Raw genomic sequence first — 87,060 nt, 5'->3', positions numbered from 1 at the left:
AACTGGGCGACAGTTCGCCCGGCGGCATGGCGGCGCTTGCAGGCCTTGCCCCCTTCAATGCCGATAGCGGCATTCACCGCGGCCAGCGCCATATCCGCGGCGGACGAAAGCGCGTTCGCGATGCCCTCTACATGGCGGCGCTGGTGGCCTACCGGTTAAAGTCGCCATTCGCCCGCATGGTTCAGGCCATGCAGGCCAAAGGCAAACCGTTCAAGGTCATGATCATTGCCATCGCCCGCAAACTGCTCGTCATCGCAAACGCCATGCTCAGGGATAAAACCACATTCCAAGCAGCTTGAAACAACATGCATCAATACAGTTGCCAGCCGACGCGCGTCTGCGCGGCGGGAGGAGTCTTTTCAGCCCAAGGACTTGGGCTGACTGGATTCCTGTGACAAGCACAGGAATGAGGGATTCTGGAACGCCATTACATTGAGCGTTTGAGGCGCTGTTTTTCCGAACCCGCGCCTTAGAGCCTGTAAAGCGGCTCGAACCGACCCTTCACCTCAACCCCCAGCTCGAACGTCAACCCATGCTGCGGATTTTCGGCAAGGGCGTCATCATCGAGATTTTCGCGCGCCGAGGTGACGAGAAGGCGCGATGCGTCGGGGGCGATGAAGGCCGGGCAGGTCGTCTGTCCGCCGGGCACCTCATATCGGGCAATGTGATTGCCGTCCGCATCGTAACGATCCACAGCGCCCACGCCCCAGCGGGCGTTCCAGATATGCCCTTCGGCATCGCAGACCGACCCGTCGATGCCGCCTTTGATACCGGTGGAATCGATGAAGACTTCAGCCTCGCCTGCGGGAAGGCCGGTCCCGGCATGGAGCGGCACCCGCATCAGCTTGTTCACCTTGGTATCGACGTAATATCCCGTCGCGCCATCGGGCGAGAAGCAGATCGAATTCGGAATGCTGATCTCGGCAAACAGCTTCGTCACGGTGCCCTTCGCGACATGATAGATGCTACCCGCGCCGGTCTCCGCCTTGCGGCCCATGGTGCCGATCCACAGCGCGCCGGAGGGGTGCATGCGCCCGTCATTGGAGCGGTTGCCAGGCAAATCCTTTTCCAGCTCGGCATGCAGCGTCAGCACGCCGGTTGCCGTGTCGCGCAGGAAAAGCCCGTCATCGGAGGCGATCAGCTGCTTGCTGTCGCTGACCTTGGCGAGCGCACTGCCCATGAAGGGCAAAGCGTGCACGGTCTTGCGGCCGGAGGCGAGATGCAGCTCATGCAGTTCCCGCTCGAGAATATTGAACCACCAGGCGGTGCCGGTCGCAGGGTCGAAGGTCGGGCCTTCGCCGAGCAGCATCGGCGTCTCGTCCAGAACACGTCCGGCAAAGGGAAAAACAGTCGCCAAGCTCTTATCCTCCGATGGCTGCATCATAGGCTGAAAGTGTGACAGTGGCGCGTTCGCGCACCTCCGCCGCCGTCATGCCCGGCTTGTAAAGGCTGGTGCCAAGCCCGAAAGCCACGATACCGGCCGAGGTATATTCAGCGAAATTCTTGTCCGAGACGCCGCCGACGGCGGCGATGACCAGATCCTTCGGCAGGATCGTCCGGATCGCATTGATGCCGGTGGGGCCGATGATGCTGGCGGGAAAGAACTTCAGCCCGGTCGCGCCAGCCTTTGCGGCCACAAGCGCCTCGGTGGGGGTTAGAACACCCGGCATCGTCACCATGCCCTTGACGCGTGCGGCAACGATCACATCGGCGTCGGCATTGGGGCTCACCATCAGCTTGCCGCCCGCCGCATCCAGCGAGGCCACGTCTTCCACGCTGAGCACGGTGCCAGCGCCGATCAGGCAATCGGCGGGCGCCATCTTCGCGGCGATCTCGATGGAGCGGAACGGATCGGGCGAATTGAGCGGAATTTCAATGGCGCGGAAGCCGGTTTCGATCAGCGCGCCGACGACGCCTTCGGTTTCCTCGGGTTTCAGACCGCGCAGGATGGCGATCAGCGGATATTTGATGGAAGGGAAGGGAATACGCATGGTCGATCTTTCTTCTCATGGCCAGATGGCGTTTGCAGCGGCCAGCAATCCGCGCCGCACGGCCTCGTCTGCATCGATGACCGTATAGTGGATATCAAGGGCGGTGAAGGCGCCTTCGTAAAGGGCGCCGAGCGTACCGGAACCGATCAGCACCACCGGCGTCTCGCGCCGCGCGGTGGAATGCGCGCCGGCGATTTCCAGCCCGATCATGATGCCGGAGAGCTTGGCCTTGGCGTCGGTGGCGGCGAGGCCATGCAGCAACTGGCCGGATCGAAGGGTGAAAAAGCGATTGGTCGCAAGCTGCGGATTGGCATAGATGTCGCGCACCGCCGCCGTGAAAGCCTCATGCTTGCCGGTAAAGGCTTCGGCCTCGGCCACCGCATGGGAAAGGATGGTCTGTTTCGAGACGACTTCGAAGAGTTCGCCGGTCATGAACGTGGCGAACCCCGTCACGCCGCCATTCTTCACGGTCACCCATTTGGAATGGGTGCCGGGCATGCAGACAAGTTTCTCACCGGCGTCCGAGGAAGCGAGAGCCCCAAGCAATTGCGTTTCCTCGCCGCGCATGACGTCGGGCGCGTTTTTATCCCGCTGCGCCAGCCCCGGCAGAATGCGCACGTCCCGCGCCTGGCCCGGCACGCGAACCGCGCCGTCGAGAACCGCCGAAAGCGATGTCGGCACATCGATATAACCCGCCTCGACCCAGCCCTGCCGCGCGCCTGCCATGCCGCAGACGAGAACCGGCAAACCTTCCGGCGCGCCGATGGCGTCGAGGTGCGATTGCAGCACATCGGCAAAACCGGTCCGCATGGCGGTGGTCATGCCTTCCGTGCTTCTGCGCTCCGCCAGCACCGCGCCCGATCGGCTCATGAGCCAGAGCCGGAAACTGGTCGTGCCCCAGTCGACGGCGATGAAAGCGGCTTCAGACATTATAGGAGGCCTCCGTCTACGATTATTGATTGCGCCGTGATGGCGCTCGATGCTGATGATGCGAGAAACAGGCAAGGGCCCGCCAGATCGGCGGCGACGAGCGTGCGCTTCAGACATTGCCGCGCGGTGGTGGCGGCAATGCCCTCATCCGTCAGCCAAAGTTCCTTCTGTCGCTCCGTCACGATCATGCCGGGCAGCAGCGTGTTGACGCGGATGTTTTCCGGGCCCAGCCGGCCGGCGAGGCTTTTCGTCAGCCCGATAATGCCGGCCTTGGCCGCCGCATAGGAGGGCAACTCGCCCATGTTGAGCAGAAACGAGATGGACGAGAAATTGACGATGGAGGCGTCCTTCGCCTGCCGCAGATAGGGCAGGGCTGCCTGAACCGTGAAGAACATCTGCTTGAGATTGACCGCCTGATTGGCGTCCCAATAGGCTTCCGTCACCGTGTCTATGTCGTGGCGGTCGTCCCAGGCGGCGTTGTTGACCAGCACCTTGATGCCGCCGGTGGCGGAAGCCGCGGCCTCCACCGTCTGTCCGATTGCCGCAATATCGCGAAGGTCGGTCTTGAAGAAGTGGACTGGATGCGGCGTCGTTGTCGCAAGCCGTTTGACGAGCGCTAGGCTCGGCTCTTCGGCGATATCGATGAACGAAACCTTTGCGCCCTGCATCGCAAAGGCTTCCACCAGCGATGCCCCGATGCCGGAACCGCCGCCGGTGACGAGCACGCCCGCATCCTTGAGGTCCGGAAATTGGGCTTGCGTCATCGGCGTCATCTCGTCCATGAAAGGCTTGATTGTTCCATTATTTGGAACTAGATTTTACTAAATGGAATTATTCTCTTGGCGTCACGCTTATGTCAAGGCAGATGATGGTGGATGTTGCCATGCCCGATAATAAAAAGCCCAATAGGCAAAAGCCTGATGCGGTTCCGGTGATGCAACGGAAAACCGGAGTTGAGACGGGCACGCTCGGCAAGGCCGTCTCGCTGCTGGAGCTGATCGCCTTTGCTGAAAAACCGATGCGCTTTACCGATGTGGTCGAAGCCTGCGGCCAGCCGCGCGGCACGGTTCATCGCCAGCTCGCCCATCTTGTCGCCGAAGGCCTTGTCGATCACGCTGCCGATCAGACCTATGCCGTGGGGCTGAGGTTGCTGCAACTGGCCGCGAAAGCCTGGAGCGGCAACGACCTGCGCAGCGTCGCGGCTCCCCATCTGGCGGCGTTGCAGGAGGTGACCCAGGAGTCGGTGCATCTCGCCGTGCTGAACGGCAGACAGGTCACCTATCTCGACAAGATGGAGGGGCAGCATACATTGCGCATGCATTCGCAGGTCGGCAAAACCTCGCCAGCCTATTGCACCGGAGTGGGCAAGGCGGCGCTGTCGCTGCTCTCCGCCGACGATCTGGCGCAGCTGGCTGCGGAACTGGATTTTCATCGCTTCACGGAAAGCACGGTCACGACGCCGGAAGCGCTGATGGCGGAGGTGGCGACCATTCGCGACAACGGCTACGGGTTCGACCTTCAGGAGCACGAGATCGGAATTCACTGCGTCGCAGCACCCGTCCGGGCGCCCGGCCGCAATTTTCGCGCGGCGATTTCCGTCACCGGCCCGGCCTATCGCGTGGATGTGGAACAGCTTCGCAAATGGGCCCCTCTGGTGCGCGAGACAGCCGACAGGATTTCCGACGATCTAGCCTGCAGATTGTCCCCGGTTGCGGATGGTTGAAGAAAACAGGGCGCGCAGCCTTTGGATTTTCCTGTGCGGAACCGCCGGCCATGGACCCATTCAGATGCGTTCGACATTATTTTCGACTATTCTGAATTAAGTTTTCAACTTTTGTTTGCATGAATCGTTTTGCTGAGTAACATCCGCAACAATTTCCGGGCAAGGGCGGGCCTTTGCGGCGGCATTTTCTCATTCTCGAAGAACAGCTTTGATGCAGAAAACAGAGACGGCCGCCGTTCAGACGATTGGTGTTGATTGCGTTCGCGAGATCGCCGATCTCAACACGCAATTCGATATATTCCGGTTTCTGAAACGGCTGACGGAGGCCTGGGAATTCAGGGCTTTCATGGTGCTCGACCTGTCTTCGGAAGTAGCGAGCGAACTGTCGCAATATACGATCATCACCAGCTGGCCGGCCGAGCTTCTGCAGCGTTACGATGAAGAGGGCATGCTCCAGACCAGCCGGGTGATGGCGCAGTTGAAAAAATCGACCGTCCCCTTTTCCGTCTCCATGGATTTTCTGGTCAGAGGCGACGGAGAAATCGCCAGGAAAACCGTAATCAACCTTTTCGAACGGTTCGAGATGATCAATTCGGTCTGGTTCCCCGTCCACGACATCACCATGCGACGGGGCGCGGTATCCTTTTCCGGCAACAAGACGGCTGTGCCCGCCAGCCGGCTTGCGGAGCTTTTTTACATTTCCAGCCATGTCTTTGCCCGGCTGTCTGAAATCCGCCGCCTCGATCTCAGGGTCCCCGAAACCTTGAGCGAGCGGGAGATCGACTGCCTGAACTGGACCGCCGCCGGCAAGACCAGCGCCGAAATCGCTGAAATCATGATGCTGTCGGAACATACCATCAATCATTACCTGAACCGTGCGACGAAAAAACTCGACACGGTCAACCGCACCCAGGCCGTCGCAAAAGCGCTGCGGGTCGGCCTGATAAAATAGCGAAATCTTAATTTTATCATTGTGATAAACCGCTTCCTGGGCGATCCTCTTTTCGAATCACCGGAAAGGAGAAATCGTTTGCCGGAACGGCATAAGGTAAAAGCAGGATTTTCTCCGACTATCGATTGCGCCGTGCTGATAGCCGCTGCCGAAAAAGGCTTTGCTGCCGATGAAGGCATAGAACTCGAACTTTTCCGAAAACAGTCCGCCCGCGCCGTGCTTGCGGCGCTTGGCGAGGATGGCGTTCACGTCGCGCATCTGCCCGCTCCGGTTCCCGTCGGCTCCGCTGTCGGCCTCGACGATCTGCCGGCCGATATTGTCGGCGTTTTCACGCTTTCGCTCGGTGGATCCGCAACGACCGTTTCCCACGGATTTTATGACGAGCTCTACCGCGAAGGGCTGAAGCTGCCGGACCCGGCGGCTTTTGGACGCGCCATGGCCCGTGTCTGCGCCGCGCGCCGGGCGGCGGGTGGAAATCCGCCGGTCTTTGCGGTCGAGGATATCGTCTCCACGCCGTTTTATGCGCTGCGTTACCTGCTCGGAAGCTGCGGCGTGCTACTCGGCCGGGATATGGAAATCGTCGAGGCCCTGCCGAAGGCGATGCCGGGGCTCCTGGAAAGCGGCAAGGTCGATGCGCTCTGTACCGCCGAACCGGCGGGCAGCGCCGTGGTGCTCGGCGGCGCCGGCCGGATCGTCACCACCGGGGCGTTGATCTGGCACAATGCGCCGGAAAAGATACTGTCCGCGAAGAAGCGGTGGACGGAGGACAACCCAGCCCTTCTCGAAGGGCTGCTGCGCGCCCTTTACCGCGCTGGCGAATGGTGCGCCAATGCCGCCAATATCGAGGAACTGGCCGGCATCCTCGCCGCCCCTCAATATATGGATGAGAACGGCGATTTCCTGCTGCCGGCGCTGACGGGCTATATTTCCACCTCGCAGCGGGACATGCAGCGCTTTCAGGAGTTTTTCGTGACGAGCGCCAAGGCCGCCAATTTTCCATGGCAGAGCCAGGCCCTGTGGTTCTTCAGCCAGATGTTGCGCTGGGGCGAGGTTTCCGCCGATTACCGGTTCGATCCCGCCATGGTGGAGGCGGCCCGCAACGCCTACCGGCCGGATATTTTCCGCAAGGCGATGAAGCCGCTTTTCGTGCCGGTGCCGGGTGCTAATCTGAAGCTCGAGGGCACGCTGCGCGAGCCTGTTCATGTCGGCGCATCCCGCACGGGTCTGGTGCTCGGCCCCGACTGTTTTTTCGACGGCCATATTTTCGATCCGGAAACGCTGGCGATGGACGACGAAATCTGAAACCGCAGCGTTAAATCGTCGCGAATGCCGGACTGTCGCGCTTTGGCATTGGCGAAGCGCTCCGGCTTGTCTATGGATGGCACGCAATACCGGTCGGATGATGAAGCGGAGCAGGAATATGGCAGAGGTCAGCAAGAGCCAGGTGGAAAAGGCGCTGGAAGCGGTAATTTATCCCGTCAGCGGCAAGAGCATCGTCGCACTCGGCATGGTCTCGGAAATCTTCATCGCCGATGCGAAGGCCTATTTCTCGATCACTGTCCCGGCCGACAAGGCTGCGGAGATGGAGCCGTTGCGGCTTGCCGCCGAACAGGCGGCCAAAAGCGTGGAAGGTATCGTCGGCGCGGTCGTGGCGCTGACGGCCGACCGCAAGCCCGGCCAGCAGCAACCGGCACCCGCGCGCCCCGCCGCCGCAACCGGCCGACCGGCCCAACAGCCCGGCTCCTCGAAGGTCGGCGTACCGGGTGTGCGGGCCATCATCGCCGTGGCGTCAGGCAAGGGCGGTGTGGGCAAATCGACGACCGCGGTCAATCTGGCGCTCGGTCTTCAGTCGCTCGGCCTCAAGGTCGGCATGCTGGATGCCGATATTTACGGCCCTTCGCTGCCGCGACTCTTAAAAATTTCCGGCCGCCCCAGGCAGCAGGAAGATCGCATCATCCTTCCCATGGAAAATTATGGGCTGAAGGTCATGTCCATGGGCTTTCTGGTGGATGAGGAAGCCGCGATGATCTGGCGCGGGCCGATGGTGCAGTCAGCCCTGATGCAGATGCTGCGCGAAGTGGCCTGGGGCGAACTGGATGTGCTGGTGCTGGACATGCCGCCCGGCACTGGCGATGCGCAGCTGACCATCGCGCAGCAGGTGCCGCTCGCCGGCGCCGTCATCGTTTCCACGCCGCAGGATCTGGCGCTGATCGACGCACGCAAGGGCATCACCATGTTCCGCAAGGTGGAGGTTCCGCTCCTCGGCGTCATCGAGAATATGAGCTATTTCATCGCGCCCGATACCGGCGCGCGCTACGATATTTTCGGCCATGGTGGCGCGAAGGCGGAGGCTGAAAGGATCGGCGTGCCCTTCCTCGGCGAAGTTCCGCTCACCATCTCCATCCGCGAAATGTCGGACGCCGGAACGCCGGTCGTCGCCGCCGAGCCCAATGGCCCGCAGGCCGCGATCTATCGCGATATTGCCGAAAAAGTCTGGGCGCGCATCGGTGCGGGCGAGAGAAAAGCGGCGCCGAAGATCGTTTTCGAATAGCGCGGCAGTCATGGGCGCAAAATCGGGCAGGTGTCTGCCCGCTTTGAATAATCCTTTGAAAACAGAAGATTAAACGCCAGTATCGGGCAGGCTTTCCGGTTTTGAACTGCAGAAATGCTTCGCCTGCAATGCTGTCGAGAAAAAATATTGCTTGATTGCATCTCGCTTTGGGCGCATACGCCTGCGCCGTTTGGCTCTTGGTCCATCGGGCTGGCGAGATTGTGAAAATCCCGCTCGTCCGGCGTTCCCTGAAGTGTCGTCCAAGGGTTTGCCGAGCGCAAACAGGATATGTTAAGCAGCATTGCGGCTGAAGCCTGCAATGTGGAGCGGAGAAACGGATTGATAAAAGCCTATCGCGCCAATTGCGAGGCGATCAGCCTGTCGTCAGACGACGGCTCCGGACAGATTCCCGACGACATCGTCTGGATCGATCTCGTCAATCCGGACAGGGCGGAAGAGCAGCACGTGGAAAAGCTGCTGGGTGTGGAACTGCCGACGCGCGAAGACCTGAAGGATATCGAGCCTTCCAGTCGTCTCTATATGGAAGACGCCAATGTCTTCATGACCGCGTCTCTGGTGTGGAAGGCGGATTCGGATGATCCTCGCCTCACCGACGTCGCCTTCGTTCTGGTTGGCAAGCGTCTGGTGACAATCCGTTATGCCGAGCCGAAATCGTTCCACCTTTTCATTGCCGCCATTACCCGCGCGCCGCACGAAATGCGCAGCGGCACGGCGCTGCTTTTGAAGCTGCTCGAAACCATCGTCGACCGCACGGCGGAAATTCTCGAAAACTCGGTCGCCGGCATCGACAATCTCGCCGCCGACATTCTCGGCAGCCAGGCTCGTTCCAAACGCAAGGCGCCGCGCTATCTCGAAGACCGCCTCGGCAACATCGCCGCCTATCACCGGCTGATATCGAAGGTCCGCGTGAGCCTTGCATCTCTGGCGCGCCTGCAGACCTTTCTGTCCACCAGCGATCAGGTGCGCGAAGACAAGGGCGCGCGGGAGCAGGGCAAGTCGATCGGCCGCGATATTCAATCGCTGAACGAACATGCCTCCTTCGTTTCCGGCAATCTGACCTTCCTGCTGGATGCCTCGCTTGGTATCATCAACATCGAGCAGAACAGCATCATCAAGATTTTCTCCATCGCTTCGGTGGTATTCCTGCCGCCGACGCTGGTGGCCTCTGTTTATGGAATGAACTTTCAGCTCATGCCGGAGTTGAACTGGACATTCGGTTACCCACTCGCGCTCATCGTCATGCTGATGTCCGCCATCATCCCGTTTCTCTTTTTTCGTTGGAAGGGCTGGCTCTGAGGAGTCAGGATCATCATGTCCCAGATCGCTGACAAGGATGTTGCCGAGAAACCGGATGCGGATGACGAGCACAAGAACAAGGGGCTTTATGCCGCGATCCTTGGTTCCATCGGCGTCGTCTATGGCGATATCGGCACCAGCCCGCTCTACGCCTTCCGCGAGGCGCTGCGGCCCATCGCCTATGACGGCGTGACGCAGGAAGAAGTCATCGGCCTCACATCGCTGATGATCTGGTCTTTGACCATCATCGTCACCTTCAAATACATTACCCTGCTGCTGCGCGCCGACAATGACGGCGAGGGCGGCACGCTGTCGCTGCTGGCGCTGCTGATGAAAACGGCGGGCACCCATCGCGGCGTTCTCATCGTGCTCGGCCTCATCGGCGCGGCGCTGTTTCTGGGCGATGCCATGATCACCCCGGCGCTATCGGTGCTTTCGGCGGTGGAGGGCCTGAAGCTCGTCACGCCGGAAATGGACGCCTTCATCATCCCTATCTCCGTCGGCATTCTCATCGGCCTTTTTGCCATCCAGTCCCACGGCACGGGCACGGTGGCGAAATTCTTCGGACCGATCACTGCCGTCTGGTTCATCGTCATGGGTCTGGCCGGTCTCCTTCATATCGCCGATGATTTCAGCATCCTCTTCGCTTTCAACCCGTGGCATGCGGTGGAGTTTCTGGCCAGTGAAGGCTTCTACGGCATCGTTGTGCTTGGCGCGGTTTTCCTGACGATCACCGGGGCGGAAGCGCTTTACGCCGATCTCGGCCATTTCGGCCGCCGTCCCATCCAGTGGGCGTGGTTCTGTCTGGTTTTCCCGGCATTGACGCTGAATTATCTCGGGCAGGGCGCGCTGGTGCTGAAAGACCCGGCGGCGATGTCCAATCCCTTCTACCTGATGTTCCCGCAATGGGCGATCCTGCCGGCCGTCATTCTGGCGACCGCCGCCACCATCATCGCCAGCCAGGCGGTCATAACAGGTGCGTTTTCGCTCGTGCGTCAGGCGATCCATCTCGGCTACCTGCCGCGCATGGAAATCCTCTTCACCTCAGAAACCAATACCGGGCAGATTTACCTGCCGGCCGTCAACACCATCCTGCTGTTCGGCGTCGTGGCGCTGGTGCTCACCTTCAAGAGTTCGGATGCGCTGGCCACCGCCTACGGTATTTCCGTCACCGGCGCGATGGTCGTCACCAGCCTGATGTTCTTCGAATTCGTGCGCAAGCGCTGGCAATGGTCGGTCTGGCTCGCAATTGCCGTGCTGGCCCCGCTTCTGGCGCTGGAGCTGATCTTCCTTGGCGCGAACCTCCTGAAGATTCACGACGGCGGTTATGTGCCGGTGCTGCTGGCAATCGCCTTCACCGTCATCATGACCACCTGGCAGCGCGGTTCGAGAATCCTCTTCGCCAAGACCCGCCGCACCGATGTGCCGCTGAAGGCCTTCGTCGCCTCTGTGGAAAAGGAAAGCCCGCATGCGCCGGTGCGCGTGCCAGGCACCGCCATCTTCCTTACCGGTGATCCCGAGACGGCGCCGGCCGCACTGTTGCACAATCTCAAGCATAACCACGTGCTGCACGACAAGAACGTCATCCTGACGATCCGCACCGAAGACCAGCCCCGCGTCCATCCTGCCGAACGATATACGCTGACGAAACTGAGCGACCGTTTCGCCGTGGTCGAACTGCATTTCGGCTTCATGGAAACCCAGAACGTCACCCAGGCGCTGGGCTATCTTCGGCGCACCGGCTACAAGTTCGACATCATGTCGACCTCGTTTTATCTCGGCCGCCGCAAGCTGGTGCCGGACCCGAAATCGGGCATGCCGGGCTGGCAGAACCGCCTGTTCATTGCGCTGGCCGAAACCGCCGCCGATCCGTCCGATTATTTCCGTCTGCCGGCCAACCGCGTGGTGGAACTGGGTTCGCACGTCGTCGTCTGATGAAGTGCGCATGCCCTCAATGTAGCTGGGCGGTCTCCTTCTTTCCGTCATACCGGCCTTGAGCCGGTATCCAGCCAGCCCAAGTCCTTGGGCTGAAAGGAGTCTTTACGCCGCGCAGACGCGCGTCGGCTGGATTTCGGCTCGAGGCCGGAATGACGGATGTGGAGATGCCCTGCGGGACAGTTATGATCGGCACAAGCGAACTCGATGCCACGCCACGCGCATTAGAAGATGGTTACACATTAACGTGAATCCGCGTCAGCGCGCGGCGTTAACCAAGCATCAAGGTTAATAAGAGATTCTCGAACACCTGTAGCAAATATGGTTGTCGGTGTTCGGAGTGCTGGTTTTGCGTTCGAAAAGAGTAATGCGTCGTCGGTCCCCCGTGTCCCTTCAGGGGTGGGCGTCAAAATGGACCTCGCCCGTCGTCTTCGGCCTTGCCGCCTGGCTCGTTTTTCCCTCCCTCGCTGCGCGCGCGGATCTGGCCTCGCTTCTGGCTGGTCTGGACAAGGGCGGCGAGCAATGGCGCATGGTGCTGACGGCCTCTCCGGCGGGCTCGGTGCACAATGCATCCCTTACCTTCAACGATGCGGCGGGCGAGGCGGCGCTGCACGGCGGCGGCATGACCCTGCCCAATGGCAGCAAGGTTGCCTTCGTCACCAACAAGAAGGGCGAGGCAACGACGCCCGACAGCGAGCGCGTCAACCGCGCCGCCAAGAAGAGCCGCATCGTCGCCACCGAAATCATGCAGCCGCCCAAGGCCTTCACCGCCGGTTCCGTCCTGCAGCGCACCAGCATGCTGGATATCGAGCCGCTGAAGCGCAAGGACCGCACCGCTTTCGTCAAGCCGAAGCGCGGCAAGGACGTGGAACTCGCCTCCTTCTATTTCCGCCGTGAGGAAAAGAAGGCGGACAGAAGCGTCTCGCCTATGGTGGCGGAGCTCATCACCAATCGCACGCCGGATATTCTCGCCACGGCCTATGCGCCGGCCGAACCGGATTTCGCCCGCGAGTCGCCCTTCGACGCCATTCTCAAAAAGCCCGAGGCCGGCCGCTTCGTGCCGCAGATCGCCGAGGACGACCACGCCTGGGCAGCCACCCCGCTGCCCGCCACCGTGTTTTCCGCAGCCGAACAGCAATGCCTTGCCTCCGGCATCTATTTCGAGGCGCGCGGAGAATCGGTGAAGGGACAGGCGGCGGTGGCGCAGGTCATTCTTAACCGCGTGCGCAATCCCGCCTATCCGAAAACCATCTGCGGCGTCGTCTATCAGAATAAGGACTGGCGTAACCGCTGCCAATTTTCCTTCGCCTGCGACAATATCAAGGACCGCGTGAATTCCGAACGCCACTGGAAAATGGCGCGCGAAGTGGCCATGGCCACTACCGCCGGCAAAATCTGGATGAAGGAAGTGGGTTCGGCAACCCATTATCACGCCGTCTATGTGCGTCCCGCCTGGGGCCGCACGATGAAGAAGGTCGGCAGAATCGGATTGCATGTCTTTTACCGTACCTATGGTGGCGGCTGGAGCTGATACCACCGCCGATTTGTCGCATTTTGCGTGTCAAAAATGCCGATTCCTTTGCGAAACATCGCGGTCAAACGGCGATTTGAGGTCAAGCTGTTGTTTTTTCATGATTAATTTGTGCTGCAACAACCGTCGCCAGTGCCTTGACTAGAGAAGCCCCTAAAACTATGTTGCGCGCGACTTCAGAGCGGGCTGGAACAGGCTTAATCCGTCACCGTTTACAACTCCAAAGGGTTCTGGCATGGCTGGAACGGAGAAAATGGGTGGGATTTTAAGATGACTGGCAACCGTGACGATAGTCTGGACGAGCGCCGCAAGCGCCTTGCTGACGAGTTGGCCAAGGTGAAGGCGGAGGATGAGGCGGAAGTGAGGGCGGAGACCAACGCTGCGGAAAGCCGGAAAGGCTTTGCGATGGCGGTTAAGCTCTCATCGGAGTTCATTTCGGCCATCGTGGTCGGCGCTATGCTGGGTTATCTTCTGGACTATTTTGCCGGCACGACGCCGTGGGGGATGATCGTTCTTCTTCTTCTCGGTTTCTGCGCAGGCGTATTGAATGTGTTGCGCTCGACCGGCGCGGTGGCCAAGCCGCCGCTGCTGGAAAAGGCGGACAGGCGAGACGAGGGTGGAAAAGGCGGCGTTTAAGCTGTTTTTTCTTGCAGTTGAGATGCCGCGACAGGCGGCGACAGGTAAAGAGGGCAGCCGGTGGCAAACGATCCGACCCATCAGTTCTTGGTGCAGCCGATCATTCCGATCGAAATTGGCGGCGTCGATTTTTCCTTCACCAATGCGTCGCTCTTCATGGTCGCGACCGTGGCTGCGGCTTCCGGTTTCCTTTATTTCGCAACGTCGAACCGCGGTCTGATCCCGACCCGCATGCAGTCCGTTGCTGAAATGTCCTATGAATTCATCGCCTCCATGCTGCGCGAAGGCGCCGGCAAGAAGGGCATGGTGTTCTTCCCCTTCGTCTTCTCGCTGTTCATGTTCGTGCTGACGGCCAACCTTCTCGGCATGTTCCCGTATTTCTTCACGGTCACCAGCCAGATCATCGTCACCTTCGCGCTCGCCTGCCTCGTCATCGGCACGGTCCTGGTTTACGGTTTCTGGAAGCATGGCCTGCATTTCTTCGGCATCTTCGCCCCCTCGGGCGTGCCCAAGGCGCTTCTGCCGCTTGTGGCGTCGATTGAAATGATCTCGTTCCTGTCGCGCCCGATCAGCCTTTCGGTTCGTCTTTTTGCGAACATGCTGGCCGGCCACATCACGCTCAAGGTTTTCGCAGGCTTCGTCGCCTCCATGAGCGCGCTCGGCGCGCTCGGTGTCGGCGGTGCTGTCCTGCCTCTCATCATGACGGTCGCCATGACCGCTCTCGAATTTCTCGTTGCCTTCCTGCAGGCTTACGTCTTCGCGGTACTGACTTGCATGTACCTGAACGACGCCGTGCATGGTGGTCACTGAGAAGTAAAGTCGCTGGCCCCGGCAACGGGCGTCAAAAACAGCCGCAACAACCAATATCTCAAGGAGTCTCACATGGAAGCGGAAGCAGCAAAGTACATCGGCGCAGGTCTCGCATGCCTCGGCATGGCTGGTACGTCCCTCGCACTCGGCCGTATCTTCGGTGATTACCTGTCCGGCGCACTGCGCAACCCCTCTGCTGCCGACAGCCAGTTCGGCCGTCTGGTATTCGGCTTCGCCGTTACGGAAGCTCTGGGCATCTTCTCGCTGCTCGTTGCTCTCCTTCTCCTGTTCGCTGTTTAATATCGGCATCAGGTCTGGATCACGGCCCGCAAATGGCGTGCCGTGATCCTTCGCATTTGCAGTACCCCTGGAGGTGAGCATGTTCGTGACCGAGGCTTATGCCCAGTCAGCACCGACCGTAGGTGAAACGCATACGGAAACTCCGGCTGTCGGCCAGCCGCAACCGGAAGCCACGCACACGGAAACCGGTGTGGCGCACGGCGCCGAACACGGCGCTTCCGGCGTATTCCCGCCGTTCGACCAGTCTACTTATGCATCGCAGGTTCTCTGGCTGGCGATCACGTTCGGCCTTTTCTACCTGCTCATGCAGAAGGTCATCGTTCCGCGCGTCGGCGGCATTCTCGAAAACCGCCATGGACGCATCGCACAGGATCTCGATGAAGCGGCACGGCTGAAAAGCGAAGCCGACGCTGCCGTCGAAACCTATGAAAAAGAACTCGCAGCAGCCCGCGCCAAGGCAGGCTCCATCGGCGCTGCGGCCCGTGACGCCGCAAAGGCGAAAGCCGATGCCGACCGCGCCGCTATCGAAGCCGGTCTTGCCGAAAAGCTCACCGCCGCCGAAAAGCGCATTGCGGGCATCAAGGAACAGGCATTCGCCGATGTCGGCGCCATTGCCGAAGAAACCGCGACCGCAATCGTCGACCAGCTGGTCGGCGCCAAGGTCAAGGACACGGACGTCAAGGCAGCGATTGCCGCCGCTTCGAACGTGAAGGGAGCCTGATATGGCATTTGATGCATCATTTTTCGCTCTCGTCGGTCTCGTCCTCTTCTTCGTTCTGGTGGCCTATCTCAAGGTTCCCGGCATGCTCGCCAAGTCTCTGGACGAGCGCGCCCAGAACATTCAGGACGAGCTGGCCGAAGCCAAGCGCCTGCGCGAAGAGGCCCAGCACCTGCTGGCCGAATATCAGCGCAAGCGTAAGGAAGCAGAAGCCGAAGCCGCAGGTATCGTTGCCGCCGCCGAGCGCGAGGCCGCAGCCCTGACGGAAGAAGCCAAGCAGAAGACGGAAGAATTCGTCGCCCGCCGCACGGCCCTTTCGGAACAGAAGATCAAGCAGGCCGAAGACGACGCCATCGGCGCCGTCCGCGCCGCCGCCGTGGATATCGCCATTGCCGCTTCCGAGAAGCTCATTGCCGAAAAGACCACCGCCGCCGCAAAGGCCAAGCTTTTCACCGCCACCATCGGCGAAGTGAAGTCGAAGCTGAACTGAGATTTATCTCGGAATGTTCAAAGCCCCTCCGGCGAAAGCCGTGAGGGGTTTTTTGTTTGAGGTGGAAAAGCTGGTTAGAAATATGATGCCGCCTGCACTATGGAAATGCGGCATGCGCTCCAGCAGGCCTCCCTCGGTGGTGGCGGTGATCGGCTTTATGGTTTGTGATGCTGAATGTCGGATTTCGCTTCCGCTTTGCGCCAGAAGCGGACGGATGAAGTGTGCGTTGCCTGATTGCCGCGGCGCCGAAAGCGGAGGCGGCCGTTCCATACCTGGCGCAGTATTTTCCGAGGGTTGACCGTCAACAGCGTGGGCGGAGCGCCGTTCGCCTAATCGTTCAGGCTCTTTAGAACTTGTTGATAGAACGCGCCTTGTGCATTCTCAGCAGTGGACCTTACGACCCATTCCCAATCCAAATTCAGTTTTCCTGCCGGGACCAGTTGCTGCGCGATTTCAGTCGGTGTGGTTTCATCGCTGGTTCCGTTCTCCCAGTCGTGAAAGGCTGATGAGTATCGAACGACCGCTCCGCTGATCGGCAAATCGAGCAACCCTCCCTCGGCAAAAAAATTCACCCCGTCGCCCATTTCTTCCCCGATGAGTTTGAGCCTACGTCCCAAACGATGTTTGAGGATGGCTACAAACACTATCGCTGCGGAAAACGTGAATTTGTCGACAAGCATTGGTTTTTTATCGATCAATGGCATCGTTTGAAGGAAGTCGCCACCGGTGTTTCCGCGAACGTCAATCAAGAGTTTTTGGTTTGAGCAGGTGCTTACATGCTCCGCTGCATCAAAGATGGCTTTCGGCAACGCAGTTTCGCCTGGATCGAAGAAACTTGGCAATGATATTGAAAGCCCAAGCCCCTGCCAGGCCTTGATCTCCACAAATCTCTCGGGCTTCCAGGCCGGATCAGCCTTGCCATGCTCGTTTCTCGGGTAGAGCATCGATGCAGGAACCGTATGCCCGTTCTCTACTTTCAAATCGGTTATCTGCCCATTCTCGTCTTTCAAGCGATATTCGGTCGTATTCTCTTTTGAAGAAAAACCGAGGTGGGCCAATGCATACGGCCATGCGAGAAGAATCGGTCCGATGACCCGTTTCCTCTGGCGCGTTCCCGCCAGAAATTTCTCTGCGGCGGCTTCAATTTGGCCCAAAGTTGCGCCGTTGACTGCTATCAGCTTTCCTCTTGGCGCAGTTGTTTCCAGTGCCGTGTCAGTTAACTGCACCGTCGTCCCGACACTCACAAACCTCAGCGGGAGCACCGCGATGGAATCGTTCGGGATCAGCCGTGTGTGTCCGTTGTCGGGAAGTGCGAGCAGGCGCATCGCGGAGAACAGAAAGGCCTCTTCGGAGCCCTCCAAAGCGTATCGTCGAGTGTCACAAATGCAGCTGTCTATCGTCGCCTGCTCGATCCGCCGAAAGCTGGGATCGGTTGGCAGGACAATTTCCAGAATTTTCTCGAGGTCTTGCGTCAGGGACATGATTTACGGTGCGCATAGTTGCTCGTTGATGTCCAGATCGGGTCGATAGCGGACATTCTGGTTGGAACTCCATTACTTGTCATCAATCCCGCTTCAGCGGCCGAAAGCTCATCCGGTGCAGCGGGCAGGGCCCGTGGCTTTCGATGGCGCGCAGGTGGGCTGGAGTGCCGTAACCAGCATGGCCTTCAAAGCCGTAGGATGTGTGCACCACACCCGCGCGTTCCATCATCCGGTCGCGGGTCACCTTGGCGATGATCGAGGCGGCGGCGATGGAGAGGGAGCGGGAATCGCCCTTGATGACGGCTTTGGCCTCGCAGGCGATGCCGGGCGGGCGGTCGCGGCCGTCGGCCAAAACGAGGGCAGGGGCGATTTCGAGACCGAGCACGGCGCGGCGCATGGCGTCGAGGCTGGCGCGCAGGATATTCATATTGTCGATCAGGCCTGGGCCGGAAGAGGCGACGGATACGATCGAGGTTTCCATGATCTGTACGAACAAGCTTTCCCGCTTCTGCTTCGTCAGCTTCTTGGAATCGTCCATCCCCTTGGGAATATTGTCCGGATCGAGAATGACGGCTGCCGCAACCACCGGTCCGGCCAGAGGTCCCCGTCCTGCCTCATCCGTGCCGGCCACGGGCCAGAGGCCCTTCTTTTTCGCTTCCAGTTCGAAGGAAAAATCCGGACCGGTATCGGCAATATCAAAAAGAGCAGGAGAATCGGGTGTGGCCGTGCGTTTCATGCGGCGAAACTGGCACACACACCCGATCTCCTGCAAGCCCCCGGAAGCGGGCGATGACAGGCACGGTGAGCCGGGGTCAAGGGGCGTGGCTCACCGTGCCCCGAAGGTCATCATGACCTTTGATCCTCCAACGGGGCGGCGGAGGAAAAACGATCGCACGCGAGGCGGCGGCTCCGGGGGCGATGTCCGGCGGGCCAGGGAAAACCCGCCGGGCATTTCGTGAGGAGCGTGGCGGTCTAAAAAAGAGGCCGCCGCTCCCTGTCATATTCTGCCTGATATCGCCGCGCGCTCTGTATGGTGCTTTGATCAGGCGGAGTTGTTTTCAGCATCGGTCTTTCAAAGCAGCGACAATTGCACGCCTGCACCGCCCGGCGGTACGAAGAGATCGTCGCGCAGGTGGATGCCACGGCGGATGAGGCCGAGCCTTTTTGTCGCCATCTCGAAACGCCTGCCGATCTGCCAGGCATAGGGGCCGGCGCCCTTCATGCGTTTTCCGAATTCCGCGTCGTAATCCTTGCCGTCGCGCATGGAGCGCACCAGCGACATGACATGACGGTAGCGGTCCGGATAGTTGCGCAGCAGCCAGTCGCGGAACAGCGGGCTCACCTCCAGCGGCAGGCGCAAAAGCACATAAGATGCTTCGGTGGCGCCGGCGGCCTTGCCGGCCTCGAGAATACGCTCGATCTCATGATCGTTGAGCGCCGGAATGACAGGCGCCATCATAACGGCTACGGGAATGCCGGCCTCGGTCAGCGCCTTGACGGCTTCCAGCCGCTTCTCCGGCGTGGCGGCGCGCGGTTCCATGTTGCGTGCGAGCTTCCGGTCCAGCGTGGTGACGGAAATACCGACCTTGGCGAGCCCCTTTTTGGCCATGGGCGCGAGAATATCGATATCCCGCTTGATCAGCGCCGATTTGGTGACGATGGCGACGGGATGATCGGCCTTGGCGAGCACTTCCAGTATCTGCCGCATGATGCGCCATTCGCGCTCGATCGGCTGATAGGGATCGGTATTGGTGCCGATGGCGATCACCCGCGGCTTGTAGCCCGGCTTTGCCAGTTCCCGTTCCAGCAGCTTTGCCGCATCCGGCTTGGCGAAGAGCTTGGCCTCGAAATCCAGCCCGGCCGAAAGCCCCATATAGCTGTGCGTAGGGCGCGCAAAGCAATAGATGCAGCCATGTTCGCAGCCGCGATAGGGATTGATGGAGCGGTCGAAGGGGATGTCGGGCGATTCATTGCGGGTGATGATGCTGCGCGGCTTTTCCACCTGCACCTCGGTGCGGAATTCCGGCATGTCCTCGAGAGTCTGCCAGCCATCGTCGAAAACCTCGTGCTGCAGGGTCTCGAAGCGTCCATCCGGGTTCAGCCCGGCGCCACGGCCGCGACGACGGTCGATCTCGATGCGCAGGCCGGATGCATCGGCCAGCGCATTGGCAATATCCGGCATATGGCTCGGCTGGAAGGCAGCCTGCCCCGAAAGCGTATGGTTTCTCATCTGGATGCTCCCAGGACGCCGCACGCCTCTCAAGGCCCGCTCAACGCCCTAAACCGTTTCCGTTCCGACAGGCTTTCAACTGCCTTCCGAATGATTAAATTCCTACATCAGGAATGAGAACAATACAAGAACAAAATTGCAAATTTGGCCGTTCTTCAGAGATGGATGAGTGACCGCGACAGGCACGGCCACGTCGGAGACCGTGCGGTCGGTCGGCATGGGAGCCGCGGATTTTTACCGCGATGAGCACAGTGGCAATTTATTGTGCGATGCGTTAGAGCTATGCAGATGTTGACAGTCATAATGGAATGCCGGGATCACGAGCCGGAACTGGCGCACACATTGTCTGCGCTTGTAACCGGGGCAGTGGAAGGGCTTGTAAGCGATGTTGTGATTCTCGATCACGGTTCGCGCGATGGATCGTCGCGTGTCGCCGATGCCGCCGGCTGCCGTTTTTATGGGCAGTGGGACATCGAAGACGTGGTGAAGTCCGCACGCGGCGGCTGGCTGCTTCTGATCGAGCCGGGCGCGCGTCCGCAGGCGGGCTGGATCGACGAGATTCTCGAATATGTGGCGATCTGCGCGCAGCCGGCGCGTTTCTCGCCCTCGCGCTATCACCGGCGCAATGTCTTCAGCCGTATGCTGCGGCGTATTCCGCCATTGGAACACGGGTATCTTCTGCCAAAGAAGCAAGCGGTGTCGATTGCGAAATCGGGCATGAGCCTGACGCAATTTGTCGGCGCGCAGAAGCCGCGCCGGCTGAATGCGGAAATGGTGCCCGCCTGGGCGCTGCGGGCCTCGGCCTAACCTCGGGGGCCGCTTTACCCGGCCAGAACCTTGCCGGGGTTCATGATGCCGGCGGGGTCGAAAGCGTGCTTGATGCGCCGCATCAGTTCCATTTCGATGCCGGGGCGGATTGCGGCCAGTTCATCGCGCTTCAATTGCCCGATGCCGTGTTCGGCCGAGATGGACCCGCCAAGCGACAGCACGATGCCATGCACGATCTCGTTCATGTCCCGCCAGCGGGCGATGAATTCGGCCTTGTCGGCACCCACCGGCTGGGAGATATTGTAGTGAATATTGCCGTCGCCCAGATGTCCGAAGGCGCAGACGCGGGCGCCGGGTATGGCGGCAAGAACCGCCTTTTCCGCCGTCGCCATGAATTCGGGTATTTTCGACACCGGAACGGAAACATCGTGCTTGATCGAGCCGCCTTCGGGTTTCTGCGCCTCCGACATGCTTTCGCGCATGTGCCAGAGCGCCTGCCGCTGCGCTTCGGACGCGGCGATCACCGCATCCTGAACCAGCCCGGCCTCAAAACCGCGCTCCAGCAGCGATTGCATCATGCTATCCGCCGTTTCGGCCGAGTCGGAGGTGGAAATATCGATGAGCGCGTACCAATCATGCGGCTGTTCCAGCGGATCGCGCACGCCGGGAATATGACGGGCGGTGAATTCGACGCCGATTCGCGGCATGAGTTCGAAACCGGTCAGCGCCGTGCCGCAGAGATTGGAGGCCATTTCGAACAGTTTCAGCGCGTCTTCGGTGGAGGTGAGCCCCGCAAAGGCCACCTGATGGCCGAGTGGCTTCGGGAAGAGCTTCAGCACCGCGCCGGTGATGATGCCAAGCGTGCCTTCGGAGCCGATGAAGAGATCGCGCAGATCGTAACCCGTATTGTCCTTTTTCAGCCGGCGCAGCCCGTTCCAGATTTCGCCGGTCGGCAGCACCACTTCCAGCCCAAGGCAAAGCTGGCGCATATTGCCATAGGCGAGCACCGCCGTGCCGCCGGCATTGGTGGCGAGATTGCCGCCGATGCGGCAGGACCCTTGAGAGCCGAGCGACAGCGGGAACATCCGCTCCACGGAATCAGCAGCCTTGTGGATGTCATCGAGAATGCAGCCGGCATCGGCGACGATGATGTTGGCTACGGGATCGATATCGCGAACGCGGTTCATGCGCTCCAGCGACAGGATGATGTCCGTTCCTTCAGCGCGCGGCGTCTGGCCGCCGACGAGGCCGGTATTGCCGGTCTGCGGCACGATGGCGGTACCGGTCTCGCTGGCGAGCTTCAGGATCGCGGCAACCTCTTCAACCGAACCGGGCTTGATGAGCAGCGGCGAGGCGCCGCGATAAAGCCCGCGATTTTCCACGAGGCGCGGCGCCATTTCCGCCGGGTCGCGGACCGCGTTCTTTTCGCTGACAATGGCGGCAAAGCGGTCGAGGATGTCGGAGGAGGGGATGGCGGTGGTCGTCATGGGCGGCGTCTCGCTGTCTTTTGAAACATGGGCGAAAGGATTGGGTGCCGTCAGCCTCGCGGCGCGGCGGCGCGGGAAAGGCGGTCGTTGATCGCCTCTCCAAGACCATGGGTGGGAATGGCGGTGATGGCGATCATGTCTGCGCCGCTTGCATCGGCGGCTTTCAGATAATCGAACAGATTGGCGGCGGCCTCGGAAAGATCGCCGGAAGGGCTGAGATCGAGCACGGTGCGCGCCGTCTCTTCGCCGGCAATGGTGATGCCGCCGAAGCGGATCAGCGCTTCGCCCGGCAGAACCGATGTGGCGTGAAGGCGCACGGCAGCACCCGGCGCGTAATGCGAGGCCAGCATTCCCGGCGCTTCAATGGCGGCGGCGGCTTTTTTCGGCCGTTCAAGCCGTTTGCCGGCAATGCGCTCTATGTCCGCGGTGACGATGCCGCCGGGACGAAGCAGCCGCACCCGGCCATCCTCTTCCACCTTGACGATGGTGGATTCGACGCCGACAGCGGCGGCCCCGCCATCGAGAATGAGATTGATCTTCTGGCCGAGATCCGCCTCCACATGGGAGGCACTTGTCGGGCTGATCTTGCCAGAACTATTGGCGCTGGGGGCGGCGAGCGGCCTGTCGAAGCGGCGGATCAGATCGCCGGCAAAACCCTGCGGCACACGAATGCCGACCGTATCGAGGCCGGCTGTCGCCAGCGAATGAATGTCGCCTGCCGGTTTCAGCGGCAGCACCAGCGTCAGCGGGCCGGGCCAGAAGGCCTCGGCGAGCTTCAGCGATATGGGGTCGAAGACGGCATAACGTTCGGCCATGGCGATATCGGCCATGTGGCAGATCAGGGGGTTGAACTGCGGCCGGCCTTTCGTCTCGTAAATGCGGGTAATCGCCGCCGGATTGGTGGCGTCGGCGGCAAGGCCGTAGACGGTTTCCGTCGGCAGGGCGATGGGCTGGCCGGCGGCAAGCTCCGCCACGGATGCCTGCAGGGCCGTTTCCCGCTCTTTCTCTATATCGATATGACGCGCCATGATGCTGCCTTTCAGGGCGGTCAATAGCGTATTTAAGAGGCCTATGGAAAGTTTTATATCGCCTTGATGATCCTGCGCATCTCCTCGGACCGCGCGCCGAGCATGAGCACGTTTTTCAGCGCCACCCGCGGATCGTGGGTCTGGAACAGCAGGCCGCCGCGATGCACGGAGGTATCGACGGCGAGTTCCTGATCGGGAAGCGCGTTGATGGCGACGGCGAAATACATCCGCGAATATCGCGCATCGATATTTTCGAAGAAGTTTTCGGCCCCGCTCAACTCGGCGAAGAAATTCGCGAAATAGAAGGACCAGAGCACATGACGCTCGGCATCGAAGCTGGTTTTCGCCGCCGTGACGTGACAATAGCCGAGATGCGGCCGGTCATTGAGCAGATGGTGAAAAACCATCTTCGGAAAACGGATGGACTGGTGAAAGCCGTTCAGACGGCTGTGGGTGGCATCGGCGGCAGCTTCCAGCTTTCGCCCGGTCAGCGCAGCCACTTCGTCATGGCTGTAATAGACGCGTTCTTTCGGCAGCCATCGCTCTTCATAACGGCTGATACGCCCTGTCCGCAGGAAATCGGAATGCGCGGTCTTCGAGCGTATCGGTGTGACCGAATGCCTGCTCGCATCGAAATAGCGTATGCGTGTCGCCTTCTCCACCGGGAACACCCTCGTTGCTGTCGATCCGGCAAGATAATTTAGGGCGCGTTAATACTCCGTTGCGCCGCATCCCCCGTTTTCTAACGGGTGGGGAGCAGGACGCGCGCCATCATGCGTCATATTGCGACGTCATTTCCGTCATTGAATAGCTGTCGGATTTCCCAGCGGAATGGGCTGAGAGGGCGAATTGAGCATGTCGCAATTTGTCGCCAATGCGGAAGGTAATGTCGCTGTTTGTGCTGCCGCAAATGAGCGCCGGTGTTTAGATGAGCACATGCTTCCGCAACCCCGCAAATGGTGTCGGGCAGGGCGGTTTGATCGAGGATTTGGCCATGGAATTGCGTGATACCGTATTGCGCCAGCTGAAAAACCGCCGCGAAGGCTTCAGCCTGGAACAGCCCTTCTACACGGACCCGGATTATTTCAAGCTGGATATGGAAACGATCTGGTATCGCGACTGGCTGTTTGTCGGCCATGATTGCGAAGTGCAGAAGTCCGGCAGCTATTTCACCGTGCAGGTCGGCGCCTATTCCGTGGTCATCGTTCGCGGCCGTGACGGGCAGATCCGCGCCTTCCACAATTCCTGCCGCCATCGCGGCTCGCGCGTCTGCACCACACAGAAGGGCCAGTCTGCCCGCCTCGTCTGTCCCTATCACCAGTGGACCTACGATCTCGACGGCAAGCTGCTGTTTGCACGTCACATGGGCGAAGAGTTCGACAAGGGCGATTTCGGCCTGAAGCCGGTCGCCTGCGAAACCGTCGCCGGTTACGTCTTCATCTGCCTTGCCGATCAGCCGGCCGATTTCGAGCCCATGCGCAAGGAAGTCGAGAGCTACATGGCGCCGCACCGCATCTGGGAGGCGAAGGTCGCGCATGAGAGCACGATCATCGAAAAGGGCAACTGGAAGCTCGTCTGGGAAAATAACCGCGAGTGCTACCATTGCGCCGCCAACCATCCGGAACTCTGCCGCACCTATCCCGAAAACCCGAGCGTGACGGGAACGGATGGCGGTGCTAGCGATCCCGAGATTGGCGGCCACTGGGCGCGCTGCGAGGCCGCCGGCCTGCCGAGCCGTTTCAAGATCGACCCCAAGGGCCAGTTCCGCGTCGCCCGCATGCCGCTGATCGGCGAGGCGGAAAGCTACACCATGTCCGGCAAGCGCGCCGTGCGCCGGCCGCTGTCTGACGATGTCAGCATCAGCCATATCGGCGCGCTGCTCCTGTTCCATTACCCGACGACCTGGAACCACTTCCTCGGCGACCACACCATTTCCTTCCGGGTGCTGCCGCTCAGCGCCACGGAAACCATGGTCACCACCAAATGGCTGGTGCACAAGGATGCCGTCGAAGGCGTGGACTACGATCTTGAGGACCTCACCCATGTCTGGAACGAGACCAACGATCAGGACCGCCGCATCGTCGAGGAAAATGCCTTCGGCATTCGTTCCCCCGCCTATGAGCCGGGCCCCTATTCCATGGAGGACGAGGGCGGCGTGATGCAGTTCGTCAACTGGTACTCCGATTTCATGGTCGACCGGCTCTCCGGCGATAAGGCCCGGCTTTCGGCTGTAGCGTGATGCGAAGATGAATATGGTTGTGACCTATAAGCATATTGACGAGATGAAGCCATGGAGCGACAAGCTCCAGCTTTTGGAGTGCATCTCGGTGACACCCGAGACGCCTGATGTGATGACGTTCCTGTTCCGCTCGGAGGATCAGAACTGGTTCCGTTATCTGCCGGGTCAGTTCGTCACGCTGGAATTGCCGGTGGGCAAGGAGCCCCTTTACCGCACCTACACATTGTCCTCCAGCCCGTCGCGACCCTATGCGCTGTCGGTGACGGTCAAGGCGCAGGCCAATAGCATCGGCACACGCTGGATGTTCGACAATCTGAAGCCCGGCATGAAAATCCGGGCGCTCGGGCCGCTCGGCGACTTTTCCTACGTCAAGCATCCCGGCGACAAATATCTGTTCATCTCGGCAGGCTCCGGCGTTACGCCGATGATGTCGATGGTGCGCGACATGAGCGACCGCGCCCCGCAGAGCGATATTGCCTTCATCAATTGTTCGCGCACACCCGGCGATATCGTCTTCCGTCACGAGCTGGAATATCTCGCCCGCTTCATGCCGAACCTGTCTCTCGGCTTCATTGTCGAGAAATGCGGCCGCACCGATCTGTGGTCCGGCCTGAAGGGCATGGTCGACAAGGCCAAGATCGCGCTGCTCGCGCATGATTTCATGGAGCGCACGGTCTTCTGCTGCGGGCCGGAGCCGTTCATGGCCGCCGTCCGCTCGATGCTCGATGCCTCCGGCTTCGACATGAGCCGCTATCATCAGGAGAGCTTCGCGCCGGCCGCGCCGGTCACCGTTGGTGAAACAGTTCTCACCGGTGCGGATGGCGAAGCGCTGTCGATGGTGGGTTTCACCCTTTCCGGCAAAGAAATGCCCTGCCAGCCCGGCCAGACGGTTCTGATGACGGCGCGCGCCGCCGGGGTCCGTATCGGGGCGGCCTGCGAATCGGGGATTTGCGGCACCTGCCGGGTGCTGAAGCTTTCCGGTGAGGTGGAGATGAACCACAATGGCGGCATTCTCGATGAGGAAATCGAGGAGGGCTATATTCTCGCCTGCTGCTCACGCCCGTTGACCGACGTAAAGGTGGAAGCCTGATACCAGCAGGCGTTTCATTTCATACGTCTTTCACCGTATGGGTGTCTTGGAACCAAATTTCTCTAAACTCGTTTGCACGTCATCGAATTCTTTTCGGGCATGAAACGGGGCTGTCCCATATCTCCGACAAGAGCGAGTGGGTAAAAAGGCGCGGTCCAACGCGCTGAAGCAAACGGAGGAAGATCATGATGAATTTCCGGACAACGAGTGTCGCCACGGCGATGATCGTGTTCCTCACCAGCTTTACGCCGTCGCAGGCGTTTCAGGTCCCTGTTCCGATGCCCAAGCCGGCGGTTTCGACCGACAATGTCGTGCCGGTGCAGTACCGTGAATGGGACCGCAGATACGACCGCAGGTACGGCGATCGTATGTATCGTCCGCGCCCGCCGCGTGACGGCTGGTATAATGGTCATCGTGGTTATCGCGATCGCCGTCCAGGTTACCGTTATCACAACGGTTACTGGTTCCCGCTCGCTGCCTTCGCGGCAGGCGCGATCATCGGCGGCGCCATGCAGCAGCCGCGCCCGGCCTATGGCGGGAGCCATGTTTCATGGTGCCAGAACCGCTGGCGGTCCTACCGCGCTTACGACAACACCTATCAGCCGAACAGCGGTCCGCGCCGCATATGCGTATCGCCTTACAGCCGCTGACAGGACTTTCGAAAGCCCGGTTTTTTATCCGGGCTTTTGTTTTGCCGCTGCAGGACCGGGTAAACGAAGCGTGATGGGATCGTTAATGCTGGGTTCAGGCGAAAACGCCTAGCCTGCAACCTGTAATGTTCCAGCCAGACCGAAAAGCTGGCCGAATGAGAAGAAAAAAGTGTTATTATTCACGGAGAACGGCCTGTTGACCGTCGTGAATGGAGGAAGTCAGATGAGAAGCTATGTGAAGAATATCCTGGCTGTCGGTCTTTCTGCGATTGTGGTTGCAGGAGCGATTGTTCCGGCGGAAGCAGCAATGCCTTTGCCGATCGCGCCGAAGAGCATTGAGACCGCGGGTAACGATGCCAGCAAGAACATCGTGAACGTGCAATATTGGCGTGATCGCGACGGCTGGGGCGATCGCCGCGGCTGGTATCGCGGCCACCGTGGTTATCGCGATTACCGTCCGGGCTATCGTCACCATGACGGTTACTGGTTCCCGCTCGCAGCCTTTGCGACGGGCGCGATCATCGGCGGCGCACTCTCGCAGCCGCGTGAAGTCTACCGCCCGGTACCGGAATATCGTCCGCGCCCGGTCTATCGCGAATATCGACCGGTCCGCCGCGGCGGGCTGAGCCAGGCGCATGTGAACTGGTGCTATGGCCGCTATCGTTCCTACGATGCCTATAGCAACACGTTCCAGCCTTACCATGGTCCGCGCCAGCCCTGCTATTCGCCTTACAGCTGATAGAATACAGGGTGAAATTGAAAGAGCCGTCCGGTCATTGCCGGGCGGCTCTTTGCGTTACAGGATTCGCGCGCGTTTCAGCACGAACCAGGCGAGAGCAACCGAGATCGCGATGAAGATGCTGGCCGACAGCGTGCCGCCCGTGCCGACGGTAAACGGCAGCTCATCCGTATTCATGCCGAAGAAACCGGTCACCAGCGAGGGCGGCAGCAGGAATGCCGTCATCAGCGACAAGATATAAAGGTGCCGGTTGGTTTCGGACGAGAGTTTGGAATCGATTTCTTCATGCAGCAGCCTTGCGCGCTCCTGCAGGGCGTAGACATCGTGGTCGACAGCCTCCAGACGGCCCATCAGGCGTGAGGCGACATCCTCGAAACCGTCAGGCATCTCGTCATCATCGGCGGCCGAGGCCCGCCGCATCAGGGTGAGCACTGTGCGCAGATGCCGGTGCAGGCGAACCACCGTGCGGCGCAGCGGGGCAAGGCGCCGCCGCTCGTCGCGGGTCTCGCTGTCATAGACCATGTCTTCGATGGCGTTCAGTTCTTCCGTTGTCTCCATCACCAGATTGATGAGCGAACGCTGGAATTCCGCCACCAGCCCCTCGAACACATGCGATGGCGTGAGGTAACGGTTGGAATTCTTGTCGACCGCCGCTTTCAGCCGGTCCACCGAATGCAGTGGCTGCAGGCGGGTCGTGATGATGAAACGGTCGCTCACCGCAAAATGCAGCCAGCCGAAATCGCGCGTTTCCTTGTCGAATTCCCGCTGGAAATCGACAAGCGTGCCGTAAAGCGATTTTTCATCGACCACGATGGACGGATGCGTCTCATGGGTCGTAAGGCTTGCCCGCGCCGCCGGATCGAGACCGTCGATGGTCTCGAGAAAACCCGCCACACGCTGATCGGCGAGGTTGAGATGCAGCCAGAAGAACCCTTCGCACTCGGCCATTTCGTGAAAGCCGGCATCGGGCGCGAGCCGCCGGCAGGGGGCTGTGCCGGGATGAAACTGATAGGCCCAGACAAGGCCGGGAATAACGGGCGTTACGAGATCCATCGTGGCAGTCCTGACCGGCTGGATGGGAGGAGGGAGGCGTCCGTCGTTCCGGGGTGGGAGCGGCGTGCGGCGAGGCGCCTTTCAGCGCATGCTGAGCAAATTCATATGACAGTTTTATAACAATCCCGCCGAAATGACGGGAATTTTCAAATTGACGTTTACGTAAAAATCATTTAGCCCGAAGGCAGTAGCAAGATGCCAGAGCTTCGGGAGGAGGCAGCATGTATAGCGCGCCGGTGGACGATATCGCCTTTACACTCAAACATGTAGCGGGTCTCGAAGACGCGCTGTCGACGGGTGCGCTGGGAGACCTTGGGGAAGATCTGGTCGATGCCATTCTGCACGAAGCCGGCCGTTTCGCCACCGCAGAGGTCGCGCCGCTCGCCGAGATCGGCGACCGCCAGGGCGCAAAGCTTGCCGACGGCAAGGTGACGACACCGGATGGCTGGGCCGATCTTTATCGCCGCTGGGCCGAAGCGGGCTGGAACAGCCTGACCGCGCCGGAAGAGTTCGGCGGCCAGAACCTGCCGCATATGCTGAATGTCGCCGCACTGGAAATGTGGAATTCCGGCTCCATGGCCTTTGCGCTGGCGCCGACGCTGACCATGGGTGCGGTGGAAGCCATCGTTGCGCACGGCAGCGATGATCTCAAGCGTACATATTTACCGAAACTCGTCTCCGGCGAATGGACCGGCACGATGAACCTGACCGAGCCGCATGCGGGTTCGGATCTCGGCGTGCTGAAGACCCGGGCGGAGCGCAATGGCGACGGCACCTATCGCATCTTCGGGCAGAAGATTTTCATCACCTGGGGCGAACACGATGCGGCGGACAATATCATCCACCTCGTTCTCGCCCGCCTGCCGGATGCGCCGGCCGGCACGCGTGGCATCTCACTGTTCCTCGTGCCGAAATTCCTGCCCGATGAAAACGGTGCGCCGGGCAGTCGCAACGATCTGTTCTGCCATTCACTCGAACACAAGCTCGGCATTCACGGCTCGCCCACCTGCACGATGATCTTCGGCGATGGCAAATTCGGTGAAGGGAAGGGCGCTCTCGGCTGGCTGGTCGGCGAGGAGAACAAGGGTCTTGCCTGCATGTTCACCATGATGAACAACGCCCGCCTTGCCGTCGGCATGCAGGGCGTGGCGATCTGCGAAGCCGCGACCCAGAAGGCCATCGAATATGCCAGGGAACGCACGCAGGGCAAAGCGCCCGGCTGGCAGGGTTCCGGCATGAGCCCGATTATCGAGCACCCGGATATCGCCAGAACGCTTCTGACGATGAAGGCGCTCACTCAAGGGTCGCGGGCGATTTCCTTCAGTTGCGCGCACGCCATCGATATGGCGCATGCGACTGAAGACGCCCGGCAGCGCGCTCACTGGCAGGAGCGCGCTGCCCTTTTGACACCCATCGCCAAATCCTTCTCCACCGATGCCGGCGTCGATGTCGCGTCCATGGGCATTCAGGTGCATGGAGGCATGGGCTTTATCGAGGAGACCGGTGCGGCACGTTACCTGCGCGATGCTCGCATCGCGCCGATCTATGAAGGCACCAATGGCATTCAGGCCATCGATCTGGTGCTGCGCAAGCTGCCGCTCTCCGAAGGCGCGCAGGTGCGCGGTTTCATCGCCGAACTGCGTGAGATCGCCGCCCGCACAGCCGCTTCGAACCGCGACGATCTCGGCGAGACCGGCCGTTATCTCGAAGCAAGCCTTGCCGATCTGGAAACGGCGACCGACTGGCTGCTGGACCGCATCAAGGCAGGCGAAACCGAAACCGCGCTCGCCGGCGCGACGCCCTATCAGCGCCTTTTCGGCTTGGCGCTCACCGGCGCCTATCTCGCCAAGGGCGCATTGGCCGCCGTCGATGATGGCAGGAGCGGGCATCGCGCCGCCCTTTGCCGTTTCGCAGCGGAAAATCTGCTGGGGGAAACGGCGGCGCTGAAGGACCGCGTTATATCAGGCGCGGCAAGCCTTGCCGCCGCCCGCACCGTATTGGCTTGAGGAGGCTCAGATGTCGGACGAACATATTCTCGTCGAGCGCGTCGGCCATGCGCCGGAAGTCTTGACCATCCGCTTCAACCGGCCGGACAAGAAAAACGCCATCACCGATGCCATGTATCTGCGCATGGCAGACGCCCTCCACGCTGCCAAGGCGGACCCGGAAATCCGCGTCGTCGCCTTTCTCGGCACGGAAGGCTGCTTCTCCGCCGGTAACGACATGGCCGATTTTCTGGCCTTCGCCATGTCGGGCGGCAAGGGCAAGCTTGCCGCGCTTGAGCTTCTGAAAGCGCTCGTCGCTTTCGACAAGCCAATGGTATCCGGCGTCGACGGGCTCGCCATCGGCATCGGCACGACGCTGAACCTGCATTGCGACCTGACGGTCGCCTCCAGCCGCAGCCTGTTCAAGACCCCATTCGTGGATCTCGCTCTGGTGCCGGAAGCGGCTTCCAGCCTGCTCGTGCCGAAACTCATGGGACACCAGCGCGCCTTTGCGCTGCTTGCCATGGGCGAAGGTTTTACTGCTGAACAGGCGTTACAGGCCGGGATGATCTGGAAAGTCGTCGCCCCCGAGCATGTGGAGAGCGAAACGCTGGCGCTTGCCACCCGGCTTGCAGCCAAACCGCAGCAGGCGCTGAAGATCGCCCGCGATCTGGTTCGCGGCAACCCGGACGATCTTCTCGCCCGCATCGAAGAGGAAGGCCGTCATTTCATCGCGCAGCTGCAAAGCGCCGAAGCGCGCGCCGCCTTCGAGGCATTCATGCGCCGCTGAGCGCCGCGGGAATCGTCATTGCCACTTATTATGGAGCGGGCGATATCCGCCTGCTTCTTCTCCCCGAGGGGGAGAAGGTCGCGGCAGCGGGATGAGGGGGTGAGGGTAGAGATGTGCGGAGAGCTTACCCCCTCATCCGACCCTTCGGGCCACCTTCTCCCCGGCGGGGAGAAGAAATAGGCGGCATCCTCTGTGTTTGAAGCCGCTGTGCTTTTGAATGCGGATTATGTATGGTCGATGGAGCCTGTCCGACAAAGATGGATCGACCAAACTCTCCGTTCGAAGGCCACCATATGCGTTACTCCGTTTTTGCCCTGACTGTCCTGCTCTCCGGTGCAACCGTCGCCGAAGCGGCAGCGGCCGCATCTTTTCTGCCCGTTGGTTCGGGCAATAACGTTATTCTGGCGCAGTCTTATGACGATGGCAGCCAGGACTATTATTCCGGCCGCAATCGCGACCGCCAGCGCCGCGCCCGTTTCGTCTGCGTCATCACCCCGCCGGAGAGCGCCAATCGCCGCCGGCCCTATGTCTGCCCCATCGAGCGGGGCCGCGTGGGCGGCGCCTGCCGCTGCTCGGGCGTGGTCGGTAACGGCACGGTCGATACGGCCTGGTGATTATTTCTCCAGCGTCGCCACCGCTTCCACATGCGGCGACCACAGGAACTGGTCGACCGGCGTGACGCGGGTGATGCGATAGCCGCCTTCCATGAGGATGGTAAGATCGCGCGCGAGCGTCAGCGGATTGCAGCTCACCGCAACGATCTTCTTCACCGTGCTGCGGGCCAGTTCCTTGCACTGGAATTCCGCGCCGGCGCGCGGCGGATCGAACACGACAGCATCGTAATTCTTCAGTTCGCTTGTCATCAGCGGCCGGCGGAAGAGATCGCGTTTCTCGACGCTCACCGGCTTCAGGCCCTGCGTGTTGCGGGCGGCGAAGTCCAGGGCCTTCAGCGGCTTGTCTTCCGCTTCCACCGCATGCACCTTGCCGATGCGTGCGAGCCTCAGCGCGAAGGTGCCGGAACCGCAGAAGAGATCGGCAATGCGCTTCGATTTGCCGATATGGGCAAGCACCAGCTCGGCCATGGCGTCTTCCGCCTGCTTCGTCGCCTGCGTGAAACTGCCGGCCGGCGGGGAAACCGCAACGCCGCCGAATTCGATGATCGGCTTTTGCGGTTCGATCAGGATTTCACCCGAGAGCGAGACACGGGCAATGCCGCGCATGGCAAGCACCGTTTCCGTGAGGGTGCGCCGCTGCTTGTCGCTGACCGACTTGATGCCCTCGACCGAAATATCTAGGCCCGAGAGCGTTTCGAGAACGGTCATGCGGAACGGTTCGGCATTCGCCACCATGGAAAGCCCGATGGCGCGGATGGCATCCAGGCGCGAGACGATGCCGGGCGAGGTGACGGGACATTCCTCGATAGCGACGATGTGATGGCTGTTCGCCTGGCTGAAACCGAGCAGCAGGCCCTTTTCCGTCTTGCGGGCGGCAAACACCGCGCGGCGGCGCTCGCCGGGGCGACAGATGACGAGATCGTCCACCGGCGGCGTCAGGCCCTTTGATCTCAGTGCCGAAACCACCAGCTCCCGCTTGTAGGCATGGTAAGGCTGGTCGGAAAGATGCTGCAGCGAACAGCCGCCGCAGGTGCCGTTTTTGCCATCGGGACCGAAGTGGCGGCAGGCCGGTTCACGGCGCTCCGCCGAGGCTTCCGTTATCGACATGACGGTGCCGTGATCTTTCACCTTCGCAATCGCGACCGTTTCCCCGGGCAGCGCGAAAGGCACATAGACCGGGCCGTCGGGACAGTGCGCGATGCCGTCGCCCTGCGCGCCGAGGCTCTTGATGGTGACGGTCTGTGTGCTCATGGCTTTTCGCCTCCGAGAAGAAATTCGATGTTGCCGTCGCCGCCGGAAATCGGCGAGGGAATGAGGCCGAGGCTTTTCCAGCCCATGTCCTCGGTCAGCCAGCGTTCCAGCTCGGCGGCCACGGCAGGCGCCGTTTCCGGTTCTTTTAACAGCCCGGCCTTGCTGATGGCGTCGCGCCCCGCCTCGAATTGCGGCTTCACCAGCAGAACCGCGAGAGCACCCGGCTCCGCAAGCTCGAGTGCCGGCGCAAGCGCGAGCTTCAGCGAAATGAAGGACACGTCGGAGACGATGAAGCCGATGGGCCGGTCATCGATATCCTCCGTCGTCAGGAAGCGCGCATTCAGCCCTTCCAGATTGGTCACCCGCGGATCGTTCTCTATCCTCGCATGCATCTGCCCGTGGCCGACATCGATGGCGGTGACGTGTTTGGCGCCACGCTCCAGCAACACCTCGGTGAAACCGCCGGTCGAAGCGCCGACATCGAGACAGTCATGGCCCGAGGGGTCGAGCCGGAAATGATCGAGCGCGGCCACGAGCTTCAGCGCTGCGCGCGAAACATAGGCCTGCGCGGGATCGCTGATGGCGATTTCGGCGTCGCCAGCGACGGTCTGGCTCGGTTTGGTGACGATTTTGCCGTTGACGCTCACGGTGCCGCGCGCAACCGCGTCGCGCGCACGCGAGCGGCTGGCAAAGTGGCCGAGCGACACGAGAAGCTGGTCAAGCCGTTCATTTTCAGATGTTTTGGACATGGTCCCGTGTCAATGACCGCCAAACCCCGCCGATGCAAGCGATTTATCGCTGAAAGGGACCGACGATGCCCGCTGTCGCCCATTGATGTTGCACCGCAAAGTCAGAATGTTCGATTAATCCAATATAAAGGCTTGTATTGCACTTTGTGCACAAGGCCCGTGCGGCCACCGGAACCTGCCATGACGGCATCTCCTCCCATCCACAAAATTGCGGCCGTTGCAGCGCAGACGCTTGCTTCGAGGCATCGGGTCGCCGAGAGAGTTTGCGATGTCGCTTAAAAACCTCCCCATCAATCTGAAGCTCATAGCCACCTTCTGTGCCTTGATGAGCGTGTGCCTGCTCGCTTCTGCGGTCGTATTCTGGCAGACGCTGGGGAGCGAGCGTGTCACCATCGAAAACAACCGCACGAAGGATATCATCCAGGCTGTGGATGGCGCAACGGCCGCCATGCTGGAGCAGGCCGTCAATCAGCGCGGCTTCCTGCTGTTTCGCAGCGACAGCACCTATAACGATGTATTCGCCCAGCGCGATCTGATGCTGAAGAAGCTGGACGAAGCCCGCGCGCTGGCTGTCGGCCGGCCGGACATCCTGACATCCATCGACGACATGCAGAAATCCGCCACCGTGTTCTTCAAGGAACTGGCGGAACCGCAGATCGCCGCACGCAAGACGACCGAAGCGCCGATTTCCGAAATCATCGAGATCGGCCGCAATCAGGCCAAGGGCCAGCTCGATGGCTTCCGCGCCTCCGCCGCCAAGATCAAGGAGCAGCTGAACGGCCTGTCCACCGCTTACGCGGCAGAACAGCAGGCAGCCGCACTGAACCTGAAATATGCGCTTCTGGGTGGCGGCGCCGTTGCCGGTCTTCTGGCCGTTGCCCTCATCTGGGCGCTGTCGCGCTCCATCGTCACGCCCATCGTTGGCATGACGGCGGCAATGAGCCGGCTTGCCGATGGCGATCTGACGACGGAAGTTCCGGCCACGGATCGTGGCGACGAAGTCGGCAAGATGGCGAAGGCCGTTCTGGTCTTCAAGGAAGCCGGGCTGGAAAAATCCCGCCTTGCCGGCGAGACCGATCGCATGCGCTCCGCGACGGAGGCTGAACGCCGCCGCAACGAGGAAGAAAAGGCCAAGGACGAAGCCGCAAGCGCTTTTGCCAGCGCCGAGCTTGGCAAGGGCCTTGCCGCTCTCGCGGATGGTGATCTTTCCTATCGCATCGAAACGCCCTTTGCGCCCGCCATCGATCCTGTTCGCGTGAATTTCAACAGCGCCGTCGAAAAACTCCAGCAAGCGCTGCGCACGGTCGGTGAGAACGCCGCCGCGATCAATGCCGGCGCTTCGGAAATGCTCTCCGCCGCCGACGACCTGTCGCGCCGCACCGAGCAGCAGGCTGCCTCAATCGAAGAAACCGCCGCAGCGCTGGAAGAAGTCACCACCACGGTGCGCGATAGCGCCCGCGGCGCGGAAGATGCCGGAAATCTGGTCCAGCGCGCTCGCGCCGGTGCGGAAAAGTCCGGCGTCGTGGTCCGCAAGGCGGTTGCCGCCATGCGTGAAATCGAGAAATCTTCCGGCGAAATCGGCAACATCATCGGTGTCATCGACGATATTGCCTTCCAGACCAACCTGCTGGCGCTGAACGCCGGCGTCGAAGCCGCACGCGCCGGTGATGCCGGCAAGGGCTTTGCGGTGGTTGCGCAGGAAGTCCGCGAACTTGCCCAGCGTTCCGCCAATGCCGCCAAGGAAATCAAGACGCTGATCGGCGCTTCCAGCCAGCAGGTGGAAAACGGCGTCAATCTGGTCGACGAGACCGGCAAGGCTCTGGAACTCATCGTTGCGGAAGTCGAAGAGATCAACGCCCATGTCAGCGCCATCGTCGTCGCTGCCCGCGAACAGGCGACCGGCCTGCAGGAAATCAACACGGCTGTGAACACGATGGATCAGGGCACGCAGCAGAACGCCGCCATGGTGGAACAGCAGACCGCCGCCAGCCATTCGCTGGCCCGCGAAGCGGAAGCGCTGAATAGTCTGCTCGGCCAGTTCAGAATGGATGGCGCACGCGCTGCCGTTGCCAGTGCCGGCGGCTATTCCGCGCCGCGCCAGTCTTCCGCCAGACCCGCCTTCCAGCCCGCGCCGGCCGCACCGGCACGCAAGGCTCCGGTCAAGCCCGTTTCCGCAGCCGCACGGCCGGTCGCTTCTCCCGCCCGCGCGCTCGGACAGAGCCTCGCCCGCGCCTTTGGCGGCGGCGCCGAAGCACCGGCCGCCAAGGATCAGGACTGGACGGAGTTCTGAGCCCGGTCTTGACCTATCAAGAGAAACAGACTGTGGGGCGCTTCTGCGCCCCATCTTATGCAAGCCCTATTTTCTCTCCACTTCAGCCCTCGCCACGCCACGATTGATATTACGGTACCATGCTACAAGTGTCGGATACGGCTTTTTCGCGCGACTCACAAAGCTCCGATAGATGCCGTACTTGAAGTAAACTGGTTGATCCCGATCTACATTCGCGCCAGTAAGATTTACCTTTTGCCGTCCATCCACCCACACTTTTATAAAGCCGTCGTTTTTCCTTGACCATTTGGCGTGAACGACGACATCCGTCCATTTGCCTTTCATGGCCGCAGCCGATTTTAACCTGATGTTCTTAGAGCCCCCGATGGGTTTCATAGGGTTGCCCTGCCTTCGGGACGGATCGCCGAGTTCAAACTCATAAGCCTGGTCGTCGAGTTGAAACAACACCGGAGGTTTGCCGTCGCCTTTCTGATGAAATTGCCCCAGCTTTGTGGTGAGCCGCCCAGTTGATGGCCAGTCCGATGGTAGGAACACTGAAAAGCTGTACCAGAACTCCGATCCAACCCTGGACGCGGGCAGTTGTTCTGATTTTTCGACACGCTCCCGGTCGGCTCGGCAATCGCCAGACGATTGTGGGCAATCGCCGGAACGCAGTTCGAAGCGTTCCGCAACCGATCCATCCGGTGCCCGCGATCGAGAATGTGCGTAAGATTTACCGGCCGTTTGAAGATCAAAACTGCTGAACCCTCCAGCACGGATGTTGTACGAGGGTAGGAGGATCGAAAAGGCCAGAAAAAAGATGAAATGTTTCATCGGCGTCTCCGTGAAGTAGGGTTTTCCAGACTGCAAGCATATCGCATGGACAGGGCTCTGTGTGCGCGTCCCAGCTGGGAGGGTGGTGACGACTGTCAGCCGAAAATCCGCAGCAGCGCTTTCAAATCCGACTGACTTCCAACGCCGGTCTTTCTGAATATGGATTTCAGTTTCTGACGACTATTCTCATAACTGATCCGATTGGCCGCCGCCGCATCGGCAAGCAGCAGCCCTGCCGCCAATGCTCTGCAGAGGCTGAGTTCCGAGCGTGTCAGACCATAGGTTTGGACAAGAATATCGCCATCCAGCGTCTCATTTTGCGATGTCAGCTTTCGCATCTGCACAAGGAACTGATCACGCCCTCTTGCCAATAGAAATCCCGAAAGCTGGGGCAACTGGTTGACGACGATCAGCCATCGGTCGTTTTCCGCTTGCATCACCAACTTGGTGGCGAAATCACGGGGTCTGTTTCTGAGGCATCTCGTGAGAGAGGCTGTCACGGACGGTGTGGCAAAGGAAATCGCGTTGTGCCGGCATCCAACAGGAAAATCGCGAACAAATGCTTCGGTCGCAGCCTGATTTGCTTCCCTCAGCTTCAACCGGTCGTCAACGACAAAAGCGACGACGTTTCCGAGACTGACAAGCGCCGATTTCGCGGCGATCCCGCTTGAGGTATCCCGGATATAGGTTGCTATTTCCAGTGCGTTTGTCAGCGAGCGGCGCGTATTTTGCATCACCGCTTCCAATTGCCAATCATAGGTTGACGACAGGCTGGTGGAGAAGTGAACCGGCAGGTAAATAACCTCGTCGTCTGCCACTTGCAGACGGAGTCCCACCGCGGCGTCAAAGTCTCCAACAGCTTTCATCCACTCATTGTAGAACCTGCTTCCATGGTACTGCCTTGCGGGATCGTCTCTTTCCGCGACAATTATGGATCCATTTCTCGCACCCTGCCAAAACGCACGCCAGGGATTGATGTTGCTATAATGGCTGAGAAAGGAATTCAGGTGGCTTTCTTCCAGTTCAGAGCAAACGGCGTGGTTTAAGTCGGGATTTCTGAAACTTTGACTTATGAGTGCTGAATAAGAACCGGGAAAAGCTTTGGTGAAATTTGTACACACATTCTTCCACGAGCTCGCTCCTACAGCCGCCGCTTGAATGGAAGAGGATATTTCATCGGAAATTTCTAATAATCTATTTGAGTTCATATCTGCGTTCCTCGAAATCGGCAGAATGACGCTATGATATAAACCTAGATATCTCAAAAAACGCTCCCGATTGGGAGTGTCTGCTTTGATTTTTTCACTGCTAGACTTCCTCATCGCAAGCTGGAGGAAGTCAAAATGATTATGCCGAGATCGATTATAATTTTTACTGCAATTGGTTGTTTCTCCGCAACGGCCTTGGCCGACCGGCTTCCGAAGGACGCGGTGAAGCTGACACAGGCGGAGGCTCAGGCTCTCTATGCCGGGAAATCCAGTGAGTGGACCCGCAGCAACGCTTACTTCTCTCCGGATGGCAGCTATTTCATCGTCGGTAAAAGCGGGAATTTTGCCGGCCAGGGAAAATGGTCGGCGCGCGACAACGAGGTATGTGCCGAATTTCAGGGAAAGAGCCTCAAGGAAGGAAAAATCCACACCGGCAAAGATTGCTGGACCTGGTACAGGCAGGGAAAAAAATACTGGGCGCTCTGGAGCGGAGAAAAGGACAAAGTCGGCGGCTATTACGACGGCGAGCTGAAAAAGTTGTCGAATGGCGACAAGGTCACCGAGCGTTACCAGGAGATCATGGCAAAATCGAATTGAAGCGCAGTCTATGCCGGCGGAACGATGCTGGAGAGCAAAAGATAAAGAGTCATCCGCAAACGGATAGCGTGCGCCAATGCGTGGGATTCCGCTTTTCAAAAAGTTATATTTAAAAATAGATAGTTAGGTGGAAAATAGAATGAAAATACATCCTTTTGTTTTTGTTATTGCGACCTTTCTCTTCGGGGCATGGCCACTGCGGACAATCTTCCTCAGCAGGCGGTCAAACTGACGTCGCAGGAGGTTGTGGCGATCTATTCTGGTAAAACGATCGAATGGCGCCGAAGTCGTGCTTTCTTCTCGCCCGATGGCACGTTCCTGCTCGTGGGGAAAAACGACGAATTCGTCGCCAGCGGAACATGGTCTGTCCGCGAAAATGAACTTTGCACAAGTTACGAGCTGATGGACCTCAAAGGCAGTTCAACCAAAAAAGGCAAGGATTGCTGGGCCTGGTACAGAGAGGGTAAAAAATACTGGACAGGCTGGAACGGCGACGAAGACAAGGGCGGCGGCTATTACGATGACGAGCTAGGAAAACTGTCGAAAGGCGATCAGGTCACGGCAATATATCAAGAGTGCTCCGAAAGCCGGTGGAAAAATTACATTTCAATAATATTTGGCAAAGCGGCAGTAACCGCAAGCGGGTTATCCTGTAGCGCATCCAGCGGAGGTTTTTGCGGGAATCCGTTGTGCCGGGCGTTCGTAAGACCATGGCTTACGATTTTCCGGTGATGGAGTATGCGGGTGACGTCAGTCACGCCGAATGCTCCGTCATTTCCTTCGACCGGGCTTAACCGGCAAACCCAACACCGGCCTGACGCTGGCCAAGCGCATTGAACACGGTGGAAACGATGCCGGCACGGTCAAGGCCGGCATTGGCATACATGGTCTCTGGCTTGGCCTGTTCCACCCACTGGTCGGGCAGGGTTAATGTGCGAACCTTCGGGCCGTGGTCGAGCAACCCGGCGCTGGCCATGAAATGCAGTACATGCGCGCCGAAACCGCCGACGGAGCCTTCCTCAATAGTCACCAGCACCTCGTGATGGCTGGCCAGCTGGCGGATGAGATCGAGATCGAGCGGCTTGGCGAAGCGCGCATCGGCAACCGTGGTCGAAAGTCCGGCAGCATCCAAGTCTTCGGCAGCCGCCAGGCATTCCGCAAGGCGTGTGCCGAAGGAGAGCAGCGCAACCTTCGTGCCTTCCTTGATGATGCGGCCCTTGCCGATCTGCAGAATCTCACCGCGCGCGGGCATCTCGACGCCCACACCTTCGCCGCGCGGATACCGGAAGGAAATCGGACCTTCATCGTAAGCTGCCGCCGTGCGGACCATATGTTTCAGCTCCGCTTCGTCCGATGCAGCCATCACCACCATGCCGGGCAGGGTGGCAAGGAACGTCGTGTCGAAGGAGCCGGCATGGGTCGGGCCGTCGGCACCGACGAAACCGGCGCGGTCGATGGGGAAACGCACGGGCAGGCTCTGGATCGCCACATCATGCACCAGCTGGTCGTAACCGCGTTGCAGGAAGGTGGAATAAAGCGCACAGAACGGCTTGTAACCATCGGCCGCAAGTCCCGCCGCGAAGGTGACGGCGTGCTGTTCGGCAATGCCGACATCGAAGGTGCGGGCTGGGAAAAGCTCGGCCATCTTGTCGAGGCCGGTGCCGTTCGGCATGGCGGCCGTCACACCGATGATCTTGTCGTCGAGGGTGGCTTCCTGAATCAGCGCTTCGGCGAAGACGCTGGTATAGCTCGGCGCATTCGGCTTGGCTTTCGCCTGCGCGCCGGTGATGACGTCGAACTTGTTGACGCCGTGATATTTGTCCGCTGCCGCTTCCGCCGGCGCGTAACCCTTGCCCTTCTGCGTCACCACATGGATGAGGACGGGACCTTTCTGGTTGTCGCGCACATTGCGCAACACCGGCAAAAGGTGATCGAAGGAGTGACCGTCGATCGGGCCGATGTGATAAAAGCCAAGCTCCTCGAACAGCGTGCCGCCGGTCACATAACCGCGCGCATGGGTTACGGCGCGGGTAATGGCGCGGTCGATGGTCTTGCCGAGATAGGCCGTCAGTTTCTTACCGAAATCGCGAAAACCCATATAGGTGCGGCCGGAGGCGAGGCGCGCCAGATAGGCGCTCATCGCGCCCGTCGGCGGCGCAATCGACATGTCGTTGTCGTTCAAGATGACGATCAGCCGCGCATCGAGCGCGCCGGCATTGTTCAGCGCTTCGAACGCCATGCCCGCCGACATCGAGCCGTCGCCGATGACGGCGATAACCTTGCGGTCGCTCTGATCCAGCCCCGCCGCCACCGCCATGCCGAGACCGGCGGAAATGGAGGTGGAGGAATGGCCGGCGCCGAAATCGTCATAGTCGCTTTCGGCCCGCCGGGTGAAGCCGGAAAGCCCGCCTTCCTGACGCAGGGTGCGAATGCGGTCGCGACGACCGGTCAGGATTTTATGCGGATAACATTGATGGCCGACATCGAAGATCAGCCGGTCTTCGGGCGTGTTGAAGACCTTGTGAATGGCAATCGTCAGTTCCACGACACCAAGGCCGGCCCCCAGATGGCCACCGGTCTTTGACACGGCGTCAATCATCTCGTCGCGCAGTTCCCGCGCCAGTTCCGGCAGGTCGCGATCGTCGATCTCCTTGAGATCGGAGGGAAAATTCACCCGGTCGAGCAATGGTGTCTGTGGCATTCCGGTCAATCGTTCGGCCTTTTCTGGTGGTCCGCAGGGTGCCCTCTGTCGCGAAAGCCGGCGGGTGAGCCCTGCATGTCGTATACTTCTATAGAATTTCAACCTTCCGGCAAAGGGACAAACTCTTCTTCGTCGCCGGGAACGATATCGAAGCGTCCGGTTCTCCACTCCTGTTTGGCCTGCTCTATGCGTTCTTTTGATGACGAAACGAAGTTCCACCAGATGTAGCGGCGCTGATTGAGCGCCGCCCCGCCGAAGATCATGATGTGACAGCCATTGCTGCCGGCCTGAAGCGTGATGTCGTCACCCGGCCTGAAGACGAGCAGCTGATCGGCGGCGAAGATATCGCCCGCCACGTCCAGCGAGCCGGACAGAATATAGATCGCCCGCTCCTCATGATCGGCGGAAAAGGGGAATTTTACCCCCGGCTCCAGCGAAAGATCGACATAAAGCGTATCGGTAAAGGCCGAAACGGGGGAGGTGAGGCCTTCGAATTCGCCGATCACCACGCGGCCGGTCGCGCCCTTGAGGTCGATCAACGGCATGTCTTCTTTCGCCGTGTGAGCAAATGCCGGGGCGATTTCTTCCATATGGTCTGGCAGGGCAAGCCATGTCTGCAGGCCGGACATGGACAGCGGATGACCGCGCAGGTTTTCCGGCGTGCGTTCCGAATGCACGATGCCGCGCCCGGCGGTCATCAGGTTGATGTCGCCGGGGCGGATGACAAGCTCGGTGCCGAGACTGTCGCGATGCTTGATTTCGCCGTCGAACAGATAGGTGACGGTGGAAAGCCCGATATGTGGATGCGGTTTGACGTCGAGCGCCTCGCCCGCTTTCAGGATCGCCGGGCCCATACGGTCGAAAAAGATGAAGGGGCCGACGAGACGCCGCTGCCGGGTCGGCAGCGCACGACGCACGGCAAAGCCGCCAATGTCGCTGGTGCGCGGAATGATCAGGTTCTCGATGGCGTCGCAGGCAAAAGCATCACCCGCGACGGGATCGTTACCGGGAAAGAAGGACATCGCAAGCTCCTCGTGTCGTCTGGCGGGAGTTTATCATAACCGAGGGGGAGGGGAGCATCGCGATATCGAACGCAGCGTCAACGATCCTTGTTAACACGACATTGTGAGAACACCTTACGGCCGGGGAAGTTTTCAAACCTCTCCTCCGTCATCCTCGGGCTTGTCCCGAGGATCTAAACACGTCAAGAAAATCAATGCATTGCAGATCTTCGGGACAAGCCCGAGGATGACGTCGAGTGTTTGAATCGGGAGGTGGCTACCTTATCTAATCACGTCCAAACGCTCCTGCTAAACGCAATCACTCCCCGTCCAGCGGCTCCACACCCTGCGGCTTGCCGGCTCGGTCGAGGCGAATCTTCTCAATTCGCTTTTCGGCAGCGTTCAGCAGCGTCTCGCAATGCTTCTTCAGGGCTTCGCCGCGCTCATAGATGGCGATGGATTCGTCCAGCGCCACGTCTCCGCGTTCCAGGCGTGCGACAATGCTTTCCAGCTCGGCGACGGCTTTTTCAAAGGAATAACCGCTGACATCGGCTGTGTTGGCATTTTCCGTCATGTTCAACCCTTCATCATTCTCAAAATATGCATGGCTGCCGATTCCGCCAGCCCTTCCAGATCATAACCGCCTTCCAGCAGGCTGACGACCCGGTTCGATGTGTATTTATCAGCCATTTCCAGAAGCCGGCCCGTTGCCCAGTCGAAATCTTCGCCCACCAGATTGATCTGCGCCAGCGGATCGCGGTGATGCGCGTCGAAACCGGCGGAGATGAGGATGAGATCGGGCGAAAAATCGGCAATCGCCGGCAATACGCGGGATTTGAAGGCCTCGCGAAAATATTCGCTGCCGGTGTTGGGTGAAAGCGGCGCGTTGACGATATTGTTCTTCACGCCGGTTTCGTTTTTGTCGCCGCTCCACGGGTAAAGCGGCATCTGGTGGGTGGAACAGAACAGCACGGAGGTGTCGTTCCAGAAGATATCCTGGGTGCCGTTGCCGTGATGCACGTCCCAGTCGATGATGGCGACGCGCTCCGCGCCGTGCGCCTTCTGCGCATGGCGGGCGGCAATCGCCACATTGTTGAAAAGACAGAAACCCATGGCCTTTGCGGTTTCCGCATGGTGGCCGGGCGGGCGGGCGGCGACGAAGACATTATCGGCAGCGCCGGTAAACACGTCATCCACGGCCGCCATGGCAGCGCCAATGCCGGTCAGCGCCGCCTGCAGGCTTTTTGGCGAGAGATAGGTGTCGGACTCGATCCGGTTGATCTCGCCATCCTCTTCGGGCACCTGCCGCATGACGGCAAGCAGATGCTCTTCCGGATGCGCCAGCAGCACCGCATCCTCATTGGCCTGCGGCGCTTCCTTCCGGTCCAGCCGCTCGAAATTCGGATGTTCAAGCGCGATGTTCAGCGACCGCAGGCGATCCGGCCGCTCGGGGTGGCCGGAAGGCGTGATATGCTCGAGGAAGATCGGATGTTCGTAGAGGCGGGTCGCCATTCTTTTCCTCCCGAAGAAAGTCCGTTCAGGCGCGCTGCGGCAGAAGCGGATAACCGGCCATCACGGCGCGGCCGGCAAGGGCTGCGAGCACCGCCTTCAGCGCATCGCCCGGAATGAAGGCGAGCGAGCCCATGAAGGCCTTTTCGAAACCGAGCCCGACGACCAGCGCCAGATAGGTGATACCGAAAGCATAAAGCACGAGCACGCCGCCGATCAGGCTGGCGAGGAAGAAACCGATGCCCTGTGTGAGAGCGGACTGGCCGCGATTGACGAGCTTTTCCGAGAGCGTGCCGGTGACGAAAACCGCCGCGATCCAGCCGATCAGGAAGCCCGTGGTCGGCGTCGTGAAGATGGAAAGGCCGCCGCGTCCGCCCGAAAGCACCGGCAGGCCGATGGCGGCAATCAGGATTGTCAGGAGAACCGCCAGCGTACCGCGTTTCGCGCCCAGCACGACACCGGCCAGCATGACGCCGAGCGACTGCGCGGTGATTGGCACGGGAATGAAACCGAGCGTGATCGGCGGCAGAAGCCCGAGTGCGATGATGATGGCGGAAAACAGCGAAATCAGCACAAGGTCGCGGGTCGTCATGGCTCGGAAACTCCGGATGGTTATCTGGCCGTCAGCTTTGACCTCTGAAACCGCGCGCGTCAATGGCGTCGGCAATGGCATCGGCATCCTTCAACGTCATAATCACCAGCGGCACGATGATGGTGGCCATCCGCACAGGCAGGCCGCGCGCCCGATGCGCATCGCGCACCGCATGGTAACGGTTGACGATTTCAGGCACGAACCGCACGACGAGCCCGACCGCAAGCCCGATATCGGCGGCCTTCACCAGCCCCAGCCTTTCCAGCGGGGCGGCGGCAAGCGCGATCTCGTCCATGAATTGCGAGATGCTGACGGTGATGGTGACGGCGGTGGCAAGCAGCGCCAGCGCCGTCAGCCGCAAAAGATTGACACTGGCATCATGGGCGGGAAGCAGGAGGTAGCTGAAGGCGGCGACGAGGAAGATGGTCAGCGTCACCGGCCGCAGCCGCAGGCCGATGTCCTTGAAGGGCAGCCGCGTGGCGCCCAGAATAAGGGCGGCCAAAACCGTCGCGCCTGCGAGAACCAGCAGATCGCCGGTGAGGAACAATGCGATGCTGAAACCCATGAGCGTCAGGAGTTTGAGGCGCGGCGAGACGCGGTAGAGCCAGCCGGTGCCTTCCACATGCAGCGATTTCATCGCGATGCCACCTCCAGATAACGCGCCACCGCTTCTTCGGGTGCGGCGTCGGCCACCAGCGCGCCTTCATGGAAAACCAGCACCCGGTCGAAGCTCGCAACCAGCGGCAAATCGTGGGTAATGACAACAAGCGCCTGCGACAGCGCCGCCATGGTCTTTTCCACGGTGGCTCGGTTTTTGAGATCGAGCTGGTTGGTCGGCTCATCGAGAATGAGGATTTGCGGTTCGGTGACCAGAAGCGCCGCCAGCGCCGCAAGCTGCAATTCGCCGCCGGAAAGCTCATGCGCGCGCCGTTCTTCGAGGTGAGGGATGCCGAGCCGGGCGAGAACGGCTTTCACCCGGGCTTGGGTTTCCACCTTGCCGAGACCGAGCCGCTTCAGCCCGAAGGCGACATCGTCGCGCACGATCGGCAGGATGATCTGGTTCTGTGGATTCTGGAAGATGAAGCCGACCGTCTGCAGCACCGCCTTGGCGTCCGTCACGGTGTCGAGGCCGTTCACCGAAACCCTGCCTTCGCTCGGTTTGTTCAGCCCGTTGATCAGCCGCGCAAAGGTGGTCTTGCCGGAACCATTGAGGCCGATCACGCCGATGCGCCGTTCCGTCAATGTCACAGACAGCGGCTGCAGGGCCTGCCGGCCCTCGAAAGCGACGCCGGCGGCGGTAAAACGGATTTCCAAGCTTACATCCTCACGCTCTTTTTCCGGTTCTATACCCCGTCATCAACAGAAGTGAAACAAGGAACAAAAAAAGAACATTGCAATCGCGAAAAAGCCGTTCTACCTTCTGCGCCATGGCGATCAAGGTTTCAAACGAAGCGGCAAGACGGATTTTTCTGGCGCGGCAGGGGCTTTCCTCTCCGCCCGGCAAGGCGCTTTCCAAGGATGGCCTGTTGCAGCTCATCACCGATATCGGTTTTGTACAGGTGGACAGCATCGGCACGGTGGAGCGCGCCCACCACCAGATTATTTTCTCCCGCAACCAGACCTACAGGCGCGGCCATCTGACCACGCTTTTGGAAAAGGACCGCGCGCTTTTCGAGCACTGGACGCATGACGCCTCCATCCTGCCGACGGAATTTTATCCCTATTGGAAACACCGTTTCCGCCGCCGCGAGCCGATCATTCAGGAGCGCTGGCGCAAATGGCACGGCGAGGGTTTCGACGCGGCTTTCGGCGAAACGCTGGAGCGCATCGCCGCCACCGGTCCTGTTCTGGCACGGGAGCTGAAGGAGGAGGGGCACCAGTCCGGCGGCTGGTGGAACTGGCATCCCTCCAAGACCGCCCTTGAATATCTCTGGCACACCGGCAAGCTCGCGATTGCCGGCCGCGTTAATTTCCAGAAGGTCTATGATCTCGCCGAACGGGTCATTCCCGGCGAGCATCACGAAACCGAGGTGGAGCACACCGAATTTGTCGACTGGGCCTGCCGTGAGGCGCTGAAGCGGCTGGGTTTCGCCACCCATGGCGAAATCGCCGCGTTTTTCGATCTCGTCACCCCGCAAGAGGCGAGGGACTGGGTCAAGAACCATCGCGATGAACTCTGCGAGGTCTCGCTTCTCTCCAGCGACGGGGACAATGCCCGCGCGTCTTTTGCCTTTGCCGATTTCACCGCTGACCTGACAGACGTGCCGGAACCTTCCGCCCGCGTCCGCGTCCTCAGCCCCTTCGACCCGTTGCTGCGCGACCGAAACCGCACGGAGCGGCTATTTGACTTCTATTACCGCATCGAGGTCTTCGTGCCCGAGCCGAAACGGCAATATGGCTATTATGTCTTCCCGCTTCTGGAGGGTGACAGGCTGATCGGCCGCATCGACATGAAGGCGGATCGCAAGCGCAGCACGCTGGATGTGCGCCGCCTGTGGCTGGAACCCGGTGTGCGTGCCTCGACGGGTAGGCTGGAGAAGCTCGACGCCGAACTGGCGCGGCTCGCAAAGTTCACGGGTGTGGAGAGCGTGAACTATCTAGAGGGCTGGCGGGAGGAAAAATGAGGTCCGTGGCTCTGGGTGTCATGAGAAAGGCGCATCCCACACCCCGTTGTTATCGCCCTTGAGGAAGCACGGCATCGCCGCTTGTTTCTTCTCTCCGCCGGGGAGAAGGTGGCCCGAAGGGTCGGATGAGGGGGCAACGGCAGAGATATGCGGAGAGCTTGCCCCCTCATCCCGCTGCCGCGGACTTCTCCCCGTCGGGGAGAAGAAACGAGCGGAACCCGCTCGCCTCACAATTGCGCGGTGAAGCTAGACAGCGCTCAAAATCACCCGATATCAGTCGCCGAAATCTTGATGCCGAACCCTTCAAGGCCGACATAATGCCGCTCGCGTGTCGTCATCAGCTTGATCGAGCTGATGCCGAGGTCTTTCAGGATTTGCGCGCCGAGGCCGATTTCCAGCCATTCGTTTTCGCGCGAACGAGCCTGCGCATGTGCCTCGTCGGGATCACGCGCCTTGCGACGTCCGGCCACCTGGCCGACGCCGACGGAGCCTTCGCGCAGATAGACGATGACGCCGCGGCCTTCTTCGGCGATCTTCTGCATATAATGCCGCACCGGCTGGCGGTCGCCGAACACATCGTCGGCGACGTTTTCGGGGTGCAGGCGCACGGGAATGTCAATGCCGTCTCGGATATCGCCGAAAATCACCGCCATATGCTGCATTGGGTCCCAGGGCAGGGAATAGGTCTGCGCCTTGGCCGGTCCGAAGGGCGTTTCGATGGTGAAGGAGGATTCCATCTCCACCAGCGTTTCCTTGCGCTGGCGATAGGCGATGAGATCGGCGACCGAAACGTGCTTCATGCCGTGTTTTTCGGCGAAATCCAGCACCTGCGGTCCGCGCATCACCGTGCCGTCGTCATTCACCAGCTCGCTGATGACGCCGATGGGCGGCAGGCCGGCGAGCCGGCAGAGATCGACCGCCGCTTCGGTATGGCCGGAGCGCATCAAGACGCCGCCCTCGCGGGAAATCAGCGGGAAGATGTGGCCCGGCCGGGTGAAATCGGAAGCGCCGACATTGGGATTGGCAAGGTTGCGCACCGTGAGCGTGCGGTCATCGGCGGAAATGCCTGTCGTGGTGCCGTGCTTGAAATCGACGCTGACGGTGAAGGCCGTGGTATGCGCGCTGTCATTTTCCGCCACCATGGCGTTGAGGTTCAGCCGCTTGGCTTCCTCGCGCGGCATGGGCGCACAGACGATACCGGAGGTGTGGCGCACGATCAGCGCCATCTTCTCCGGCGTGCAGTGAACCGCCGAAATGATCAGATCGCCTTCGTTCTCACGGTCGTCATCATCGGTCACGACAACGATTTCACCGGCTTCGAAAGCGCGGATGGCGTCCACGACGCGTTTCTGGTCATAGGCCATGGCGATATCCCCTCACTTCAAACGGCCGGTCTGGCCGCGATCCCTCAGATAATGGTCGGCAACGGTGCAGGCGATCATCGCTTCGCCGATAGGCACGGCGCGGATGCCGACGCAGGGGTCGTGGCGGCCCTTGGTGCGCACATCCACATTGTTGCCGTCGGTATCGATGGAAAGACGCTCCGTCAGAATGGAGGAGGTGGGCTTGATGGCGAAGCGGGCGATGACAGGCTCGCCGGTCGCGATGCCGCCCAGAATGCCGCCGGCGTGGTTGGACAGGAAGATCGGCTTGCCGTCATTGCCCATGCGCATCTCATCGGCATTTTCCTCGCCGGAAAGTTCGGCCGAGGCGAAACCTTCGCCGATCTCCACGCCCTTGACGGCGTTGATCGACATCAGGCTGGAGGCGATATCCTGATCGAGCTTGGCATAGATCGGCGCGCCGATGCCGGCCGGAACCCCTTCCGCCACCACTTCGACGACGGCGCCGATGGAGGAACCCGCCTTGCGGATACCGTCGAGATATTCTTCCCACACTGGCACCATGGCGGCATCCGGGCAGAAGAACGGGTTCTGGTCGATCTGATCCCAATCCCAGTTTTCGCGGTTGATTTTATGCTTGCCGATCTGCACCAGCGCGCCGCGCACATTGAGGCTCGGCACCACCTTGCGGGCAATCGCGCCCGCAGCGACACGCGCCGCTGTCTCGCGCGCGGAAGAACGTCCGCCGCCGCGATAGTCGCGAATGCCGTATTTCAGGTCATAGGTGAAATCCGCATGGCCGGGGCGGAAGCGCTTGGCGATCTCGCCGTAATCCTTGGAGCGCTGGTCGGTATTTTCGATCAGCATGGAAATCGGCGTGCCGGTGGTTATCATCGTCTCGCCATCCTCATCCAGCATCACGCCGGAGAGAACCTTGACGATGTCATCCTCGCGGCGCTGCGTCACGAAACGGCTTTGGCCCGGTTTGCGTTTGTCCATCCAGTGCTGCACCTCGGCAAGGGTGAAGCGAATGCCGGGCGGGCAGCCATCCACCACGCAGCCGAGTGCAGGCCCGTGGCTTTCTCCCCAGGTGGTAACGCGGAAAAGATGACCGAAACTGTTATGCGACATATTTTCAAAACCGGAAGACAGGGCGCCTGCGTGGAGCGCCGTTTAAAACAAGCGGATTTGTCTTAGTGTAAATCCCGACAAGGCAAAAGCCTTTCTTTCGCTGCGGCAGGATAAGTGCCGAACACGAGATCGACAGGCGTCTTCCCCCTCCCGCCGACAGGCGCCGGTTTGAGAGTGGGCGGCGATTCGTGTCGGTGAGCGCGGTTTTTCGAGATGACGGAAATGTAAATGCGCCGCCGTTTTCCACGTTTATCCGGAGTTTTCCAATATTGCCGGGAAATGCGGTGTAAAAATCACTAACGGCTTGAACACGATCCCAAATCCGTTCATCAATTGGGCCGAAAATGTCATGGTTGCGGGCAATTTCCGCCACATTCGAGAGGCAATTCTTCATGCATGTAAGGTTTTCACGCAAATCCACGAAAGCTAGATCGATGCGTATGATGATTGCCGCCCTTCTGGCCACCGCCAACCTCCTGATGCCCATCAATGGCTTCGCCCAGAGCGTCGACGTGGAAGGCACGATCAGCAAGATCGACGCGAACGGCCTGAGCATTACGCTGAGCGACGGCAAGACCTATCGCGTGCCGGAAGAGTTCAATTTCGAAGGTCTGAAAGCGGGCGTGAAGGTCGTGGTGTTCTACACGGAAGTGGATGGGAAACGCGTGGTCGACGATCTCCAGGTCGTTGAGTAAGCGGCGGCCCCTTACACCAAAACCCCCGTTGTGAAACGAGCGGATACCGCTTGTTTCTTCTCCCCGCCGGGGAGAAGTCCGCGGCAGCGGGATGAGGGGGCGAGGGTAGAGAAATACTGTGAGCTAGCCCCCTCATCCGACCCTTCGGGCCACCTTTTCCCCCTCCGGGAGAAGAAACAAGCCGCAGCGTCTCGCCACTCATAGGAAACGCCTGACAGACTATGCAGAGAATTGGCCTCTGTCAGCCTCACGAAATCCAGTCCGCACTATTCCTGTCGATCTCGACCTTCAAAATCCGGTCCTGCGGAATCTGCGTCCTTGATGCCTCGTCCTTGTCCATGCCGGAGACCAGCCGGAAGATCGAGCGGATGACGCCGCCATGGCAGACGCATATCGTCGGAACCTCGACGGAGGAAAGCCACGCGCCGATGCGCCAGGAGAGGATTTCATAGCTTTCGGCATCCTGGCCGGGGGGAATGAAATCCCATTTATTGGCCTTGCGCGCCTTCACCCGGTCCGGGAACTCTTTTTTCAGCTCCGGCAGGGTTTGCCCTTCCCAGTCGCCGAAGGAAACTTCGATCAGGCGATCGTCGGTACGATAGGCCTTGGGATCGAGGCCCATCGCGCCGCGCATCAGTTCCATGGTCTCGCGCGTGCGCCCGAGCGGGCTCGCCACATAGTCGAAATCCGTGGCCTGTTCCCCCAGCAGCTGCGCAAGCAGTTTGCCGTTACCGACCGCCTGCTGGCGGCCGAAATCGTTGAGCGGAATGTCTTTCTGGCCCTGAAGCCGGCGTATCGCATTCCAGTCCGTTTGTCCGTGCCGGATCACATAGACGAGCAAGGCGATACCCCTGTTTCAAGCATATCCGCCGGTGGTCAGTCCTTCACCACCGAAATATCGGGCGCATCCACCGCCTTCATGCCGATGGTGTGGTAACCGGAATCGACATGGTGGATTTCGCCGGTCACGCCGGTCGAAAGGTCGGACAAGAGATACAACGCCGACTTGCCGACTTCCTCGATGGAAACGGTACGCTTCAGCGGCGCATTATATTCGTTCCACTTCAGAATATAGCGGAAGTCGCCGATGCCGGAAGCGGCAAGCGTCTTGATCGGGCCGGCGGAAACGGCATTGACGCGGATGCCGCGATTGCCGAGGTCGACGGCGAGGTAACGCACGCTTGCCTCGAGTGCGGCCTTGGCCACGCCCATGACGTTGTAGTTCGGCATGACCTTCTCGGCGCCGTAATAGGTCAGCGTGATGATCGAGCCACCGTCATTCATGACCGGCTCGGCACGCTTGGCAACGGCGGCCAGCGAGAACACGGAAATATCCATGGTGCGGTTGAAATTGTCGCGGCTGGTATCGAGGTAACGCCCGGTCAGCTCGTCCTTGTCGGAAAAGGCGATGGCGTGCACGACGAAGTCGATCTTGCCCCAGTGCTTTTCCAGCCCGGCAAAAACCGCATCGATCGTCTCGAGATCGGTCACGTCACAATGACCGGCCATGAAGGCGCCCAGTTCCTGCGCGAGCGGCTCGACCCGCTTCTTCAGCGCGTCGCCCTGCCAGGTCAGCGCAACTTCCGCGCCCGCGTCGGCACAGGCCTTGGCGATGCCCCAAGCGATGGAACGATTATTGGCGACACCCATGATGAGGCCGCGTTTGCCAGCCATGAGGCCGGATGCCTGAGCCATTTTATGCTCCCTAATACTTTTGATCGGTCCTGCCTATGGCATAGGCTGCAATCCTGTTCAAGATTGCCAAAGATCATCAACTGTTAGGGAGCGTAACAAAGGGTGCGTTGTCCCGGCTATTCGCAAAACTTTCACAAATAAAGGCCTTCGCGCATGTGTCGCATCAGGTCGGTCACTTTTTCATCCGGCTTTTCGAGCAAGACGATGCGCAATTCGATGACGAGATCGCCCTTTCCGCCCTTGCCGTCGGCGAGGCCCTTGCCGGCAAGCCTCAGCACACGGTCCGAGCCGGACCAGGCCGGAATGGTGATGTTTTCTTCACCGAGCGGAGTCCTGACTTTCGTTTCACACCCCAGAACCGCATCGCTGAGCGAGATCGGCAGCGTCGTGTGAATATCGAAGCCACGAAGGGAAAACGCGTCGTCACGGGCGGTCAGCAATGTCACGGCAAGGTCGCCGCGCGCCATGTTGGGTAGCTTCAGCCCCTGTCCCTTCAGCCGGACCACGTGTCCGTCGCTCATGCCGGCTTCGAGCTGGAAACGAACCTCGCGTTCGTCGGCAAGCGACACGGTAATCCACTTGTGTTCCAGCAGATCGGCGACCGTGACGGTGGCCTCCGCAGTGATGTCCGGCGCTTTTTCGGCAGCCGGCTGCGGCGTGCGGAAACGGCGCACCAGAGCGCTGAAAAGATTGGCGGCGAGCGATGCGGGTGCTGTCCTGTCATCGGCGGCGCCGGGCTGCGCGGTCTCGCCGGCACCCGGCATATCGCTTTTTGCGGTGCCCGCGGCAGCCTTTGCCGCTTCCGCCGCCTGCTGCACCTTGGGATCGTTCTGTGCTTCCGCGCCAAAAATCCGTTCGACGATATCTTCGGCGGTTTCCGCCTTGGCGTCGGTTTTCTGGCCGGTCTGCGCCCGGTTGCGGGCGTCCGCACGGGCCAGTTCCTCCATCAGCTTTTCGGCGGCCTTGGCGCGCTCGGCGGCCTCGCGCGCGGCTTCCCGCTGCTGCATGATGGTTTCGCCGCGCTGTTTCTTTTCGGCAGCCTTGCGGGCCTGGTCGTAGAGATCGCGTTTTTTCGGGTCTTTGAGAAGATCATAGGCCTGCCCGATCTCGGCGAATCGCGCCGAGGCGTCGGGATCGTCGCGATTGGCGTCCGGATGGACGGTTTTCGCCTTCGTGCGCCAGGCGGCCTTGATTTCCTCGTGGCGGGCGTCACGTTTTACGCCGAGGATAGAATATGGATCGCGCATGCGAAACACCAGTTACGTTGGCTCAGGCGCTGCCGCCCTTCATGGCGCAATCCTGAAACTAACCCCTCCGAAAAGGGATGCCCGCGATCATTCGCCTGCACGCCCTCGGTTTAATCAACGTCGACTGTTGCAATAAGTTGCTAATCACTCCTTTACGGAGGAGCGCGCCGCACCGAGGCCGGCTTTATTCCCCATGGCAGGGTAAACAGATTATTTCTGCTCGAAGCGGGTCAGCAGCCATTCGCCGGTTTCCGACAGGCAGGCCTGTCCGGCATAGCTCGCAACGCCCTCGAAGGAGTGGCGCGTCGTCCTGAAATCGCGGCAGACGAAGCCGCTGGATTTGTCTTCGCGAATGGCGGTGACGACGCCGGCGCTGCCGGTGGCGGCATTGGCCCAGGGCAGCGGCTGGTCGGCGAGCTTGGCGAGATCGGCCGACGTCACCGCATTGCGGATCGTCGCATCGTCCGTCTGCGGCGCATTGTTCGGCTGGTTGGGAATGGAGGCCGTGGAAAGCGAGCGGTCGACCTTGTCGCCGCCGAACAGGTCTAGGCTGACGCAGCCGCTCAGCACCACAAGCATTGACACGACGGCGGAAACTTCCGCTACCGACGAAAGGAGGCTCTTTGTTCGACTGTTCGACTTTGCTATGACGGTCACCATCTTTCACCAGAGATCATCTCTGGGGTCCAAATCAGCTCGGGAGCATTTTAGTCAATATGTCGGAAACGGGGTTAACATCCAGTGACTTCACGGAAGAAAATGAACCTTTCACGCTTTTTGCCGAGTGGCTAAAGGACGCGACGGCTTCCGAAATCAACGATCCGAACGCAGTGGCACTCGCCACCGTGGACGAAAATGGCCTGCCGAACGTGCGCATGGTGCTGCTGAAAGGCGTCGATGACCGCGGCTTCGTGTTCTACACGAATTTCGAAAGCCAGAAGGGCCGGGAGATCCTCGGCCAGAAAAAAGCGGCCATGTGTTTCCACTGGAAGAGCCTGCGGCGACAGGTGCGCCTGCGGGGCGAGGTGGAGATCGTGAGCGACGCGGAGGCGGATGCCTATTATGCCTCCCGCCCGCGCGGCAGCCGCATCGGCGCCTGGGCTTCCAAGCAGTCTCGGCCGCTGGAAGGTCGTTTCGCGCTGGAAAAGGCCGTGGCGGAATATACCGCCAGATATGCCATCGGCGATATTCCGCGCCCGTCCTACTGGTCGGGTTTTCGCATCCGGCCGCTCAGCATCGAATTCTGGCACGACCGCAAATTCCGCCTGCATGACCGCATCGAATTCCGCCGCGAGACGCCTGACGGTGCATGGTCCAAGGTCCGCATGTATCCGTAAGGGCGGTCGGGCAGGCCATTTACGGCCTGCCTATTTCAGCAGCGAATCGAACAGCGGCAGGCCGATGACGGCGGATATGGCGATCAGCCCATAGCAGATGCGCCGGAACGCCGCCTCGTCGGCAAGCCCGTGCAGTCGCGCGCCGGCATAAAGCCCGGCCCCGTAAAAGGGCAGGGCCAGCAGGAAAAAGACGAAGACATCGGCGGTGAACAGGCCGCTGACGAAATAGCTGCCGGTGGAGATAACGGTCGAAATCGCGAAATATAAGATGACATTGGCGCGCACGAAAGCGCCTTTGAGGGCGCCGCCGAGCCAATAGGCGACGACCGGCGGACCGCCCAGTTGCGCAGCACCCGAAAACAGCCCGGCCAGAAACCCGGTGAAGAGGGTCAGCGGTGTCTTCGGCCGGCCGCTGTAACGCCAGCCGGAAAGCAGAAACAACAGCAGCATCACGACCACGGCGGAGATGATCCAGCGCAGCGTCAGCGGATCGCCGTTGGAAAGCAGCATGGTTCCAAGCGGCACGCCGACAAAGGCGCCGGCCGCCATGATGAAGACTTCGCGCCGGTCCGCCATGCGCCATGCGGGCGGTATCATGCCGAGCGTCAGCACGGCGTCCACCACCAGCAGCACTGCCGAGGCGATACGCGGCCCGACGATGGCGCTTGCGAGCGGGATGAAGATGAGCGCCGCACCGAAACCGGAAAAGCCGCGGGCAAGGCCGGCCAGAAAGGCGGCGCCCGCGAACATGGCGAGCAGCGTCGGACTATGCGCGGTGATGAGGGACGAGAAAAAATCGAGGTGGGACATGGGCGATGGCACGGTTGTTCGAATATCTTTTCTCTATCCCGCTTGCATATACATGTCGCGGAATTTTCAGTTCAGGGCTGCGTGACGCCCTGACGGGTCGACGCCGTCAGAGAATCATGATTAGAGTTGTAGCGCATGAACAAAGGATGAACAAATGTTTGCTGACATGATGCCTCGGTTTGAAGAGGCTTCGCAAAAATATGCCGCTGAAAACGGAATATTTCGCGACCCGGACTGGTACATGCTGAAGCTTCAGGAAGAGGTTGGCGAGGTCACACAGGCCTGGAATCGGCTGACAGGACGGGGGCGCATTAAGGGCAGGAGCAAAGAGGAGATGAAGCGGGATCTGGCCGATGAAGCCGCCGATCTGCTCGGCCATGTGCTGTTGCTGGCCCATTATAACGGTCTCGATATTGAAGGTGCGATCGAGCGTAAGTGGCGCTTTACGCCGTCACAACCCTGAAGGCTCCAGCTTTTCCAACATGGCCGCCACCGCATGCAGGTCGTTTGCAACGGCAATGCACTTCTCCCGCATTTCCTCGGTCGGCGGCGCCACATCCGGCACCATGATCGTCATCATGCCCGCCGATGTCGCCGAGCGCACGCCTGAATAGGAATCCTCCAGCGCAAGGCAGCGGCCCGGATCGCGGGAAAGTCGTCCGGCTGCGGTCAGATACGGCATGGGCGCCGGTTTCGGCTCGGTATAGTCGCCCCGCGCGACGATGGTGTCGAAACGTCCGAGAAGATCGTAAGGGCCGAGATGGCGCGTCACCGAATCGTGCCGCGACGAGGTGGCGATGGCGCGGCGGATATCGAACCGGTCGAGAAGATCGAGGATTTCGATGACGCCGGGTTTCAGCGCCACTCCCTCCGCCATCATCAGGCCGAGATGCCGGAGCCAGGCATCACGGAAGGTCGCCATCGGAAAATCGGCGCCATAATCGGCAAAGATGGTGCCGGTGATGACATCCCAGGGGCTGCCGCAGACCTTTTGATAGGTCTCGACCTTCATGCCATGGCCGCCTTCATCCGAGGCCGCCAGAAACGAATCGCGATAGAGCGCCTCGCTTTCGATCAGCAATCCGTCCATGTCGAAAACCACGGCGTGCGGCAGAAAAGGCAGCATGGTCGCTCAGCCGAACCGGAAGGGACGTTCGCCAAGGCTTTCGAACGGGCGGATCAGATAGCCATCGGGATCTGCGACAATGAATTGCCGGTTGCCCACTTCGACCGTGCCGCGCCTGTACCATTTTTCCTCCAGCGGCATGACGAGGTCAATCGAGGATCGCTCCAGCCGGGAAAGAATGGGTTGCAGGGAAGGAACGGCGAGCTGCAGGTTCATGCCGCGGCCAAACGGCGTATCGAGCGAGGCATTGCCCGCCACGAAGGTCCGTGTTGCGCCGATCTGGTCGATCATCAGTTCTGCGTCGCCTAGCGCCAGATAGGTGAAACCCTCTTCGGGGCGCTCATAGACCACATGAAAACCGATCAGGTCACAATAAAAAGCGCGGCTTTTCTGCCAGTCGCTGACGGCAAGTTCAGGAACGAGGGCATTTCGTATGATGGTCATGGTCTCCTTTGCCGCGCAGGCCCGGGATGGGAGGAGGGGCCTGCCATAAGGGGTGATCTTAACGTCTTCCCGGCCGCACGCCAGAGGAAACCTCATCATGGCAGCCATGTGCGGGGTCATGGGCTGGGATGGCGACGCTATGGGTGAGGACTGTCGCGGCAGGTTCGATGTTTCCCGCAACCGACCATGCGCCGCGGAACTAGGCCTTGGTACCGCCGACGGTGATCTGATCCATGCGCAGATGCGGCTGACCGACGCCGACAGGCACCCATTGTCCGGCCTTGCCGCAATTGCCGATGCCGGTATCGAGCTTGGAATCGTTACCGATCATCGAGACGCGCTTCATCGCATCCGGCCCGTTGCCGATCAGCATCGCGCCCTTCACCGGCGCGCCGATCCTGCCGTTTTCGATGAGGTAGGCCTCGGTGCAGCCGAACACGAATTTGCCGGAGGTGATATCCACCTGGCCGCCGCCGAAGGAGACGGCATAGATGCCCTTCTTCACGGAAGCGATGATTTCTTCCGGCGTCTTGTCGCCTGATAGCATGTAGGTATTGGTCATGCGTGGCATCGGCACATAGGCGTAGCCCTGCCGGCGGCCGTTGCCGGTGGGCTTGGCGCCCATCAGCCGGGCGTTCTGCCGGTCCTGCATGTAACCGACCAGCCTGCCGTTCTCGATCAGCACATTATAACCGGAAGGCGTACCTTCATCGTCGATCGTCAGCGAGCCGCGGCGGCTGTCGATGGTGCCGTCATCCACGACGGTCACGCCGGGGGCGGCAACCATTTCGCCCATCAGGCCGGCGAAGGCCGAGGTTTTCTTGCGGTTGAAATCGCCTTCCAGACCGTGGCCCACCGCCTCGTGCAGCATGACGCCTGGCCAGCCGGAACCGAGCACCACATCCATGGTGCCGGCCGGCGCATCGATGGCGGTGAGGTTGACGAGCGCCTGGCGCAGCGCTTCATCCGCACCGCGCTGCCAGTTTTCCGTGGTGATGAAATCGCTGAAACCGACGCGGCCGCCAATGCCGTAGGAGCCGCTTTCCTGCCGGTCGCCTTCGCCCGCCACGACGGAAACATTGATGCGGGTCATCGGCCGGATATCGCTGACGCGATGGCCGTCGGCCCGCAGGATGTCCACCACCTGCCAGCTTGCCGAAATGGTCGCCGTCACCTGCCGGACCTTGTCGTCCTTGTCGCGCAGATAGGCGTCGATATCGGTGAGGAGCTTCACCTTCTCCTCGAAGCTCGGGCTGCCGATCGGGTTCTCGTCGCCATAGAGCTTCTTGTTGGTGCGCTGCGGTGCGGCGGCATAGGAGCCGGAATAACCCTTGGTCACCGCACCCACCGCATCCGAAGCACGTTTCAGCGCGCCTTGCGACAGCTCGCCCGCATGGGCATAGCCCACCGTTTCGCCGGCGACGGCGCGCAGGCCGAAACCCTGATCGGTGTTGAAGGAGCCGCCCTTCAGCCGGCCATTATCGAAAGTCAGCGATTCGGCCTGGGCATGTTCGATGAAAAGCTCGCCATCGTCAGCGCCGGCGAGCGCCTCGCCGACCAGCTTGCGCAATTGCGTCTCGTCGCAATCGAAGAGTTTTACAAGGTCGTCGGTCATGGGAGGCTCCAAACTGAATAGTGTCCGGCAAGCATGTAGGATCGCCTGGCGCCGCTGGCAAGCCAAAGCGTACCGGGGTTTAGGTTAGCTTGAAGATAAGATGCACCACAAAGAAAGCAGCAGTGCAGATCCATACTTGATGGAGGATCATCGGGAATGCCAGCCTTGACCAATGATTGCTCAGGTCATGTGTTATGCGCTGCCAGTGAAAATAGGCAAGTTGGTTGCCGGATACAACTGACAGAGCCAACTTGAGGCTTTGCCAATCACGTGAAGATTGGAAAAATATCCCGTTCTTGCGAGCATAAACCGCTATGAATGCAATTGCGACGTAACATATGGCAACGCCGCAGATGAAGCGTAAGCTTGGCGATCTGTTGTCTCTCATGCTTTTCAGTAATAACTAAAACTATACTATCAAAGTACAGTTATGCACTGAAAAAGCAAGGTGTTTACTCAAGGAAGCGCGTCGTAGCCCTCGGCAAAGCCGGAAAGCTCGATCGGAATACCCACACGATCCTGATCCACGGCTTCGCGCAGCGCGAAAACGGCGTTCTTGCCGGCGCGCAGAACCTTCAGCAGCTCGTCGTCGATATCCACTTCCACATAGCAGCCTTCGGAGAAGCAGCGGGTGAAATAGGCGCGGCCGATATTATTATTGTCGATATAAAGCTCCATGCCATCCTTCAAAAGCACGCCAAGCGGTGCGAGGATGCGCAGGATGCGCGACTTTCGGTCGGCCGTCTTCAGCACCACCACCGAAAGCCCAACTTCCGGGCGGTCGTCGGCGATCACGTTCTGCATCAGCGCGCATTGTTCTTCGGACGCACCCGCCGGCTTGTCGCAGATGACAGACCATGCTCCATGCGTCGACTTCGGCGTGCCGGGCGGCTGCTGTTGCGCCAGCGCCGCAGCGGCGGGAGCGATGATGGCAAGACCGGCGGCGGCAAGAAAAGTGCGCGCGAGCGGGGAAAGACGCATGGATACCTCTGGGATTCGAATCAGTGCGGCTATTTTGACGCCATAATCCGGAAAAAAAAGCCTCAGGCCTTCAATTCCAGCGGAGTTGGGCGGAAATAGGACCTGTCTTCCGGTATGGGCGTGTGATTTGCCCGGCGCGGCATTCATTATCCGGCGATGAAACTGGCGGCAAAACCGGCTGTGAGAAGGGGCTTTGTCGCATTTGGGCTGTTTGAAACCGCGTTCGGCCGGTCCGGTGAGGCGTGGGGTGAGAGAAAGTCGCCGTGGATTGACCAATGGCAAAATTGGGGCGCATCCGTGTCCCGACGCATATTGCGGCAGAGGACAAACTGTGGTTTGAAGTTAGTACCATAAGCATGGATTCTGCGTCTGTGATTGATCTAGATCAGACGCGTGAGGGAGAGGGTACCGTGACGAATAGGATTTACGCAGCACTGGCGGGGATGACCTGTCTGCTCACGGCTGTCGGCGCCCACGCCGATCAGCCGGTGCATTGGCAAATGGGCATGCAGGAGGCCGCCACGCCGATCATGCACGAAATACGCTGGTTTGAACAATATACGCTCTGGTTCATTGTTCCGGTTACGCTTTTCGTTCTTGCGCTGCTCATCGTCGTCGCCCTGAAATTCCGCGCCGCGAAAAATCCGGTGGCTTCCAAGACCAGCCATAACACGGCGATCGAGGTGGTCTGGACGCTGGCGCCGGTTCTCATTCTCCTGTTCCTTGCTTTCCCGTCGTTCAATCTCTTGAACGCGCAGCTCACACAGCCGGAAAACCCCGACGTGACGCTGAAGGCGACCGCCACGCAATGGCTGTGGAGCTATGAATATACGGCCGCCGAAGGCGCCGAGCCGGTTTCCTTCGACAGCTACATGCTGAAGGACCAGGATCGCGCCGCCGCGGGCAAGGAAGACAGGGCCCGCTATCCGCGTCTTCTGGCGGTAGACAATGAAATGGTCGTTCCGGTCGGCAAGACCGTTCGCCTGCTCGTCACCGCTGCGCCGACGGATGTGATCCATTCCTTCGCCATGCCGGCTTTCGGCGTCAAGATCGACGCCGTTCCCGGCCGCCTGAACGAAACCTGGTTCAAGGCGGAAAAAGAGGGCCTTTATTACGGTCAGTGTTCCGAGCTTTGCGGCAAGGACCATGCCTTCATGCCAATCGCCATTCGGGTGGTTTCCGAACAGCAGTACAACACCTGGCTCACCGCCGCCGCTTCTGACCTGAGCGGCGCGAACCGGGCGCTGATGGCCTCTGTCGATGGCGCTCCGCGCACCGTCGACGTTGCCGCCAACGAAACCAACTGACTCTGGAGTGAGGACAATGGCTGGACCTTCCGCACACGACGATCATCACTCGCATGGTCATTCCGCACATGACGATCATTCGCATGATGCACATCATTCCCATACGCCGGGCTTCTTCGCCCGCTGGTTCCTGTCGACCAACCACAAGGATATCGGCACTCTCTATCTGATCTTCGCGATCATCGCCGGTATCGTCGGCGGCGGGCTTTCCGTCGTCATGCGCATGGAGCTGCAGGAGCCGGGCATCCAGATTTTCCACGGTCTGGCGTCCATGGTCTACGGCTTTGAGGGTGACGCCGCCATCGATGGCGGTAAGCACATGTTCAACGTGTTCACCACCGCGCACGCGCTGATCATGATCTTCTTCATGGTCATGCCGGCGCTGATCGGCGGTTTCGCCAACTGGATGATCCCGATCATGATCGGCGCTCCGGACATGGCTTTCCCGCGCCTGAACAACATTTCCTTCTGGCTGATCGTTCCGGCTTTCATCCTTCTCATTCTCTCGCTCTTCGTCGAGGGCCCTGCGGGCGCCTACGGTGTCGGTGGCGGTTGGACCATGTATCCGCCTCTATCGACCAGCGGCATGCCGGGACCGGCGGTGGATCTGGCGATCTTCGCGCTGCACGTTTCGGGCGCGTCGTCGATCCTCGGTGCGATCAACTTCATCACCACCATCCTCAACATGCGCGCCCCGGGCATGACGCTGCACAAGATGCCGCTCTTCGCCTGGTCGGTCCTCGTCACCGCGTTCCTGCTGCTGCTTTCGCTGCCGGTTCTGGCAGGCGGCATCACCATGCTTCTGACCGACCGCAACTTCGGCACGGCATTCTTCTCGCCGGAAGGAGGCGGTGACCCGATCCTTTACCAGCACCTGTTCTGGTTCTTCGGCCATCCGGAAGTCTACATCCTGATCTTGCCGGGCTTCGGCATCATCAGCCACATCGTGTCCACCTTCTCCAAGAAGCCGGTCTTCGGTTACCTCGGCATGGCCTATGCCATGGTCGCCATCGGCGCCGTCGGCTTCATCGTCTGGGCTCACCACATGTACACGGTCGGCCTGTCGCTCGAAGCGCAGCGTTACTTCGTCTTCGCCACCATGGTCATCGCGGTGCCGACGGGTATCAAGATCTTCTCGTGGATTGCGACCATGTGGGGCGGTTCGCTGACCTTCTCGACCCCGATGGTCTGGGCGATCGGCTTCATCTTCCTGTTCACGGTCGGCGGCGTCACCGGCGTCCAGCTCGCCAATGCCGGTCTCGACCGTTCGCTGCACGATACCTATTACGTGGTGGCGCACTTCCACTACGTTCTGTCGCTCGGCGCGGTCTTCGCGATCTTTGCCGGCTGGTATTACTGGTTCCCGAAGATCACCGGCTACATGTACAGCGAGTTCCTCGGCAAGCTGCATTTCTGGGTCATGTTCGTGGGCGTGAACCTCGTGTTCTTCCCGCAGCACTTCCTCGGTCTTGCCGGCATGCCGCGCCGCTACGTCGATTATCCCGATGCCTATGCCGGCTGGAACATGGTATCCTCCTACGGTTCCTACATCTCGGCCGTCGGCGTGCTGATCTTCCTCTTCTGCGTCTGGGAAGCCTTCGCAAAGAAGCGGATCGCCGGCAACAACCCGTGGGGTGAAGGTGCGACGACGCTCGAATGGCAGCTGTCTTCGCCGCCGCCCTACCACCAGTGGGAACAGCTGCCGCGCATTCGCTGATGCGCGGGCCGGAAGGCGCGGGCAGGGCCTGCGAATTCCCGGCGCTGAAAATGAGGGACGGCGCGGTTCGGTCCGTGCCGTGCCGTTTCCCGAACGGGCAGTCTCTCCTGCCGCGTGACATTTTGTCCAAGCGATGCCTGCCGTCCGACGTGATACATGCCCCGGACGTGATAAATGCCAAATCTGGCCTTTATGAAATGCAAGCGCAGACGAATGGCGGCAGGGTGCGGCGAAAAGCCGGAAAATGGCATCGGTTTTGCCCGGCGCCGCTCATGCCAGGACGTTCGGGACCCATGAATTGACGCATCGCGCATGCCGGAAATCACATTTGTTTTCGGGCCGGTGCAGGGGACGTCGCTTCACGCGGCGTTCGAAGGAAACAGGACAGGAAATGAGCATTATCGACAATCGCGACATGCTGGGCGTGAAGGGCTCCGAACTTTCGGAAGCCGGCGCGCGCGATTATTTCGAATTGCTGAAGCCGCGCGTCATGTCGCTCGTCGTCTTCACGGCCTTTGCGGGCCTCGTGCTGGCGCCGGGTGAAATCAACCCGGTGCTCGGCATCATCGCCATCCTCTGCATCGCGGTCGGCGCCGGCGCATCCGGCGCGCTCAACATGTGGTACGATGCCGATATCGACGCCGTGATGAGCCGCACCGCCCGGCGGCCGATCCCGTCCGGCCGCATCGCGCCGCGCGAGGCGCTGGCCTTCGGGCTGACGCTGTCGGCCTTTTCGGTGGTCATTCTCGGCCTTGCCGTCAACTGGTTCTCGGCCGGCCTGCTCGCCTTCACCATCTTCTTTTACGCCGTCATCTATACGATGTGGCTGAAACGCTCGACACCGCAGAACATCGTCATCGGCGGTGCGGCCGGCGCTTTCCCGCCCATGCTCGGCTGGGCCTGCGTCACCGGCGGCGTTTCGCTGGACAGCATCATCCTGTTCCTCATCATCTTCCTGTGGACACCGGCTCATTTCTGGGCGCTGGCGCTGTTCAAGATGCGCGATTACGGCGCCGTCGGCATTCCCATGATGCCGAACGTGGTCGGCGAACGCTCGACCAAGAACCAGATGATCGTTTATGCGGTGCTGACCGCGGCCGCGGCCGTCGCGCCTTATTTCACCGGCCTTGCGAGCGCCGGCTACGGCATTTTCGCCGCCGTTCTGAGCGCGATCTTCGTTTACTGTTCGCTCGATGTCCGGCGCATGCCTGAGGGCGACGAGAAGATGCTGCCGGCCAAGAAGATGTTCGCCTATTCGGTGCTTTACCTTTTTGCGATTTTCTCCGGCCTTCTGGCCGATCATTTCGCGCCGGCCCTGAAGGCCGTCATGTCGGGAGTCCTGTGATGGAAACGGTGGAACTGAGCGCGGCGCAGAAAAAATCGAGACGTGGGCGCAACATCGCGCTCGGCGTCCTGCTCGCAGGCCTGGTGGTGCTGTTCTACATCATCACCATCATCAAGATCGGCTCGCACTGACGCGCTGATTGAGGGGAGAGGAGGAGGAGATGGCGAATATGGAAGCGCAGACGGCAGGGACCGGCAGGCAGCGGGTGAGCAATCGCTCCATCCTCGTGCTTTGTCTGGTGTTTTTCTGCGCCATGATCGGCATGGCCTATGCCGCCGTACCGCTTTATACGCTGTTCTGCCGTGTCACCGGCTATAACGGCACCACCCAGCGCGTCGAGCAATATTCCGACGTCATCCTCGACAAGACCATCAACGTCACCTTCGACGCCAACACGTCGAACGGCCTCAACTGGGATTTCCAGCCGGTCGATAAAAAGGTCACGCCGAAGATCGGCGAAACGGTGCAGGTGACGTTCAAGGCGACGAACCGTTCACCCGTGGCGACCACGGGCACGGCGGTCTTCAACGTCACGCCGATGGAAGCGGGCGCCTATTTCAACAAGGTGGAGTGCTTCTGCTTCACTGAAACGACGCTGCAGCCGGGCGAAACGCTGGAGATGCCGGTGGTGTTCTTCGTCGATCCTGACATCGCCACGGCGCGCGAAACCAAGAGCATTCATACTTTAACGCTGTCCTATACGTTTTATCCGGCCAAAACCGAAAAACCGGTTGCGTCCTTGCCGGTAAAGACTTCATCTGGCGAAAGCAAATTGTGAGAGGAGATCTGGCCTTTTATCCGAGGCCGGATCAGGGAAGAGACATTCGGGGATTGTCGCAATGGCAGATACGCATCAGAAGAACCACGACTACCACATTATCGATCCAAGCCCCTGGCCGCTTCTGGCCTCGATCGGCGCCTTCATCCTGACCTTTGGTGGCGTCTGTTACATGCGTTACCTGTCGGGCGGCTCCTTCAAGCTGTTCGGCGCGGAACTGGCCAATCCCTGGCTGTTCTATATCGGCCTCGTCATCGTGCTTTACACGATGTATGCATGGTGGTCCGACACGATCAAGGAAGCCCATGAGGGCAACCACACCCGCGTCGTCTCGCTTCACCTGCGTTACGGCATGATTATGTTCATCGCCTCGGAGGTGATGTTCTTCGTGGCGTGGTTCTGGGCCTATTTCGATGCCAGCCTCTTCCCGCACGAGGCAATTCAGGCGTCGCGCCTCGAATATACCGGCGGGCAATGGCCGCCCAAGGGCATCGAGGTGATCGATCCCTGGCACCTGCCGCTCTACAACACCGTCATCCTGCTTCTGTCGGGCACCTGCGTCACCTGGGCGCACCATGCCCTGCTGCATAATGACCGCAAGGGCCTGATCACCGGTCTGTTGCTCACCGTCGCGCTTGGCGTCCTGTTCTCCACCGTGCAGGTTTACGAATACATGCACGCGCCGTTCGACTTCAAGAATTCGATCTACGGCGCGACCTTCTTCATGGCCACCGGCTTCCACGGTTTCCACGTCTTCGTCGGCACGGTCTTCCTGCTGGTCTGCCTGTTCCGCGCCATTGGCGGCGGTTTCACGCCCCAGCAGCATTTCGGTTTCGAGGCGGCTGCCTGGTACTGGCACTTCGTGGATGTCGTCTGGCTGTTCCTGTTCTTCGCCATCTATATCTGGGGTGGCTGGGGCGCGCCGCTGCACGGCTGATTGCACCGATAATGGAGGGACGGCAAGTCGCCGCCCTGATGTCCAGGGCGAGCTTCCCGCACGCCCGGCGCCATTCCCGGGCTCGACCCGGGAAACCAGATCGGTAGTGTGCAATCCTCGGGTCAAGCCCGGGGATGACGGAGGAGGGAGACTAGGCCTCCGTCGACACGTCACGGGCAGCGGTTGCTGCCCTCGTGCCTGAACCCTCTCCAACACAGCGGTTTGCAGGCGGAAGCGGGAGGTCGTCATGTCTGAACCATCAAACGGTAATTTCGCGCCGGTCGATCCCATCAAGGTGGGCTTGAAAGGCTGCTGCCCGCGTTGCGGCAACGGACGGCTGTTCGACGGCTTTCTGACCATAAAACCCGCCTGCAGCGCCTGCGGACTGGATTACGGGTTTGCCGATGCGGGCGATGGCCCGGCGGTTTTCGTCATGCTGATCGTCGGTTTTCTGGTCGTCGGGCTGGCGCTCTGGTTCGATCAGCGTTTTGCGCCGCCTGTCTGGGTGCATGTCATGCTGTGGTTGCCGTTTACGGTGATTGTCTCCCTCGTGCTGCTGCGCAAGCTGAAAGGGATCATGATTGCGCTGCAATACCGCAACAATGCAAGCGAAGGCAGGCTTGATCGTGAATGACGTTTCCCACATGAAGGCGGCGGAAAGGCGGGTCTGGTTCGCCGCGCCGCTGGTGCTGCTGGCGCTTGCCATTCTTCTCGGGCTCGGCACCTGGCAGGTGAAGCGTCTCTACTGGAAAGAAGCGCTGATTGCCGATATCGAGGAGCGGCGGAGCGCGAGCCCGGTGCCCCTCTCCGACATAGAGGCAATCGCGAAAAGCGGCGGCGATATCGAATACCGGACGGTCAGCCTTTCCGGCACCTTCGATCATGCTCGCGAGCGGCATTTCTTCGCCACCCATCAGGGGCAAACCGGCTATTACATCTATACGCCGCTGACGCTTGCCGATGGCCGCATTCTTTTCGTCAATCGCGGCTTCGTACCCTTTGAGATGAAGGACGCGGCCAAACGGCCCGATGGCCAGGTGAGCGGCGAGGTGACGATCACCGGGCTTTCGCGCGCGCCGCTGGTTGCCAAACCGTCCTCGCTGCTGCCCGATAACGATATCGCCAAGAACATCTTCTACTGGAAGGATCTGGCGGCCATGGCCTCCAGCGCCGATATCCCGCCCGACCGGCTGGTCCACCTCTTCGTGGATGCTGACAACGCGCCTAACCCGGGCGGCTGGCCGCAGGGTGGCGTGACGCTGATAGATTTGCCCAACAATCACCTGCAATATGCGATAACGTGGTATGGGTTGGCGGCGGCCCTTGTCATCGTCGCCGGTTTTGCCTATTTCCGGAACGGTAAGGCGCAGGGTGAATAAAGCGCAGCCCGTCCGGTAAGGCAGCTTGTCGGGCAAGGCCATGAAGCACGGCCCAAGGAGCAGGCCAAGGAGCTGGAATGAACATCGCCGTTTCCAAACCCCCTTTGACGATAAGGCTGTGCGGACCGCGCGGCTTTTGCGCGGGCGTGGACCGGGCGATTCAGATCGTCGTGCTGGCGCTGAAGGCCTATGGCGCACCCGTCTATGTCCGCCACGAAATCGTGCATAACCGTTATGTGGTGGAAGGGCTGGAAGCCAAGGGCGCGGTTTTCGTCGAGGAACTGCATGAAATCCCGGCCGAGCACCGCGAGCAGCCGGTGGTTTTCTCGGCCCACGGCGTGCCGAAATCCGTGCCGGAGGATGCGCAGGCGCGTAATCTGTTTTATCTCGATGCCACTTGCCCGCTGGTCTCCAAAGTCCACAAGCAGGCCATGCGCCACCAGCGCCTTGGCCGCCATGTGGTGCTGATCGGCCATGCCGGCCACCCCGAGGTCATCGGCACCATGGGCCAGCTTCCGGAAGGAACGGTCTCGCTGATCGAAACGGTGGAAGACGCCGGCCGTTACGAACCGGCGGACCGCGAAAATCTTGGCTTCGTCACCCAGACGACACTTTCGGTCGATGACACGGCCGGCGTCATCGCCAGGCTGCAGGAACGTTTCCCGGCCATTCAGGCGCCCGCCGCCGACAGCATCTGTTACGCAACCACCAACCGTCAGGATGCGGTGAAGCAGGCGGCCCCCGGCTGCGACCTCTTCATCGTTGTTGGCGCGCCCAATTCCTCCAATTCCAAGCGGCTTGTGGAAGTGGCGCTGCGGGCCGGTGCACAGCGCTCCGTGCTGGTGCAGCGGGCCTCGGAAATCGACTGGAATGAAATCGGCGATATCCGCACCGTCGGCCTTTCGGCCGGCGCATCCGCGCCGGAGGTCATCGTCGATGAGATCATCGAAGCCTTCAAGGCGCGTTTCGATACGACGCTCGATCTCGCCGTGACGGTGGAGGAAACGGAACATTTCCTCGTCAATCGCGAGCTGCGCAGCATCGAGCTGACGACGGACGACATGGCTTTCGTGAACGGCAATGCCAATGATGCGCTGCCGCCGAAAACCGCCGCCGGCATCTGAAGCGGGATGGCGCTGAATGCGGGCGGTTTCCGTCCCACCTGCGTCATCTCCACCCGAGATTTCCACTCCATCCTTCATCAAGAGATTTGAAATTGGCAGTTTATACGGACATCACCGAAGATGATCTGAGGAATTTCCTCACGCAATATGACGTCGGCAGCCTCACCTCCTACAAGGGCATTGCCGAAGGCGTCGAAAACTCCAATTTCCTGCTGCATACCACCAAGGACCCGCTGATTCTCACGCTTTATGAAAAGCGCGTGGAGAAATCCGATCTGCCCTTCTTCCTCGGCCTCATGCAGCATCTGGCCGCCAAGGGCCTGTCCTGCCCCCTGCCGTTGCCGCGCAAGGATGGCGAGTTGCTGGGAGAGCTATCGGGTCGGCCGGCGGCGCTCATCTCCTTTCTCGAGGGCATGTGGCTGAGAAAGCCGGAAGCGAAACATTGCCGCGAAGTCGGCAAGGCGCTGGCCGCCATGCATCTGGCGGGCGAGGGGTTCGAGATCAAGCGGCCGAACGCGCTTTCCGTCGAAGGCTGGAAGGTGCTTTGGGACAAGTCCGAAGCGCGCGCCGACGAGGTGGAGAAGGGCCTGAAAGACGAAATTCGCCCGGAAATCGATTATCTCGCCGCCCATTGGCCGAAGAATCTGCCGGCTGGCGTCATCCATGCCGATTTGTTCCAGGACAACGTGTTCTTCCTCGGCGATGAACTGTCCGGCCTGATCGACTTTTATTTCGCCTGCAACGATCTGCTCGCTTATGACGTGTCGATCTGCCTCAATGCCTGGTGCTTCGAAAAGGATGGCGCTTACAACGTCACCAAGGGCAAGGCGCTGCTGGAAGGTTACCAGTCGGTGCGCCCGCTGAGCGCAGCGGAGCTTGAGGCGCTGCCGCTTCTGGCGCGCGGTTCGGCGTTGCGTTTCTTCCTCACCCGCCTTTATGACTGGCTGACGACGCCGGAAGGCGCGCTGGTGGTCAAGAAGGACCCGCTGGAATATCTGCGCAAGCTGCGGTTCCACCGTTCCATCGCCACTGTCGCCGAATATGGGCTGGCGGGCGAATGAAACATGTCGATATTTTCACCGATGGCGCCTGCTCCGGCAATCCCGGTCCCGGCGGCTGGGGCGCCGTGCTGCGTTACGGTGAGGTGGAGAAGGAACTCTTGGGCGGCGAGGCCGAGACCACCAATAACCGCATGGAATTGATGGCGGCGATTTCGGCGCTCAATGCGCTGAAAAGCCCCTGCGAGGTCGATCTTTATACCGACAGCGCCTATGTGAAGGACGGCATCACCAAGTGGATTTTCGGCTGGAAAAAGAAGGGCTGGAAAACCGCCGATAACAAGCCGGTCAAGAATGTTGAACTATGGCAGGCGCTGGAAGCGGCGCAGCAGCGCCATAAGGTTACCTTGCACTGGGTCAAGGGCCATGCCGGCCACCCGGAAAACGAACGCGCCGACGAATTGGCGCGAAAGGGCATGGAGCCCTTCAAACGGCGGTAATGGAAGCCTGCTCTATTTCAGGCCTGGCAAATCCGAGCCGGCGGCCCCGTTATCGGGGGTTGTGAAAACCGAAACCCGACCTATCTTGTCGTCAAGGGGCGCTCCGGTAGCGCTCAACGGAGGAGAGAAATCCGGATGATCCTGCATTGTGTATTTCTACGCTTCAAGGCTGCAACGGCCTCTTCTGAGAAACAGGCGATATTCGAGGCGATTGCCGCCCTGAAGGATGTGATACCCGGCATCATCGATGTGAAATACGGCCAGAATGTCTCGCCCGAAGGCTTGAATGGCGGTTTTGTCGACGGTTTCATCGTGACGCTGGAAAGCCCCGAGGCCCGCGACGACTATCTCGCCCATCCTAAGCACATGGAAGTGGGGGAACGTCTCGTGTCGCTCACCGATGGCGGTCTCGCCGGGCTTCTGGTGTTTGACATGAATGTATAAAGGGAAACGACCGGTCAGAAGGTGATCTTCCAGCCGGTCCGGACCCATAGGTCGGGATCGTCGCCCTCGGTGGTGACGTTGACATTCAGTGATGCCGTTCCGCCCGCCACATCGAATTCCGCACCAAGGCCGCCGCGCAGCCAGAAACGGTCTATGTCTTGCCCGGCGAAGGAAAACCCCATTAAACCATCAATGGTGCCCGTGGTCGTTGCCGTCTTCTTTTCCAGCCGGTAGGCCGCCTCGGCTCTTGCCATGAGGCGGATCGAGTCGCTGAGATCGGTGACGCCATCGAGACCGGCGCGAATGATGGTGGATTGCTGGCCGCTCGCATCAAAACGGGCCGGAAAAGCCCCGCCGGTTTCCGCATAAGCACCCATCTCGGCTTTCGCATAAGTCACGCCGGCATAGGGCGTCAGGTTCCATTCGCCGATTGAAAGGGCATCCAGCCAGTCGATACGCAGTTTCGCCGCCCATGCGTCGAGATCGGCCTCACCGCGCGAATAATCCATCGCGCCGCCATTGAGATAACCGCGGTCGATCGATATCCTGCCGGGTGCATAATAACCGCCAATGGTGGCATATAGGCCGCCAGTGAGCGGCAGGCTGATCTCGGGAGCGATGTAGAAGCCGCTGTGAATGAAGTCACCGCCGGTATTGATATCGCGTTGGTCGTGAAGGCCGCCGAAAGACATACGCGCCGTAGCGCCACCTTCGAGCCCGATGCCATAACTGATATCGGCAATGCCGAAACCGCCAGCCGCGTCGCGGCCGTCATTGTAGCCGATATCGCTGACGATGGAGAAAGATTGCCGACCCGGCTCCAGCAGGCTGCGCATTGGCGCGCCGTGGGCGCCGTCCAGAACGGTATTGGCAATGGCAAGGCCGACACCCGAATTGGGCCTCGCGGCCAGCGTGCTGGCATATTGATCGAGGTCGATGATGCCGGACCGCGCGGGAAGGACGGAGCGGCCAGTGGTGACGGCCGAAGCGATTGGAGGCGCAGAAGCCGCATGAGATTCACCAGCCGCTGGCGCTGCCGAAGCGGGTGGCGGGGTAGAAGCCGCATTAGATTCATTAGCCGCTGACGCTGGAGAAGATGTCGTGGTGGCGGAAGATGTCGAGGCACCGGAGGAGCCCGAGGGCGAGGCAGGCGTTGAGGAGGTAGATGACGTAGACGAAGCAGAACCACCGGAGGATGTCGGAGTAGGAGTTGAGGTGCCTGATCCGTTGGTAAGGTCGATTCCTCGTGGCTGCCTGCCGCCGTTACCCGTATCTCCGGATGCCGACGCATCCACGTCGTCCAATGTGGTGCTTGGGCCGGATGTCCCGGTATCCGCAAGCACGATGCGGGCAATATAGGGCGTGTTGTTTTTCGTCTGGCCTACAATGATATTGCCATCGGCACTGACGCCCGTGGCGGTAAGGGTGAAATCGGCAAGAACGGCGACGCCGTTGCTGCGCAGCCATTCCTCGACGGAAACCATGCCCGTCGCCTCCGTCCAGCGGAAGCCACGCTGACCGATGGCGGCTTCCCAGTTCCCGACAATGACGGAACCGTCTGCGCTCATGGCATAGGGGAGGGAGCCAGTTCCACTCGGAGTTTCCTCAAGCGGCTGCAGAGATCCCGTCGCAGCGTTCCATCTGAAGCCGTGCCATTCTTCAAAGAACATTGTCAAGGGCCTGACGGGATCGCGTTTAGTGATAATTTTGACGTCGCTGTCCTCATCGAACCTGCCCATTCTGTCGTCCAATGCGTCGATGGTAACCTGATTGATAAATCTTGAGGCTCCTGCGACAATCGTTCCGTCTTTATTCGTCGCGAACGCGCGCGCATCGTAAGAACCGGGAAGTGTTCCAATATCGATAGCACCATCGGTCGCGGTCCAACGAAAGGCGTGCATGTTGGTCTCGGTAAAGTATTCCCCGACAACAACTTTTCCATCGAGGCTGACGTCATTGGCAACGGAAGAGGTTACATCGGCGGGCATGTCAATCGCTGTCATGACGCCAGTCGCCGCTGACCAGCGAAACGCTCGCTGCACTTCGGCATTTGTAGATACACCAACGATGATCGACCCATCGGCACTTACGGCCATGGCGATTTGTCGGTCCCCGTTAGCGTGCCAAGTGTCCTCATTCCGGTCTTCGTGGTCCAGCGGAAGGCCTGGTCGCTGTTGGAGGTGCCCACGATCACGGAGCCGTCCACATTTGCCTTCTCCGGGCGCCCACCATTTTTTTCAATCCCACCATCAATATAGCGCAGCTTTCCTGTCGCCGCTTCCCAGCGAAAAGGTCGCGGGCCACTGCTGAAACTCGAATATCCGACCGCGACAGACCCGTCTCCGCTGATGCCCTTGACAAAATTACTGTCTGCTCCTTCTAGCCAGCGAACGTAGGGCGAGCCTGGAATGTCACCTGCTGTGGCGGCACAGTTCAGTCCGAGCAACATTGGAACGGTGAAGAAAAATGTCAGAGGTTTCGGTGATAGCCAGCCCGTCATCAGGCGCGACGACGGAGACGCAGGGCGGCGCGGCACTGGGGCGTTTAGTGCAAAAGGTCCAACCAAGTTTTTGTATGAAACGGAAATCGAGTGAGGCTGAAAGATTGCTGATGTGTTGCTGCGCATACCCACCTATTCTCCGGTGTCGTACCCTGTGACGAACCTAGACAGGGTTCAACGGACTAAGGGTAGAAATATCTGTGGATGGCGCATCATGCCCATTTGCGAATAAATGAATGAATTTAAGTATTCCCTGTGGAATATCTATTTTAGTATTTTTCAGTAAGATAAGTCTTATTATTTCTTATGTAATAAATTTGGTATATATGTGATTAAATAACGACTAACCTCTTAAGTTATTTGTCTGAATTGATCGTGATTCGTCAAGGCCCGCAAAGATAAGTTCGCGGGCCTGCTTAATATTTGATGTATGAAGTTGTGTATTTAAGAATAAGCTTCTTAAAGCTGCTCGATCATTGCAGCGGCGGCCGAAACGGTCGCCTGGCCGGGGTTTTCTTCGACGTTCAGCGACTTTACCACGCCGTCTTCCACCAGCATCGAATAACGCTTGGAGCGAACGCCGAGACCGCCGGCGGAAAGATCGGCGTCGAGGCCCAGCGCCTTGGTGAAAGCGGCGTCCCAGTCGGCGAGGAAGTGGATTTTGCCCTGACCGCCGGAGGATTGCGCCCAGGCGCCCATGACGTGCCAGTCATTGACGGAGACCACGGCGATATCATCCACGCCCTTGGAAAGAATGGTGTCGCGGTTTTCGAGATAGCCCGGCAGATGGTTCAGCGAGCAGGTGGGGGTGAAAGCGCCGGGAACGGCAAAGAGAACCACCTTCTTGCCGCCGAAAAGCGCGTCCGTGGTGGTTTCCACCGGGCCGTCGGCCGTCTTTTCCTTGAAAGTTGCGGAAGGCAGTTTTTCGCCGATCTTGATGGTCATGTCCGTGCTCCTGTAGCCGTTCGGTTCGCGCGACTATAGAGTTTGGCAGGGAAAAGTGGAACCCGGTTTTCCCGGGAAGACAAACGAAAACAAGGTGTCCGGATACTCTCAGATTCAGAATGAACCTGACAGGATCCGGAGCACGGAAATGAAATCTGTCATGCGGTTTTCGAGCTAATTTCCAGCGCTGAAGCGCTGCTCAGGGCTTCGGGAAATTCAGCATCGTTTCCATGGCCCGGTCGCCGGATTTGACCAGGATAGGCCAGCTATTGCCCTGCACCTGATAGGTTTTCGGCAGGCCCTTGATGTTCATGTAGAAGGAAAGCTTGCGCTTGTCGCGCACCAGGTTCTGCGGCTCGTAATAGGCAAAGCCCGAGGGACCGGCGATGAAGATTTCGGTCTCCTTCGGCGCGTTTTCCGGAAGCTGCAATTGCACGCCGAGCATGGTCTTGTCGGGCGTGATGTGGAAATCGATCACCTTGAAATCGTCGGAGGCCGCCTCGGGCAGCGTTTCGCGCGCCTCCTCCAGCAATCGCCGCTCCTCGCGGTCGTCATCGCCGGCATTGCCGCGCTCGATTGAAAACTTCGCCTCGAAGGGAATGCAGATATTCTGGCACACGCCGATGAAGGCGGTGAGATCGATCTTCCCGCCTGCGGCCGGGTCCGTGGCTTTCAGCTGAAACGGAAGGCTGACGGCGTGGTCGTAGCCGATATCGGTGATGTCGCCGTTTTCGATCAGCTTCGGAACCGGATAGGCCATGGTGGTGAGCGCCGCACCACTTGCCGGATCGGGCGTGATCTGCGGCGGTATGCCTGCTTCGCCCGGTTCGCGCCAATAGGTGATCCAGCCGTCCTTCGGTTCGATCTGCAGCACGCCGCGCACCACGCCGTCGGCATCCATGGCAAGGCTCGCCACGCGCATCTGGCCGCCTTCGCTTCTCGCCCAGTCGGTAATCTCGGCCTGGGCGGCTTCAGCACCGCCAAGTAGGGCAGCAAATGCCGCTGCAAAACGGAAATGTGAAAATCGAAAGAATATTCTGGCGCTCATGCTTTCCGTCTAACCCAACATCGCCCGGCGGACCAGTTACGAATTCGTGCGGTTCATCATTTTCGGTTGATTGATCGGGCGCGATGCCGCATCCTGTCCTTTGTCGAAGTGCGAACGCCGTTTTCCGTTAAACGATGGAATGCGGTCTCCTGGAGGCGCCGGTGAGCTTTTCAACCCTGATGGACAAACGCGAACGTGGCTTTCTCGATGGTCAGTTCCTCATCGCGATGCCGGGGCTGGACGACGGCAATTTTGCCCGTTCGGTGATCTATATCTGCGCCCATTCGGATGCTGGCGCCATGGGGTTCATCATCAACCGGCCGCAGCAGATCACCTTTACGGATATTCTGCTGCACCTGAAACTGGTGGACAGCAACGACGCCATCATGCTGCCCAACCGCACCCGCGAATTCCCGATCCAGTGCGGCGGCCCGGTGGAATCCGGCCGGGGTTTCGTGCTGCATTCGGATGATTATTTAAGCGAATCCAGCATTCCGGTCAGCGATGACATTTCGCTAACGGCAACGCTCGATATCGTTCGCGCCATTTCCAACGGCCGCGGTCCGCAAAGGGCGACCATGATGCTCGGTTATGCCGGCTGGGGTCCGGGCCAGCTGGAAAACGAAATCGCCAATAATGGCTGGCTGAATTGCCCCGCTGCGGAAGAACTGATCTTCGACCGTGGGCTGGACAATAAATACGAGCGGGCGCTGGCGCTCATGGGCGTCGATGCGCGCATGCTTTCCACGGATGCCGGGCACGCCTGAGCCCCTGAATGTTCCGCCGGTTTTGGCTGGAACCAAATCCCGACCCCTGACGTTACTCACCCGGAAAGCCGGACAGAAAGTACGGCTCAGCAAGGGAGTAGTATTATGGGTAGCACATCTGACAAGATCGCCGGTAAAGCCAATGAAGTTGCTGGCAAGGTGAAGAAGAACGTCGGCGAAGCGACGGGCAATAATGAACTGCGCGCCAAGGGTGCTGCCCAGGAAGCCAAGGGCAAGGTACAGACCAGCGTTGGCAAGGCAAAAGACGCCGTCAAGGGCGCCGTCGACCGCATGTGATGCCGTCTGACGGTCTTGCGCCTCTTTCGATGCGGCGCTTCGGAGCGCATGTGTAACAGCACATGCGCTCTTGTCGTCTGGGATGTTCCGAAGTCGGTCGCCTGTTACGCCCTTCATATTGGCCACCGTAGGCGACCGTTGCCAATCATTGATGCTCCTGCGCTCCGGGCTTACCCCCCTCTGTCCTGCCGGACATCTCCCCCTCAAGGGGGGAGATCGACCTGAGGCGAGGTCTAGCCCATCTCAATGCTTGAGAATGGAGTGGTGGAAGAGCGTCTTGCCGATCTCCCCCCTTGAGGGGGAGATGTCCGGCAGGACAGAGGGGGGTAAGCCCGGAGCGCAGGAGCATCAATGATTTTCAGCTGTCGTCTACGGTGCATGTTGGCATCGTATGTTTCCTCCACCCACCCGATCCATCGCAAGGGTTTCATCGATGAAGCTTTTTTCCTGCGCATCCTGCGGCCAGCCGGTTCATTTCGACAATCGTTTTTGCGTTTCCTGCGGTCATCGTCTGGCCTTCGTGCCGGAGCGGCTTTCAATGGAGGCGCTTTCGCCCGTGGGTGAGCCGAACTGGCAGATCGTCGCCGATCCGCAAAAACAGGTGCGGTTTTGTGCCAATGAGGTGAACGACATCTGCAACTGGTCAGTGCCGGCGGAAAGCGAAAGCGCCTTTTGCCCGGCCTGCAGCCACAATCGCCTGGTGCCTGATATCGCGACGGAGCAGGGAATTGAACAATGGCGTCGCATCAGCCAGGCGCAGCGGCATCTGTTCTATTCGATCCTGCGGCTCGGCCTGCCGCATCCCAATCGCGATGCCGATCCGGCCGGTGGGCTGGTCTTCGATTTTCTGGTGGACGAGGTAGCGCCCGACGGTTCCGTCATTCCCGCTATGACCGGTCACGATGAGGGCCTGATCGCCATCCGCGCCGCAGAGGCTGATGATGCAACGCGCGAGCAGGTGCGCGCCAATATGAACGAGCCCTACCGCACCATGCTTGGCCATTTCCGCCATGAGGTAGGGCACTTTATCTGGAACAAGCTGGTGCGGGACGCAAACCGGCTGGAAGCCTGCCGCGCCGTCTTCGGCGATGAGCGCGAGGATTACGGCGCTGCCCTGCAACGCAATTACGATGGCGGACCACGCCCCGACTGGCAGGAAAGTTTCATCAGCTCCTATGCCTCGGTCCACCCGTGGGAGGATTTCGCCGAATGTTTCGCTCACTACCTGCATATCGTCGATACGCTGGAGACGGCGCGCGCTTTCGGTGTGGCGATCGATCCTGATGGGCACGAGGAAATGGCGGCGGAGGTGACGTTTGATCCTTACAAAGCCCGCAGCGCCGCGCAGCTGGTCAAGGCGTGGATTCCGCTCAGTGTCGCGATCAATTCCATCCAGCGCAGCATGGGGGAGGCGGACCTCTATCCCTTCGTGCTGACTCCGCCGGTGGTGGCGAAGATGGAATTCATTCATGACCTGCTGCATGGGAGGGTGGCGGCGGATGCACAGCCGGCGATGGCCGAGCAGAATGCGGTAATGCAGTGAATGTGCGGCAGGCGGAGTGTCCTGATCAGGAGAAGCGCGGTTTTCTTCTCCCGTCATACCGGCCTTGAGCCGGTATCCAGCCAGCCCAAGTCCTTGGGCTGAAAGGAGTCTTTCCGCCGGGCAGACGCCCGTTGGCTGGATTCCGGCTCACGGCCGGAATGACGGAGGTAGCCTACCTCGCGTTCCAATACTCCGCTTACGAAGCCCGCTTCGTCGGCTGGAACCGTTCCCGCAGAAGCTTCAGCGCCGCATCGCCCGAAACCGGAGTGCCGAACAGGAAGCTCTGGCCGAAATGGCAGTTCATGCGCGCCAGTTCGGCCGCATCCTCGGGCGTCTCGATGCCTTCCGCCACGACCTGCATGTCGAGCGCCCGCGCCATGGCGATGACGGAGCGCAGCAGTACGTTGCGCTTGTCGCTGGTATTGGCAACCAGCGCCTTGTCGAGCTTGATCGTGTCGAAGGGGAAACGGGTCAGATAGGCGAGCGACGAATAGCCGGTGCCGAAATCGTCCATGGCGAGGCTGAGGCCCGTTTCCTTGAGCTTTGAAAGCACCAGCCGCGCCTGCTCCGGGTTTTCCATGACGACGGATTCCGTCAGTTCCAGCTTCAGCTGCTGCGGATTGCAACGGGTGCGGGTCAGCATGCCGCGTACGTCATTGTACAATTCGTTGTTCAGCAACTGCGCGCTGGAAATATTGACGGAAATGAAGATCGGCATCTTCTCGATGGCGTGCTGCCAGTCCATCAGATCGGTCGCCGCCCGTTCCAGCGCGAACATGCCGAGCGGCTCGATCAGGCCGGAGGCCTCCGCAATCGGAATGAACTCGCTCGGCGGAATATTGCCGCGCTTGGGGTGCTCCCAACGCATCAGCGCTTCGAAACCGGCCAGCTCGCCATCGTCGAGCTTGACGATCGGCTGGTAGGCCAGCGACAGCTCCTTGCGCTCGATGGCGCGGCGAAGGTCGCTTTCCATCTGCAGCCGGTCGGTGCCTGAGGTGCGGAAGGCGGGGCGGAAGGGCTCGACGCGGTTGCCGCCAGCGCGCTTGGCGCGATACATGGCGAGTTCCGCATCGCTCAAGAGTCCGGCCGCACTTTCCTGCTGGTCGATCCACGAAACGAGGCCGATGGAAGCGGTGAGGATGATTTCGCGGTTGGCGAAATTGATCGGCACCATGATCGCCTTGTTCACCGCATCGGCGAAATCGGCCACACGCTGCGGATCGCGCTCCGAGGTCAGGATCAGGCCGAACTCATCGCCGCCAAGACGCGCCAGCGTATCCTGCGGTTTCAAAAGACGACGCAGACGCCGGGTCAGCGCAATGAGGATATTGTCACCGGCAGCAATGCCGAGCGTATCGTTGACCAGCTTGTAACGATCGATATCGATGGCCATCACGGTCGGGCGCACGCCGTCGCTGTCGGAAGACAGGTTGAGGATCGATTGCAGGCGGTCGAGGAAGACCTGCCGGTTCGGAAGCCCGGTCAGATTGTCGTTCATCGCATCCTGAAGCAGCCGCTCGACGGAGTTCTTCTGCTCGGTAATATCGGTGATGGTGCCGACGCAGCGGATGATTTCGCCGTTGGAGCCGAGAACCGGGCGGGCGCGGATTTGCAGCCAGTGGAAATGACCGTCTTCGGCGCGAATGCGGAATTCGTGGTTGAGGCGGCCCTTGCGATGGTCAAGCAGCACGTCGAGCGTCGCCTTGAACCGGTCGCGGTCATCAGGGTGCAGGCGCGGCAGCCAGTTGCGTGCCGCACCGTGCATGGCGCCGGGTTCCAGCCCCAGCCGGTTGGAAATGTCGGGCGTGGTGACAATACGGTCGCGCGTCACATCCCAGTCCCAAACCGTATCGCCGCTGCCCGTCAGCGCCAGCGATTGCCGCTCGAGATCGGAGAAGAGACCCTGCTGATAGGCGCTGCCGGCAAAGGCGTGCTGGATGACGGTGAAGCCGATCAACAGCACGATCAGCACCAGCCCGCCGCCGAGCGCCGGCTGCACGATGTCGTTGTCCAGTTGCCCGGTGACCGTCAGCCAGCTGCCGAACAGCCAGACGAGGATCAGCGCCCAGGAGGGAACCAGCAAGATCGCCCGGTCATATTTGTTGAAGCCGAGATAGATGATGAGGGCGATGCCGGCGGTCGCCGTCAGGGCGAAGGATACGCGGGCAATGCCGGAGGCGACCGAGGGATCGTAGATGGCTACGCCGAACAGCAGCGCAAGACCCACAACCCAGGCAAAGGTCGCATAACCCAGATGCGCATGCCATCGGTTGAGATTGAGATAAGTGAACAGGAAGACCACGAAGCTGGAGGCGAGCGCCACTTCCGCGCCCGCCCTCCATATTCGCTGATCGCTTGAGGTGACGGTGATGAGCTTTTCGAGAAAGCCGAAATCGACGCAGATATAGGCGAGCACCGCCCATGCGAGCGCGGCCGAGGCCGGCAGAACGGAGGTTCCCTTGACCACGAACAGGATGGTGAGCAGCACGGCGAGCAGGCCGGCAATGCCGAGCACGATGCCGCGATAGAGCGTAAACGCGTTGATCGTGTCCTTGTAGGCCTCCGGCTCCCACAGATAAAGCTGCGGCAGCTGCGGCGTGGAAAGCTCGGCGACGAAGGTGATGACGGAGCCGGGATTGAGGGTGATGCGGAACACGTCGGCATCCGGGCTCGGCTGCCGGTCGAGCGCAAAGCCTTCGCTCGGCGTAATCGCCATGATGCGCTGCGAGCCGAGATCGGGCCAGAACAGCTTGGAATTGACGAGGCGGAAATGCGGCGCGACGATGACGCGCTCCAGCTGCTCTTCGGAGACGTTGGCCAGTGCGAAAACCGCCCAGTCGCCCTGATGGTCGGTGGAGCTGGCGCGCACCTCGATACGGCGGCGAATGCCGTCGGGGCCAGGCGCGGTCGAGACCTGAAAGGCTTCGCCCTGGTTGGCATAGATATCGGTGGTGGCCGTCAGGTCGAGCGCCGTGTCGTCACGGGAAATCTTCACCGGCTCGAAGGCGTAGGAATAGGAAGAGAAAAGCAGGAAAAGCAGGAAAAACGGCGCAGCCAGCGCGATTGCCGCCAGACGTTTCGCAAGGCAAGGCGCAGTGTGATTGTAGGTCATGTATCGTACTTCGTTCCGCCGGAGCTTTGCTTGTCGGCAAGAAGGGAAAACATCATATGATCCCGCCATTGGCCATTGATTTTCAGATATTCCCGCAGGAGGCCTTCCCGCTGGAACCCGGCATTTTCGAGAAGCCGGATGCTTTTGAAGTTTTCCGGAATACAGGCTGCCTCGATACGGTGCAACTGAAGTCCGTTAAAGATGTATGGTATTACCAATTTTAATGCGGCAGACATATGGCCTTGAGCGGCGTGCCGCTCGCCGATCCAGTATCCGATCATGCAGCTTTGCGCCGCACCCCGGCGGATGTACCCGATGGTGATGCCGCCGACCAGCAGCGTCTCTTTCTCGAATAGCAGGAAGGAAACGGCGGTGCCGGAGGAAAATTCCTGGCCATTGCGCACCACGCGCATGCGGAACGCGCCTTCCGTCAGCTCGTCCGGCCGCCAGGTCGGTTCCCAGGGCTGGAGAAACTGCCGGCTTTCGGAGCGCAGCACATGCCATTGCTTGAAATCGCCGTAGCGCGGCAGTCTGAGAAGGTGATTGGCGCTGCGCAGTTCAGGCGTGTCGCTATGTCGGGAAAGAAAACGCAGCATTCACGATCCCTGTGCGGCAGACATCGCCATCCGCGAGCGGGATGGCGAAAAAGATGAGCGGTCTTCGCCTTTAAATCCCGCTCTCATGTCGGTTTATCCGTTCGCCTTTATCCTTGCGGGCTGCTGCGCGGAAAGCGCCGCAGTGATGTCGGAGAGAGGCGGCAGATGTTCGAGCGGGCCAATTGCGGACAATGTCGGAACTGTATCGAAAAACAGCCGTCCCGCAAGATCGGTCAGGCGCGCGCGGGTGATGTCGCCAAGCCGCTCCATCATCTCCTCATTGGGAATGGGCCGGCCGTAAAGCATCATCTGGCGGGCCATCTGGCCGGCGCGGGCGGCCGGGCTTTCCTGGCCCATCAGCAGCTGCGCGCGGATTTGCGCCCGGGCGCGGTCGATTTCTTCCTGATAGATGGTCTGCGAGGACTTGCGAAGTTCCTCCAGAATGACGGGTACCAGTTCCGGCAGGTCGTTGCCGCCGGTGGCCGCATGCACGCCGAAGATGCCGGTATCGGAAAAGCCCCAGTGGAATGCATAGACGGAATAGCACAGGCCGCGATATTCGCGCACTTCCTGGAACAGGCGGGAGGACATGCCACCGCCGAGTATATTGGCGAGAATCTGCGAACAATAGAAATCGCGGGCGTGATAGGCCTTGCCCTCGAAGCCGAGGAGCACCTGCGCATCCATCAGGTCGCGGGTTTCGCGGATTTCGCCACCGGTATAGATCGCTTTTTCCATAACCGGTGTGGCAATGGGCAGCTGCGGCAGCGAGGCGAAACGCTCTTCCACCTGCTTCACGAAGCTTTCGTGATCGACAGCACCGGCCGCGACGACGAAGATGCGGTCCGTCGTGTAATTACGGGCGAGATAATGCCTGATCTGGCCGGTGGTGAAGGATTGAACGGTATCAGGCGTGCCGAGGATCGGACGGCCGATGGTCTGGTCGCGATAGGCCACACCGGAAAAATTGTCGAAGATCACGTCGTCGGGCGTATCGGTCGCCGCGCCGATTTCCTGCAGGATGACGTTTTTCTCCCGCTCCAGCTCGTCTTCGTCGAACAGCGATTCCGTCAGAATGTCGGCAAGGATATCGACGGCGAGGGGAACGTGGTCTTTCAGGACGCGGGCGTAGTAGGAGGTCGTTTCCGTTGATGTCGCGGCGTTGACTTCGCCGCCGACATTTTCGATTTCTTCGGCGATCTGCCGGGCAGTGCGGCGCGCCGTGCCCTTGAAAGCCATATGTTCGAGAAGATGGGCGATGCCGTGTTCGGCAGTCGTCTCGTTGCGGGAACCGGATTTGATCCACACCCCAAGAGCGACGCTTTCGAGATGCGGCATTTTTTCCGTCACAACGGTCAACCCGGACGAAAGCCGGGTCACATTTACTCTCATACTCAACGTCTTTCCGCGTCTCTATTTGCCGGCGCGTGCGTGTTTGCCGATGAAGGTTTCCACGGCTTTGAGCTCCGCATCCAGAATGTCGAAACGCTCCTCCCGGTTCATAATGTCAGCTAACCATACTGGAAGCGCAGGCTCGATTGCGCAAGCGGATTTTACAGCGGCCGGGAATTTAGCGGGGTGAGCGGTCGACAGAACGACCATCGGGCTTGACGCCTTTTCGTGCTTTTCCGCCACGAAAACGCCGGTCGCCGTATGCGGGTCGATCAGGTAGCCGGTTTTCTCAAGCGTGTCACGGATCGTTGCCGCCACCTGCTTTTCGGTGGCGCGGCCGGCGCGGAAATCCTTCTTGATGAATTTCAGCGCGTGCGGCGGAATTTCAAAGGATCCCGATTGCTTGAGGCCGTCCATCGATGCCTTCACCGCAGCGGAATCACGGCCATAGGCTTCGAACAGCAGGCGCTCGAAGTTGGATGAAATCTGGATGTCCATCGAAGGCGAGGTGGTCGGCTTGACGCCGCGCATCTCGTAACGGCCGGTCTTCAGCGTGCGCGCCAGAATGTCGTTGTCATTGGTGGCGATGACGAGCTTGTCGATCGGCAGGCCCATCTTCTTGGCGACGTAACCGGCGAAGATATCGCCGAAATTGCCGGTCGGAACGGTGAAGGAAATCTTCCGGTCGGGACCGCCGAGCGAAAGCGACGCGGTGAAATAATAGACCACCTGCGCCATGATGCGCGCCCAGTTGATGGAGTTGACGCCGGAAAGCTTCACGCCATCGCGGAACTTCACGTCGTTGAACATCTCCTTCACCAGCGTCTGGCAATCGTCGAAATTGCCGTTGATCGCCAGCGCATGCACGTTGGAAGCGGTCGAGGTCGTCATCTGGCGCTGCTGCACCGGAGAGACCTTGCCGTTCGGGAAAAGGATGAAGATATCGGTGCGCTCGCGGCCGGCAAAGGCGTCGATGGCCGCACCGCCGGTATCGCCCGAGGTGGCGCCGACAATGGTGGCGCGCTCGCCGCGTTCGGAAAGCGTATAGTCCATCAGGCGGGCGAGAAGCTGCATCGCCACATCCTTAAAGGCGAGCGTGGTGCCGTGGAAAAGCTCGAGAACGAAGGTGTTAGGGCCGGTCTGCGTCAGCGGCACGACGGCAGGATGGCGGAAGGTCGCATAGGCGTCGTCGATCATCGCCTTGAACTTGTCTGCCGGAATCTCGCCGCCGGTGAAACGGTAGAGAACCTCGAAGGCGACATCCTGATAGGACTTGCCGCGCAAGTTGCGGATTTCCTTCTTCGACATGGAAGGCCATTTGCGCGGAACGTAAAGCCCGCCGTCACGGCCAAGGCCCGCCAGAAGCGCGTCGCAAAAACCAAGCGAAGGGGCCGCACCCCTGGTCGATACATATTCCACGAGATAGTCCCTTATCCGTTACCGATGCGATCGGCGTCTTTGTCCGCAGCGTCTCACCGGAATGAGGCGATTGGCGAGCTAATGAAGGGCTTTTCTGAAAATTCAAGCAAAACCGAACATGCCAATCGATTTTTTCCGGCGTCGCTGCTATAGACCATCGCCAACCTGGGTGAAAGGTCAATAAACAGCGTCTCCGGTTCTGTTCCGGGACAAGGGAGAGGATTTAGAAGAGTGTCAGGGAATTTCTTGCGTTTGTCCGCCGCGATGTCGCTTCTCGTCGTTGTTGCAGGATGCAATTCCTCCAACCCGTCGGACTCGCTTGCCGTCAACCCGCCGGCGGCGCAGGCCGCACCGACGGCTGCCGTGGTTCAGGCCAATTGCCCGGCCGTAACGGTTCTCGATGCCAACGCCGTTCATCGCGTCTATGCCGGCGGCGCCAAGGACGATCCGCAGAAACTCGCCTATCAGGTCTCGCTGTCCGATACGACGCGTTCGTGCACCGCCAATGAATCGACGCTCACCGTCAACGTGCTGGCCCAGGGCCGCCTCGTTCCCGGCCCGATGGCCAAGCCCGGCCGCGTGACCGTGCCGATCCGCGTGACGGTGAAGGACGGCGACGGCGAGATCTACGGCGAAACAACCGCTTTCGCCGTCGATGTTCCGGCAGGCGGAGCCGGCACGCAGTTCATCTTCAACAACGACCACGTCGCCATCCCCAACGGACCGGGCGGCGCACCGAAGTCTGTCAGCGTCTTCATCGGCTTCGCCGAGCAGGGCGCAAAGGCCAAGACCAAGCGCCGGTGATTTGACGGGCTAGATATAAAAACCGGGGGCCGCTTTTGCGGGCTCCCGTTTCTTTTTGAATGGCAACGAATTTAAATGCCTGCTGCCTTTCGCAAGGCCTCGTTGATGCGGCTCTGCCATCCTTTGCCACCTTCGCGAAAACGCTCCACCACGTCTTCATCGAGGCGTAACGTCACCTGTTTCTTCGGCTTATCCACCGGCGGGCGGCCACGCGTCTTTCTGTATTCATCAATCGCTTCGAAGAAAGCAGGAGGCAAAACGTCTCGGGCGGGGCGTGCATTTGCCAGTTCCTGATCCGTCATTTCCGGGAAGTCGACGGCGTCCCAGTCCGCTTCGGTATAGCCGCGTCCGGGTTTGAATTCTTTCAGTTTTGCAACTTTGGCCATGGCAACCTCCTTCTTTCCCTGGAACTCGCCCGTCGGAAGCTGATGATGGATATTGCTTCTGTCCCGACAGTCGCAAAAACAACGGCCATAGTCCCGTCCCGGAAATATCCGATCGCTTTGAAACGCGAACTTCCCGGTTCGGTCAGGCTTTTCTCGATGATGGCGTTCTCCCAATCAAACCCATCGATATCTTCAAAATCGAAGCCGTGCTTCTCGATATTGGCGAGCCGCTTGTGCTCGTCCCATATGACTTTCATGAATTAATGTAGCTACATTTATTAAAATATCAATGCTACCACTCAGATCACGAAAGAAGCCGCTTCACAACTTAAAAAGCGCCTTCCCACTCCGCCATTGCCGCAATCACGGCCGGCAGGTCCTGCATGCGCGAGATCACCGTTTCGGCGCCCGCATCCGTCAGTCGGTCGGCGTGGCTCGGATAGGTGTGGGATGCGCCGGTGAAGCCGATGACGCGCATGCCGGCGGCTCTTGCGCCATGGATGCCGTGCACGGAATCCTCGACCACGACCACGCGGTCGGGGGAAACGCCGAATTGCGCCGCGCCGTGCAGGAAGATGTCGGGCTTCGGCTTCACGCGGTCGGCTCCAAGGTCCTTGGCGGAATAGATATGCGGCGCGAAGTAGGGCTTCAGGCCCACCTTCGTCAGCATCATGTCGAGGCGGTGGCTCGATGAGTTCGAGCAGATGCACCGCGGCGTGGTCAGGCGAGACAGGGCGAATTTGACGCCCTCGATGATCTTCACATCGCGTTCCAGCCGCATGTCGAGCAGCTTTTCCGACTTGTCGAGCAGGGAAGCAGAGAGCGGGATGCTGGCTTCGCTTTCCACCTGCAGAAGAATGTTCTTCCAGGTCATGCCGGCGAAACGCTCGCCCATTTCCTCGACGGAGATCGGATAACCGGCCTCGGTCAAAAGGCGGGATTCAACCTGCGCCGCGATGATTTCGGAATCGACCAGAACGCCGTCACAGTCGAAAATAATGAGGTCGAAGCCGCTCATGGGCGCTCCCTGTATCGGATTTGGCTGGAAGAAAATGATGCCGGGCTTTTAGACCATGTCCACGCCAAGCTCAACCGGCTCACCCGCAAAGGTCGGTCCCATCAGGCTCATAGCTCGGTCGGCCTGTGTAAGCGACTGTGCCGCCTCGAATATTTGGTTTGGCGTTCCTCTTTCGCGCAAAAACCGCTACACACCGCCGCGCCATATGCGTTATGGGATGTTATGCCCAAGACAGTGAAAAACACGCCCGAAGACACCATTGCCGCGCGCATCAGCCGCACGCTCGCCGACCGCATCGTTCGCGGCGAGCTGTCGCCGGGCGAGAGGTTGCGGCAGGACCACATCGCCGCCGAATTCGGCGCGTCACATGTGCCGGTGCGCGAGGCATTCCGCCGGCTGGAAGCGCAGGGGCTTGCCGCCAGCATTCCGCGCCGGGGTGTCCGGGTGGCGGATTTCGGCCTTGACGATGTGCGCGAGGTGGCGGAAATGCGCGCCGCCCTTGAAGTTCTGGCGCTGCGCCACGCCATTCCCAACATGACGCCCGCCATTCTCGACCAGGCGGAGGCGGCAACGCTCGAGGGCGACAGCGCCGTCGATGTGCAGCATTGGGAGGAGGCCAACCGCCGCTTCCATCGTCTCATCACCGCGCCCTGCAACATGCCGCGCCTGATGGAGGCAATCGACGGGTTGCATGCGGCGAGCGCCCGCTTCCTGTTTTCCGCCTGGCGCGCCGGCTGGGAGCGCCGCACCGATACCGATCACCGCGCGATCATCGATGCGCTGCGCGGCGGCCGCGCCGAAGAGGCGGTGCGTATCCTCGACGGACATGTGCAATGGATCGGCCGCAAGGCGATCCGCACCTCGTCCGGCTCGGTGCGCGACGCCTTCGCCATTGTCGGATAGGGCG

General features: G+C 60.2%; 90 protein-coding genes. 45 read left to right on the top strand and 45 right to left on the bottom strand.

Annotated features, from left to right (window positions below; translation table 11 throughout):
* The coding region (locus F3H58_RS12185; protein WP_149742347.1) for a transposase at nt 1–299 on the top strand (299 nt) is incomplete at its 5' end.
* 170 nt (nt 300–469) lie between these two features.
* On the opposite strand, the gene F3H58_RS12180 is transcribed toward F3H58_RS12185, so the two are convergent.
* The 4 genes from F3H58_RS12180 to F3H58_RS12165 are packed head-to-tail and all read right to left on the bottom strand — an operon-like array spanning nt 470 to nt 3,703.
* Nucleotides 470–1,357 (bottom strand): SMP-30/gluconolactonase/LRE family protein, encoded by an 888-nt coding sequence (locus F3H58_RS12180; protein ID WP_149742346.1) that lies wholly within the window; start codon nt 1,355–1,357, stop codon nt 470–472.
* Nucleotides 1,358–1,361: 4 nt separating this feature from the next.
* Nucleotides 1,362–1,991 carry a 2-dehydro-3-deoxy-6-phosphogalactonate aldolase gene (locus F3H58_RS12175; RefSeq protein ID WP_149742345.1) on the bottom strand — a complete coding sequence of 210 codons (630 nt, stop codon included), beginning with the start codon at nt 1,989–1,991 and terminating at the stop codon, nt 1,362–1,364.
* Between the two features lie 15 nt (nt 1,992–2,006).
* Nucleotides 2,007–2,921: a 2-dehydro-3-deoxygalactonokinase gene (locus tag F3H58_RS12170; RefSeq protein ID WP_149742344.1), complete on the bottom strand. Its 915-nt coding sequence runs from the start codon at nt 2,919–2,921 to the stop codon at nt 2,007–2,009.
* Nucleotides 2,921–3,703, bottom strand: a complete 783-nt coding sequence (locus F3H58_RS12165) for an SDR family NAD(P)-dependent oxidoreductase (RefSeq protein WP_188128890.1) — start codon at nt 3,701–3,703, stop codon at nt 2,921–2,923. Before F3H58_RS12165 ends, F3H58_RS12170 begins: the two co-directional genes overlap by 1 nt.
* Nucleotides 3,704–3,774: 71 nt before the next feature.
* Here F3H58_RS12165 and F3H58_RS12160 point away from each other — a divergent pair, with 71 nt between their 5' ends.
* From F3H58_RS12160 to F3H58_RS12105, 12 genes are all read left to right on the top strand, one after another.
* Nucleotides 3,775–4,644 (top strand): IclR family transcriptional regulator, encoded by an 870-nt coding sequence (locus F3H58_RS12160; RefSeq protein ID WP_188128889.1) that lies wholly within the window; start codon nt 3,775–3,777, stop codon nt 4,642–4,644.
* 211 nt (nt 4,645–4,855) lie between these two features.
* The gene (locus F3H58_RS12155; protein ID WP_149742342.1) at nt 4,856–5,596 is read left to right on the top strand and encodes a helix-turn-helix transcriptional regulator; all 741 of its coding nucleotides are present in this window, start codon (nt 4,856–4,858) and stop codon (nt 5,594–5,596) included.
* Between the two features lie 78 nt (nt 5,597–5,674).
* Nucleotides 5,675–6,898 carry a CmpA/NrtA family ABC transporter substrate-binding protein gene (locus tag F3H58_RS12150; protein WP_149742341.1) on the top strand — a complete coding sequence of 408 codons (1,224 nt, stop codon included), beginning with the start codon at nt 5,675–5,677 and terminating at the stop codon, nt 6,896–6,898.
* 118 nt (nt 6,899–7,016) lie between these two features.
* Complete coding sequence (locus F3H58_RS12145) at nt 7,017–8,147, top strand: Mrp/NBP35 family ATP-binding protein (protein WP_149742340.1); 1,131 nt, start codon at nt 7,017–7,019, stop codon at nt 8,145–8,147.
* A gap of 339 nt (nt 8,148–8,486) precedes the next feature.
* Complete coding sequence (locus tag F3H58_RS12140; protein WP_065654349.1) at nt 8,487–9,464, top strand: magnesium transporter CorA family protein; 978 nt, start codon at nt 8,487–8,489, stop codon at nt 9,462–9,464.
* A gap of 15 nt (nt 9,465–9,479) precedes the next feature.
* A complete protein-coding gene (locus F3H58_RS12135) occupies nt 9,480–11,399 on the top strand; it encodes a potassium transporter Kup (protein WP_065654348.1) in 1,920 nt (639 codons plus the stop codon).
* A gap of 367 nt (nt 11,400–11,766) precedes the next feature.
* Entirely contained in the window at nt 11,767–12,930 is a 1,164-nt protein-coding gene (locus F3H58_RS12130; RefSeq protein WP_188128888.1) for a cell wall hydrolase, read from the top strand.
* A 270-nt stretch (nt 12,931–13,200) separates the two neighbouring features.
* Nucleotides 13,201–13,566: an AtpZ/AtpI family protein gene (locus tag F3H58_RS12125; protein ID WP_035261818.1), complete on the top strand. Its 366-nt coding sequence runs from the start codon at nt 13,201–13,203 to the stop codon at nt 13,564–13,566.
* A gap of 60 nt (nt 13,567–13,626) precedes the next feature.
* Complete coding sequence (locus tag F3H58_RS12120; protein WP_003521045.1) at nt 13,627–14,376, top strand: F0F1 ATP synthase subunit A; 750 nt, start codon at nt 13,627–13,629, stop codon at nt 14,374–14,376.
* Nucleotides 14,377–14,448: 72 nt separating this feature from the next.
* Nucleotides 14,449–14,676 (top strand): F0F1 ATP synthase subunit C, encoded by a 228-nt coding sequence (locus tag F3H58_RS12115; RefSeq protein ID WP_003494147.1) that lies wholly within the window; start codon nt 14,449–14,451, stop codon nt 14,674–14,676.
* A 79-nt stretch (nt 14,677–14,755) separates the two neighbouring features.
* Nucleotides 14,756–15,397 carry a F0F1 ATP synthase subunit B gene (locus tag F3H58_RS12110; protein ID WP_080856013.1) on the top strand — a complete coding sequence of 214 codons (642 nt, stop codon included), beginning with the start codon at nt 14,756–14,758 and terminating at the stop codon, nt 15,395–15,397.
* Between the two features lies 1 nt (nt 15,398).
* Nucleotides 15,399–15,884: a F0F1 ATP synthase subunit B gene (locus F3H58_RS12105; protein ID WP_020810758.1), complete on the top strand. Its 486-nt coding sequence runs from the start codon at nt 15,399–15,401 to the stop codon at nt 15,882–15,884.
* Between the two features lie 329 nt (nt 15,885–16,213).
* On the opposite strand, the gene F3H58_RS12100 is transcribed toward F3H58_RS12105, so the two are convergent.
* From F3H58_RS12100 to F3H58_RS12090, 3 genes are all read right to left on the bottom strand, one after another.
* Nucleotides 16,214–17,365, bottom strand: coding sequence for a peptidase S41 (locus F3H58_RS12100; protein WP_149742338.1), 1,152 nt, complete (start codon nt 17,363–17,365; stop codon nt 16,214–16,216).
* Nucleotides 17,366–17,447: 82 nt separating this feature from the next.
* Nucleotides 17,448–18,101 carry a ribonuclease HII gene (gene rnhB, locus F3H58_RS12095; protein ID WP_142844256.1) on the bottom strand — a complete coding sequence of 218 codons (654 nt, stop codon included), beginning with the start codon at nt 18,099–18,101 and terminating at the stop codon, nt 17,448–17,450.
* 336 nt (nt 18,102–18,437) lie between these two features.
* Nucleotides 18,438–19,595 carry a PA0069 family radical SAM protein gene (locus F3H58_RS12090; RefSeq protein ID WP_020810756.1) on the bottom strand — a complete coding sequence of 386 codons (1,158 nt, stop codon included), beginning with the start codon at nt 19,593–19,595 and terminating at the stop codon, nt 18,438–18,440.
* A gap of 288 nt (nt 19,596–19,883) precedes the next feature.
* On the opposite strand from F3H58_RS12090, the gene F3H58_RS12085 reads away from it, so the two are divergent.
* Nucleotides 19,884–20,402: a glycosyltransferase family protein gene (locus tag F3H58_RS12085; RefSeq protein WP_149742337.1), complete on the top strand. Its 519-nt coding sequence runs from the start codon at nt 19,884–19,886 to the stop codon at nt 20,400–20,402.
* Between the two features lie 14 nt (nt 20,403–20,416).
* Here the strand turns inward: F3H58_RS12085 and F3H58_RS12080 are convergent, their stop codons facing one another.
* From F3H58_RS12080 to F3H58_RS12070, 3 genes are read right to left on the bottom strand one after another with little or no spacing between them, the layout of a single operon-like run.
* On the bottom strand, nt 20,417–21,850 hold the full coding sequence (locus tag F3H58_RS12080; protein WP_149742336.1) for an FAD-binding oxidoreductase: 1,434 nt from the start codon (nt 21,848–21,850) through the stop codon (nt 20,417–20,419).
* Nucleotides 21,851–21,900: 50 nt separating this feature from the next.
* Entirely contained in the window at nt 21,901–22,878 is a 978-nt protein-coding gene (locus F3H58_RS12075; protein WP_149742335.1) for an L-threonylcarbamoyladenylate synthase, read from the bottom strand.
* A gap of 53 nt (nt 22,879–22,931) precedes the next feature.
* Entirely contained in the window at nt 22,932–23,540 is a 609-nt protein-coding gene (locus F3H58_RS12070) for a DUF6656 family protein (RefSeq protein WP_065654341.1), read from the bottom strand.
* A gap of 332 nt (nt 23,541–23,872) precedes the next feature.
* Here F3H58_RS12070 and F3H58_RS12065 point away from each other — a divergent pair, with 332 nt between their 5' ends.
* The 4 genes from F3H58_RS12065 (at nt 23,873) to F3H58_RS12050 (ending at nt 27,596) form a co-directional block, all read left to right on the top strand.
* Nucleotides 23,873–25,117 carry an aromatic ring-hydroxylating oxygenase subunit alpha gene (locus F3H58_RS12065; protein WP_078051484.1) on the top strand — a complete coding sequence of 415 codons (1,245 nt, stop codon included), beginning with the start codon at nt 23,873–23,875 and terminating at the stop codon, nt 25,115–25,117.
* A 7-nt stretch (nt 25,118–25,124) separates the two neighbouring features.
* Nucleotides 25,125–26,207 (top strand): FAD-binding oxidoreductase, encoded by a 1,083-nt coding sequence (locus F3H58_RS12060; protein ID WP_035237666.1) that lies wholly within the window; start codon nt 25,125–25,127, stop codon nt 26,205–26,207.
* A gap of 185 nt (nt 26,208–26,392) precedes the next feature.
* Entirely contained in the window at nt 26,393–26,857 is a 465-nt protein-coding gene (locus F3H58_RS12055; RefSeq protein WP_149742334.1) for a BA14K family protein, read from the top strand.
* Between the two features lie 223 nt (nt 26,858–27,080).
* Entirely contained in the window at nt 27,081–27,596 is a 516-nt protein-coding gene (locus F3H58_RS12050; protein ID WP_149742333.1) for a BA14K family protein, read from the top strand.
* Between the two features lie 57 nt (nt 27,597–27,653).
* Here F3H58_RS12050 and F3H58_RS12045 read toward each other — a convergent pair whose 3' ends face one another.
* On the bottom strand, nt 27,654–28,649 hold the full coding sequence (locus F3H58_RS12045) for a transporter (protein WP_149742332.1): 996 nt from the start codon (nt 28,647–28,649) through the stop codon (nt 27,654–27,656).
* A 221-nt stretch (nt 28,650–28,870) separates the two neighbouring features.
* Here F3H58_RS12045 and F3H58_RS12040 point away from each other — a divergent pair, with 221 nt between their 5' ends.
* From F3H58_RS12040 to F3H58_RS12030, 3 genes are all read left to right on the top strand, one after another.
* Nucleotides 28,871–30,655: an acyl-CoA dehydrogenase family protein gene (locus F3H58_RS12040; protein ID WP_149742331.1), complete on the top strand. Its 1,785-nt coding sequence runs from the start codon at nt 28,871–28,873 to the stop codon at nt 30,653–30,655.
* Nucleotides 30,656–30,665: 10 nt separating this feature from the next.
* Nucleotides 30,666–31,424, top strand: a complete 759-nt coding sequence (locus tag F3H58_RS12035) for a crotonase/enoyl-CoA hydratase family protein (protein ID WP_149742330.1) — start codon at nt 30,666–30,668, stop codon at nt 31,422–31,424.
* 293 nt (nt 31,425–31,717) lie between these two features.
* Nucleotides 31,718–32,038: a hypothetical protein gene (locus tag F3H58_RS12030; protein ID WP_149742329.1), complete on the top strand. Its 321-nt coding sequence runs from the start codon at nt 31,718–31,720 to the stop codon at nt 32,036–32,038.
* On the opposite strand, the gene F3H58_RS12025 is transcribed toward F3H58_RS12030, so the two are convergent.
* Together F3H58_RS12025 and F3H58_RS12020 are read right to left on the bottom strand one after the other, a co-directional pair.
* On the bottom strand, nt 32,039–33,289 hold the full coding sequence (locus tag F3H58_RS12025; protein ID WP_149742328.1) for a class I SAM-dependent RNA methyltransferase: 1,251 nt from the start codon (nt 33,287–33,289) through the stop codon (nt 32,039–32,041).
* On the bottom strand, nt 33,286–34,038 hold the full coding sequence (locus F3H58_RS12020; RefSeq protein WP_149742327.1) for a TlyA family RNA methyltransferase: 753 nt from the start codon (nt 34,036–34,038) through the stop codon (nt 33,286–33,288). The genes F3H58_RS12025 and F3H58_RS12020 overlap by 4 nt, the downstream gene beginning before the upstream one ends.
* A 268-nt stretch (nt 34,039–34,306) precedes the next feature.
* On the opposite strand from F3H58_RS12020, the gene F3H58_RS12015 reads away from it, so the two are divergent.
* On the top strand, nt 34,307–36,328 hold the full coding sequence (locus F3H58_RS12015; protein WP_149742326.1) for a methyl-accepting chemotaxis protein: 2,022 nt from the start codon (nt 34,307–34,309) through the stop codon (nt 36,326–36,328).
* A gap of 66 nt (nt 36,329–36,394) precedes the next feature.
* Here the strand turns inward: F3H58_RS12015 and F3H58_RS12010 are convergent, their stop codons facing one another.
* Both F3H58_RS12010 and F3H58_RS12005 read right to left on the bottom strand, forming a co-directional pair.
* Complete coding sequence (locus tag F3H58_RS12010; RefSeq protein WP_149742325.1) at nt 36,395–37,141, bottom strand: polysaccharide lyase family 20 protein; 747 nt, start codon at nt 37,139–37,141, stop codon at nt 36,395–36,397.
* A 95-nt stretch (nt 37,142–37,236) separates the two neighbouring features.
* Nucleotides 37,237–38,349, bottom strand: coding sequence for a hypothetical protein (locus F3H58_RS12005; protein WP_149742324.1), 1,113 nt, complete (start codon nt 38,347–38,349; stop codon nt 37,237–37,239).
* A gap of 135 nt (nt 38,350–38,484) precedes the next feature.
* On the opposite strand from F3H58_RS12005, the gene F3H58_RS12000 reads away from it, so the two are divergent.
* On the top strand, nt 38,485–38,946 hold the full coding sequence (locus F3H58_RS12000) for a DUF995 domain-containing protein (RefSeq protein WP_149742323.1): 462 nt from the start codon (nt 38,485–38,487) through the stop codon (nt 38,944–38,946).
* Nucleotides 38,947–39,135: 189 nt separating this feature from the next.
* Nucleotides 39,136–39,678, top strand: a complete 543-nt coding sequence (locus F3H58_RS11995; protein ID WP_149742322.1) for a DUF995 domain-containing protein — start codon at nt 39,136–39,138, stop codon at nt 39,676–39,678.
* A gap of 58 nt (nt 39,679–39,736) precedes the next feature.
* Here the strand turns inward: F3H58_RS11995 and dxs are convergent, their stop codons facing one another.
* The 7 genes from dxs to F3H58_RS11960 form a co-directional block, all read right to left on the bottom strand.
* Complete coding sequence (gene dxs, locus F3H58_RS11990; protein WP_149742321.1) at nt 39,737–41,656, bottom strand: 1-deoxy-D-xylulose-5-phosphate synthase; 1,920 nt, start codon at nt 41,654–41,656, stop codon at nt 39,737–39,739.
* 89 nt (nt 41,657–41,745) lie between these two features.
* The gene (locus tag F3H58_RS11985; RefSeq protein ID WP_080825770.1) at nt 41,746–42,669 is read right to left on the bottom strand and encodes a pirin family protein; all 924 of its coding nucleotides are present in this window, start codon (nt 42,667–42,669) and stop codon (nt 41,746–41,748) included.
* A 298-nt stretch (nt 42,670–42,967) separates the two neighbouring features.
* A complete protein-coding gene (locus tag F3H58_RS11980) occupies nt 42,968–43,222 on the bottom strand; it encodes an exodeoxyribonuclease VII small subunit (RefSeq protein WP_003503059.1) in 255 nt (84 codons plus the stop codon).
* Nucleotides 43,223–43,224: 2 nt separating this feature from the next.
* The gene (locus F3H58_RS11975; protein WP_149742320.1) at nt 43,225–44,160 is read right to left on the bottom strand and encodes a histone deacetylase family protein; all 936 of its coding nucleotides are present in this window, start codon (nt 44,158–44,160) and stop codon (nt 43,225–43,227) included.
* Between the two features lie 25 nt (nt 44,161–44,185).
* Nucleotides 44,186–44,749, bottom strand: a complete 564-nt coding sequence (locus tag F3H58_RS11970) for a biotin transporter BioY (RefSeq protein ID WP_149742319.1) — start codon at nt 44,747–44,749, stop codon at nt 44,186–44,188.
* Nucleotides 44,750–44,780: 31 nt separating this feature from the next.
* Nucleotides 44,781–45,386 (bottom strand): energy-coupling factor transporter transmembrane component T family protein, encoded by a 606-nt coding sequence (locus F3H58_RS11965; protein ID WP_149742318.1) that lies wholly within the window; start codon nt 45,384–45,386, stop codon nt 44,781–44,783.
* Nucleotides 45,383–46,063 (bottom strand): energy-coupling factor ABC transporter ATP-binding protein, encoded by a 681-nt coding sequence (locus tag F3H58_RS11960; protein ID WP_149742317.1) that lies wholly within the window; start codon nt 46,061–46,063, stop codon nt 45,383–45,385. Before F3H58_RS11960 ends, F3H58_RS11965 begins: the two co-directional genes overlap by 4 nt.
* A 113-nt stretch (nt 46,064–46,176) precedes the next feature.
* Here F3H58_RS11960 and F3H58_RS11955 point away from each other — a divergent pair, with 113 nt between their 5' ends.
* On the top strand, nt 46,177–47,373 hold the full coding sequence (locus F3H58_RS11955; protein WP_149742368.1) for a winged helix-turn-helix domain-containing protein: 1,197 nt from the start codon (nt 46,177–46,179) through the stop codon (nt 47,371–47,373).
* A 263-nt stretch (nt 47,374–47,636) separates the two neighbouring features.
* On the opposite strand, the gene ribB is transcribed toward F3H58_RS11955, so the two are convergent.
* From ribB to F3H58_RS27225, 3 genes are read right to left on the bottom strand one after another with little or no spacing between them, the layout of a single operon-like run.
* On the bottom strand, nt 47,637–48,737 hold the full coding sequence (gene ribB, locus F3H58_RS11950; RefSeq protein WP_003521085.1) for a 3,4-dihydroxy-2-butanone-4-phosphate synthase: 1,101 nt from the start codon (nt 48,735–48,737) through the stop codon (nt 47,637–47,639).
* 12 nt (nt 48,738–48,749) lie between these two features.
* A complete protein-coding gene (aroC, locus tag F3H58_RS11945) occupies nt 48,750–49,847 on the bottom strand; it encodes a chorismate synthase (protein WP_149742316.1) in 1,098 nt (365 codons plus the stop codon).
* A gap of 4 nt (nt 49,848–49,851) precedes the next feature.
* The gene (locus F3H58_RS27225; RefSeq protein WP_188128887.1) at nt 49,852–50,241 is read right to left on the bottom strand and encodes a hypothetical protein; all 390 of its coding nucleotides are present in this window, start codon (nt 50,239–50,241) and stop codon (nt 49,852–49,854) included.
* A gap of 40 nt (nt 50,242–50,281) precedes the next feature.
* On the opposite strand from F3H58_RS27225, the gene F3H58_RS11940 reads away from it, so the two are divergent.
* Nucleotides 50,282–50,542: a DUF1344 domain-containing protein gene (locus F3H58_RS11940; protein WP_188128886.1), complete on the top strand. Its 261-nt coding sequence runs from the start codon at nt 50,282–50,284 to the stop codon at nt 50,540–50,542.
* A 247-nt stretch (nt 50,543–50,789) separates the two neighbouring features.
* Here F3H58_RS11940 and F3H58_RS11935 read toward each other — a convergent pair whose 3' ends face one another.
* From F3H58_RS11935 to F3H58_RS11920, 4 genes are all read right to left on the bottom strand, one after another.
* Nucleotides 50,790–51,383, bottom strand: coding sequence for a histidine phosphatase family protein (locus tag F3H58_RS11935; RefSeq protein ID WP_149742314.1), 594 nt, complete (start codon nt 51,381–51,383; stop codon nt 50,790–50,792).
* Between the two features lie 35 nt (nt 51,384–51,418).
* Entirely contained in the window at nt 51,419–52,237 is an 819-nt protein-coding gene (gene fabI / locus F3H58_RS11930; protein WP_003521090.1) for an enoyl-ACP reductase FabI, read from the bottom strand.
* A 131-nt stretch (nt 52,238–52,368) separates the two neighbouring features.
* On the bottom strand, nt 52,369–53,484 hold the full coding sequence (locus F3H58_RS11925; protein WP_149742313.1) for a DnaJ C-terminal domain-containing protein: 1,116 nt from the start codon (nt 53,482–53,484) through the stop codon (nt 52,369–52,371).
* A 210-nt stretch (nt 53,485–53,694) separates the two neighbouring features.
* Entirely contained in the window at nt 53,695–54,144 is a 450-nt protein-coding gene (locus F3H58_RS11920) for an RT0821/Lpp0805 family surface protein (protein WP_149742312.1), read from the bottom strand.
* Nucleotides 54,145–54,200: 56 nt separating this feature from the next.
* Here F3H58_RS11920 and pdxH point away from each other — a divergent pair, with 56 nt between their 5' ends.
* Nucleotides 54,201–54,821 carry a pyridoxamine 5'-phosphate oxidase gene (pdxH, locus tag F3H58_RS11915; protein WP_149742311.1) on the top strand — a complete coding sequence of 207 codons (621 nt, stop codon included), beginning with the start codon at nt 54,201–54,203 and terminating at the stop codon, nt 54,819–54,821.
* Nucleotides 54,822–54,851: 30 nt separating this feature from the next.
* Here the strand turns inward: pdxH and F3H58_RS11910 are convergent, their stop codons facing one another.
* Complete coding sequence (locus F3H58_RS11910; RefSeq protein WP_188128885.1) at nt 54,852–55,631, bottom strand: sulfite exporter TauE/SafE family protein; 780 nt, start codon at nt 55,629–55,631, stop codon at nt 54,852–54,854.
* A gap of 154 nt (nt 55,632–55,785) precedes the next feature.
* Here F3H58_RS11910 and F3H58_RS11905 point away from each other — a divergent pair, with 154 nt between their 5' ends.
* Nucleotides 55,786–56,094 (top strand): pyrophosphohydrolase domain-containing protein, encoded by a 309-nt coding sequence (locus F3H58_RS11905; protein ID WP_149742310.1) that lies wholly within the window; start codon nt 55,786–55,788, stop codon nt 56,092–56,094.
* On the opposite strand, the gene F3H58_RS11900 is transcribed toward F3H58_RS11905, so the two are convergent.
* The 4 genes from F3H58_RS11900 to F3H58_RS11885 all read right to left on the bottom strand — a co-directional run bounded on the left by F3H58_RS11900 (nt 56,083) and on the right by F3H58_RS11885 (nt 59,797).
* Nucleotides 56,083–56,757 carry an HAD family hydrolase gene (locus F3H58_RS11900; RefSeq protein ID WP_149742309.1) on the bottom strand — a complete coding sequence of 225 codons (675 nt, stop codon included), beginning with the start codon at nt 56,755–56,757 and terminating at the stop codon, nt 56,083–56,085. The two genes, F3H58_RS11905 and F3H58_RS11900, sit on opposite strands and share 12 nt — an antisense overlap.
* Before the next feature lie 6 nt (nt 56,758–56,763).
* On the bottom strand, nt 56,764–57,201 hold the full coding sequence (locus F3H58_RS11895; protein ID WP_077982815.1) for a bleomycin resistance protein: 438 nt from the start codon (nt 57,199–57,201) through the stop codon (nt 56,764–56,766).
* A gap of 199 nt (nt 57,202–57,400) precedes the next feature.
* The gene (gene tldD / locus F3H58_RS11890) at nt 57,401–58,816 is read right to left on the bottom strand and encodes a metalloprotease TldD (RefSeq protein ID WP_127756251.1); all 1,416 of its coding nucleotides are present in this window, start codon (nt 58,814–58,816) and stop codon (nt 57,401–57,403) included.
* A 456-nt stretch (nt 58,817–59,272) separates the two neighbouring features.
* Nucleotides 59,273–59,797: an invasion associated locus B family protein gene (locus tag F3H58_RS11885; protein WP_003521101.1), complete on the bottom strand. Its 525-nt coding sequence runs from the start codon at nt 59,795–59,797 to the stop codon at nt 59,273–59,275.
* A gap of 443 nt (nt 59,798–60,240) precedes the next feature.
* On the opposite strand from F3H58_RS11885, the gene coxB reads away from it, so the two are divergent.
* The 12 genes from coxB (at nt 60,241) to F3H58_RS11825 (ending at nt 70,326) form a co-directional block, all read left to right on the top strand.
* Nucleotides 60,241–61,104, top strand: a complete 864-nt coding sequence (coxB, locus tag F3H58_RS11880; protein WP_003521102.1) for a cytochrome c oxidase subunit II — start codon at nt 60,241–60,243, stop codon at nt 61,102–61,104.
* Between the two features lie 16 nt (nt 61,105–61,120).
* Nucleotides 61,121–62,821, top strand: a complete 1,701-nt coding sequence (ctaD, locus tag F3H58_RS11875; protein WP_149742308.1) for a cytochrome c oxidase subunit I — start codon at nt 61,121–61,123, stop codon at nt 62,819–62,821.
* 391 nt (nt 62,822–63,212) lie between these two features.
* Nucleotides 63,213–64,166, top strand: a complete 954-nt coding sequence (cyoE, locus tag F3H58_RS11870) for a heme o synthase (RefSeq protein ID WP_003521104.1) — start codon at nt 63,213–63,215, stop codon at nt 64,164–64,166.
* The gene (locus tag F3H58_RS27520) at nt 64,166–64,297 is read left to right on the top strand and encodes a cytochrome c oxidase system small membrane protein (protein ID WP_003521105.1); all 132 of its coding nucleotides are present in this window, start codon (nt 64,166–64,168) and stop codon (nt 64,295–64,297) included. The genes cyoE and F3H58_RS27520 overlap by 1 nt, the downstream gene beginning before the upstream one ends.
* Before the next feature lie 29 nt (nt 64,298–64,326).
* The gene (locus tag F3H58_RS11860) at nt 64,327–64,944 is read left to right on the top strand and encodes a cytochrome c oxidase assembly protein (protein WP_003521106.1); all 618 of its coding nucleotides are present in this window, start codon (nt 64,327–64,329) and stop codon (nt 64,942–64,944) included.
* Nucleotides 64,945–65,005: 61 nt separating this feature from the next.
* Nucleotides 65,006–65,881, top strand: coding sequence for a cytochrome c oxidase subunit 3 (locus F3H58_RS11855; RefSeq protein ID WP_080817490.1), 876 nt, complete (start codon nt 65,006–65,008; stop codon nt 65,879–65,881).
* A gap of 247 nt (nt 65,882–66,128) precedes the next feature.
* Nucleotides 66,129–66,515: a DUF983 domain-containing protein gene (locus tag F3H58_RS11850; protein WP_003521108.1), complete on the top strand. Its 387-nt coding sequence runs from the start codon at nt 66,129–66,131 to the stop codon at nt 66,513–66,515.
* A 10-nt stretch (nt 66,516–66,525) separates the two neighbouring features.
* Nucleotides 66,526–67,260, top strand: a complete 735-nt coding sequence (locus tag F3H58_RS11845) for an SURF1 family protein (protein WP_149742366.1) — start codon at nt 66,526–66,528, stop codon at nt 67,258–67,260.
* A gap of 77 nt (nt 67,261–67,337) precedes the next feature.
* Entirely contained in the window at nt 67,338–68,384 is a 1,047-nt protein-coding gene (ispH, locus tag F3H58_RS11840) for a 4-hydroxy-3-methylbut-2-enyl diphosphate reductase (protein ID WP_003521111.1), read from the top strand.
* Nucleotides 68,385–68,476: 92 nt separating this feature from the next.
* Nucleotides 68,477–69,445, top strand: a complete 969-nt coding sequence (locus tag F3H58_RS11835; protein WP_080817489.1) for a homoserine kinase — start codon at nt 68,477–68,479, stop codon at nt 69,443–69,445.
* Complete coding sequence (gene rnhA / locus F3H58_RS11830; protein ID WP_065654308.1) at nt 69,442–69,882, top strand: ribonuclease HI; 441 nt, start codon at nt 69,442–69,444, stop codon at nt 69,880–69,882. The genes F3H58_RS11835 and rnhA overlap by 4 nt, the downstream gene beginning before the upstream one ends.
* 135 nt (nt 69,883–70,017) lie before the next feature.
* Entirely contained in the window at nt 70,018–70,326 is a 309-nt protein-coding gene (locus tag F3H58_RS11825) for a Dabb family protein (protein ID WP_149742307.1), read from the top strand.
* A gap of 14 nt (nt 70,327–70,340) precedes the next feature.
* Here F3H58_RS11825 and F3H58_RS11820 read toward each other — a convergent pair whose 3' ends face one another.
* The 4 genes from F3H58_RS11820 to F3H58_RS11810 form a co-directional block, all read right to left on the bottom strand.
* A complete protein-coding gene (locus F3H58_RS11820) occupies nt 70,341–72,329 on the bottom strand; it encodes an autotransporter domain-containing protein (protein ID WP_286169433.1) in 1,989 nt (662 codons plus the stop codon).
* A gap of 83 nt (nt 72,330–72,412) precedes the next feature.
* Nucleotides 72,413–72,952, bottom strand: a complete 540-nt coding sequence (locus F3H58_RS27515; protein ID WP_286169432.1) for a hypothetical protein — start codon at nt 72,950–72,952, stop codon at nt 72,413–72,415.
* Nucleotides 72,953–73,285: 333 nt separating this feature from the next.
* Complete coding sequence (locus F3H58_RS11815; protein ID WP_149742306.1) at nt 73,286–73,771, bottom strand: peroxiredoxin; 486 nt, start codon at nt 73,769–73,771, stop codon at nt 73,286–73,288.
* 199 nt (nt 73,772–73,970) lie between these two features.
* Entirely contained in the window at nt 73,971–74,819 is an 849-nt protein-coding gene (locus tag F3H58_RS11810; protein WP_149742305.1) for a protein-disulfide reductase DsbD domain-containing protein, read from the bottom strand.
* 161 nt (nt 74,820–74,980) lie between these two features.
* Here F3H58_RS11810 and F3H58_RS11805 point away from each other — a divergent pair, with 161 nt between their 5' ends.
* The 3 genes from F3H58_RS11805 to F3H58_RS11795 all read left to right on the top strand — a co-directional run bounded on the left by F3H58_RS11805 (nt 74,981) and on the right by F3H58_RS11795 (nt 77,426).
* Nucleotides 74,981–75,586, top strand: coding sequence for a YqgE/AlgH family protein (locus F3H58_RS11805; RefSeq protein ID WP_003521117.1), 606 nt, complete (start codon nt 74,981–74,983; stop codon nt 75,584–75,586).
* Between the two features lie 105 nt (nt 75,587–75,691).
* A complete protein-coding gene (locus F3H58_RS11800; RefSeq protein WP_003521119.1) occupies nt 75,692–75,883 on the top strand; it encodes a CsbD family protein in 192 nt (63 codons plus the stop codon).
* Nucleotides 75,884–76,316: 433 nt separating this feature from the next.
* The gene (locus F3H58_RS11795; RefSeq protein WP_149742304.1) at nt 76,317–77,426 is read left to right on the top strand and encodes a zinc-binding metallopeptidase family protein; all 1,110 of its coding nucleotides are present in this window, start codon (nt 76,317–76,319) and stop codon (nt 77,424–77,426) included.
* 196 nt (nt 77,427–77,622) lie between these two features.
* On the opposite strand, the gene F3H58_RS11790 is transcribed toward F3H58_RS11795, so the two are convergent.
* From F3H58_RS11790 to thrC, 4 genes are all read right to left on the bottom strand, one after another.
* Nucleotides 77,623–80,538, bottom strand: coding sequence for a sensor domain-containing phosphodiesterase (locus F3H58_RS11790; protein ID WP_149742303.1), 2,916 nt, complete (start codon nt 80,536–80,538; stop codon nt 77,623–77,625).
* Nucleotides 80,535–81,134: a GNAT family N-acetyltransferase gene (locus F3H58_RS11785; RefSeq protein WP_003509108.1), complete on the bottom strand. Its 600-nt coding sequence runs from the start codon at nt 81,132–81,134 to the stop codon at nt 80,535–80,537. The genes F3H58_RS11790 and F3H58_RS11785 overlap by 4 nt, the downstream gene beginning before the upstream one ends.
* A gap of 93 nt (nt 81,135–81,227) precedes the next feature.
* Nucleotides 81,228–82,526, bottom strand: a complete 1,299-nt coding sequence (locus F3H58_RS11780; protein WP_149742365.1) for a M16 family metallopeptidase — start codon at nt 82,524–82,526, stop codon at nt 81,228–81,230.
* A 21-nt stretch (nt 82,527–82,547) separates the two neighbouring features.
* Nucleotides 82,548–83,945, bottom strand: coding sequence for a threonine synthase (gene thrC, locus F3H58_RS11775; protein ID WP_003520498.1), 1,398 nt, complete (start codon nt 83,943–83,945; stop codon nt 82,548–82,550).
* Nucleotides 83,946–84,209: 264 nt separating this feature from the next.
* On the opposite strand from thrC, the gene F3H58_RS11770 reads away from it, so the two are divergent.
* Nucleotides 84,210–84,749, top strand: coding sequence for a hypothetical protein (locus F3H58_RS11770; RefSeq protein ID WP_035236805.1), 540 nt, complete (start codon nt 84,210–84,212; stop codon nt 84,747–84,749).
* A 71-nt stretch (nt 84,750–84,820) separates the two neighbouring features.
* Here the strand turns inward: F3H58_RS11770 and F3H58_RS11765 are convergent, their stop codons facing one another.
* From F3H58_RS11765 to F3H58_RS11755, 3 genes are all read right to left on the bottom strand, one after another.
* On the bottom strand, nt 84,821–85,135 hold the full coding sequence (locus F3H58_RS11765) for a BrnA antitoxin family protein (RefSeq protein ID WP_059754107.1): 315 nt from the start codon (nt 85,133–85,135) through the stop codon (nt 84,821–84,823).
* Complete coding sequence (locus F3H58_RS11760; RefSeq protein WP_127756244.1) at nt 85,114–85,392, bottom strand: BrnT family toxin; 279 nt, start codon at nt 85,390–85,392, stop codon at nt 85,114–85,116. Before F3H58_RS11760 ends, F3H58_RS11765 begins: the two co-directional genes overlap by 22 nt.
* A 71-nt stretch (nt 85,393–85,463) precedes the next feature.
* A complete protein-coding gene (locus F3H58_RS11755) occupies nt 85,464–86,153 on the bottom strand; it encodes an HAD family hydrolase (RefSeq protein ID WP_003520496.1) in 690 nt (229 codons plus the stop codon).
* A 222-nt stretch (nt 86,154–86,375) separates the two neighbouring features.
* Between F3H58_RS11755 and F3H58_RS11750 the strand changes: the two genes are divergently transcribed.
* Entirely contained in the window at nt 86,376–87,056 is a 681-nt protein-coding gene (locus F3H58_RS11750) for a GntR family transcriptional regulator (protein WP_065654301.1), read from the top strand.
* Nucleotides 87,057–87,060: the final 4 nt, after the last annotated feature.

This window comes from Rhizobium sp. NFACC06-2 (assembly GCF_900101425.1).
In the GTDB taxonomy this organism is placed as follows: domain Bacteria; phylum Pseudomonadota; class Alphaproteobacteria; order Rhizobiales; family Rhizobiaceae; genus Agrobacterium; species Agrobacterium leguminum.
This window is presented reverse-complemented; position numbering and strand designations above follow the sequence as displayed.

Bases quoted from the DNA above. Each gene is read 5' to 3' on its own strand.
- F3H58_RS12175 (WP_149742345.1), bottom strand. From the start codon at position 1,991: ATGCGTATTCCCTTCCCTTCCATCAAATATCCGCTGATCGCCATCCTG.
- F3H58_RS12170 (WP_149742344.1), bottom strand. From the start codon at position 2,921: ATGTCTGAAGCCGCTTTCATCGCCGTCGACTGGGGCACGACCAGTTTC.
- F3H58_RS12165 (WP_188128890.1), bottom strand. From the start codon at position 3,703: ATGGACGAGATGACGCCGATGACGCAAGCCCAATTTCCGGACCTCAAG.
- F3H58_RS12160 (WP_188128889.1), top strand. From the start codon at position 3,775: ATGTCAAGGCAGATGATGGTGGATGTTGCCATGCCCGATAATAAAAAG.
- F3H58_RS12155 (WP_149742342.1), top strand. From the start codon at position 4,856: ATGCAGAAAACAGAGACGGCCGCCGTTCAGACGATTGGTGTTGATTGC.
- F3H58_RS12145 (WP_149742340.1), top strand. From the start codon at position 7,017: ATGGCAGAGGTCAGCAAGAGCCAGGTGGAAAAGGCGCTGGAAGCGGTA.
- F3H58_RS12135 (WP_065654348.1), top strand. From the start codon at position 9,480: ATGTCCCAGATCGCTGACAAGGATGTTGCCGAGAAACCGGATGCGGAT.
- F3H58_RS12130 (WP_188128888.1), top strand. From the start codon at position 11,767: ATGCGTCGTCGGTCCCCCGTGTCCCTTCAGGGGTGGGCGTCAAAATGG.
- F3H58_RS12125 (WP_035261818.1), top strand. From the start codon at position 13,201: ATGACTGGCAACCGTGACGATAGTCTGGACGAGCGCCGCAAGCGCCTT.
- F3H58_RS12115 (WP_003494147.1), top strand. From the start codon at position 14,449: ATGGAAGCGGAAGCAGCAAAGTACATCGGCGCAGGTCTCGCATGCCTC.
- F3H58_RS12110 (WP_080856013.1), top strand. From the start codon at position 14,756: ATGTTCGTGACCGAGGCTTATGCCCAGTCAGCACCGACCGTAGGTGAA.
- F3H58_RS12105 (WP_020810758.1), top strand. From the start codon at position 15,399: ATGGCATTTGATGCATCATTTTTCGCTCTCGTCGGTCTCGTCCTCTTC.
- F3H58_RS12100 (WP_149742338.1), bottom strand. From the start codon at position 17,365: ATGTCCCTGACGCAAGACCTCGAGAAAATTCTGGAAATTGTCCTGCCA.
- rnhB (WP_142844256.1), bottom strand. From the start codon at position 18,101: ATGAAACGCACGGCCACACCCGATTCTCCTGCTCTTTTTGATATTGCC.
- F3H58_RS12090 (WP_020810756.1), bottom strand. From the start codon at position 19,595: ATGAGAAACCATACGCTTTCGGGGCAGGCTGCCTTCCAGCCGAGCCAT.
- F3H58_RS12085 (WP_149742337.1), top strand. From the start codon at position 19,884: ATGTTGACAGTCATAATGGAATGCCGGGATCACGAGCCGGAACTGGCG.
- F3H58_RS12080 (WP_149742336.1), bottom strand. From the start codon at position 21,850: ATGACGACCACCGCCATCCCCTCCTCCGACATCCTCGACCGCTTTGCC.
- F3H58_RS12075 (WP_149742335.1), bottom strand. From the start codon at position 22,878: ATGGCGCGTCATATCGATATAGAGAAAGAGCGGGAAACGGCCCTGCAG.
- F3H58_RS12065 (WP_078051484.1), top strand. From the start codon at position 23,873: ATGGAATTGCGTGATACCGTATTGCGCCAGCTGAAAAACCGCCGCGAA.
- F3H58_RS12060 (WP_035237666.1), top strand. From the start codon at position 25,125: ATGAATATGGTTGTGACCTATAAGCATATTGACGAGATGAAGCCATGG.
- F3H58_RS12055 (WP_149742334.1), top strand. From the start codon at position 26,393: ATGATGAATTTCCGGACAACGAGTGTCGCCACGGCGATGATCGTGTTC.
- F3H58_RS12050 (WP_149742333.1), top strand. From the start codon at position 27,081: ATGAGAAGCTATGTGAAGAATATCCTGGCTGTCGGTCTTTCTGCGATT.
- F3H58_RS12045 (WP_149742332.1), bottom strand. From the start codon at position 28,649: ATGGATCTCGTAACGCCCGTTATTCCCGGCCTTGTCTGGGCCTATCAG.
- F3H58_RS12040 (WP_149742331.1), top strand. From the start codon at position 28,871: ATGTATAGCGCGCCGGTGGACGATATCGCCTTTACACTCAAACATGTA.
- F3H58_RS12035 (WP_149742330.1), top strand. From the start codon at position 30,666: ATGTCGGACGAACATATTCTCGTCGAGCGCGTCGGCCATGCGCCGGAA.
- F3H58_RS12030 (WP_149742329.1), top strand. From the start codon at position 31,718: ATGCGTTACTCCGTTTTTGCCCTGACTGTCCTGCTCTCCGGTGCAACC.
- F3H58_RS12025 (WP_149742328.1), bottom strand. From the start codon at position 33,289: ATGAGCACACAGACCGTCACCATCAAGAGCCTCGGCGCGCAGGGCGAC.
- F3H58_RS12020 (WP_149742327.1), bottom strand. From the start codon at position 34,038: ATGTCCAAAACATCTGAAAATGAACGGCTTGACCAGCTTCTCGTGTCG.
- F3H58_RS12015 (WP_149742326.1), top strand. From the start codon at position 34,307: ATGTCGCTTAAAAACCTCCCCATCAATCTGAAGCTCATAGCCACCTTC.
- F3H58_RS12010 (WP_149742325.1), bottom strand. From the start codon at position 37,141: ATGAAACATTTCATCTTTTTTCTGGCCTTTTCGATCCTCCTACCCTCG.
- F3H58_RS12005 (WP_149742324.1), bottom strand. From the start codon at position 38,349: ATGAACTCAAATAGATTATTAGAAATTTCCGATGAAATATCCTCTTCC.
- F3H58_RS12000 (WP_149742323.1), top strand. From the start codon at position 38,485: ATGATTATGCCGAGATCGATTATAATTTTTACTGCAATTGGTTGTTTC.
- F3H58_RS11995 (WP_149742322.1), top strand. From the start codon at position 39,136: ATGGCCACTGCGGACAATCTTCCTCAGCAGGCGGTCAAACTGACGTCG.
- F3H58_RS11985 (WP_080825770.1), bottom strand. From the start codon at position 42,669: ATGTCCTTCTTTCCCGGTAACGATCCCGTCGCGGGTGATGCTTTTGCC.
- F3H58_RS11980 (WP_003503059.1), bottom strand. From the start codon at position 43,222: ATGACGGAAAATGCCAACACAGCCGATGTCAGCGGTTATTCCTTTGAA.
- F3H58_RS11975 (WP_149742320.1), bottom strand. From the start codon at position 44,160: ATGGCGACCCGCCTCTACGAACATCCGATCTTCCTCGAGCATATCACG.
- F3H58_RS11970 (WP_149742319.1), bottom strand. From the start codon at position 44,749: ATGACGACCCGCGACCTTGTGCTGATTTCGCTGTTTTCCGCCATCATC.
- F3H58_RS11965 (WP_149742318.1), bottom strand. From the start codon at position 45,386: ATGAAATCGCTGCATGTGGAAGGCACCGGCTGGCTCTACCGCGTCTCG.
- F3H58_RS11955 (WP_149742368.1), top strand. From the start codon at position 46,177: ATGGCGATCAAGGTTTCAAACGAAGCGGCAAGACGGATTTTTCTGGCG.
- ribB (WP_003521085.1), bottom strand. From the start codon at position 48,737: ATGGCCTATGACCAGAAACGCGTCGTGGACGCCATCCGCGCTTTCGAA.
- aroC (WP_149742316.1), bottom strand. From the start codon at position 49,847: ATGTCGCATAACAGTTTCGGTCATCTTTTCCGCGTTACCACCTGGGGA.
- F3H58_RS27225 (WP_188128887.1), bottom strand. From the start codon at position 50,241: ATGAAGAATTGCCTCTCGAATGTGGCGGAAATTGCCCGCAACCATGAC.
- F3H58_RS11940 (WP_188128886.1), top strand. From the start codon at position 50,282: ATGCGTATGATGATTGCCGCCCTTCTGGCCACCGCCAACCTCCTGATG.
- fabI (WP_003521090.1), bottom strand. From the start codon at position 52,237: ATGGCTCAGGCATCCGGCCTCATGGCTGGCAAACGCGGCCTCATCATG.
- F3H58_RS11925 (WP_149742313.1), bottom strand. From the start codon at position 53,484: ATGCGCGATCCATATTCTATCCTCGGCGTAAAACGTGACGCCCGCCAC.
- F3H58_RS11920 (WP_149742312.1), bottom strand. From the start codon at position 54,144: ATGGTGACCGTCATAGCAAAGTCGAACAGTCGAACAAAGAGCCTCCTT.
- pdxH (WP_149742311.1), top strand. From the start codon at position 54,201: ATGTCGGAAACGGGGTTAACATCCAGTGACTTCACGGAAGAAAATGAA.
- F3H58_RS11910 (WP_188128885.1), bottom strand. From the start codon at position 55,631: ATGTCCCACCTCGATTTTTTCTCGTCCCTCATCACCGCGCATAGTCCG.
- F3H58_RS11905 (WP_149742310.1), top strand. From the start codon at position 55,786: ATGTTTGCTGACATGATGCCTCGGTTTGAAGAGGCTTCGCAAAAATAT.
- F3H58_RS11900 (WP_149742309.1), bottom strand. From the start codon at position 56,757: ATGCTGCCTTTTCTGCCGCACGCCGTGGTTTTCGACATGGACGGATTG.
- F3H58_RS11895 (WP_077982815.1), bottom strand. From the start codon at position 57,201: ATGACCATCATACGAAATGCCCTCGTTCCTGAACTTGCCGTCAGCGAC.
- tldD (WP_127756251.1), bottom strand. From the start codon at position 58,816: ATGACCGACGACCTTGTAAAACTCTTCGATTGCGACGAGACGCAATTG.
- F3H58_RS11885 (WP_003521101.1), bottom strand. From the start codon at position 59,797: ATGCGTCTTTCCCCGCTCGCGCGCACTTTTCTTGCCGCCGCCGGTCTT.
- coxB (WP_003521102.1), top strand. From the start codon at position 60,241: ATGACCTGTCTGCTCACGGCTGTCGGCGCCCACGCCGATCAGCCGGTG.
- ctaD (WP_149742308.1), top strand. From the start codon at position 61,121: ATGGCTGGACCTTCCGCACACGACGATCATCACTCGCATGGTCATTCC.
- cyoE (WP_003521104.1), top strand. From the start codon at position 63,213: ATGAGCATTATCGACAATCGCGACATGCTGGGCGTGAAGGGCTCCGAA.
- F3H58_RS27520 (WP_003521105.1), top strand. From the start codon at position 64,166: ATGGAAACGGTGGAACTGAGCGCGGCGCAGAAAAAATCGAGACGTGGG.
- F3H58_RS11860 (WP_003521106.1), top strand. From the start codon at position 64,327: ATGGCGAATATGGAAGCGCAGACGGCAGGGACCGGCAGGCAGCGGGTG.
- F3H58_RS11855 (WP_080817490.1), top strand. From the start codon at position 65,006: ATGGCAGATACGCATCAGAAGAACCACGACTACCACATTATCGATCCA.
- F3H58_RS11850 (WP_003521108.1), top strand. From the start codon at position 66,129: ATGTCTGAACCATCAAACGGTAATTTCGCGCCGGTCGATCCCATCAAG.
- F3H58_RS11845 (WP_149742366.1), top strand. From the start codon at position 66,526: ATGAAGGCGGCGGAAAGGCGGGTCTGGTTCGCCGCGCCGCTGGTGCTG.
- ispH (WP_003521111.1), top strand. From the start codon at position 67,338: ATGAACATCGCCGTTTCCAAACCCCCTTTGACGATAAGGCTGTGCGGA.
- rnhA (WP_065654308.1), top strand. From the start codon at position 69,442: ATGAAACATGTCGATATTTTCACCGATGGCGCCTGCTCCGGCAATCCC.
- F3H58_RS11825 (WP_149742307.1), top strand. From the start codon at position 70,018: ATGATCCTGCATTGTGTATTTCTACGCTTCAAGGCTGCAACGGCCTCT.
- F3H58_RS11820 (WP_286169433.1), bottom strand. From the start codon at position 72,329: ATGACAGCGATTGACATGCCCGCCGATGTAACCTCTTCCGTTGCCAAT.
- F3H58_RS27515 (WP_286169432.1), bottom strand. From the start codon at position 72,952: ATGCGCAGCAACACATCAGCAATCTTTCAGCCTCACTCGATTTCCGTT.
- F3H58_RS11815 (WP_149742306.1), bottom strand. From the start codon at position 73,771: ATGACCATCAAGATCGGCGAAAAACTGCCTTCCGCAACTTTCAAGGAA.
- F3H58_RS11810 (WP_149742305.1), bottom strand. From the start codon at position 74,819: ATGAGCGCCAGAATATTCTTTCGATTTTCACATTTCCGTTTTGCAGCG.
- F3H58_RS11800 (WP_003521119.1), top strand. From the start codon at position 75,692: ATGGGTAGCACATCTGACAAGATCGCCGGTAAAGCCAATGAAGTTGCT.
- F3H58_RS11795 (WP_149742304.1), top strand. From the start codon at position 76,317: ATGAAGCTTTTTTCCTGCGCATCCTGCGGCCAGCCGGTTCATTTCGAC.
- F3H58_RS11790 (WP_149742303.1), bottom strand. From the start codon at position 80,538: ATGACCTACAATCACACTGCGCCTTGCCTTGCGAAACGTCTGGCGGCA.
- F3H58_RS11785 (WP_003509108.1), bottom strand. From the start codon at position 81,134: ATGCTGCGTTTTCTTTCCCGACATAGCGACACGCCTGAACTGCGCAGC.
- F3H58_RS11780 (WP_149742365.1), bottom strand. From the start codon at position 82,526: ATGAGAGTAAATGTGACCCGGCTTTCGTCCGGGTTGACCGTTGTGACG.
- F3H58_RS11770 (WP_035236805.1), top strand. From the start codon at position 84,210: ATGTCGCTTCTCGTCGTTGTTGCAGGATGCAATTCCTCCAACCCGTCG.
- F3H58_RS11765 (WP_059754107.1), bottom strand. From the start codon at position 85,135: ATGGCCAAAGTTGCAAAACTGAAAGAATTCAAACCCGGACGCGGCTAT.
- F3H58_RS11760 (WP_127756244.1), bottom strand. From the start codon at position 85,392: ATGAAAGTCATATGGGACGAGCACAAGCGGCTCGCCAATATCGAGAAG.
- F3H58_RS11755 (WP_003520496.1), bottom strand. From the start codon at position 86,153: ATGAGCGGCTTCGACCTCATTATTTTCGACTGTGACGGCGTTCTGGTC.
- F3H58_RS11750 (WP_065654301.1), top strand. From the start codon at position 86,376: ATGCCCAAGACAGTGAAAAACACGCCCGAAGACACCATTGCCGCGCGC.